Raw genomic sequence first — 114,796 nt, 5'->3', positions numbered from 1 at the left:
CCACGGCCCTGCTCATGGTGGGCATGATGGCGCTGTTCGGCGTGGTGATCCTGCTCCCGCTGTACCTGCAGGAGCTGCGCGGGCTCGACACCCTGGGTACCGGGCTCCTCCTGCTGCCCGGAGGCCTCGTGATGGGCCTGCTTGCGCCAACGGTGGGGAAGTGGTTCGACCGGGTGGGCCCCGTGCCGCTCACGGTCACAGGCACCTCGCTCATCACGGCCGTGCTCGTGGCCCTCGCCTTCCTCCGCCCGGACACCTCCGTGTGGTTCGCGATGGGCCTCCACGTGGTGCTCTCGATGGGGCTCTCCCTCTTGTTCACCCCCACCTTCACGTCCGGCCTCAACCCGCTCCCACCGCGCCTCTACAGCCACGGCTCGGCAATCCTGAACACCCTCCAGCAGGTTGCCGGTGCTGCCGGGACGGCGCTGCTCGTCGCCGTCATGGCGGGGACCGCGCGCGGCGCTGCGGCGAGCATGCCAGCCCCGGAGGCTGCCATGGCTGGATTCCGCGCTGCGTTCCTCGTGGCCGCGGCGGCCGGCGTCGCCGCAATCGTCCTCGCGGCGTTCCTCCGCAACCGGACGCCCGACGACAGTGGGACACCGGACGAGCATGGCCGTGGGGCACCGGACCTGCTGGCTCCGGTCAACCCCGAGATCGCTTCGTCCCACTGATCGGAGCGGAGGGACCCACTTCCTCCCAAGATGCGATCCATCGAATATCTCTAATTCCCTGAGTTGCATGTTTCAGGCCGAGAATCCTCCATCGGCCTTGATGAGCTGGCCGTTGATCCAGCCACCGGGTGCGCTGAGGAGGAAGGCCACCACACCTGCCACATCCCGCGGCGTCCCAAGCCGGCCCCACGGCTGGCGGGCCGTGAGGGACTCCCTCGTCTCGTCGTCCATCCAGCCCGTGTCCACGGGACCCGGGTTGATCACATTCGCCGCGATGCCTTCGTCTGCGAGTTCGCGGGCCGCGGCCAACACGATGCGATCCAGAGCACCCTTGCTTGCCCCGTACGGCATATTTCTGACGGTGTGGTCGGAGGTCAGGGCCACAATTCGTCCCAGTCCGTGCCACTCGTCCGGGAACTGCTCCGCGAAGGCCCGGATCAGGAGCCACGAGGCCCTCGCGTTGACTGCGAAGTGCCGGTCGAAGGAGTCGAGGCTCGTGTCCATGAGCGATGAATCCACGGATTCCGCGTGGCTCAGCACGAGCGCCCTGACCGGGCGCTCGGCCCGGATCTGGGCCAGGAGCCGCGCAGGGACGGCGGGGTCAGAAAGATCGGCCTCGACCGCGGTGACCGACGCGCCAACGTCGCGGAGCTCCTGGGCCAGCCGCTCGGCGTCGTGCGTCTGGACTCCCCACGGCATCCGCGCGTCGTACGGGCGCCAATAGGAGAGTGCGAGGTCCCAGCCCTGCCGGGCAAGCTCCCGCGCGATGCCCGCCCCGATCCCGACCGTGCGCCCGACTCCCGTGATCAGCGCGAGCGGACGTTCCTCCGCTTCAGGAGCCCGGGGACGAGGGGAGACGGTGCTGCCGGTTTCGCGCTCCATGGGCGCCATAGTAGCCGCCGCCTGTACCCGAGACAGTGAGGGAATGGAGGGGGCGGGGTCAGCGGCGGCGCTCGTAGACCACCGTGGTGCGGATCGGCATGAAGCCCACACGCTCGTAGAGTCCCACCGCTCCCGTAGGGCTCTCGGAGTCCACGCCGAGATCCGCGAGCCGGTATCCCTGCGCCTTGGCGGCGGCGAGCGAATCCTGCAGGAGGGCACTCGCGAGGCCCTGTCCACGGGCTCGCCTCCGGGTTCCCACGAGGGTCACGTAGAGCTCCCCGCTCACGAACTCGTGGCACAGGACGTACGCGTCGACGGCGTCATCCGGATCGAGGCCGGGATCCGGGTTCACCGCCACGCGCGAGAGGTCCGCGCGGAAGCTGCGAGAGGAGAGCTGATCTGCCCACCGGGCGGGGTCGCGCTCGGAAGACCGCCAGTGGTCGGCGAACGCCTCGTTGTGGGCGCGGCGGGTCGCCTCGTGGTGCGCTGGAGCAAGGTGGGCACAGACCGGGTCCGCGGCCGAGTCGACTGGTTCCCACGTCGTGAGCGCGAGCCTCATGTCCCGGAAGTACCGCCCCGGGCGGTATCCGCGGGCGGCCGCGAGCCGCCCTGCCGAAGAACCGGGTTTGCCGCACCACACGTACCAGACCACCGGAGCGCCGGGGAAGCGCTGCGCCGCGAGGACATCCGCGCGCGGCTCGAGCCAGTCCATGACGGCCCGTCCCAGACCGCGTCCTCGCCACGCGGGATGAACCCCGCCGGAGAGCGACGCATTCGCCTCACGGTCGAGGATCGCCTCGGTCACGCGCAGCTGGCCATAGGCAACCATGGTGTCGCCGTCCCACGCTCCGAGCGTATCCGCCACCGGATCGACGCCCGGTTCCTCGAGCTCCTCGACGAGGTCTTCAGGATTGTAGAACTCATCGGTGTCGTCGGCACGGGCCAGGAGATTGCTCAGTTCAGCCCATGCGGGGGCGTGGGCGGCCTCGATGGGCTTCCAGACGACGCTCATGCGCTCCTCGCACAGGCAGGGGGACTGGTCGGCCCACGCTAACACCCCGGGGCCGGCGCTGCGTCCCTGACGATGTCCACCGGCTGTGAACTTCCGGCGACAAGTTATCCACAGCCTGTGGGAAAGTCCGTGGATACCGGTCAGTCACAAGGAACAACACGACTGTAAGTTATCCACGGGGTGGACAAGGGTGTGGAAAACCCGCCTCGACCACCTCGATCACCGGCGGTTCACTCGGTGAAGCCATCCTCGACAAGATCCGCGTACTCACGGTGCCGTTTGATGAACGCCCGTACGTAGGGACAGTACGGACGGATCCGCTGCCCCTTGGCCCGAACATCATCGAGTGCGAAGGTCACGAGCTTGCTCGCGAGCCCCATGCCGGAATAGCCGTCGGCCACCTCAGTGTGGTCGAAGGCAAGCACGGCGCCGTCGGACAGCACCCGGTACTGGGTGAAGCCGGCAGTCGCCCCGCCGACGTGCACCTCGTATCGGTGCCGCTGCTCCGCCTGCACATACTGTGTCTGTCCTGCCTGCTGCTCGGATTCCTGGACGCTCATGGGTACCTCCCTCTCGTCTGCGGTGTTCTGGGTGTTGCGCGGTGCGGTGCTGTGCTGTGCGTTGTGGGCTGGTGCGCCGGTCGTTACCGCATCCCGCGCCCGGGGCCGCGGGCGGAGCCGAACATTCGGCAACGGCGGCGCAGGAAGGGCCGCCTCGCCCTCGGTGAGCTCGACGACGGGGCCGAACGGGGCGTCGTCGTGCGTCTGGCCGCCTGAAATCTCGCTGTTCCACGTCTCCCGGAACGCGACGATCTCCTCATGGGAGCGTCCCACAAAGTTCCACCACATGGTGATCTCTTCCGCGAACGGGGGACCGCCCAGAATCATCACGCGCAGGGGAGCGCTGCCCGGATTCGCCAGTCGCACGCGATCCCGGCCAGCCGCGAGGTATGCGAGGTGGGCTTGGGGGACTGTCTCCCCGTCAACCCCGCCGTCGAGCTCGAGGCTTCCGCCGTCGGGCAGGATCGCGTGCTCGAACTCCGTTGCGATCCGGACCTCGACGGCGGCACCGGGTTCGAGCACCGCTTCGGCGCCCAGCAGCGCGGTATAGGTCCGCACCGGGGAGGCCGCCCCGTGAAGGGATCCGAGGAACACACGCAGCTCCCCGGCGCGGGCACCCGTCTCATCCTCGAGTTCGACGGCGGGCGGGGCGTACCGCTCGAATCCCGGAGGAACCGCGCGGAAGGGGTCGGGGAGCGCTGTCCACAGCTGGACCCCGTGCAGGATGGTGGTGCCGTGGGTCGAATACTCGGAATGGTTGATGCCACGCCCGGCGGTCATGAGATTCAGTTCGCCCGGGCGGACCAGGGCGTGGTGCCCGGCGCTGTCGCGGTGCTCGATCTCGCCCGTGAACAACCAGCTGATCGTCTGCAGGCCCGTGTGGGGATGCGGTGGGACGCGCATGCCGGCGCTCGACGAGACGTCGTCGGGCCCGTAGTGGTCGAGGAAGCACCACGCACCCACGAGCGAACGCTCCCTCGAGGGGAGCGTGCGGTGGACTGTCATGGCCCGCGGGCCGCCGAGGGGAACCTCACGGGGCTCGATGATCTCGACCCCGGAGCCCCCGGGCCGGTCGGCACAGAGGGTCTCGCGGGGATCGGTCTCCAGATTGCTCATGGCATACCTCCTCGCCAGAGCCTACGCCGGTACCGCGCCGTTTCGGGGAGCCTCAGGCGCCGATGAAGTCCTCGAGCCGGACGACCGTGAGGCCGGCCGCTTGGTGCGCAGCGCGGAACGCCGCGAGGTCCGCGGCGAACTCCTCACGGAAGTGCATGAGCACGATGTCGCCGGGGCGCAGCCCATTGCCGACTTGGTACTGCATCGAGCCGGCGTTGGCCTTGGCCTCCCAGTCGATGATGGCCTTGAGCCCCGCGTCGGCCACGGCCTTGCGCATCGTGGGCGAGTAGGCGCCGCCCGGCGGCCGGAACAGGGTGGGTGCCGCCCCGTAGGTTGTGGAGATGTAGTCCCTCATCCCCGTGATCTCGCCGAGCTGGTAGGCGTAGCCCTTGGTGCTCATCGTCGTGTCGTGGCTGATCGTATGGTCCTGGATGCGGTCGCCGGCCTTCTGGAAGCCCGTGAAGAACCCAGGGTTCTCGCCCATCGCCGACTTCGTGAGGAACAGTGTGGCCGGGTAGTCGTACTGCTTGAGCAGCGCGAGGGACTCGGGGTGCTTGACGATGCCGTCGTCGATCGTGAGGAAGACGACGGGCTGCTTCGTAACCACCCGCGTGATCACTGGGGCAAGACCGCCCTGGACGGGTGGGATGGCGAAGTCGGAGGTGAACGCCGGCTTGGCGGGCGTCGGAGTGGCGGACGGCGTGGGGGTCGAGGATGGAGTGAGAGTCGCGGACGCGCCCGGCGCTGCAAGGTTGGCCTGGGCGTCTTCCGGGGCGCTGCAGGCCGCGGCCGCGGTGCTGACCGCAGCAGCCAGGCCGGCAAGGGCAGCGCGGCGGGTCAACTGCGTCGGCTCCATAGCTCTCCTCTGGGTCTTCGCACCCGTGTGACTGGACGTATTCCGCTTCCCATGTTAGGCGACCCAGCCGGCTGGCCTCTGCACGCTTGTCCACTTTCCAACAGGCTTTATGCCCAGAGTTATCCACACGTGGGGACAAGTTGCGGTCAAAACCGCTCCTCAGATGAACACGGCGGGCGCTAGCGGGTAAACGCCAGCTGAACTACACGGCTGTAAGTTACTCACACTGTGGATAACCGCTGTGGAGAAGATCACTTGACCCGCAGATCGACGCGGCGTAAATTGATCGTATTCAACGGATACGTTGAACAACAGCTAGATTGAACAACGAATACATTGAACAATCGATATGTTGAATACCAGATGTATCGATCACAGGAGGGACGACATGGAAGCCACGGCAGTTGAGACGACCGCGGATGAGGACCGGCTCAACCGTGCCTTCGCCGCCCTGTCCGATCCGCTTCGGAGGAAGCTGGTGGCACGCTTGGCACACGGCGACGCCACCGTCAATGAACTCGCGGCGCCCTTCGCCGTGACCGTCCAGGCAGTGTCCAGGCACCTCAAGGTGCTCGAGGACGCTGGCCTCATCACTCGCAGCCGCGACGCCCAGCGCCGCCCTTGCCACCTTGAACCCACCGCCTTCGGCCCCCTGGCCGCCTGGATCGACGACTACCGGATCCGGACCGAAGAGAAGTACCAGCGCCTCGATGCGCTTCTGTCCCACCGGGGCGTCGCAGCCCAGGACACTGAGGAAGGAATCCAGCCATGACCGCCACCAAGACCTCGACAGTCACCGCCGAGCCCGGGCTCCCGTTCGTGGACGTCGTCCGCACGTTCGACGCATCCGCTGAACGCGTGTACCGCGCCCACACCGACGCGGAGATCTTTGCCCAATGGATCGGTCCGAGGAAGTACGCGACCTCAATCGACCATTTCGATGCCCGCACGGGCGGCTCGTACCGGTTCTCCCAATCGGATACGGAAGGAAACCAGTATGCGTTCCACGGCTCGTTCCACGAGCTGACGTCTCCGACCCGGATGGTCCAGACCTTCGAGTTCGAGGGAGCCCCCGGACACGTCTCCCTCGACACAGCGGTCCTCGAGGACCTGCCCGACGGGCGGTGCCGCCTCACGGTCCACTCGACCTTCCAGGCGGTCGAGGACCGCGATGCCATGCTCCAGGCAGGGATGACCGATGGCATGAATGAGGGCTACGAGCGGCTCGACGAGCTCCTCGCGCACGACGGCGCCTGAGCCACGGCCGTCCACAGCATCCACAGGCGCTGGCCAGAGTTATCCACAGACTGGGGATGCGGGGCCTACGGGTGCCGAGCTCAATCGAACGGCCCGACCCCGTGGGCCGTGAACAAGGGGTCTACGGCCGAGTAACTACAGGACTGTAAGTTGTACACACTGTGGATAACGCTGTGGAGAGGGGTCCGGCGTTCAGATTCCGTAGCCGCCAGCGGAAACCACGGCGGAGGAGACCTTCACGAACGTAACCGCGGCAAGCAGCACGGCGATCACCACGAACCCGCCGATCTGCACGGCGGTGCGGGACCGGCCGCGGGGCGCATAGGCGACCACCGCGGTCGCCGCGGCTCCGGTGAGGAGTCCGCCGAGGTGGGCCTGCCACGCGATGCCCGGGATCACGAAGCCGAGCACAGCGTTGATCCCGATGAGGATGAGGAGCTGGCGTACGTCGCCGCCCCTCTGCCGCATGACGACGAACAGCCCGCCGAAGAGTCCGAAGACAGCACCCGAGGCCCCGATCACATCCGCTTGCCCGGGCGCCAGCAGCAGGAAGCCGACGGACCCACCGACCGCGGAGAGGAGGTACACGGCGAGGAAGCGGATCCGGCCCAGGACGGGCTCGAGCGCCTGGCCGAAAAGCCACAGCGTGTACATATTCAGCACGATGTGCAGAAAGAACCCTTGCGAGTGCAGGAAGGCGCTCGTCAGCATGCGCCAGGGCTCCTCGGCAGTGAGAGCCGCGGAATTCCGATAGAAGAAGGCGTCCGTCACGGCGTCGTCCGGCACGAGCCACTGCAGCGCGTAGACGACCGCGCACACGGCGATGATGGCGAGGGTCACGACCGGCCGCCCGCCGGGACGCGCCGTGGCACCGTAGACCGTCTTGCCCTGATGGCCCTGGCGGGCTGCGGAGAGTTCGCGGACGCAGTCCACGCAGTGGAAGCCGACGGCGGCCGGCCGCTGGCACTCGGGGCACGCAGGCCGACCGCAGCGCTGGCACGTCACATAGGAGACTCGGTCCGGGTGGCGCGGGCAGACGGGGACGGCCTCGGGGCCGGCCGCCGGGCTTCCTTGGGTCACGTCAGGCGAGTCAGAGCTGCTCGACGTCGATCGAGGAGATGACGACGTCCTCGACCGGACGGTCCTGCATCCCCGTGCGGACGGCCTCGATCTCGTCGACGACCTTCTTCGATGCGTCATCGGCGACCTCGCCGAAGATCGTGTGCTTGCCGTGCAACCAGCTCGTGTCGGTCGTGGTGATGAAGAACTGCGAGCCGTTGGTGCCCTTGCCGCCCTGGATTCCGGCGTTGGCCATCGCGAGCTTGTACGGGTCCTTGAACGTGAGCTCGGGGTGGATCTCGTCGTCGAACTTGTAGCCCGGGCCGCCGATTCCCTTGCCGAGGGGGTCGCCGCCCTGGATCATGAAGTCGCGGATGATGCGGTGGAAGATGGTGCCGTTGTAGAGGGGAGTGCCGGTCTTGTCCTCGCCCGTCTCCGGGTGCGTCCAGGACTGCTCGCCGGTCGCGAGGCCCACGAAGTTCTTGACCGTCTTCGGCGCGTGGTTGCCGAAGAGGTTGACCACGATGTCACCGTGGTTCGTGTGGATGGTTGCCTTGGCAGTTGCGATTGCGCTCATGGCGGCCATTCTTCCATGGCACGACAGGCCTCCGCCCGGTGCCGCCGTCGTTCCGCGCTCGGTGAAATCGGGGAACCCATCGGCCTCTGCGCTCGTGTGACCGTAGCCTACGCATCGCCTGCCACGTAGGCTGGCGTTAGTCCAGCAGATTCCCGGAGGTCACCGTGAAGAAACCAGTCGAGAAGAGCCTGAACGCAACCGAGTCCCTCGCCCGGGACGTCCAGCACAATGTTGCCTCGGGCGTCGAGAACGCCCGGGACTGGGCGCAGCCACGCGTCGATGCGGCGGTGCACTGGGCCGTACCGAGGATCCAGCAGGGCCTTGACACTGCCTCACCGCGCATCCAAGAGGGACTCAAGTCCGCTGCGCACAATCTGGCCGAAGGAGTGGCCACCGTGACCCCGAAGATCCAGGACGGCTTGTCGCAGCTCGCTCCGCGGATCACAGATGCGGTCGATACCGCCGCGCCGAGGCTTCACCACGCCGTCGACAAGGCTGCACCCGCCATCAAGGATGCGGCGGACACGTACCTGCCGAAGATCTCCGAGGGCATCGCGCAGGCGGCAGAGTCCGTCAATCGCTCGCTCTCGAGCGCCCCCGCCCACGTTGACGCTGTCGCGCAGAGGATCGCCGACTCCGGCGTCGTGCGCCAGGCTGATGCGGCCGCAAAGGATGCCGTCTCTGCCGCACAGCAGGCAATGCGACGGGCCGCGGATGAGATCTCCTCGCCCGCGCCGAAGAAGAAGCGCCGCGGACTCCTCGTCTTCGGCGTGGTAGCGGCGGCGGTGGCTGCCGGTGTCGCGGCGTGGAAGGCCGCCAAGCCGGTCGAGGACCCATGGAAGACCCCTTCGCCCGTACCGCCCGCGCCTAGCAGCGCCGCGCCATCCACGGCCGCGGCAAGCCAGGCCGCGACCCCCGCACCCGTACCGGCAAGCACTGCGCCGAGCACCGAGCCGGTTGTCATGGCCGAGAAGCCGGCACCGGTGGCGGACGAGCCCCTCACTGAGGCTGCGATCACTCCCGACGCCGTCCAGGTCGCCACTCCTGTGGATGCCACCGCCCCCCGGACCGAGGCCGAGACGGAGGACGCAACCGCGGCGGAAGGCAAGCACGTGGCCGGCCCGGATGCCTCGCAGGCGATGAAGAACATCCACGCCGCGTCGAATGGCGGCCAGGATGAAGCCAAGGACGCCCCGGGCGCCTGACCGCCCAGCACGGGGCGAAGGAAGACCCCGCACGTCCTTCAGCGGGCGCGGAACCACGGCTCGTGGGTTCGCGCCCGCTTTCGTGCCCTACGTCGCCCGTCCGGCCGCGCGCAAGGACCCGTCTGGTCATGCACAGGGGCGGCACGGCCCGCCTTTGCTAGATTTGGCTCGTGATGGACTCCGAAACCGCACTCCTCGACGTGACTGAGTCGCCGGCCGAAGCACAGCTGAGCGTGTCCATCGTCATCCCGGCGTACAACGAGGAGAGCGTCATCCGCCAGTGCGTCACGGCGGCCATCTACCAGTCTGCCCCGGCCCACGAGATCATCGTGGTGGACAACAGGTCCAAGGACACCACGGCGCAGATCGTCCGCCAACTGCAGGAGGAATATCCCGAGTCCCGCATCATCCTGCTGACCCAGGACGCCGAACAGGGACTCATTCCTACCCGCAACTTCGGGCTCGACTACGCCACGGGGGACGTCATCGGGCGAATCGACGCCGATTCCCTGCTCGAACCCGACTGGGTCGAGGAGGTCCAGCGCGCCTTTGCGGACCCCACCGTGCAGGCCGCGACAGGGCCCGTCATCTACTACGACATGCCCATGCGGCGCTTCGGTCTCAAGGCAGACGACAAGGTCCGCCAGCTGCTCCTGCGGCTCTCACGGCACGAGTACCACTTTCTCTTCGGCTCCAACATGGCGCTGCGCCGCACAGCCTGGGAAACCATCCGCGGCTCGACGTGCCGGGATGAGAAGGACGAGATGCACGAGGACATCGACCTGTCCCTGCACCTGGCCGAACGAGGACTCAGGATCCAGTACTGGCCCGAGATGGTCTCAGGGATGTCCGCGCGACGCCTCGAGGATTCGCCCAAGGACTACCGGTACTACGTGCAGCGGTTCGACCGCACGTACAAGGCGCACAACATCAAGAAGATCGCACTTCGCGCACCGATGGCCGTGATCTTCTCCGTGTACTACCCCGCGAAGCTCCTGCGCGCCATCCACGCGGCGAACCAGCCGCTCGCCAAGCGAGGCGGCGTCTAGCCAACCCCGCGGACCAGCCCAGTCGGCGGCCGCGCAGTCGAAACCCCGTCAGTCGGCCCCGAGTTCCGGCTCGGTCGGCAGCTCGATGCCCCGTGCCGGTCGAGCACGGCGCTGCCCGATCACGACGACGGCGAGCCCAGCCAGGATGAGTCCCAGCCCGGCGTAGATCCCCACGGGGAGCATCTCATGCAGGAAGACTGCAGCGAGGATGGCCGCGCCGGGGATCTCGAGCAGGATGAACATCGACACGACGAGCGGGCTCAGCGTCGCTACGAGGTGGTTGAACGCCGTGTGGCCCACGAGCTGCGCGGCTACGGTGATCGCGAGGATCCCGGCCCAGCCAGCCGGCTCGAAGCCCGTGAGCCGCTGTCCGCTCGCTAGCGCCATAGCCGCGACGAGCACCGCACACACGGCATAGCAGAGGGCGGTGTAGGTTGCCGTGCCCATCGTCTCGCGGGCCTTTCCGCCAGCCATGGTATAGAGAGCCGCGAGGATCCCGCCGGCCACTGCGAGCAGATCGCCTTGGAGCGCCCCAGGCGAGGTCCCGAGATCAAGTCCGGTGATCGCGATGACGCCCGCGAAGGACATGCCCAGTCCCACGACCACGGGCGTCGGAAGCTTCCTGCCCCGGATGAGGGAGAAGACCGCGATCCAGCCCGACTGGAGGCACACAAGCGCGGTCGACGCCGCGACGGAAGTCAGCGTGAGGGAGAGGATGAAGCACACGAAGTGGAACGCGAGGGCCGTCCCGGCGACCGCGGACCACGCGTACTCTCGCCGGCCGAGCCGGCGGAACTGCTGCGGGCTTCGCACAGCGACGGGCGCAGCCATGACGACGGAGGCAATGGCGTTGCGCCAGAACGCGATGGCCAACGCAGTGACCGATGTGCTGGCGAGCGTGCCGGCGATGAGCGGCCCGGACGCGGACACGCCGAGGACGCCGAGCACAACGAGGAGGGGAACCACCAGCCCACTCTAGCCGGGCGCCCAATGCAGAAGGTCCCGGCACCGATTCGGTGCCGGGACCTTCTCCCTTCCGGTGGAGGCAAGGGGACTCGAACCCCTAACCCCCTGCTTGCAAAGCAGGTGCGCTACCAATTGCGCCATGCCCCCGTTGCCCTTGGGCTCCGGGCTACTCTACCTTGTCGGTCGAGCCGCTCCAGACTTTCTTCTGCGCCTCGGACTCCTTGGCCTTCCGATACACGAAGGCACCCGCCAGAGCGGCGACTGCGATGGCAATCAATCTCTTCACGGGCACCTCCACATGGATCGGAAACAAGGTTCCGTGGGCGTACCAGGACTTGAACCTGGGACCTCTTCGTTATCAGCGAAGCGCTCTAACCGCCTGAGCTATACGCCCCCATCCAACCCGAGTGCATTATTGCCCTCGGGCCGAGATAAGACTCTACCGTACCGCTTGCCCGCGGACAAAATCGGGTCAGTCGTCGGTGAGGGTCAACCCGATGCCGCCCACGAGCGTCGCCGAGATGTTGTAGAGGACCGCCGTGAGCATCGACAGGGCGGTGAGGAGGACGACGTTCACGACGGCGATGATCGTTGCGAACGAGGCGACCTGGCCGAGCGAGGCGATCTTCTTCAGATCGAGGGCGCCGCCGCTCTCGGAACCGCCGATCTCACCGAGCAGGCCGTTGATCTTGTCGAAGATGCCCGTGACGTCCAGGACCATCCACAGAACGATCGAGGCCACTACCGTCACGATGCCGAGGGCAACTGAGAGGAGGAAGGACATCTTGAGCACGGACCAGGTGTCGACCTTGCTCACGATGAGGCGGGCGCGGCGCTGCTTCGCCTTCGGTGCGGGGCGCACGAGGCCGGGCTGGCCGGGACGCTGCCCAGGCCGCTGGCCGCCAACGCGCTGGGCCGCAGGCCCGGTCAGTGGACGCTCGGCAGGGCGCGGGGCGCCGTAGCCCCCGGCGGACTGGGGCGGCACGGTGGGGCGCTGCGGCGGGCGCGACGGCTGCGCGGCCTGCGGATAGCCGCCGGACGACGGCGTATTCTCGGGCGTGCTCACTCGTTACCTCCCGGAGTCTGGTCTGAGTCTGACGCCAACGTTACGGCATGAGCCTCGGTTGATGCCTCCCCGTCCCCTGTGGTTGCGCGCTCGGCGGTGCCTTCGGGAGAGCCCTCAGAAGCCTCGTCGGCTTCGTCGGCCTCGGAGAGGGTCCGCTCGGTGTTCTTCGCGACGGCGATGATGCGGTCGCCCTTGTCAGGCTTGGCGAAGATCACGCCCATCGTGTCGCGGCCCTTGGCAGGCACTCCCGTCACTGAGGAACGGACCACCTTGCCGCCCTCCATGACCACGAGCGCCTCGTCCTCCTCCTGGACGAGCAGGGCGCCGACGAGGTGTCCGCGCTCCTCCTGGTACTTGCCGACCTTGATGCCGAGGCCTCCGCGGCCCTGGACCCGGTACTCGTCCGCCGAGGTGCGCTTGGCGTAGCCGCCCTCGGTCACGATGAACACGAACGAGTCGTCCGTCACGACGTCAGCGGCGAGCAGCTCGTCGTCGTCACGGAACTTCATGCCGGTCACACCGCTCGTGGCCCGGCCCATGGGCCGCAGGGCGTCGTCGTCCGCCGTGAATCGCAGCGACTGGCCATGGCGGGAGACGAGCATGAGATCGTCGGTCTCGTGCACGAGCTGCGCCGACACGAGCTCGTCGTCCTCGCGAAGGTTGATGGCGATGACGCCGGCAGAGCGGTTCGTGTCGTAGTCCTCGAGGCGGGTCTTCTTGACGAGGCCGCCCTTCGTTGCGAGCACGAGGTACAGGGCCTGCTGGTAGTCGCGCAGCGCGAGGACCTGGGCGATCCGCTCGTCCGGCTGGAACGCGAGCAGGTTCGCCACGTGCTGGCCCTTGGCGTCACGGCCGCCTTCGGCGAGCTCGTAGGCCTTGGCCCGGTACACGCGCCCGAGGTTCGTGAAGAACAGGAGCCAGTGGTGCGTCGTCGTGACGAAGAAGTGCTCGACGACGTCGTCGCCGCGCAGCTGTGCCCCGCGCACGCCCTTGCCCCCGCGCTGCTGCTGGCGGTACTGGTCGCTACGCGTGCGCTTGACGTACCCGCCGCGCGTGATGGTGACGACCATCTCCTCTTCGGGGATGAGGTCCTCCATGCTCATGTCCCCGTCGAAGCCCGCGACGACCCGTGTTCGGCGGTCGTCGCCGTACTTGTCGACGATTCCGGCGAGCTCCTCGGAGATGATCTGCCGCTGCCGCGCCGGGTCGGCGAGGATCGACCGGTACTCCGTGATGAGGGCCTCGAGCTCGTTGTGCTCGTCGACGATCTTCTGCCGTTCGAGGGCTGCGAGCCTGCGCAGCTGCATGTCGAGGATGGCCTGCGCCTGAAGGTCGTCGATCTCCAGGAGCGACTTGAGTCCCGAGCGTGCTTCCTCGACCGTGGGGGAGCGGCGGATGAGCGCGATGACCTCGTCGAGCATGTCCAGAGCCTTGAGCAGCGCGCGCAGGATGTGCATGCGCTCCTCGGCCTTGCGCAGCCGGTACTGCGTGCGGCGGACGATGACGTCGACCTGGTGGGTCACCCAGTGCCGGACGAACGCGTCGAGCGAGAGGGTGCGCGGCACGCCGTCGACAATCGCGAGCATGTTCGCGGCGAAGTTGTCCTGCAGCTGCGTGTGCTTGTACAGGTTGTTCAGCACAACCTTCGCCACGGCGTCGCGCTTGAGTACGATCACGAGGCGCTGGCCGGTGCGGCCGGACGTCTCGTCGCGCAGGTCCGCGATCCCGCCGATCTTCCCGTCCTTGACCAGCTCGGCGATCTTCATGGCGAGGTTGTCCGGGTTGGCCATGTACGGCAGCTCGGTGACCACGAGGCACGTGCGGCCTTGGAGCTCCTCGACATTCACGACGGCGCGCATCGTGATCGAGCCGCGGCCCGTCCGGTAGGCGTCCTCGATGCCCCGGCGGCCCAGGATGGTCGCGCCAGTGGGGAAGTCCGGGCCCTTGATGCGGGTCAGGAGGGCCTCGAGGAGCTCCTCACGGGTGGCCTCGGGGTTCTCGAGGTACCACTGGACGCCTTCGGCCACCTCGCGCAGGTTGTGCGGCGGGATGTTCGTGGCCATGCCGACTGCGATGCCCGAGGAGCCGTTGACGAGCAGGTTCGGGAACCGGGCCGGCAGGACCGTGGGCTCCTGGTTCTTGCCGTCATAGTTGTCCTGGAAGTCGACGGTCTCCTCGTCGATGTCCCGGACCATCTCCATGGCCAGCTGGGCCATCTTGGTCTCGGTGTACCGGGGGGCGGCCGCGCCGTCGTTGCCGGGGGAGCCGAAGTTGCCCTGGCCCAGGGCGAGCGGATACCGCATGACCCAGTCCTGGATCAGTCGGACGAGGGCGTCGTAGATCGCCATGTCGCCATGGGGGTGGTACGTGCCCATGACGTCGCCGACGACGCGGGCGCACTTGTTGAACGCGCGATCGGGGCGGTACCCGCCGTCGTACATCGCGTAGAGGACGCGGCGGTGCACTGGCTTGAGGCCGTCGCGCACATCGGGCAGCGCGCGGCCCACGATGACGGCCATCGCATAGTCGAGGTAGGACCGCTGCATCTCGGTCTGCAGGTCGACCTGCTCGATGCGGTCGGCGCCCCCGTCGGCCGGGCCTTCCGGCCCGAGTTCGGCATCGAAAGTCGGGTCCCCGGGAAGTCCGGTGGGGTTCTCGGGAGTCTCGTCGCTCACAGCTTCTCTCCTCTTGTCCGGTCTACTTGCTTCTGGTGCCCGAGATCAGATGTCCAGGAACCGGACGTCCTTGGCGTTCTGCTGGATGAAGTGGCGGCGGGACTCGACGTCGTCGCCCATCAGCACGGAGAATGTCTGGTCCGCGGCCGCGGCGTCCTCCATCGTCACCTGCAGGAGCGTGCGCCGGTCTGGGTCCATCGTCGTGTCCCAGAGCTCGGTGTAGTCCATTTCGCCAAGGCCCTTGTAGCGCTGGATGCCGTTCTCCTTGGGCAGGCGCTGGCCGTTGGCGACCCCCGTCCGGACGGCCTCGTCACGCTCGCGGTCGCTGAACACGTAGTCGTGCGCGTGGTTGGACCATTTGATGCGGTAGAGCGGCGGCTGGGCCAGGAACACGTAGCCGTTCTCGATGAGCGGGCGCATGTACCTGAACAGGAGCGTCAGGAGAAGGGTCGTGATGTGCTGGCCGTCCACATCGGCATCGGCCATGAGGACGATCTTGTGGTAGCGCAGCTTGGAGACATCGAAGTCCTCGCCGATCCCCGAGCCGAAGGCGGTGATCATGGACTGGACCTCGGCGTTCCCGAGCGCCTTGTCCAGACGCGCACGCTCGACGTTGAGGATCTTGCCGCGCAAGGGCAGGATGGCCTGCGTCTCGGGATCCCGCCCGCGCTTGGCGGAGCCGCCGGCCGAGTCGCCCTCCACGATGTAGACCTCGCAGCGCGACGGATCCTTGCTCGAGCAGTCCGAGAGCTTGCCCGGCATGCCGAAGGATTCGAGCGGGCTCTTGCGGCGCGCGTTGTCGCGGGCCTTGCGCGCGGCCATACGGGCCTGCGAGGCCTGGAGGGCCTTGCGGATCACGTCCTTGGCCGGGCCCGGGTTGCGCTCGAGCCAGTCGCCGAGCTGGTCGGTCACGACTCGCTGGACGAATCCCTTGGCCTCGGAGTTGCCGAGCTTGGTCTTCGTCTGGCCCTCGAACTGCGGCTCGGCGAGCTTGATGCTGATGACGGCGGTGAGGCCTTCGCGGACGTCGTCGCCGGTCAGGTTGTCATCCTTGTCCTTGAGGATGCCCTTCTCGCGCGCATACCGGTTCATGAGGGAGGTCATCGCGGCACGGAAGCCCTCCTCGTGGGTCCCGCCCTCATGCGTGTTGATCGTGTTCGCGTACGTGTGCACGGACTCGGCGTACGCCGTGGTCCACTGCATCGCCACCTCGAGGGCCATCTTGCGCTCGTGGTCCGTGCTCTCGAACGCGATGACCTCCTCGTGGATGACCTCGATCTTCTTCGACGAGTTCAGGTTCTTGACGTAGTCCAGGAGCCCGTCGTCGTACTTGTAGTCGACGACCCGGTGCTTGCGCGCGGCAGCCTCCGCGGGTGTGCCGGAGGTGAGCTCCTCCTCGCCCGCGAGCTCGCTCTCCTCCTCGTCGCCGCGGCGCTCATCCGTGAGCGTGATCCGCAGGCCCCTGTTGAGGAAGGCCATCTGCTGGAAGCGGGCGCGCAGCGTCTCGAAGTCGAACACGGTGGCGTCGAAGATCGACGGGTCCGGGTAGAACGTCTGGATCGTCCCGGTCTCGTCCGTTGCCTCGCCCTCGATGAGGCCCCCGACTGGGTGCCCGCCGTCGCGGAACGACATGCGCCACACGTGGCCTTGACGGCGCACCTCTGTGTCGACGCGGGTCGAGAGGGCGTTGACCACGGAGATGCCGACGCCGTGCAGACCACCGGAGACGGTGTACCCGCCGCCACCGAACTTGCCGCCCGCGTGGAGGATCGTCATGACGACCTCGACCGTGGGCTTGCCCTCCGTGGGATGGACATCCACGGGGATGCCGCGGCCGTTGTCCTCGACTCGCACGCCGCCGTCGTCCTGGAGGGTCACCTGGATGTGGTCGCAGTACCCTGCCAGTGCCTCGTCGACCGAGTTGTCAACGACCTCGTAGACAAGGTGGTGGAGGCCGCGGGGGCCGGTCGAGCCGATGTACATGCCCGGACGCTTGCGGACGGCCTCGAGTCCCTCGAGAACCGTGATGCTGCTGGCGCCGTAGTCCTTCGATCCCGAGCGGGACCCCGAGGAATCTGGTGCAGGGGAGGGCGCCACTCCCTCCGGCGCGTCGTGCTGCTGATGCGTGTTTGGGTCCACTGGACTCTCGTCAGCCACAGGCGTTTTCGACCCCTCTTCAGTTCGACTCGGTTCGGCGGGCTTAACATGTCGATTCTACCGGTTCATTCGTGCCCGGACGGACAGCGCCACGGTGAATGCCCGCTGGGAGGCCTGCAAAGGCGCCGTGGCGCGCCCCATCGAGGCCCCACAAAGGGGGAGTGTGCCTCCCGGCTTTCTGAGCGCCTCACGCGCCGTCCACCGGATCAGCCGTAGGTGTCCCGGGGCCCGCGCCCGCGCACGGTGCGCGGGCCCTTGCGCCAGCTGGGGGCTGTGGGGCCGACTACCTGGATGCGGGTCACGATCCCGTCCCCGAGCTCGCGCCTGAACCGGTCCAGGAGCGACGGTCCGAGGAGCCGCAGCTGAGTCGCCCACGCGGTCGAATCACACCGGACGCGCAGATCCGTGCCTTCGAAGCTCTCGGGCGTGCAGTGCGCGGAAATCTCCGGTCCCACGAGCTCGCGCCACCGGGACATGACCGATCCCACCGCAACAGGGGAGTTCCAGCCGCGCTCAGCCACCATGCGGTTCACGACGGCGCCGAGCCCCTGCGGATCGCGCCCGCTGTACCCCGCGGCGCCCCGGCCCCTCGCATTCCTGGCCCGGGGTGCGTTCGGATCGCGCACGAGCGGTCCCGTCGCGCGCATGCGGACCTCGCCGCGCGCCTCGGCGGCCTGCCGGACGCGGTTCAGCGCAGCGCGCGCGGCGTCGAGCCGCTCGGCCGAGGGCTCGGCGCCTTCCCGGGGCCCGGAGTCAGACATCGCCGTCGCCTCTGGCGACCACGTCCGCATCCACGATGGCCCCCGGAACCACCTGAATCCGACGGCCGCCCAGCTCAGCCGGAATGTCCGCGTCGACCGCTGCGGTCACGAGGACCTGCTCGGCCTTCGCCACGATCCCGGCGAGCCGTGCACGACGGGCTGCGTCGAGTTCGGCGAACACATCGTCCAGGATGAGGATCGGCTCGTCTCCGGGAACGGTCGAGTCGTCCAGCATGACGTAGTAGGAGGCCAGTCGCAGCGCGAGCGCGAACGACCATGTCTCGCCGTGGGAGGCAAACCCCTTCGCCGGGGCGTCGCCGAGCAGGAGTTCGAGGTCGTCACGGTGCGGGCCCACGAGCGTCAGCCCGCGTTCCAGCTCGCGCGGACGTGCCTGGGCAAGCGCTCCAAGGAACCGGTCGGCGATCTCGTCGACGCCGAGTCCCGAGAGTCCGCCGCCCTCAGCGCCGTCCGCGGCCTGGGCTCCCACCCGAGGTGACGCGACGGACGACGGCGCGTGGTCGCCGTCGTGCGTCTCCTCCTCGTCGGGAACCGCCCCTTCGAGGCTCGAGCGGTAGACGGCGCGAGCCACCTTGGAACCGTCGGTGAGCTGCGCGTAGGCGGCATCGATGTGCGGGACCAGCCGCTCGACGAGCTTCACCCGAGCGGCGAGCAGACGTGCCCCGGCCCGCGCCAGATGGCTGTCCCACACATCAAGGGTCGACGCGACGCTCGCCCCGCCCGCAGAGTCCATGGGATCCATGGCGGAACCGCGGCGGGAGAACCGCGCGGACCTGGCACTCTTGAGCAGCGCGTTGCGCTGCTTGAGGACGCGGTCGTAGTCGGCCTTGGTCCCGGCCAGATGGGGGAGGAGCACAGTGAGCAGGTCATCGAGGAACCGCCGCCGCGCCGACGGGTCGCCCTTGAGGAGACCGAGGTCCTCCGGCGCGAACAGGACGGTCCGCGCGATGCCCAGGAGGTCCCGCGCCCGGACCGTGCTGCCGCGGTTGACGCGGCCACGGTTCGCCTTGCCGGGGAGGATCTCGAGCTCGAGGGTTGAGCGCTGCGAGCCCCGCACGAAGCCCGCACGGACGAGTGCGCGCTCGGCACCGAAGCGCACGAGGGGCGCGTCCGAGCTGACCCGGTGCGAGCCGAGGGTCGAGAGCAGCCCGAGGGCTTCGACCAGATTCGTCTTGCCCACCCCGTTCTGCCCGACGAGGACGGTCACGCCCGCGGACAGCTCGAGGTCGAGCTGGGCATAGGAGCGGAAGTCGGTCAGGGAAAGGCGTTCAACGTACACCGGTCGCCGGCGCCCCTGCCTACTTGGCGGGGCGCGTCGCGTGCCCGCCGAACTGGTGACGCAGCGCCGAGACCATCTTCATGGCCGGGGAGGAATCCTCGCGCGACTCGAACCGTGCGAAGAGCGCTGCGGTGATCGCCGGCGCGGGCACCGCGTTGGCAATGGCCTCCTCGACGGTCCAGCGGCCCTCACCGGAGTCCTCCACATAGTCGTCGATCGTCTCCAGGCCCGGATCCTCGTCGAGTGCTTTGATGAGGAGGTCGAGGAGCCATGACCGCACGACGGTGCCCTTCTGCCAGGCGCGGAAGGTGCCGGGAAGGTCGGTGATGATGTCCTTGGCGGCAAGGAGCTGGTAGCCCTCGGCGTAGGACTGCATGAGCCCGTACTCGATGCCGTTGTGGACCATCTTGGCGTAGTGGCCCGCACCCACCTCGCCCACGTGGACGAAGCTGTCAGCCCTGTCGCCTTCGGGCCGCAGAGCGTCGAAGACCGGCATGGCACGCTCGATGTCTGCCGCGTCGCCGCCCGCCATGAGGCCGTACCCATTTTCCAGGCCCCATACGCCACCCGAGACGCCGCAGTCGGCGAAGCGCAGACCCTTGTCCTCCAGCAGTGCAGCGTGGCGTTGGTCCTCGGTGAACCGGGAGTTGCCGCCGTCGATCACAAGGTCGCCCTCGGACAGCTTCTCGGACAGCTCGGCAACTACCTTGTCGGTGATCTCGCCTGCCGGGACCATGATCCAGATGATGCGTGGGGCGGGCACCGCGGCGATGAGTTCATCGGTGCTGGCAACGTCGGCGAGGTCCTGGTTCCGGTCGTAGCCGGTGACCTCGATGCCCGCCCGACGGAGCCTTTCGCGCATGTTGAAGCCCATCTTGCCGAGACCGATGAGTCCAATGTGCATGATGCGGTGTCCCTTCGTCGAGGTAGATCGGGCAGCGGTGGGCGTCGTCCGGCGTGTCAGTTGGGCAGTCGCACCGGCATCACGAGGTAGCGGTAGTCACCCTCGTCATCACCGTCGAGTGCCCGCTGGGCAGTGATCATCGCGGGCTTCGGTGCGCTCGTGAACGAGAACCGCACAAACGGAGTCTCGATGACAGCTAGGCCCTCGATGAGGTAGTGCGGGTTGAATGCCACAACGATGGGTTCGCCCGTGAGCTGGGCTTCGAGCTCTTCGGAGGCCTGGGCGTCTTCCCCCGTGCCTGCGTCGAGGGTCACCAGGCCTTCGGTGAACGAGAGGCGCACGGGGGTGTTCCGTTCAGCGACGAGTGAGACGCGTCGTACGGCCTCGACGAGTTCTTGGGTGGAGACGACGGCGTGGATCGGTGTGGACTCGGGGAACAACGACCGGATCTTGGGGTAGTCGCCGTCGACGAGGAGCGAGGTCGTGGTGCGTCCGCCGCTTTCGAAGCCGACGAGCCGTGAGTCGTCATCGGCGAGGGCGAGACTCAGATCGCCGGCGCCACCGAGCGTCTTGGCAACTTCGCTGAGCGTCTTGGCCTTGACGAGAGCGGCTGTTGAGGTGCCGGGGGTGGTCGGCTGCCAGTGGATCTCGCGCATGGCGAGGCGGTAGCGGTCGGTGGCGAGGAGCGTGATGAGCTCGTTCTCGATCTCCATGCGAACGCCCGTGAGGATGGGCAGCGTGTCGTCCCTGCTCGCGGCGATGGTGACCTGAGCCACGCCCTTGGCGAAGGAGTCACCGGGGACGGTTCCCAGGATCGCGGGGAGGCTTGGGAGGGGCGGGTACTCGGCCTCGGGCATCGTCGAGAGGTGGAACGAGCTGCGGCGGCACGTGAGTGTGACCTTGGTTCCGTCGGTCTCGACGTCGACTGGTGCCGCTGGCAGGCTGCGGCAGATGTCCGCAAGGAGCCGGCCTGAGACGAGGATTGTGCCTTCCTCGCGGATCTCGGCTGGGATCTCCAAGCGTGCCGAGGTCTCGTAGTCGAAGCTGCTGAGGGTCACGACGCCGTCATGTGCCTTGAGCAGCAGACCGGCCAGGACAGGTACGGGGGGACGCGGAGAAAGCGAGCGGGCCGCCCAGCTCACGGCCTCAGTGAGGACATCCCGTTCGACTCGGAACTTCACGGAAGCGTTCCGCCTTTCATCGCTGTCGCAGTTGACCACAGCTTAGCGCCAACCGTACTCGCCGGTTCAAGCTGATCGGCTCGGGGGAGGGGGCTCCGACGGGGTCGTTCGAAGGGGGTTCGGAGGGCTGGCGGGTAACTGTTATCTGACGATCTTCAGATTCTTGGTATTTATGGTGTTAATAACTGCTGTGGAAACTGTGGATAACGGTCTCTGGCCGCGGATTCGCGCGGGAGTCGGGTGTTCATCCGGTGTTGATGGTGTGCCATCAGAGTGGGGGTGGCCTGTGGATCGCCGGATTCGTGTAGTTACGTGTCTCCACAGGCCTGATGGGGGTTTTAACCCCATCAGGCGGGGATGTGCACTTAACCGTCCACAGGGTTGTCCACAGGGTCCTGTTAATAAGGCACGCGCGGGCGAGGTGAGGAGCGCTCAGACGCCGCGCTGGGCCTGCTTGATCTTGTTGGTCAGCTCCGTCACCTGGTTGTAGATCGCCCGACGCTCGGCCATGAGCTCACGGATCTTGCGGTCGGCGTGGATCACGGTGGTGTGGTCGCGGCCGCCCAGGACCTGTCCGATCTTCGGCAGGGACATGTCCGTGAGCTCGCGGCACAGGTACATGGCGATCTGGCGGGCCGTGACGAGCGTGCGCGTCCGGGACTTGCTGTTGAGTTCCTCGATCGTGAGCTTGAAGTAGGCCGCAGTCTCGGCGAGGATCTGGTCGGCCGTGATCTCGAGCGCTGAGTCGTCCGTGATGAGGTCCTTCAGGACCATCTCGGCCAGCGCGACGTCGACCGGCTGCTTGTTGAGGCTTGCGAATGCCGTCACGCGGATCAGCGCGCCCTCGAGCTCGCGGATGTTCGCCGAGATCCGCGAGGCGATGTACTCGAGCGCGGCGTCCGGCGCGGAGAGGCCGTCGCTGTTGGCCTTCTTGCGCAGGATCGCGATGCGGGTCTCGAGGTCCGGCGGCTGGATGTCCGTCAGGAGCCCCCACTCGAAGCGGGACTTCATGCGGTCCTCGAAGCCGTGGAGCGCCTTGGGCGGCTGGTCCGAAGTGATGACGACCTGCTTGTTGCTGTTGTGCAGGGCGTTGAACGTGTGGAAGAACTCCTCCATGGTTCCCGTGCGGCCGGCCAGGAACTGGATGTCGTCGATCAGGAGGAGGTCCACATTGCGGTACGTGGTCTTGAAGCTCGTTCCCTCGTCGTCGCGGATCGAGTTGATGAAGTCGTTGGTGAACTCTTCCGAGTTCACGTACCGCACCCGGATCCCGTTGTAGAGCCGGCGGGCGTAGTGGCCGATCGCGTGCAGGAGGTGGGTCTTCCCGAGGCCCGAGTCGCCGTAGATGAACAGCGGGTTGTACGCCTTGGCGGGGGCTTCGGCGACGGCGACGGCGGCTGCGTGCGCGAACCGGTTGGAGGCGCCGATCACGAAGGTGTCGAAGACGTACTTGGGGTTGAGTCGGCTGACTTCCTGAGAAGTGGTGGGCGGCGTTGGCGCCGGGCGGAGGTCTTCGCGCAGTCCTTCGCGGATCTCCGGGCGCTTGACCGGCTCGAACGTCTCTTCGCGGATGGGAACGAGATCGGTGTCGACGTCGATCGCGCACCGGACGTCCTCTGAGAACACCGAGCGCAGCGCGTCGTCGAGGGCCGACTTGATCTGGCCCTGGAGCACCTCGCGGGTGAGCTCATTGGGGACAGCGACGAGGAGCGTTGAACCGATGAGGCCCTGGGCCTGCGCAAGCGAGACGAACCCCCGTTGCCGCGGCGAGACGCGGTCGTCCTCATCGAGGAGACGTACCACGCGGCGCCACGAACTGCCGAGAGTGTTGGCTTCGTCGGCTTCCTGTGGTCCCATGTGCTCCTCTACCTGACTGCTTCCTCGACCACGCCGGCTGCCTGGCATCTATGACGCGTTTGTGACTCGAGGAAATCCGAGTCCGGGCAGGGAGGCTGCGGTCCTCCGGTGCGCCTTCATCCTCTGAACCGCCAGTTTTCATCCACAGGGATACCCACAGGCGTGGAGGAAGGCACTGAGACAGCCTAGAGGATCCGACAACCCGGAAGATAGCTGGGGTCTGGGCCCCAATGAATTACACTGGTGAAGTTCGCACGGCCTCCCTTGCAGAGCCGCTGTCCACAGGCCTGTGAGTGGAGTTGGACACAGGCTGGGGACATCCCGAGACCGCGGTCGCGCCCACGGTGGGGTGCGCTCCGCTGCGCCGTCGAATTGACGCTGCGTGCCCTCGTGACCTAACGTCGTTAAGTCCATTGTGTCTGCCTACTGGTCCTGTCGCATGCCCTCGGACGCCACGCGAAGCTCCCTGATTTGGGGACCGAACGCTATGGCGGCCGGCATGAGGCGCGGCGGGATGGCAGATCCCCAAGAACATAGCGTCCGCCTGCACTTCGACCCGTCCGGCAGACGCGCTCAATCTACTGGAGTGAGAGAAGTGAGCAAGCGGACTTTTCAGCCGAACAACCGCCGCCGTGCCAAGAAGCATGGTTTCCGCCTTCGTATGCGCACCCGTGCAGGCCGTGCCATCCTGGCGGCCCGCCGGTCCAAGGGCCGCACTGAGCTCTCGGCCTGAGTACTGACCGGGACGGCTCCGACCGCAGGCCCGCGCTGATGCTGAACTGATGCTCGCTGCGACCCACCGCCTGCGTTCCGGCGCCGACTTCACGCATACCGTTCGTTCCGGCGTCCGCCAAGGGCGCCGGAACGTCGTGCTGTATGCGGTCCGTTCAGAGGGACAGCCCTCGCGCTTCGGATTCATCGTGTCCAAGGCAGTGGGGAACGCAGTCGCCCGCAACCTCGTTAAACGGAGGCTGAGGGAGGCCGCGGCCATCACCGTCCGTCTCCGGCCTGTGGGACTCGACGTCGTTGTGCGTGCGCTTCCCGCGTCGTCAGGGGCGAGCTGGTCCGAACTCAGTGAGGACTACGAGTCGGCGTTGGGCATAGTCCTGCGCCGTCTTGAGCGAAACAGCGCCCCAGACAGGGGCTCTGGCGAGAGCGACAAGAAGAGCGCGCGCGGGAGCAGCGTGGAGCCGACCGACCGGGAGAGGACCACGGATGGCAGCGATGGCTGAGGTGAGCGGGTCGCCGCGCCGAACAACCGCGGCGAGGTGGGCCACCGTCGTCGTGCGCTTCGTGTGGACGCTGCCGCAGCAGATCCTCATCCTTCTCCTCAAGGCGTACCGGCTCGCTGTGTCCCCCCTGTACGGGCAGGTGTGCCGGTTCTTCCCGTCCTGCTCCGCTTACGCGCTCGAGGCCGTCACAGTGCACGGGGCTGTGCGAGGATCGTATCTGGCAGTGCACCGGCTGGTCCGATGCCATCCCTGGAACTCAGGAGGAATCGATCCTGTTCCGGAAGGGCATCGGCACTGGCCGGAGGACCACATCCCGAGGATCGTGGTGCTGAACCACCCCGATCGCTTCTGGACTGATGATGCGGGTCAAGACGGCCCGCAGCCTGACGACACGAGAAAATAACAAGGAAACAGGGAAAACGCATGGACCCTCTAGGGACAATACTTCTGCCCTTCGAGTGGCTGGTCTCCTTCGTCATGGTGGCCTTCCACGACGCCCTCTCCTTCATCGGCCTTCCCGCCGCGAGCGGCTGGACCTGGACGTTCTCGATCATCGGCCTCGTCCTCGTGATCCGCGGCGCGCTCATTCCCGTCTTCGTGCGGCAGATCAAGGCGCAGCGCGGCATGCAACTGCTCCAGCCGGATCTGCAGAAGCTTCAGGCGAAGTACAAGGGCAAGACGGACCAGCTCTCCCGCCAGGCCATGGCACAGGAGCAGATGGCTCTGTACAAGCAGCACGGGACCAACCCGTTCTCCGCGTGTCTGCCCATGCTGATCCAGATGCCGTTCTTCTTCGGCCTCTTCCGTGTGCTCTCCGGGATCAGCAACGCCCAGTCGAACAACACCGGCATCGGTGCGTTGAACCATGACCAGGTGGATCAGTTCCACAACTCGAGCATCTTCGGCGCCCCGCTCTCGGCCTCGCTCCTCCACGGCGGCGGCGGCGACGCGGTGGTGGTTGCCGTGCTGTCGATCCTCATGATCATTGCAATGACCGCGTCGCAGTTCATCACGCAGAAGCAGATCATGGCGAAGAACATGTCCGAGGCGGCCATGGCCAGCCCGTTCATGCGCCAGCAGAAGATCCTGCTGTACATCCTGCCGCTCGTCTTCGGCATCGGCGGCATCAACTTCCCCATCGGCGTGCTCATCTACTGGACCATCTCCAACCTGTGGACCATGGGCCAGCAGTTCTACGTGATCCGCCGTATGCCTTCCCCCGGCTCGCCAGCCGCGAAAGCCCTCAACGAGCGCCGCATTGCCAGGGGCCTAGCGCCGATCGACGTGACCACCGGCAAGGCCATGAAGCCCGAGGACATGCCGCCCCCGCCCGAGCCGAAGGCCCAGCGTCAGCAGCCGGTGCGGAAGAACAGGAAGAAGAAGTCATGACCTCCGAGAGCACTGCCGTCAATCTGCCCAGTGGCGAGGACGCCGTCGAGCACCCGGATGAGAACGCCTCGAACGCTGAGGGCGCAGTTGCCGATCACATCGCGAACGGCGACGACGCCGCCGCCGAGACGGTCTCGGACGGCGAGGACGCCGACGACGCGGCCGAGGAGACGCCGCTGAGCCGGCTCGAGGAGGAGGGCGACGTCGCCGCCGACTACCTCGAGGAACTGCTTGATATCGCGGATATCGACGGCGACATCGATATCGAGGTCCGCAACGGCCGCTCCTACCTATCGGTGGTCGGCGATGATGAGGCCGAGGGCTTGGACATCCTCGTGGGCAACGACGGTGAAGTCCTCGAGGCTCTTCAGGAGCTCACCCGACTCTCCGTTCTGGCCGCCACGGGCAATCGATCCCGACTCGTCCTGGATATCAGCGGCTACCGTGGCGAACGGTCCGTGCGTCTTCAGGAGATCGCCGAGAAGGCGGTCGAACGAGTCAAGGCGGGCGAGAGGTCCGTTCATCTGGAGCCCATGAGCTCGTATGAGCGGAAGATCGTACACGACTCGGTTGCCGAGCTCGGATTCGGCAGCGAGTCTGAGGGTGAGGGCGCTGCCCGTCACATCGTCGTCTCGGCGGACTGAGCCATGGTCGAGGAGTCGTCGCCCAGCCAGGCCGTGGGGACGGCACCAGGACTGACGCAGCCCGAACAGATTGCCGCTGAACGCCTCTTCGGCGACCGCCTCGATCTCGCAAGGCGGTATGTGGGCCACCTGGCAACCTCCGGCCTCGAGCGAGGGCTGATCGGGCCCAGGGAGGTGCCGCGGCTCTGGAGCCGGCACGTCCTGAACTGCGCCGTCATCGAGTCTGAATTCCCCGAGGGCGCAACGCTTGCTGATGTCGGGAGCGGCGCGGGTCTGCCCGGCCTCTGCCTGGCGATCGCTCGGCCGGATCTCCGGCTCACGCTCGTGGAGCCCCTCGAGCGGCGAGTGGTCTGGCTTGAGGAAGTGGTCGCGGATCTCGGCCTGACCAATGTCTCGGTGGTCCGGGGGCGCGCCGAGCAGGTGGCCGGGACGGTCGACGTCGATTTTGTTACTGCCCGGGCTGTGTCCGCCTTGGCGACGCTCATTCCCTTGACGCTTCCGCTGCTTGGTGGATCGGGGACGCTCGTGGCCATCAAGGGCCGCAGCGCCGCGGAGGAAGTGGAGAAGGCTGCCAAGGCCATCCGCAAGTTCAAGGGGCACTCGGCCGAGGTTCACACAGTGGGGGAAGGGCTGCTCGAGGAGCCTACCACCGTGGTGCGGATCGTCGTCGGGGGATCCTGATCTCCCTCGGTAGTGCGTGCGCAGACGCTAGTCTGGTGTGAGGCAATTGACGCGAATCGAGAGTGAGTTGACAGTGAGCAGTGGCGATACGTCGGCCCAGCGGATCCCTCCTTTCCTGACGCTCGGATCTGCGCGCGCCATGGCGGACGGCGACATGGATACTGCTCCGCATCCGGCTCGGGAGGGAGCCGACGGGATGCCGGGAAGCCTACCGCGCGATGACCAGTCCCTCCTGAAGACCCTTGACGAGGGCAGCCCTATCGCCTCCCAGCTGGCAAATGAGGCACGACGCCGCGAGCGGCTTCAGGGGCGCAGGTTCCGCAGGCCCGACTCAACTCGGGTGTTCACCGTGTCCAACCAGAAGGGCGGGGTCGGAAAGACGACCACAACGGTGAACATCGCCGCTGCTCTGGCCTCTGCGGGCCTCCAGGTGCTCGTGATTGACATCGATCCTCAGGGCAATGCGTCGACGGCGCTCGGGATCGAGCATCATGCCGAGGTCGAGAGCATCTACGACGTCCTCATCAACGACGAACCCCTCGCTGACGTCATCGCCCAGTGCCCCGAGGTCGAGAATCTCGTCTGCGCCCCCGCGACCATCCATCTGGCCGGCGCTGAGATCGAGCTGGTTTCGCTCGTGGCTCGTGAGCAGCGGCTCCGCCGGGCGATCGAGAACTACGCCGTGACCCGCGCTGAAGAGGGTCTTCCGCGGCTCGACTACATCTTGATCGACTGCCCGCCGAGCCTCGGCCTCCTGACAGTCAACGCCTTCTGCGCTGCGAGCGAAGTGCTGATCCCGATCCAATGCGAGTACTACGCGCTCGAGGGACTGAGCCAGCTGCTGAAGAACATCGAGATGATCCAGAAGCACCTCAATGCCGATCTTCGAGTGTCGACGATCCTCCTGACGATGTACGACGGTCGGACGAACCTTGCCGCCCAGGTGGCAGCCGAGGTGCGCGAGCATTTCCCCGAGCAGGTGCTCGAGGCCGTGGTTCCGCGGTCCGTGCGGATCTCCGAGGCGCCGAGCTACCAGCAGACCGTGATGACCTACGACCCGACCTCGACGGGGGCGCTCTCGTATCTCGAGGCAGCCGCGGAGATCGCTGAGGGCTAGGACGACGGCGCATGCCGTTGCAGACGACTCGAACAGTCAGGTGCCCGGCTACCGGGCGTGAGGGAGGATAACCGCATGAGCGAGAAGCGCCGAGGACTGGGCCGGGGCCTGGGAGCCCTCATTCCCAGTGCACCTCCGGCGGCCAGTGGCTCGACGGCGCCTGCGCGCCCTGTGGACCTCTTCTTCCCGGATTCGGGGCGGCGGACCGAGGACGAGTCCGAGGAGACGACCAGGACTGACCAGTCTTCGGCTGAGGGGGTGCCAGCTGAGAAGCCGGTTGTGACGGGGCAGGGGGAGGAGTCCCACGGTGCACAGACTCCCGTCACGGCATCTCCTGAGGCTGACGAGCCGTCGGTTGATGGAGGCAAGCGGCCGCCTGTGAGGTCCACTCGCTCCAAGGCGAAGCAGCGGGACACCGATGATCTCGACCTGGTTGAGGTTCCGGGTGCTCAGTTTGCCGAACTCCCCGTCGAGAAGATCCATCCGAATCGCAAGCAGCCTCGTTCTGTCTTCAATGAGGAGGAAATGGCCGAGCTGGTCCACTCGGTTCGCGAGATCGGGATCCTCCAGCCCATCGTGGTTCGGAAATCAACCGAATCGGGTAGTGAATCATTCGAGCTGGTCATGGGTGAGCGGCGATGGCGTGCCGCGAAGGAAGCCGGGCTGGAGGCCATTCCGGCCATTATCCGCGACACGGGCGATGATGCTCTGCTGCGTGATGCCCTTCTTGAGAACCTTCACCGGAGTCAGCTGAATCCGCTCGAAGAAGCCGCTGCGTACCAGCAGCTTCTCGAGGACTTTGGGACCACCCATGAGGAGCTTGCGGACCGGATCGGCAGGTCGCGGCCTCAAGTGTCCAATACGATTCGCCTGCTTCGGCTTCCTCCGTTGGTTCAGCGTCGGGTTGCGGCGGGGGTCCTCTCGGCGGGCCACGCCCGCGCCTTGTTGTCGCTTCCAGACGATGTTTCGATTGAGCGCATGGCACAGAAGATTGTGTCAGAGGGACTTTCGGTTCGAGCAACCGAGGAAGCCGTGGCGCTCTATCAGGAGCCGCAGGAGGCTCGACGAGCTTCGACGCGCAACAACGCGCGGCACGAACGACTCGACTTCCTGGCCTCCTCTCTTTCGGATCGACTCGACACCAATGTGAAGATCACTCTTGGCGCGAGGAAGGGCAAGGTCAGCATCGAGTTCGCTTCGGTTGAGGATCTCAACCGGATCATGACGCTTATCAGCCCCGAAGAGGAATAGCATTCCTTCGCACGACGAAGTCTCGTAGTTCTCAATGCTCGCAAGTGGGGGTCCGTTTCACGTGAAACGGACCCCCGCTTTGCTGTCTTGCTGGACATTGGTGGACAGTTCAGAAGCGCCCTCGTCGGTGGCTTCGTCGGTTTCTTAGTCCGCGGGTGATTTCTCTCGTTCGCTCTCTGTTACTACGCCGTGGATCCGTGAGTGTTGAGTGCGTATGCCCCATTGTCCGGCCGACGAGGGGGCGAGGGTCATTTGCCGTTCTCCGGGCGAGGCCTTTGGGGAAGCTGGCTTCCCGACTCAGTTCGGTGGGATCGTCAGTCCGTGCTCAACTTGGGAGGCGTCATGCTCGGTAGTCTGTTCGGCCGATGACGCGGGCCGACGTTGGTGCTGTCGCGGACGACGGATCGCAATCTGGAGTAATCGCGGTCTGGATCGCGGTCTGGGGAGTAAGAGAGAGGATTCGGCGGAATCATCTGTTTCACGTGAAACACCAGGACGAACCGGACTGGACCGAGGGAGTGTGAGCGAAGTGGAGCGCCGAGTTCAGAGCCCGATTTCGTCTCTCAACTAACCTTCGATCGCTTATGCGTGGGCGGCGATCGGCTTGTCCGCTAGGTACACAGTCGTCGGGGAAGCTACGTCCGCTGAGCCTGATGTGTGACTCGGTTACGACGGGGCTTTCTAGTCCACATATACCAATCGAGATCGGTAGACACGAGCTGCTGGGTCGCGGCGCGGGCCTTCGACGAACCGGTGTCGCCAAGGTATGTCTTGAATCATGTGGTGCTGTGGACCGTTTGTGGCAGAACATCCGGGTCAGGACGAGACGGACGGTTCCGGTGTGGGTGGCACGAGGAGTTTCAGCCCGAGCGATGTGAATGGCTACGGTGAGTGTGGCTCATCAAATCTGGGTGATCCTTGGGGCCTCGATGCGTAGAGGAGACGGTCGATGGCGATGCTCCAATGATCTTCCGGAATGCGGAGCGGCGCATGTTCCTGTCGTCGTCCGAGACCTGGCCGGCCATCCTTCGCTGAAGGCAGTTGTTCTTTGAACAGCAGAAGATGAGTGCGCCGCTGCGCTAGCTTGCAGCCCGTCTCAGTGCACTATCTGTCTGAGCACACCGCGACCTAGCCGCGCCCAGCGATTCACACGAACAACCAGCTCGTCTTGGAGGCAGATTTCGAGGTTCTTCAATGCCGACTCCACGGAATGGGTCTCCTTCGCGGTAGTGAGCAGCCGCGATTTCCAACTGACTACGCGACGGAGGTGTGTGATAGCCGTCTGCCGGCTAACCGGACACCGGCTCATGGCTGCGGACGTTCCCTCGGTGCCGCATGGCGGCAGCTTGCAGATGATCGTCGCTGTAGTTGGGGTTCGGTATAGCTGGACAGAGGACTTAGGGGACTAACGAGCGCGAATCCAGAGTCTTTGCCGGCTTGACCATCAGTCCTCGCCGGGTTGCTTGGGCTGGCTGGCGCATGCCGGCGGGAGACGCGGGGTGTGAGGTGCACGCAGAGCCTCGCCGGTCTTTCGCGGCTTACTCAGTGATCGGTCTAGATTCGACCAAGCTGTGGGCAGGTGCGAGTAGCGGACCGGATTCAATGGCGATGACGCCGCGGCGAGCACCGACCCGACGGAATGTGGAGCGCCCATCGAACTCGACGATCTGGCTCTCCGGTGTGGGGGTCTGCGGCACTCCCTCGCGCGGGGCAACGGGGGGATCGCTATGAGTTCGACCCGATGACGACTTTGAGCGGGCCTGTTGCCAGCCATCTCAACTGAAGCCTTTCCTTGTCGGGCGGCACCTCGGAACTCCCGCGATGCATCTGGAGGAGAACGTGGTGGCTCAGCTAGCTGCGCGTCTTGGCTCAGTTACGTCCGCGTCCCGGGAGCCGCCAAGATGTTCGGGTTGGCTCGCACGGGGAGTACGCGCAAGACGAGGGAGCGCGACTGACACCTGACCTTGGTGCAGGCAGAGGGGACTGGCGGGCCTAGAGGCACATTGAGCGGGGGTCGTCTCAGACCGGACATGGTTGAGGTCGTGTGAGTCTCTTGGTTGGTGATCCGAATCTCCCACACTGCATGTGGCTCAGTGGCATTCCAGGAACCGGATGGAAGTGAAGGGCGGGCATTGATGGCCGTGAGCGCGCGCTCCCATGGGTCGGCTGGAATGGGATCACCGGATTTGCCCCCGATCGGAGCCGTGATGCCGTGTTGCAGCGGATGCTGGGATTGCTTCTTCTCTTTGCTCGTATCCATCTGGCACCGATGACCAGCGGGCTGCGATCGTTGGGGCAGAGGGATATACGCACGGGGGCCAAGGTGTCTGCAGTGGTTAGGGCGGTTGTTTCACGTGAAACATCCATGGACCATCTGGCTGACGCCACCTCCGCACCTCCTCGAGCGTTGTCTCGTCTTCGCCCCGGCATGGGTTTGCCGCAGTCAACGCTTGAGAGCGCGCCTTCTCGCATGACGCAGTTCCGCGTCTACCTTGGATTCGGACCCGCCGCCCGATGACCGCTCTTCAGTCTCAGATGGCGACGGCCGACGGGAGGACTGACGAGCCAGGAGACTGAACGCACGGTGGAACCTGAACTTGGCGTCGCCGAGTTGTTCGAGACTCCGGAAGACGAATCTGAGACTTGGTTCCAAATGAACCGACATGGACCAGCGGTCGGAGCTCAAAAGTTGGGGCCGATATCCTTCGGCTACCTGTGGACAACTTCGAACCCTGGCGTTGCAGCCGCGGAGGGGTCCCTGTGGATAACCGTGTTGATAAGTCCTGTCGATAATGTGCGGGGGTCGCACGCTCTACATCGCAGACCGATCCATAGGTTAGCCATGACCGGAGGGTAGCCTCCGGGAGCGTTGACATCGTGCTCTGCTGCCATGGCGCACTACCCGAAGTCTTCGAGTCGCGGGTCGTCTGCAATATGGTGTTCTAGCGTCGATATCTACCGAAGTGCGCTGACAACCAGCATCCCTGGCAAGTAGCCTCACCACGCGAACCAGACACATTGGTGCTCCCCGCTCCCTGTCATCATCCTTGCGGACCATCACCAAAGCAGAACCTATTGGCAGCGTGATCCGAATCGCTATCCACAGGGTCCCCGTTCGTCTTCGGTCATCCCGTCACTCCGATGTGCAAGCCCCTGGATGGAACCTGTGGATAAGAGTGTGGATAGCCCTGGAGCGCGACTGGGCTGCGCGGGGAGTGGGCACCACCGCATCACCTTTCCGGCTAGAGATGAGAGGCCCTCCTGCCCACCTATATCCGGCTACGAGTGACGACACTCCCTGGAGTGCGAGCGATGGACGAATACCTAACCAACGTGAAAGATCAAATATGCGCGAGTATGGGTTCGGCTGTGTGGGAGGCCTCTCGGCTGTCCCAAGGAACGGATGCTCGAGGCATGGTCTGTCGTCACGGGGTCTGCCCGACCCCGACTGCGCTGATGGTGTGCCCGACGATTGACTCCGCCTTCGATTGGTACGCGGGTTGAATGATGCGTCGGATGGTCGAGCACCATAACCCATCAAGCGGCTATCGAGCCGGTGCGCCATGGATTCTCGCTGTGGAAGGAGTGAAGTCGATAGAAGGCATGTCAAACCATGAGTGGCCCTCTGGGTAGCGGGTAGCGGGGCGCTCATGTTTCACGTGAAACCATTTGGTTGAAGAGGGGGCGCCAGTGAGATCGGTGAGGTGAGGCCAGAACGGTGGCTGTGGCCTGCGGGCTGGAGAGATGCGCAGTGGCTCAGCTGTCGGCGCACAAGTGCGGGTGGGACCCTGCCAACGTCTTCCGCCAGAACATCAACGCCGCTCTCGACGCCGGCTGGCAAAGGTTTCCTGTGAATGGGGGCTGGTGCTGGGGGCAGTGTTGGGTCCGGCGGGTGGTTGGCAGAGGCGGGTTCAGTGACAGGGCGCGGGGCGGAAGCGAACCGGCGCCTCCCGTCTCGGACCTTGGTGCGATCACCGGCACCTGACAAGAGCGATACCAATTCATGCTGTGCACCGGGGTCCCATGACGGGAGCTTTCCGACGGCCCGTGGGAGACCGCGCGCGAGCGACTGCGGAAGTGTTCTCGGGACGGACCATCGGAGAATGGCTGATCCCGCCGTCAAAGGGCGACGCCGTTGGGGAAGCCGAATGGGTCTTCAGCATCGACTCCACCGTCGTTCGGGTTCACCAGCACGCCCGCGGTCGAGCCAATCGCAACGGATAGTGACGGCACCGAAACTCTCCGCACGAACTGAGCTATAGGATCCACCCCGCGGTCGACGGGAGGGGGCTCCCGATGAGTGATCCGACGCTCGGCTCAGGACGCGGACCGCCCTCAGCCGAGCCCCTGCTCGAGACGGGTAGCGGCCGGGCGCGTTGGCCCTGGCTGGGCCCCGGCAGACCGCACGGCAGGTCTGAAGCCGTTCTGGCCGACACAATCTACTCTCACCCCTCGATTTCGGTAGCGCCGCGCAGGCGCAGAGTTCGCTCCATCGGCGCGAGCGAGCCGACCGGAGGGCCCTGCCGCGTGACAAAGGGCAAGGGACGTCGGGCGGGCGACCGTTAGCATTCGACCCCACGAGGACTGCCGTACCAAATGTTGTCGACGACTGCCTTAACCGCCTTGAGCAGCTCCGACCTCGCCATCCGCTACGCCAAAAGCGTCGCCTATTACCGTGTGGAACTCATGGTCACTGTAACCATCCTCTGACTCCGACCGTTCAGGGGACACCGGTGATCCGCAGGACACGCGCGCCGGGACACTTGGGATAGATTGTCGGCGCCTGGCGTCCGACTCGTTACCGACGCTCGTAGGTCTCACCGCGACGATCAACGCACACGCGTCATGGGTGGTTCGTGGACCCGTGGCTTGATTATCGAAGGCTTCCCGATGACTACGGGAAGCCATGACGCCGAGGCGATCGCGACACCATTACATGCACCTTGACGGTCCGAGTATCATCACAAGGCTCTTCCGCGCGTCAGCAGTGGTGTGTCTATTACTGGGCGCACGAACGCTGATGGGCCTGACTACCTCGGCGCGATCCCGACTTGAGTGCTGGTGGGAACGATGGGAGCGTCGCGGTCGGGCATGGTCGCGGCATTGCGGGGCGCCCGCTTGCCCGGAGGAGCCGAAACTTGGGCGTGCGCAGTCCTGGAGAGCGTGTGACGATGGTCGGTTGCGCGACAGGGATGTGTCGCGCAGTGGCACTATCGACCAAAGAGTTGTCGAGCCAATACCTGCTCGAGGAGCCGGATCGGGCAATGCTAGGACGTTGATTGCGCCCTGATAGTCATGATGAACAGCTTGGTGCTCAGCAGACCGCTATCGTCTGGGCTCGGACTGGTTCGAGAATCTAGTCAGGATCGACAGTCACGGGTATGTGAACGTCCCGCTGGTCGCGCTCGGATGCGAGACAGAAGATTGGCAATGGCCCAAAGGCGAGATGAGGGAGTGGTAGTGAAAGTCGTTGGCTTCACTCTTTCCTGAGCGTTGAGTCACTGCGGAAGACTACTGCCTCCGCCGGCCGATACACCCTCTTGAGTTGATTCAACGGGTCATCGGCCGTGAAAGCGGCCCACGTATGAGATGTCGGGTTGGTCAGCTGGATCTCGTGTACGGCCGGTGTTCAGAAAGCCGAATGCGCAGCTTCCGAGCCTGATGAGGGACCGACAGCGCTGTTTCACGTGAAACAAGAGGCCCTGGTCGATAGTAGGGGTGGAGATCATCCCTCCAAATCAGGGAACAGCTAGGTCGAGGGGGCGATTCAGGGGCTGGATCGAGACGGCGGAGTCGACTTGTCGAGTCATCTCCATGCTCCGCTTCGGTGTCACTGCACCAAGCTAGCGGGCTTGAGTTCAGCTGGAGGCGCCCGAAACTTGGTGCTGCGCGACCAGTCCGCTGGCGTATAGGAAACCCATGAGCACTGAAGCCCCTTCAAGTCATCCGCCGTGCCACCTTAGCGGCGCGGAGCTGGATGCTCCTGGAGGAATTGGCGCACCACGTGCCCGAATTATCTGTCCGCCGCATTCCTGCAACCTGTGCGCTAACCATCCGTCTAACCACCCGATCCGCGTTGTGGATCGAGACTTGAAGGTGCCGTGCGGTTCAACTGATAGGACATGTGTGCCGGGGGTCAGCGAAGCCAAAAGGCTGGCTGGCGAGGGTATAGCGATCCCAGGGGAACTCACCCATGGTGGCCGGTTTCACGTGAAACGGGCTGGCGCTCGGGGCCGGGCGCGACCGAAAGCAGCGCCGCGGTCACGAAGAGCCGTGGCCAAGAAGAAGGGGAGGCACGGCATGCGCCGCACCTCCCCGCGGGGGGACTCGCCCAAGTGTCTACTTGACGAGAACCTCGCTCCACTCCTTCTCGAAGTACTGCTTCGGGCGGGCGCCGATCACCGTTCCGGTGACCCTACCCTTCTCGAACAGGTACACAGCAGGAATGGAGGTGATGCCATACTCAGCCGCGATATTTGGATTGTTGTCCACATCGACCTTGACCACATCGACACGGTCGGCGTACTCGACGGAGATGTCGTCGAGGATGGGGCCAACCTTGCGGCAAGGGCCGCACCATTCGGCCCAGAAGTCCACGATGACAGGCTTCTCGGACATGAGGACCTCGTCGGTGAACTCGGCGTCAGTGACGTTCTTGGCGTTGCTCATCTGGATGATCCGATCTGTTGGAAGGAACTAGGCCTGGGCTGCGAGGGAACGGGATTCGACGTCGGCCAGATAGTGTTCGACGTCGAGCGCCGCCACGCACCCGGAACCGGCTGCGGTGATGGCCTGGCGGTAGGTGGGGTCAACAACGTCGCCAGCCGCGAAGACGCCGGGAAGACTGGTCTTCGAGGAGCGTCCTTCAACGGCGATGGTGCCCTCGGCGGTGAGTTCGAGAACACCCTTGACCAGGCTCGTGCGCGGATCGTTGCCGATGGCCACGAAGATACCCGTCACGGCGAGCTCGGTTTCGGTGCCGTCGAGGAGGTTGCGGAGACGAAGACCAGTGACCTTCTCACCACCGACGACGTCGGCGACCTCGGAGTTCCAGGCAAACTTGATCTTCTCGTGGGAGAGGGCGCGATCGGCCATGATCTTGGAGGCGCGGAGGCTGTCACGGCGGTGGACGACCGTCACGGAGCGGGCGAACCGCGTTAGGAACAGGGCCTCCTCCATTGCGGAGTCGCCGCCGCCGATAACGGCGATGTCCTGGTCCTTGAAGAAGAAACCATCACAGGTGGCACACCAGCTGACGCCGTGGCCGGACAGGCGCTTCTCGTTGGGGAGACCGAGTTCCCGGTAGGCCGAGCCCGTGGCAAGAATGATCGCTCGGGCTTTATAGGTCTCACCGCTCGCGAGGGTGACCGACTTGATCTCGCCGTCAAGCTCCACGGACTCGACGTCCTCGAATTCGATCTGCGCCCCGAACTTGGACGCCTGCTGCTCGAACATGTCCATGAGCTCCGGCCCCTGAACTCCTGATGGGAATCCCGGGTAGTTCTCGACCTCGGTGGTGTTCATGAGCTCACCGCCGGCAGTGACCGACCCCGCGATAATCAACGGATTAAGGTTGGCGCGTGCTGTGTAAATGCCGGCGGTGTACCCCGCGGGACCGGAACCGACGACGATGACGTCGCGCACGTCTGCGGCAGTCTCAGCAGTGCTCACAGGTGTATACCTCTTCTTTGGGCGATCGAACTATAACGGTGTCAGCAGCCACAACACATCGATAAGTATCGATATTCCATGGAGCTCTCCGGTACAAGCGTACCCAAGGGGAGGCGCGAGGCGTCGAGAACCCTTCACAGATAGACCCTTCACACATGGGAGGGGGCCCCGGTCAGACCGGAGCCCCCCTCGCAATGCAGCGACGCGCCGCCGCTAGTCCACCTTGATCTCGGCGAGACGCAGACCGAACGGGTACTGGGTCTTCGGGGCTGACAGCCGCGGGAGCGAGTTGATCTGAATGATGACGTACTTTGCCGTCGGAGTTCCGGTGACGGGGACAACCACCTGCGGCCCGGTGAAAGAGCTCGTCCCGGCGAGCGTGGCACCCGTCAGGCTCGGCTGATCATTCGTGTAGATGCTGAAGTTACCGCCCGAACCACCGGACTGCAGCAGCGTAACCTGCTTGACTTGGGCCTGATCCTTGAGCTTCACGGCGAGGGCGACGCTCTTGGTGAAACCGCCCCAGTCCTCACGGGCGAACTCCATATCGGACCAGTAGGTTGCCGGGTTTCCGTCAAACGTCAGAGGGAGCTTGCTGTCGAAGTCGTTGGCAAAACTCAGTTCGTCGGGATTGATCCGAGTCACCGAATCGATGGCTGGTGCGGCCGTCGGGGCGGGGGCGGTCCCTGACGATGACGAACTCGCGGCGGAGCTTCCGCTCTGGCCCTGTGACGCGTGCGGTGTGGAACTCGCGGTGCTCGCCGCCTGGGGCTGGAACAGGTTGCCGAGGGTCGTGAAGGCGAAAATCAGCGCCGCGATGAGAACGACAGCAAGGATGCCCCCCACGAGCCACGGCATGGAACGCGGCTTGGTCCTCTCATCGTCCTCGTAGTCTTCGTATGGGGCGGACGACGACGGTCTGGCCGCCTCGGGCATCACGGCGGCGGGGCGCTGGGAAGGCCAGTGCTGACGTGGTTCGGCGGGAGCGTGGCCCTGAACCGGTGAGGCAGCCGTAGGCGTGGGCTCGGTGCCCCCCGCATTCTGCGGAGCCTGCCAAGGGGTGACTCGCGGAGTGCCGGGACGTGCGGCACCTGCGGCAGCAGCCGCTGCTCCTCCGGCGGCTCCGTATCCGGCCGAAGCTCCACCGGAGGTCAGTTCCTCCCGACCTCGAGGAGATGGTTCGTCTGAGCGCTGGGGCTGGGTTCCCGACGGTGTGGACTGCGGGGGCGCTGCTGGTGGGGGCGGAATCGATGCGGCGGGGCCACCGCTATAGGATGCCGGACCGACGGGCGCCGCAGGGTAGTCAGCCGTCTGGGGCCCGCCCTGTTGGCCAGGCTGCGTGGGACGGGAAGGCGCGGGTGGGTATGTGCCTGGCGCGCGATTCTGGCGTGCCGCTGCCGCTGCAGCAGCCGCGGCGGCCGCGGCACCTGCCGCGCCGCGGGGCGCGGCGCCCCCGGCCCCCGGCCCATGGGGCATGGGCTCCCCGCGCTCGTTATAGCGGATGTAGTTGTCTGGCCTGCCGGGACTGACCGTCCCGTCGTACGTCTCCGGCTCGTGTGAGCGCGATTCGCCGAAGATCTCGCTGCCGAGAGTGTCGGTGAAGAACGGCTCCACATACGGAGTCTCCTGCGCAACGATCAGGTCGAGCAGATCGGCGGGAGATGTGTGGTTCGTGATGAGGTACGTGGCTCCGTGGCTGATGCCGAGGTCGAGGACCTGGACGGCACCGTGACGCTCGCCCATAGCGACCTCGCGTGCGCTCTGCGCCAGCTGGTCCGAGTTGGAGGCGCCGGCCACGAGAATGCTGACTGGCCTGTTCAGGACCTGGTCCACGCCGTCAAGGACCAGATCACCCTCACGGGATGTCACGATCGAAGACGTGACTTTGTACCGTCCCCCGAGCACGGTGCCGACGTCGATGGACTGGGACACGGAAACCTCCTGGTCGCGGGCGCGGGCACGACCGGTGGCCGCACCTTGTGCTGCTAGTGATCCTAGCGGAAGGGCGTCTCGGGCCTTCGGGAGCGCTCGGGCTCAGTCCTCGGGAAAATTCGGGTTCTCTCCCGGCGGCCCTTGGAACGAGCGCCGTCCAGGGAGCCGCTCGGGTGTCGGACTGGTGGGACGCGCGCGGTACATCACCGGATCGAACTGCCCGGAAATGCGCGGGATGATGCCCGTGTCGTTCGAGATCGTGGTGATCGCGGCGGTGATGGGAGGCTCGCTGGGCTCGCCCGGTGAGCCGGCGGCAGCACCGGCGTCGTGCGTCGACCGCGCGGGCGACGGCGCGGCGTCACCGAGGCCGAGACGCCCACCGACCCGGCCGAGGATCGGACGGAGGAGATCGCGTACCTCGGTGACGTGGAAGACCCGCAGGAGAACGAAGTACGCGATGAGCATCGGCACGGCAATGATCACGATGGCGGCCAGCGCGGCGAAGTTCGAGCTCCAGATGAACCCGCTGGGGTTGTAGCCGCCGAGGAGCCCGACCGCGACCGCTCCCACGATTGCGGATCCCGTCGCGGCGTAGCCCATGCGGATGTACGAGCGCGCCACGTGCGCGCCGTCGAGGTGGCCGAGCTGGCGGCGAAGGTAGTGGCTGCTCAGGACCACCGAGAGGACGTTCCCCACTGTGTACAGGCCGGCGATGGCGAAGATGATGTAGCGCGCGGGCAGGTACTGGATGACGAAAGCGCCGACCACGTTGAGGATCGCGAGCCACAGCTGGATCTTGAACGGGGTGCGCGCGTCCTCCTTCGCGTAGAAGACGCGCGCCATCATGAAGTTGGCGCTCATGAACGGCGTGCTCAGCGCGAGGATGCTCAACGTCTGGGCGAGCATGACGCCGTCGGATGCGCGGCCGCCCGAGAAGAACATGCCCAGCGGCGCGGCGAGTGCGAACAGCGCCAACGCTGCGAACACCGTCGCCACCGCCATAGTGCGGAGTCCGTGCGAGAGCGCTTCGCGGACGCCAGCACGGTCGCCCGCCTGGGACGCCTCCGTCATGCGGTTGAAGAGGACCGTCGCGAGCGAGAGCGCAATGATTGAGTGCGGCAGGAGATAGAGCTGGGACGCGATCTCGAGGACGGTATTGCCCGGGACCTGCTGCCACAGCGGGTTGCCGGCCTCCTGCAGCCGCTCGCGCTCGGCGCCGGGCTGGGAGGCGACCTTCATGACATAGAGGAACGTCAGCTGGCCCACCGCGGTGGTTGCGAGGGTCCACGCGCCGAGGCGCGCCGCGGCCCCGAGGCCCACGCCCCGCCACCCGAACCGCGGGGAGAGCCCGAGCCTCAGCCGCAGCACGGGGAGCATCAGGAGCGCTGTCTGGATGACGACGCCGAGCGTGGACATCCCGGCGATCATGAACGTGTGGCCGCCGGTCCAGTTGTCCAGGCTGTGGGGATTGGTCCGGTTCGCTCCGAAGATCCACACGAACATGCCCAACCCCGCGATCGCGACGATGTTGTTCACGATCGGGGCCCACATCGCCGGCCCGAAGGCCCCATGTGCATTGAGCACCTGGGTCAAGAGCGCGTAGAGGCCGTAGAAGAAGATCTGCGGGAGGCACCAGAAGGCGAAGACCGTCGCGATGGCGAGCTGAGGGGGACTGTAGCCGGACGTCGTGAGCTGCATGACCCAGGGCGCGGCGAGCGTCACGGCGGCCGTGAGGACCAGCATGACGAGGACGCCGAGTGTCAGGAGGCGGCTGATGTAGTCCGCGCCGCCGTCCCGCGCCTTGCTCGCCTTGATGATCTGCGGCACGAGCACGGAGTTGAACACGCCGCCGGCAACGAGCAGGAAGATGAGGTTCGGCAGGTTGTTCGCGTTGACGAACGTATCGGCGACGGTCGAGCCGAGGCCGAGCGCGAGGATGAGCAGCCACGAGCGGATGAAGCCCAGCGCCCGCGAGACCAGGGTGCCGACGGCCATGATCGCGCTCGAGCGGGCCTCAGACGCAGGTGCGGATCTGGTCGCTGCCATGGCTACCTCACGAGAGGAGGTGCTCGGGCAGCACCTCGCGGGCCAGATCCGCGATGCGGCGCTCGTTCGGGAAGGACAGGCGCCGCGCGAGCTCCGAGATCGGGACCCACGCGACGTCCACCGCCTCGTGGTCCGGATCGTTCTCGATGGTCAGGTTCCCGCCCACGGCTCGCAGGAGGTAGTGGTGCACCGTCTTGTGGACGCGGTGGCCCGTGACAGTGAACCAGTAGTCGATGCTGCCGAGCGGGGCGAGGATGTTACCCATGATGCCCGTCTCCTCGCCGATTTCGCGGATCGCGGCGAGCTCGTTCGACTCGCGACCCTCGGGGTGGCCCTTGGGCAGGCACCACTCGAGGCGGCCGCCGCGGTTGATGCGGGCGATGATCGCGACGGGCAGGTTCGGATCGGTAGTGTCGACGACGACGCCGCCCGCCGAGACCTCTTCTACGGTCGGCAGCGACGACGGGTAGGCCTGGCCGGCCGGGGCGATGTGCGGCCCGACAGCCGACGGCAGGGGCGCACTCTTCCTCCTCTGAGGATCGCTCGGCAACGGGATGACCATGCAGTCCACTCTAACGAAAGAGCCCAACCCCGGACTGCATCGGGGCGTGGAAGGCGCCCGCGCCGGGATCTGCCAAGCTTAAAGGACTATGGCAACAGATGAGACGGCAGTGCAGGACCCCCAGTTCGCAGTGGACCCCGTGGTCCTAGAGGTGGGGCAGCGATTCGTGGACGCGGGATTCGAGCTCTCCCTCGTGGGCGGACCCGTGCGGGACATCTTCCTCGGGCGCACCTCGCCGGATCTGGACTTCACCACGTCCGCCGGGCCCGACCAGACGCTGGCCGTCATCAAAGGCTGGGCGGATGCGCACTGGGACATCGGCCGGGAGTACGGCACGATCGGCCTCCGCAAGGGCCGGCACCAGATTGAGATCACGACGTACCGAGCCGACGCCTATGACCCCGAGTCGCGCAAGCCTGCCGTCGCGTTCGGCAAGGACCTCGTGGCGGACCTCGAGCGCCGCGACTTCAGCATGAATGCGATGGCCCTCCGGCTGCCGTCCCTTGAGCTCGTCGATCCGTTCGGCGGGCTGACGGACCTCCACGCGGGGATCCTCCGCACGCCCGGAACCCCCGAACTGTCCTTTTCCGACGATCCGTTGCGGATGATGCGGGCGGCGAGGTTCGCGTCTCAGCTGGGCGTCGGCGTCGCGCCCGAAGTCAGGGCGGCCATGACGGACATGGCGGAGCGGATCGAGATCATCTCCGCCGAGCGTGTCCGTGACGAGCTCGTGAAGCTCATCAAGGGAGCGGCTCCGCGCGCCGGAATCGACCTGCTCGTGGAGACCGGCCTCGCGGACCGCGTGCTCCCCGAGGTCCCGGCGCTGCGTCTCGAGGCCGATGAGCACCACCGGCACAAGGACGTCTACCAGCACTCGCTCCAGGTCCTCGAGCAGGCCGCCAGCCTCGAGACCGGTCCGGAGGGCCCGGTGCCGGGACCGGACTTCGTGCTGCGGTTCGCCGCGCTCATGCACGACGTCGGCAAGCCGGCAACGCGTCGATTCGAACCTGGCGGCGGGGTCAGTTTCCGCCACCACGACGCCGTCGGGGCGAAGCTCGTGAAGAAGCGCATGAAGGCGCTCCGCTTCGACAACGACACCATCAAGGCGGTCGCCCGCCTTGTCGAGCTCCACATGCGCTTCTACGGGTACGGCGATGCGGGGTGGACGGACTCGGCAGTGCGCCGCTACGTGACGGACGCGGGTCCGCTCCTGGAACGGCTGCACCGGCTCACGCGCTCGGACGTTACGACGCGGAACCAGCGCAAGGCCGACCGGCTCTCGTTCGCCTACGACGACCTTGAGCACCGCATCGCCGAGCTTGCCTCGCAGGAGGAGCTCGCGGCCATCCGCCCGGACCTCGACGGCGAGCAGATCATGGCGATTCTGGGAGTTCGCCCGGGCCCCGTGGTGGGCCGCGCGTACAAGTTCCTCCTCAACGAGCGGATGGACAATGGGCCCGTGTCCGAGGACGAGGCGCGGGAACGGCTGCTTGAATGGTGGGCAGCGCAGCCTGAATCTGCCGTGGGCACCGATCGGACCGACGAGAGCGAGAACGCGTGATGGACGGCATGGGGCTTCCCGGCATGGAGGACTTCGGGCTCACGAGGCTGTGGCTCCTGCGCCACGGTGAGACGGAGTGGTCCAGGAGCGGCCAGTACACGGGGCTCACGGATCTTCCGCTCACTGCGGAGGGCGAGGAGCAGGCGCGCTCGGCCCGGAAGACGTTCGACGGCGTGGAGTTCGGTCTCGTGCTCACCTCGCCCCTGCAGCGTGCCCGGCGCACCGCGGAGCTTGCGGGCTTCCCCGACGCGCAGCCCGAGCCGAACGCGGTCGAGTGGGACTACGGCGACTACGAGGGGGTGCGCTCTGCCGACATCCGTAAGGAAAACCCGGACTACCTCATCTGGAATGACGGGGTGCCCCACGGCGAGACGCTCGAACACGTCGGGGAGCGGGCAGACCGGATCGTTGCGCGGGTGCGGACTGCGGGAGTCGAGCACGCCCTCGTCGTGGCGCACGGGCACTTCTGCCGGATCCTCGCCGCACGCTGGCTCGGCCTGCCAGCGGCCTCGGGCCGGCACTTCATCCTCGGGACAGCCGAGGCCTGCCGGCTCGGGTGGGACAAGAAGACGCCCGCGATCGAGGCCTGGGGACTGTAGGGCTGGTCCTCCCGGGGCTAATCTGAGCTCAATCGGCGCACAGCAGCGAGTTCCCGCGGCCGTCCGCCAAGAATCTCCAGAGAATTTCTCTGCATTCTCTTGCGGTTTATCCAGAGAGTGGTCTATCTTCTGTTTATGAGCTGACGGGCCGTGATCGCCGAGTCGATTACGGATCCGATTACCGAGTCTATTATGGACCCGATTATCGAGTCGATCACCGATCAGCCGGCTCAAGCACCAAGACCGAACGACAGCGAAGGAGGCTGGACCGATGACGATGACCGGAGTTCTCAAGCAGGGTTGGACCGATATCTTTGAGTGCGGTCGACGCGGCCTCGTTCCGGTCTTTGGCGCCACGGGCGCCTGACCCTCACGGCAGCGAATCTCCTGCGACGCCACATCACCTGCGCGGCCTGACCGCCGACTCTTGTGGCCTGTTCGCCTCGCGCCTAGGGTACGGGCCTCGCACGCAGAGCGTTGTGAAGCCCGCCTGCTGAGCCGCCCTCCTCTTCCCCGCCTACTGAGGCAGCGCCCACTAAGGCAGTGCCTTGATGCTGCTCCTCGTGCTGGCGGCACGTCCCATGGATTTCTCGTATTTCCTGGGTCATTTTGCCCCGATCAATTCGCATGGGCTATTTCAGCGTGCCTTTGAGTTGATCGGGTGTGCGAATCCCGCGCCGCTCATTCCCTGATGGCGCATGTCCTCCGATCGGCTCGTCGATCGGTCCACTCCCCGGCCGCGCCATCCTGCGCTGTCCTCCGCACGGAGATCACCATGTCCTCGCGTCAGACCCTGCATTTGCCCAACACCCACCCACAGCCGGCCGCCAACACCCAGGCGGCCAACACGCCGTCGTCCGCCGGATCCGGCACCGCACGTCCGAGACCCTCCGAGGAGGTGACCACCATGGCCCGCCGCATCCGTCGCGTTCTGTCCGCGATCGGCTCAGCCCGCATCGACAGCGTGCGCATCGACGCGCACCGGGACACCGTGGAGCGCGAGCTCGGACTGTCCCGGCCGATCCTCTGAAACTGTCAGTCTCTGTTCAGAGAATGCGCAGCCTCTTCCCAGACAAGGACAATTCGTGAAGAATCTCCTTCACGTGCACTGCACCCGTGCACCGGAAGGAGAATCGATGCGCACGAAACTGGCCGCCATCCTGGCGGCTCTCACGACAGTCTGCAGTCTGGCCTTCATCGCGGCCCCCGCCCAGGCGAGCACCGGCGGCACCGCCGATGGTGACGCCCACCCGGGGGTCGCGATGATCGCGTTCTACTCACCCGACGGGCGTTTCCGCTGCTCGGCGGCGCTCGTTTCGCCCACCGTGCTCCTCACCGCCGCCCACTGCACCTCGGACACGGTGGGCAAGGTCCTCGTGGACTTCAGGCCGGTGGTCGCCGAGGCGCCGCCGTCCGGGCTCCCCGTCGCCGCGAACCCGAGTGCGGGCTACACGGCGGCTGATCTCACGGGCAGGATCACGGGCACCGCGCAGGCCCATCCGGACTACTCCGGCTTCACCGATCTGCGGAACTGGAACGATCTCGGCGTCGTCGTGCTCGACGAGCCGGTGACCGACAGGCCCACCTACCCGATCGCCGCGGCGGGGACGCTCGATGCGATTCGTCCCGGTGATCTGGCCCAGACGGTCGTGACGGCTGTGGGCTATGGGACGGAGGTGCGCAAGCCGGACTCCGGACCGCAGAAGCCGGTACCCATGAGCTACCCCCTCATCCGCCGCTCCGTGGACATGCGGTTCCAGAAGCTCGACACCCAGGTCTTCCAGACCCACGCCAACGTCAATACCCCACAGGACACCGGCGGGACCTGCTTCGGAGACTCCGGGGGGCCGGTCTTCCTCGACGGGGTGATCGTCGGCGTGACGAGTTTCGGACGCACCGCGAACTGCCGGGGTACCGATGGCTACCAGCGCGTGGACATCCCGAGCTCCCAGACCTGGCTTGCGGGGTTCGGCGTCACTCCCTGACCTCCGGCCTCCCGATGCCCGGGTCATCCGGCGGGCCGTCCTCCTGTGGGGCGGCCTGCCGGATCGTGGACGTCGAAAGCTGAAGGGGGCCCGCGACGTCGGGCGGTAGGCTCGACGCATGCAGCCGAGCCCCGACGAGAAGCCCGATGCACGGCAGGCGGTCATCTCGCCGACCCGCAACGACCCCCTCCTGCACACGCTTTCCGAGGCTATCGGAGGGCCCCTCGGCGACCACGCGGCCCCCGGCGTAGTCCGCAGTGGATTCTGGACGCCCGAGCGCGTGCTCGTGATCCTCACCGCCCTGGCTGCCGTGCTCGGCGTCGTGATCAAGGGCTACTGCCGCGTCAACGGCTGGACGACGCCACAGCATTTCTATGCGGCCTGCTACTCGGACCTGCCCGTCCTGTTCAAGGAGCGGGGCTTCGCTGACGGCATCCTGCCGCTCTTGGGCCAGGGCGCGCCCTTCGAGTACCCAGTGCTCACGAGCCTCATTGCGGGCCTCACTGCGCTGGTCGTGCCCGGGACGGGGACCACCGAGGCGCGCGCCACGGGGTACTTCGACGTCAACGCCGTGCTCCTCGCGGTCATGTGGATCGTGGCGGTGGTCGCGACCGCGCGCTCCAACCGGCGGCGCCCGTGGGATGCGGCCATGCTCGCCATTGCTCCCGGCGCCATTCTGGCAGGGTTCATCAACTGGGACCTGTGGTCGGTGGCGCTGCTCGCGGTGGGCATGTACCTGTTCGCCCGGAACCAGCCCGTGTGGGCGGGCGTGCTCATCGGCCTCGGCGCGGCCACGAAGCTGTACCCGGTGCTCGTGCTCGGGGCCATCGTGCTGCTCGCAGTGCGCACCGGACGGTACAGGCCGCTGTGGCTCACGGCCGCGGCCGCAGGGGTGACGTGGCTCGCCGCGAACCTCCCGGCGATGCTCCTCGACCCGCGTGGCTGGGTGTACTTCTTCGACTTCGCCCGCGACCGCACCGCCGGATTCTCGTCCATCTACTTCGCGTGGAACCTCGTCGTGGAACGCATCCGTTACGGCGCACCGCTCGAGACGCCCGCCGTCAACGCCATCGCGACGGTGTCCTTCAGCCTCGCGTGCCTCGCGATCGCGTTCGTGGCCCTGCACGCGCCGCGGCGGCCGCGGTTGGCCCAGCTGACGTTCCTCATCGTCGCCGCGTTCATCCTCACCAACAAGGTCTACTCGCCGCAGTACGTCCTCTGGCTCATCCCGCTCCTGGCCCTCGCGCGGCCGCGCTGGCGGGACTTCCTCCTCTGGATGCTCGCCGAGGCGCTGCACTGGTGGGCGGTGTGGATGTACTTGGGGGCCACGACGAGCGGGGGTCCGTCGACGAACAACATCGATTCGCCCTACTACGTGGGCGCGATCCTCCTGCACATGATCGCGGTCGGCTACCTGTGCGTGCGCGTGCTCATGGACATCTACGAGCCCTCCGGCGACCCGATCCGCCTCTCCCGGCAGGACGATCCGCAGGGCGGCGCGTTCGACGGCGCGCCGGATGCGCTCATGTGGGGCGATCTCCGGCGGAAGGTCAGTGCCGGACTGCGGGCGGGCCGTGCCTGACGCCACCGCAGGCAGCACCGTGCCAGAGTTCGGGGACACGGCCGCGAACGCTGTGGACGCCACGACGACGAGCACCGAGCAGGTCCTGCGCTGGCTGCGCGTCGCCCTTCACGTAGGCTTCGCGGCCCTCCTCCTGGTGGGGACGGTCCGATCCGTGCTCCCCTCCCCGTCGCTGGCGGGCACGACGACGGACGGTGCCATGCGCGCGCCAGCACCTCTCGGCGTCGTGCTTCCCGTCGCGGCGCTCCTCGCGGCCGTCTACCTCGCGGGGACCGTGGCCGAGAAGCGGCACGCCCAGGGGGCGACCTTCGATCCCGCGCGGTACGTGCTGCCGTGGCTCGGGGTGGTCTGCGGGCTGTGGCTCGTGCTCGTGGCGTCCAGCGCCGAATTCGCCTGGGTTGCGTTCGCGCTCTTCTTCCTGCAGCTGCATCTGCTTGCGCGGTGGTGGGGCGTGATCGCGGTGGTCGTCACCGCCGAGCTCGTGGTCCTGGCCCTCTGGCGGCACGGCGGAGGCGGTCCCATCGCCCCCGCGACACTGCTCGGGCCGCTGTTCGGCGCTGCGTTCGCCGTCGTGACCTCGTTCGCGTACCGCGCGCTCTACGCGGAGGCCGAGACGCAGCGCGCCGCCGCCGACGAGCTGCGCCGCACCCGGGCGGCACTCGCCGAGAGCCAGCACCGGGCAGGTGTCCTCGCCGAGCGGGAGCGGCTCGCGCGAGAGATCCACGACACGCTCGCGCAGGGGTTCTCCTCGATCGTGCTCATGGGCCGGGCTGTGGCCAAGGCCCTCGACGAGGGCGATGCACCCGCCGCGCGCGAGCGGCTCGGGATCGTGCAAGCCACCGCCGCCGACTCCCTCACGGAGGCACGCGCGTTTGTCCGGGGGCTCTCCTCGCCGGCGCTCGCGCCTGCGGCCGGGGACCGAGGCGACGCCAAGCCAGACGGTTCGACTCCGCTCAACCCCCTGGGCCGGCTCCCGGACGCGCTGCGCGGGCTCTGCGTCCGCACTGCCGCCGAGTCGTCCGCCCGCGGCAACGGGCTCGAGTGCCGCTTCGACCTCGACGGAGAGCCTTGCCCGCTCACCACCGCAGCGGAGGAGGTGCTCCTGCGGGCCGCCCAGGCGAGCCTCGCGAACGTGTGGGCGCATGCGGCGGCACGCACCGCCGTCGTGAGCCTGGCCTACCTCGACGGCGAGGTGATGCTCGACGTGTTCGACGACGGCGCCGGGTTCGACCCGGCCGCGCTGCCCGAGGCGCCGCGCCCCGACGGGACCGGGTACGGGCTGCGCGGGCTGCGCGAGCGCGTCGAGGGGATCGGCGGAACCCTCGCGATCGAATCGGCGCCGGGCGAGGGAACGGTCGTGGCGGTGCGGCTTCCGGCGCCTGGCGGAGGAGTCTTCGGAGCGGCGGGCACAGGAGAGGTGGACGCATGATCCGGGTGCTGCTGGTCGACGACCACCCCGTGGTGCGCGCGGGGCTGCGCGCGATGCTCTCGGACTTCGAGGAGGTCGAGGTCGGTGCCGAGGCGTCCGACGGCGCGGCCGCCCTCGCCGAGCTCGAGAAGGCCCGCACGCTCGGCGAGCCGATCGACTTGGTGCTCATGGATCTCCAGATGGCCGGCATGGACGGCGTCACGGCCACCGGAATGATGCGTGCGCTCGACGCCGCGCCGCCGGTCCTCATCCTCACGACCTACGACACCGACGCGGACATCCGCGCCGCCCTCGCAGCCGGGGCCGCCGGATACATGCTTAAGGACGCACCGCCCGAGGACATCCGCAGGGCAGTCCTCGCGGCCGCCGCCGGGTCCCGAGTGCTCGCGCCCGGGGTCGAGGCGCGAATTGAGCGGACCCGGGCCGAGGACGCCCTCTCGGACCGCGAGCTCGAGCTCCTCGAGCGGCTCGCCGGCGGCGCGAGCAACCGGCAGCTCGCCAGGACGCTCTTCATCTCCGAGGCGACCGTCAAGACGCACCTCGTGCACATCTACGCGAAGCTCGGCGTGGACAACCGGACCGCTGCGATCGCCGAGGCGCGGCGGCGCCGGATCATCCGGGAGTAGGCGGGGTTTCCGTCCGAGGGTGCGCTCCAGCCCGGTTCGGCTCATAGCCGGATGGGCCCCGTGGCCGGTCCAGGGCGGGAAGTCGGGCTGAGGCGCGTAGCGACCGTTGCGGATCCCGGCACAATGGACCGGTGACCTCCGCGCGTCAGCCCTTCGACCTCGACCGGATCGGCCGCGGCCTGACGTTCGCCGGCTCGCTCCCCGCGCTCGAAGGCGTGCTGGCGGCGGGGCCCGGGCCGGCCGCCGTCGTGCAGGCCCCTCCCGGCACGGGCAAGACGACCCTCGTCCCGCCGCTCGTGGCGAATCTCGCCTTCGCTAGGTGGGCAGACGACCGCGCGGCCGCGCCGCGTGTCGTCGCCGCGCCGCGTGTCGTCGTCACGCAGCCCCGGCGGGTCGCCGTGCGGGCGGCCGCCCGCCGACTGGCCGCGCTCGATGGCACGGCCGTGGGCGGCCGCGTTGGGTACACGGTCCGCGGCGAGCGGAAGGCCGGTCCCGGGACGGTCGTCGAGTTCGTGACCCCGGGCATCCTCCTGCGCCGCCTCCTCGCGGATCCCGGGCTCGAGGGCACCGCCGCCGTGGTCCTCGACGAGGTCCACGAGCGCGGCCTCGAGACCGACCTCCTCGTCGGGATGCTCGCCGAGGTGCGGCAGCTGCGCGGGGATCTCACGGTCGTCGCGATGTCCGCTACCGTCGACGCCCCGCGGTTCGCGGCCCTCCTCGCGGACGAGCCCGGCACGCACGACGGCGGCGGCCCGGCTCCCGTGGTCGACTCGCCGTCGGCGCTGTACCCGCTCGAGGTGGGGTGGGCGCCGTCGTCCGCTCCAAGGCTCGATGAGCGTGGGGTGACGCGCGCGTTCCTCGACCATGTCGCGGACGTGGCATTTGCCGAGCACGCCGCGGCGCTCTCCGCGGGGCGCGATATCGACGCACTCGTGTTCGTGCCCGGCGCGCGCGAGGTCAATGTGGTGGCTCAGCGCCTGCAGGGGCTGGTCCGCGGAGCCGGGGTCGAGGTCATCGAGCTGCACGGCCAGGCGCCGGCCGCCGAACAGGACCGCGCCGTGTCGGGCCGTGCGCCCGGGGATCTGCCCCGAATCGTCGTCTCGACGGCTCTCACGGAATCCTCGCTGACGGTCCCGGGCGTGCGCCTCGTGGTCGACTCGGGGCTCTCTCGGGAGCCTCGGCGCGATGCGTCGCGCGGGATGTCGGGCCTGGTGACGGTTTCGTGCTCGCGGGCCTCGGCCGAGCAGCGCGCCGGACGCGCGGCACGCCAAGGACCCGGACGCGTGGTGCGGTGCTACGACGAACGCGCGTACGCCGCCGCTCCCGCCCATTCGACGCCCGAGATCGCCTCCGCGGACCTGACCGAGGCCGCGCTGGTGCTTGCATGCTGGGGCGCGCCGGGCGGGGAGGGGCTCGCGCTGCCGGATCTGCCGCCGCGGGCAGCGCTGGCGGACGCCACCGCCGTGCTCTCCGCCATCGGTGCGATCGATCATCTGGGCCATGCGACCGAACTGGGCAGGACCCTTGCGCGCATTCCTGCCGACCCCCGGCTTGGGCGGGCGCTGCTCGACGGCGCCGCGCTCGTCGGCCCAAGGCTGGCCGCCGAGGCCGTGGCGATGGTGGCCCGAGACCTCCGGCCTCCCGGCGCCGACCTGGACCGGCTGCTCGGGTCGCTGCGGTCAGGCCGAGACCCGCAGGCGAGGGCCTGGGCGCAGGAGGTGGGGCGCTTCGAGCGCCTCGCCCGGGAGGTCTCTAGCCAGGTAGCCCGGCGTGGGATGAGACCTCGCGCAGGTGACCCCGCATCCGCGAAAGGTGACTCCGCATCGGTGGGTGGTGACTCCGCATCGGTGGGAGGTGACTCCTCGTCGGGGGTGGGGGCGGTGATCGCGCTGGCGTTCCCGAGCTTCGTGGCTCGCCGCGTCGTGGGCTCCGGTGCGGGTCGCGAGCAGTACCTTTTGGCCTCTGGCACGCGGGCTGGCTTGCCTGCTGGCAGCTCGCTCGCGGGGCACGAATGGCTCGCCGTTGCCGACGCCGCGCGGGCGGCGGGCCGGGACGCGGCGGGGACTGGCGCCGTCGTGCGTGCGGCCGCTCCGATCAGCCAGGAAGCGGCCGAGCGCGCCGCGGCGCACCTGCTCACCGACAGGGTCGAGGCTCGATTCGAGAATGGCAGGGTCGCGGCGAGGCGGGAACGGCGGCTCGGCGCGATTGTCCTCGCGTCGACCCCGGTGAGGCCGACGCGCGAGGAAGGGCACGGCGCCGTCGTGCGTGCCCTCGCGGCGGAGGGGCTCGGGATGATCGGCTGGTCCGACGCCGCGGAGGCGCTGCGCCGTCGGCTCGCCCTCGTGCGCCGCGAGCTGGGCGACCCGTGGCCGGACGTGACCGAAACCGGTCTGCTGTCCCGGCTCGAGGACTGGCTCGCCCCCGAGCTCGACGCGCTGGCTGGCGGCGCGTCAGTTCGGTCCGTGAACCTCTCCCAACCCCTGCGGCGGCTCCTGCCCTGGCCCGAGGCGGCGCGTTTCGACGAACTCGCGCCCGAGCGGCTCGAGGTGCCCAGCGGATCCCGGGTCCGGATCGAGTACCCGGCAGTTCCCGACGGTTCGGGCTCGACGGCGGCCGACGAGGTCCCCGCAGCTTCAGGCCCTCTGCCGGTGGTCGCCGTGAAGCTCCAGGAGTGCCTTGGCTGGGCCGAGACGCCGCGGCTCGTGGACGGGCGGGTGCCCGTTGTCTTCCACCTGCTCTCCCCGGCTGGTCGCCCGCTGGCCATCACAGGCGACCTCGCGTCGTTTTGGTCGGGCCCGTACGCTCAGGTGCGCGCCGAGATGCGCGGGCGCTACCCCAAGCACCCGTGGCCGGAGGACCCGTGGAGCGCGGTGGCGACAGCCAAGACGAAGCGGCGGATGGAGGGCTGACCTAGGCCTATGGGCCCTGAATCGGCCGGGGTTCGTCGCAGAGCAGGTGGTACCAGCTGTCGGCGAGCACCTCGATCGCATGTTCGCGGTTCGGCTCGTACTTGCGCCGGGTCCACAGCGTCGCGACGTAGTCGAGCTGCGTGAAGGCCAGCGTCCCGCGGATGTGGCGGGTCTCCTCCTGGAAGCGGCCAGCCAGATCCATCCCCCGGACGATGTCCGAGATGACCTCCTCGTGCCAGGACTCGACCATATCCCGCACCTCGGCATCGACGGCGGCGGCCTCGTCGAGGACGTCGAGGTACGGACGGAACACCGGCCACAGCGCGGCGCGGGACTCGAGCCACGCGAGGACCCCCTCGAGCGCGCCCTCGTGGACCACGTCCACGAGCTCTGCCGCCGTCGAGGCGCTGTTGGGTCCGTAGGCGCGGTCGAGCATCTCGTTGACACGCGCCATGAAGTCCTTCATGAGGTCCGTGCGGGACGGGTAATAGGCGTAGAACGTGACCCGCGTGGTGCCCGCCGCGGCGGCGATCTCGTCGATCGTCGTCGCGGAGTACCCCTTCTCGACGAACAGCTCGAGGGCCCGCTGCACGATCCTGTCGCGAGTCAGCTGCTTCTGGGCTTCCCGCAATGAAGGCATGGATTGATCCTAATGCTGGAGTGCGGTGAGCGATGGGCGCGCGAGCGCCTCCGGGCCGGAACCGGCCAGGCGCCGCAGCTTCGGGATGGCGATCCGGTAGTTGATCGCCGTGGCCGTCCCGGACCCGTCCTCATGCTGCCATCGCAGCAGCTTCGATTCCGAAACGGCGCCCTCTTCGAGGTAGTCCGGGAGGCCGACCACCGGCGTGAAGCCGACCGCCTTGAGAGAAAGGCCGAAGCCTTCGGTCCAGAAGTATGGCTCGAAGTCGAACTCGGGTGCCGAGTCGCCCTCCAGCAGGCCCGCCGCCGCGGACTTGGCCTGATCGATCGCGCTCGTCCACAGCGGCACGCGGCCCATGCCCCGCCGGGCCGGGAAGTGCGCCACGTCCCCGGCCGCCACGATGTCGGGGCGGACGCGGCCCCGCGAGTCGACGCGCAGCGAGCCGTCCCCGGTAAGGATCCCGGAGCCCGCGAGCCAGCCCGTGTTCGGCTCATCGCCCACTGCCGCGACGATCAGGTCCGCCTCCAGCACCGTTCCGTGGGCGAGAGCCACCCGTGCGTCCGTGCCGGATCCGGCCAGACGGGCCTTGCCGCCGTGCACGAACCGGAGCCCGCGCCGCGCGGCTGCGGAGGTGAAGACCTCGGACAGGTAGCCTCCGAGCTGGCGCGCGAGCGGCTGGCCGTCCGTGACGAGCGTGACCTCGCACCCGGCGTGGAGGCAGCCGGAGGCGACCTCCATGCCGAGGGGCCCGCCGCCCACGACGACGACGGCGGGCCGGGACTCGACGCGCTGCTTGAGCAGGATCGCATCCTCGATCGTGCGGAGGGTGACGTCCTGCGCTCCGGCCCCGTCAGGGGACCGGCCGGCCTCGGGAGCGAGGCGCCGCGCCCGCGAGCCGGACGCGATGACCAGGCCGTCGTACGGAACCTCGCCGCCGTCGTCGAGCTTGACGACGCGCGCCTCGACGTCCAGACCGGCGGCACCGACGCCGAGCAGCACCGATGCCTCGTGCGTCGGCTCGGGCAGCTGGTGCGCGTTCAGGTCATCATCGCCGTGCAGGAGCGCCTTCGACAGAGCCGGGCGGCTGTACGGGTGGTGCGTTTCGGCGCCGACGACCGTCAGCTCGCCGTCGAACCCGCCGGAGCGCAGCGAGTCGCAGGCGGTGAGCCCGGCGATGCCGTTGCCGACGACGACGATGCGCCGGAGAGGTGCCGTCATGCCGAGACCAGGCGGAGGGCGGCGACTGGACATACGCGGACGGCCGCCTTGGCGGCCTCGAGATCCGCGCCGTCGACCTCCTCGACATCGATCACCAGGTCGCCGTCGTCGTCGAGGTGCATGAGCCGGGGTGCGGCCTCCTCGCAGAGGCCGTGGCCCTCGCAGCGAGGGCGGTCGAGTTCGATCCGGCTGCTCATGCTGCGACCACCCCGAGGACGCGGAGGGACTCAATGCTGCGGGTCATGTTGCTCGGGACCCGGACCGGCTCCGAGATCGTGATCGACTTGACCTGGCGGGCCAGCGCGCTGACGATCGCGTGTCCTTCGAGCCGTGCGAGGCCCTGGCCGGCGCACCCGTGCGGGCCGTAGCCGAACGAGAGGTGGTCGGTCGGGTTGCGCCGGACATCGAAGGTGTCCGGGTTCTCGTAGTGGCGCGGGTCGCGGTTGCCCGCGCCGATGAGGAGTCCGATCTGGGCGCCCTTCGGGACGGTGTAGCCGTCGATCTCGACCTCGCGGGTCGTGGTGCGGCCCCAGATGTGGATCGGCACCCAGTAGCGCAGCACCTCGGCGAAGGCCGCAGGCACGAGGTCCGGGTTCTCGCGGACGATCTCGAGCTGCTCGGGGTGGCGACCGAAGAGGGCCACGATGTTCCCGATAGAGGCGATAGTCGTATCCACGCCGGCGCCGAGGTACTGGTGGATGATGTGGCCGGCCGTGCCCTCGGGGATGTCGCCGCGGGCCTCGGCGTCGAAGATGCCCCGGCCGATCGAGCCCGGAGTGAGGTCCTCGGCCTTGACGGAGGAGCACCAGCCGTAGAGCTCGCCCGCGATGGGGAAGCTCTCCTGCGTGCGCTGGTTCATCGGGCCGAGCACCTGCATGGCGGCCTGGCCCCAACGCAGCATGTTGTCCTTGACGTGCCCGCTGAAGCCGATGAGGTCGGCGACGATCTCGAGCGGGAAGGCCCGTGCGAGCGAGTCGATGGCTTCGAAGCTGCCCGCGGCGACGAGTTCGGCGACGAGCTTCTCTGCCTTCTCGTCGATGACGACCTTGAGCCCACGAAGTGCGCGCGGTGTGAGGTTCTCCGACAGCGTGGCCCGCAGCTGCGTGTGCATCGGCGGGTCGGATGCGAGCGAGGTCCCCTGCAGCGCCTCGTTGACCATCGGGTTGAAGCCGAGCGTGGTCGACGAGAACGTCGCCGGATCACCGAGGGCGTCGCGGATGACGTCATAGCGGGTGAGGACGTAGAGGTCGTTCTTGGGGAGGTGGACCACACCGGCCTGCTCGCGCAGTTCGGCGTAGGCGGGGTAGGGGTCGACGACGATCTCGTCGGACCAGATGTCGATGTCTGATTCGAGTGGAGTGCTCATTGGTGGTGCTCTCTGTGGGAAGTTGGAATTGGTCTGGTGGGGGCTTCGGGAGGGCCGGTCAGTCCCTGGAGGTCACGGCGGCCGCATCGGCCGCAGCCTCGGCGTTGGCCTCGGTGGTCTCTGCGATCGCATCAGCGGAGGGTGCCGTCGAGCGCCCGGAGATGAAGAGGGTCAGGAGGGCGGAGACCGTCGCCGCGACGGCGGCCACGAGGTACACCATCTGGAAGCCCTGGCCCAGCGATGTGCCGGCTACACCTTGGATCTGGTGCTGGACTGCGCCGAGGGCGCCGACCATGCCGCTGACTGCCTGCTGGGGCGCGCCCCCGGCAAGCGCTTGACCTGAGAACTGCGCGATGACGCCATCCCAGCCCGAGAGGAATCCGAGCGGCGGTATCTGGGACAGCCCGGCGACGGCGTCCGCGGGCAGCCCGGCCCCGTTGAGGATGCCGGCGAGGGGGCCTGCGAAGACCGACGCGCCGATGCTGAACGCGATGGCGGAGCCGATCACCGGACCGAGGGCGAACCCGAGGTCGCGCAGGAGGTTCGTCGTGGCCGAGGCCATGCCGATGTCCTTCGGCTGGACGGTGTTGATCGCGACGGCGGTGATGGCACCGATCGTGAGTGCGAAGCCGATGCCGAGGAACAGGAGGGGAAGGATGAAGGCCGTCCACGGGGTGCCGCCGAACTGCTCCGGGACGCCGAGGGAGAACGTGGAGAGCCAATAGCCGGACAAGGCCATGAAGGCGAAGCCGGCGGTGAGCGCCCAGCGCGGCGCAACGTGGTGGATGAGCCACCCCACCACGGGGATCAGGAGGAAGGCGGGACCCTGGATGAAGACGAACAGCACGCCCACCTTCCAGGTGTCTGCCAGCGCGAGCCCGCCGACGGCGACGCTGGTGCTGAAGGCGATCGCGAGGAACGCGAACATGCCGGTGACAGCGACGATTCCGGTGATCGAGTAGGCGCTGTTCTTGAACAGTGAGAGGTGGATGAGCGGCTGGCGGGTCCGCGACTCGATGACCACGAAGAGGACGAGCAGGATGCCGCCCACGACGTAGCTCGCGATGACCTCGGGCGAGCCGAAGCCCGCATCGACAGCCTGGACCGTCGCGAAGAGGACAGCGATGAGGCCGAGCGCGAGGGTGGACTGCCCCGGGAGGTCGAGCTTCCGTCCCTGGGGGGCGGCGGAGTCAGTGGCGCGGACCGCAACGACGAGGACGACGACGGCGAGTGCGGCCGCGACGTAGTAGGCGACGCGCCAGCCGTGAAACACGGCCGTAGCGCCTTCCGGTGCTCCGGCCGCGCTGGGAACCGTGAAGATCTGCGCGGTGAGGCCTGCGAGCACGGGGGAGATGACTGCGCCGAGCGAGAGGAAGCCCGCCCACGTGGCGATGGCCCGCGCCCGCGCCCGGTGGTCCGGCGTGATGGCGGCGATCATCGAGAGCGAGATGGGGAAGAGGATGCCGGCACCGATGCCGCCGATCGCCTGGGCGAAGATCATCATCCCGGTGGTCGGCGCGAGCGCGGCGAGGACGGAGCCGACGGCGGTGGCTGCCGCGCCCGCGTAGAGGAGCTTCTTCCGTCCGAACAGGTCGCCGAGGAGCCCCCAGCTGAGCTCGAAGACGACGATTCCCATCATGAACATGCCCGCGATCCAAGTCAGGCCCGCGCCCGACGTATGGAAGTCGTTGGCGAACGTGCCGTTGAGGGCGCCGGGCAGGGCGTTGGTGATCTGGGCGAGGGTGACTGCGCTGTAGGCGGCCACGAACGTGGCACGTGCCGAGCCTCCGCCCGGCGTCGTGCTGACCTGACTCATCGATGAAACTCCTTCGTTTCCAAGTGAGGAAGAGGGGTGTGCTGCACCACAGTTTGCCTGTATCTTTACATAGTGTCAAGAGTCACAACGTGATGCATGATTTGCGGACGTGACGATGGAAACGCGATGGAAAGTTTCTTGACATCATGTAAAGAGAGTGTGATGCTAGGCACAGTACGCCGGGCTCCCGCCGGGCGTTTCCCCTTCCCCAAGCCCCCGTCCCCAAGCTCCAAAGGAGAGGCCTTGAGTCACCCCACAGCCATCGCCCTCGGCGATATCCACACGGACGAGCCGCGCCCCGGCACGTCCGTCAATACTGTGCTGGGCCCGATCCCCGCCGACGAGCTGGGGGTGGTCGCGGTCCACGAGGCGCTGCTCTCGGTGGTCCCGGGCGCCGAGTACGCGTTCGACGTCACGATGGACCGCGCCGAGATCTTCGAGGCCCTGGCGGCCAAGCTCGCGGACTTCCGCGAGCACGGCGGAACGGCCATCGTTGACAGCACGGGCATGTTCCACGGCCGCGACGTCCTGCTCCTCGAAGCGCTCTCGCGCAGCACCGGCGTGCACATCGTCGCCTCGACGGGCATGGGCCCGGAGGAGATGCTCGGGGGCTACTTCCTCACGCCGCAGACCAATCCGCCCACGCCGTGGCCGGCCGAGAAGTTCGCTGTCCTCTTCACCAAGGAGGTCACGGAGGGCATGGTGGTGCCGCGCGTCGAGCGGCGCGGCGCCGCTGGGCTGGTGGCCACCGCTGCCACCCGCGCGGGCATGACGCCCACGGACGAGAGCCTGTTCCGCGGCGCGGCCCGGACCGCCCTCGCCACGGGGGTCCCGCTCTCGATCCGCTACGGCAAGGATGCCGTCGCCGAGCTCGAGGTCGTCCTGAACGAGAAGCTCCCGGCCGCCCGCGTCGTCGTCGGCGGTCTCGACCGCAAGGATGCGGTCGCTGCGGGGGCGCCACTCGCCGTCGCCCGTCGGGGCGCCTTCGTCGCGTTCGACCATGTGGGCCTGGACGACGACGCCGACCACCTCACCGACGCCGAGCGGGTTGCCGCGGTGCTCGAGCTCGTCGCGGTTGGCCACGCGGACCGCATCCTGCTCTCGTCCAACGCGATCGGCGTCGCGAAGGGCCAGCCCGACTCGGACGTGCCCTTCAGCTACGTCCTCTCAGCATTCATGCCCCTCCTGGCGGCGCAGGGCCTGAGCGACGAGGACGCCCAGCGCATCCTCGTGGACAACCCGCGCGACCTCCTGGCCCTCTCGATCACAAAGGCTGCGTGACCCATGTCCAAGGTGAACACGGTCCTGGGAACCATTCCCGCCGAAGAACTCGGCCTCGTGGCCATCCACGAGCACATCGGCTACGGCATGCCCGGCTCAGAGCTGGACACTACGTGGTGGAAGACCCCCGAGCAGCGGTACGAGGAGACCGTGCCGAAGCTCCGCGCCTTCCATGAGAACGGCGGCGGGACGTTCGTGGACGCGACCGGGATCTGCAATGGCCGCGACGTGGACTACTACAAGTCCCTCTCGGCGAAGACCGGCGTGCACATCGTCGCGTGCACCGGGTTCGTGGGCGGGGACACGGCCCTCCCGCACTTCGCGAACGCGTCCGTCGAGTACCTCGCGGCCCAGTTCGTCCACGAGATCACCGTGGGTATCGGCGGCACCGGTGCCAAGGCGGGCGTCATCAAGGTCGGCGTGAGCCGGGGCGGGCGCATGACTGACTTGGACAAGAAGATCTACCGCGCCGCCGCCCGCGCTGCAGTGCAGACCGGTGTGCCGATCCTGACCCACCTCGCGATCGACGCCGAGCCCGCCATCGCGATCTTCCGCGAGGAAGGCCTTCCGCTGGACCGCGTGCTCTTCGGCCACGTCGACGACGGCGTGAACGCCGAGAAGACCCAGGACACCTGGATCGTCGAGCAGGGCGGACGCCTCGGCTTCGACACGTTCGGCTACGAGACCGAGCTGCCCGATCCGCCCTTCTGGGCCCGGCCGCGCAACAAGCGGCTCGAGCACTTCTTGCGCTTCGTCCAGGGCGGCCAGGCCGACCGGGTCCTCGCCTCCGCCGACGCGAACTGCAGCCCGCTGGGCTGGCCCGGCGTCAAGGGCCACACCGTGAACTACATCTTCGAGCAGCTCATCCCCGACCTGCGCAAGGCCGGCGTCGACGAGGAGACCATCACCAAGATCTTCGTCGAGAGCCCCGCCGACTTCCTGAGCATCAAGAACTGACTTCCCAGAAAGAGACCCAGCCATGAACTCTTCAATGCTGAAGAACCTGAACATCGCCATCATCGGGGCCGGCTACGCCGGAGCCGCCTCGGCCAAGGCCCTGAGCCTGCTGGGCGCGAACGTCACCGTCTACGAGCAGGCCGGCCAGACCCGCGAGGTCGGCGCCGGCATCGGCCTGCGCCCCAACTCCATGGAGCGTTTCCGCCAGTGGGGGATCCGTGACGCGATCGCCGCCGTCTCCTCCCCGAGCGACTACTTCGAGATCCTGACCGCCACCGGCGAGCCGATCATGAAGGACTCCTGGCCCGAGATCGAGAAGTACGGCCCCACGCACCTCATCCACCGCGGCGACTTCATCGAGGCCCTCATCGGCGTGCTCCCCGAGGGCATGGTCAAGCTGGGCCACAAGCTCGAGAAGATCGAGGCCGCCGAAGGCATTGACAGGGACAAGTCCGTCCTGACCTTCACCAACGGCGCCGTCGTCGAGGCCGACCTCGTGGTCGGCGCCGACGGCATCAAGTCCGTGGTGCGCGAGCAGCTCTTCAGCGACAAGGGCCCGGTCTTCTCCGGCGAGCACGCCTACCGCGCCGTCATCGACGCCGACGCCACGCACGGCCTGACCATCGATGACAACCTGCGCATGTACATCGGCCACGGCACGAAGGTCTACTTCCTGCCGCTGCGCCACCGCAATCAGGTCTCCTTCGACATCACGGTCCTGAACCCGGAGAGCACGTGGGCGCCGTCCATCACGAAGGAGGACCTCCTCAAGACCGTCGAGGGCTTCGACCAGCGCATCGTGGACATCACCCGCGAGCTCGACATGGACACTGTGAATGTCCGCGCGGTCTACGACATCGACCCCGTCGACGTCTGGCACTCCGACTCCGTTGTCCTCGTCGGCGACGCCGCCCACTCGATGCTCCACCACCAGGGGCAGGGCGCCAACTCCGCGATCCTCGACGCCGGCGCCCTCGCCGACGCCCTCGCCGAGGCCGACACGGTCAAGGAGGCGCTCGCGCAGTACCAGGCCACCCGCAAGCCCGTCACCGACGAGCTGCAGCGCATCTCGCGCCAAGGCTGGAGCGAAGACGAGGTCAACTCCGTCTTCCCCGGCCAGAAGCCCGAGTCCCAGCAGCAGTCGGCACCGGCCGAGACCGTCGAGGCCTGAGCCCATGGCGCTGCATCCAGAGATCGCCCGTATCGTCGCGAGTCTCCCGTCCCCGCCGCCGGGCCCGATTGATCCTGCCGTGCTCCGTGCAGACGAGGAGTCGCACGTCGCCGCCCCCGCCGACCGCCTCCCGCTGCACGCGGTCGACGACGCCGTGGCCGCCACGCCGTCGGGCGACGTCCCGGTCCGGATCTACACGCCCACCGAAGCCGACGCGCACGGGGTCATCGTGTACTTCCACGGCGGCGCGTTCTTCCTCGGAAGCCTCGACACCCACGACCACGTGGCCCGTGCGCTGGCCACGGAGACCGGCCTCAAGGTCATCTCCGTCGGGTACCGCCGGGCCCCGGAGGCCGCCTTCCCCGCCGGCCTGACTGACTGCTACGGCGTGGTCCGCTGGGCCGCCGAGCACGGCGAGCTCCTCACGTGGGACGGGACCACGCTCGCCGTGGCCGGCGACAGTTCCGGCGGCACGTTCGCCGCCGCCGTCGCTGCCATGGCGCATGACGACGGCTTCGACCGGATCACCCACCAGATCCTCTACTACCCGTCCCTGGACCTCGACTTCGACGAGGCCCGCTATGCCTCGCTGTGGGAGAACGCGGTCGGCTACGGCCTCGAGACCGCGGGCCTGAAGCCGTTCAACGCGTTCTACCTCGACAGCGGCGCCGATCCCGCCGACCCGCTCGTTTCCCCGATCAAGCGTGAGGACCTCACCGGCCTCCCGGCGGCCCTCATCCTCACCGCGGAGTTCGACCCGCTGCGGGACGAGGGCGAGCTCTACGGCCGGCGCCTCGCGGAGGCGGGCGTCGACGCGACCGTCACGCGGTACGCGGGCGCTAACCACGGTTTCGTGGCGAACTTCGGCTGGATCCCCGAGTACGCCGCGGCCTTCGCCCAGACCCGGGACTTCCTGGCCGGCGTCCTGGCCTCGAAGGCGGGCGGACGATGAACGGCGCAGCCACCGTCCACCCACTCGTCTCGCCGTGGGGCCGGTTCGGCCTCTACAGCTACTTCATCGACGCGCCCGAGCCGGCGATCGTCGACACGGGCATCGCTTCCTCCCCCCGGGAGGGCATGGTCCCCGCGCTTGAGCAGCTGGGCCGCAGCATCGACGAGATCAAGTGGATCTTCCTCACCCACGGCCACATCGACCACCTCGGTGGCGCGAAGGCCCTCTGGGAGCTCACCGGAGGCCGCGCCAAGGTCGTGATCCATGAGGCCGACGCGCACATGCTCCGCTCGCGAGACGGGCACGTCGAGGAGTACGCCGCGGGTCGCCAGAAGTACCTCAAGAACCCTGACGGCGTGCAGCAGCAGGCCCAGACCGCCGCGTCGGCCATCTCCGGCGAGATGGAGCCCGCTGTCCTCGTCCACGGCGGCGAGATCATCTCCCTTGGCGGGGACGTGACGCTATCGGTTCATCCTGTGCCCGGCCACACGCCCGGGTCGGTGGCCTACCGCCTCGCCACGCCGAATCTCAGCGGCGAGAACTCCGTGTTTGTCGGCGACGCCGTCCAGATCCACGGAGCGGCGAACCGGTTCCCTGGCTACACCGACCCGGACGCCTACCGCTCGAGCCTTGAGTACCTCCGGGACGAGGTGCGCCCCGAGCGCCTGTACCTCGGGCACCCGTACCGCGGCGCGGACGGCGAGCCGTACGGCGTCGAACTCGACTCCGCGCAGGCTCACCGCGCGCTCGAGGAGAGCCTCGCGCTCGAGGCGCGCATCCGCGGCGCCGTCGAACGCTATGTGCACGACGGCGTCGTCGAGACTGAGTCTCCCTACTCGCCGTTCGAGCGGGTCGCCCGGGAGCTCGGCTACGACGGCGACCCGACCCTCGAGCCGTCCCCGTTCTTCACGACCCTCGACGGCTACCTGACCCGCGCCCTTCAGAACCAGGAGCATTCCATCCATGGCTGAGTACCAGACCATCGACGCGGGCGGCCACAGCATCGCCGTCCGCAAGCACCTCCGCGCCCCGATGCGGGACGGCGTCGAGCTCGCCCTCGACGTGTACCACGGCACCGAGGACGCGCCGCGGCCGGCGCTGGTGGCGCTGAGCCCGTACGGCAAGGAGCTGCAGGCCCTCGCCCTGACCATGCCGCCACAACGGCGACCGAGCCCGATGTGGGACGGCTGCATCGAGGCCGGGGACATCGCCCGGGTGGTCGGCGAGGGCTACGCCCACGTGATCGGGGACCTGCGCGGCTCCGGCGATTCGGGCGGGGAGCACATCGGCAACTACAACGCCGGCGGCGTATCTCTGGGCCAGGACGCGTACGACTTCATCGAGTGGGTCGCCGAGCAGCCGTGGTGCGACGGCAACGTGGGCATGATCGGCATCTCCTACTTCGGGTCCATGCAGATCCTCGCCGCGGCCGAGCGGCCCCCGCACCTGAAGGCGATCTTCGTCTCCGGCGGCCACTACGACTTCTACGAGACCACGTACCACGGCGGCGTCATGTGGTTCATGCCGCGTGCCGCGCGCGAGGGCCGCGGCGGCGACTCCGGGTGGGCGTTCACGGACCGGGTGAAGTCCCGCATGCTCGAGCAGTATTCGCCGGAGGAGATCAAGAAGCTCGTCGCGGAGCGGCTCGCGGATCCGGACGTGGCCGCGTGGCCGAACCTGGTCCACACGCTGAACTACCCGAAGAACCACGAGGCGTGGTTCGACATCGTGATGAACGAGCTCGACGGCGAGTGGTACGAGGAGCGCAACCCGGTCAACCTCGCGAAGAACATCGACATCCCGGTCTACCTCCAGCTCGACCAGGGCCGAGGCTGGACGCTGGACGGCACGATCGAGCTGTTCAACACCCTCAAGGGCCCCAAGAAGCTGGACATCGGCCCGTACCCGCCCATGCAGTCGCGCCCCTTCATCGAGGAGCACGAGAAGATGTTCCGCTGGTACGACTACTGGATCAAGGGCATCGACAACGGCATCATGGACGAGCCGGAGGTCTCGGTGTTCGTCGAGGGCTCCCGCGAGCACGTCACCGGCACCGCCTTCCCGCCCAAGGACATCGAGTACCGCCCGCTGTACCTCCGCCCGCGCCGCAAGCTCTCGGCCGAGCCCGAGCCCATGGGCACCGCCCACGCCGCACCGGACGGGTTCTACCAGGCCCCGCTCACCGTCACGGACAAGGTCGAGGTCCTCTCCTGGACTACAGAGGCGTTCGAGGAGCGCACCGAGATGATGGGCACCGGCGCCGCGCACCTGTTCGCCGAGATCGACCAAGACGACACGAACTTCATCCTGCGCCTGTGGGACACGGCCCCGAACGGCAAGCGGCAGCTCATCACCACGGGCTACCTCAAGGCCTCGCACCGCGAGCTCGACGAGCGCACCACCGAGGGCAGCCCGTATCACCCGCACACCCGCACCGTGCCCGTGGAGCCGGGGAGGATCGAGGAGTACGTGGTGCGGCTTTACCCGTTTGCGAACACGTTCCTGCCGGGCCACCGGCTCACGGTGGAGCTCTCCAACGACGAGCCCCTCGTGGACGAGCACAACTCGCTCCTGCCACCGGACGCGTTCCACCTCCCCGTGGGCCGGCCCGTGACGCACAAGGTCTACCGAGACGCGACGCACCCGTCCCGGCTCGTGCTGCCGTTCACGACGCGCACTGCGGAGTAGGGCCGGATTCCGGCGCAAGGCGGCGTACGACGGCGGGCGGGCACCCGACGTCGTACGCCGCCCTTCCGTGCGTGGGGGGACGCCGGGTGGTCTCAGCCCTGAGCCTGCCGCGGCAGGGTGATGATCTCGGCCCTGTCCTCCGTCACGGCGATCGTGTGCTCGCTGTGCGCCGTCCGGGAACCCGTTGCGCTCCGGAGCGTCCACCCGTCGGCATCGGTGACGAGCTCGGCGGTGTCCGCCATGACCCACGGCTCCAGGGCGAGCAGCAGCCCGGGGCGCAGCCGGTAGCCGCGGCCGGGGCGTCCCGTGTTCGGAATGTGCGGGTCCTGATGCATGGTCGATCCGATGCCGTGGCCCCCGAACAGGGTGTTGACCGGGTACCCCGCCTCGCTCAGGATCGAGCCGATGGCCGCGGAGATGTCGCCGATCTGGGCGCCGGGGCGGGCCGCGGCGATGCCCGCGTCCAGCGCGCGTTCGGTAGCGGCGATCAAAGCCACGCTCTCGGGGGGCCGTGAGTCGCCCACGATGAAGCTGATGGCAGAGTCCGCGGCGACGCCGCCCTTGCTGACGGCGAGGTCGAGCGTCAGCAGGTCGCCGTCTGCCAGCAGGTAGTCGCGCGGCAGCCCGTGGAGCACGGCGTCGTTGACGGACGTGCAGATGTAGTGCCCGAACGCGCCCCGGCCGAAGGACGGCTCATAGTCCACATAGCAGGACACCGCCCCGTCCTCGATAATCATGGCTCTGGTCCAGTCGTCGATCTCCAGGAGGTTGACGCCGGGGGCGCTGCGACGCTTGAGGGTCTGCAGGATGTCGGCGACGAGCGCACCGGTCTCCCGCGCCTGGGCCAGTTCGGCTGCGGTCAGGATCTCGATCACATCGTCCTCCTCAGGTTGAGCCCTTGCGTGATGTCCCCGGAGCCGACGATGGCGAGCAGGGTCTCGCGCGAGCGGCGGAAGACCTCGAGCGGGTCCGGCGCGTCCCCGTCCCGCACAGTCTCGGCCCATTCCTCCCACGAACTCCTCCACAGGACCACGGCGACCTCGGCCAGAACGCGGATGGCCAGGCGTTCGGCGTTGGGCAGCTGGGGGGTGAGCCGCTCCCGCAGGCGCACCACGAACTCCTGCTCCTGGGCCGCCGCGAGGAGCGCGAGGTCGGGCTCGTTCGCGAGAAGGCGCGTGACGCGGCGGTGGTCCTCGAGGTCCGGGCCGCCCTCGCCCGCGATCACGGCCTCCACGGCGGACCCGACCTCGCGCAGCACGGCGCCGAGGCCTGCAACGCGGGCGGTCTCGGAGACCGTGTGGCTCTGGATCGCCTCGAGCAGGTGTCGTTGGCCGGGGATGGCCGCCTGCTCCTTGGAGGAGAAATAGCGGAAGAACGTGCGCGATGAGATGCCTGCGCGCTCGGCGATCTGCTGGACCGTGGTCCCGCGCACGCCCTGGGCCTCGAAGAGGTCGAGCGCCGCCTCATGGACGTCCTGCTGGGTGTCGCGACGGCGTCGCTCGCGGAGGCCAGGGCGGGATGGCTCGTGCATGGACACCTGTGTATCACGGCTGGATCGGGTGGGCGGGACGTGAGAACGCTCACGTTCATGTCAGCTTACGACAACTTGTCACAACGTGCCATAGTGGAGTGAAATCCCACCCTGCCCCCGGAAAGGCCTCGATGTCTGCTGCCCCGCCGCCCGCTTCCGCCCAGAAGACACCCACCACCCGATCGACCACCGTCGCCATCACTGTCCTGGTCCTCGCGGCCCTCGTGATGATCCTCAACGAGACCGTGCTGAGCGTTGCGCTCCCGCAGCTCATGACCGACTTCGCCGTCAGCGCGGCCACCGCCCAGTGGCTCACCACGGGCTTCATGCTCACCATGGCCGTGGTCATCCCGACCACCGGCTACCTGCTCCAGCGCTTCAGCACGCGCGGCCTCTTCGCCGCCGCGATCCTCTTCTTCCTCGCCGGCACGGCCATCGCGGCCTTCGCCCCGACGTTCGGCGTCATGCTCGTGGCCCGCGTCGTCCAGGCCTTCGGCACGGCGATCATCCTGCCGCTGCTGATGACGACGACGCTCCACTGGGTCGCCCCCTCGCACCGCGGCACGGTGATGGGTCTCAACTCAGTGGTGATCTCCGTCGCTCCGGCCATCGGCCCGACCCTCGCCGGCGTGGTCATGCACAGCTTCAACTGGCGCTGGATCTTCGGCCTCTTGCTCCCGCTCATCGTGATTCTCTGGATCCTCGGCGTCTCCGTGATCCGCATGCCCCACGCGGCGCAGTCCCCGCGCCTCGACGCGCTCTCCGTGGTGCTCTCCGTCTTCGGCTTCGGCGGCCTCGTGTACGGCCTCGCGACCATCGAGACCCTCTTCGAGGGCAGCTGGGCACCCGTGGTCGCGTTCGTCGTCGGCGTCATGGCCCTCACCGTGTTCATCCGCCGCCAGGGCCGACTCACCCGCGAGAGCGGTGGGGCGCTCCTGGACCTTCGCCCCTTCCGCGTGAAGGACTTCCGGGTCTCGCTCGTCGTCATCATGATGGCCATGGGCATGATGCTTGGGACCGTCGTCGTCCTGCCGATCTACCTCCAGGACGGCCTCGCGGTCAGCGTGCTCACCACGGGCCTGCTCCTGCTCCCGGGTGGCCTCATCCAGGGCATCATCTCGCCGATCATCGGCCGCGTCTACGACCGCATCGGCCCGCGCCCGCTCGTGATCCCGGGCGCCGTCCTCATGGCCGCAGGCCAGTGGTGGTTCACCACGATGGGCCAGAGCACCCCCCTCGCCACGGTCGTTGCGATGCACGTGCTGTTCTCCGTCGGCATGGCCATGGTCATGACCCCGCTCATGACCGTCTCCCTCGGCTCGCTGCCCCGTGAGCTCTATGGCCACGGCAGCGCGATCGTCAACACGATGCAGCAGCTTGCCGGCGCGGCCGGCACCGCCCTGTTCGTGACCGCGCTGAGCGTCGGCGCGGCCGCCGCTGCCGCCGGCACGGGCGTCGCCGAGGCGCTCGCCAACGGCACGCACGGCGCCTTCATCCTCGGCGGCATGGTGTCCCTCGCGGCGATCCTCGTCTCGCTCTTCGTCAAGAGGCTCGCGCCGCACGACGACGGCGCTCCCTCCGCCGTGGTCGACGCACCCGCCGCTGAAGCCGCGAGCGTGTGAACCACTACGCTTGACGGGTGGCCCACCTCGACCTCTCCGGCATCGACTATGTCCTCTCCGACGGCACCCCGCTCCTGAACGGCGTCACGTTCAAGGTCCCAGAGGGCTCAAAGACCGCCCTCATCGGGCCGAACGGCACGGGCAAGACGACGCTGTTCAAGATCATCGCCGGGGATCTCACCCCGGACGAGGGCGTGGTGGGCCGGTCCGGCTCGATGGGTGTCATGCGGCAGTTCATCGGGCAGGTCAGGGATGAATCGACGGTGCGGGACCTCCTCCTGGGGGCCGCGCCGTCGTCCGTCGCCGCCGCGGGCCGCGCGCTCGACGCCGCCGAACTGGCCATGATGGAGGACGACGGCGAGGCCACCCAGATGGCCTACGCGCACGCGATCGCCGAATGGGGCGATGCCGGCGGCTATGAGTGGGAGACCGTCTGGGACGAGGTCACCATGGCCGCGCTCGGGATGCCGTACGAGCGGGCACAGCACCGCGCGGCGTCGACCCTCTCCGGCGGCGAGCAGAAGCGGCTCGTGCTCGAGGCGCTCTTCGCAGGCCCCGACGACCTCCTGCTCCTCGACGAGCCGGACAACTACCTCGACGTCCCGGGCAAGCGCTGGCTCGAGGCGAAGCTCAACGAGTCCCGCAAGACCGTGTTCTTCATTAGCCACGACCGCGAGCTGCTCAACAACGCCGCCCAGCGCATCGTGACGCTCGAGCCCGGCATCAACGGCGCGAGCGCGTGGATCCACGGCGGCGGCTTTGCCTCCTACGTCGAGGCGCGCGCCGAGCGGAACGCCCGCTTCGAGGAGCTGCGCAAGCGCTGGGACGAGGAGCACGCGAAGCTCAAGGAGCTCGTGACCATGTACAAGACGAAGGCCGCCTTCCGCTCCGACATGGCCAACCGCTACCACGCGGCCCAGACCCGACTCGAGAAGTTCCTCGCCGCCGGGCCACCGGAGGCGCTGCCCGTGGAGCAGAACGTGCACATGCGGCTGCGCGGCGGGCGGACCGGAAAGCGCGCGATCGTGGCCGAGAAGCTCGGGCTCACCGGGCTCATGAAGCCGTTCGACGCCGAGATCTGGTTCGGCGACCGGGTGGCCGTGCTGGGCTCGAACGGTTCGGGGAAGAGCCACTTCCTGCGGCTGCTCGCGCTCGGCGGGACCGATCCGGAGCGTGAGCACCAGCCGGTCTCCGATGTCGTGATCGCGCCAGTCTCACACGAGGGGACGGTCAAGCTCGGGGCCCGGATCCGGCCCGGGTACTTCGCCCAGACCCACTCGCGGCCCGACCTCGCCGGCCGGACGCTGCTCGAAATCCTGCACCGGGGCGACGAGCACCGCTCCGGCCTGGCCCGCGAGGCCGCAGCAGGCGCCCTTGACGGGTACGGGCTCGCCGGGCAGGCGGAACAGAAGTACGAATCGCTCTCGGGCGGCCAGCAGGCGCGGTTCCAGATTCTCCTGCTCCAGCTCTCGGGGGCCACACTCCTGCTCCTCGACGAGCCCACCGACAACCTCGACCTGCACTCGGGCGAGGCGCTCGAGCGGGCCATCGACGCGTTCGAGGGCACCGTCCTTGCCGTGACCCACGACCGCTGGTTCGCGCGGTCCTTCGACCGGTTCCTCGTGTTCGGCTCCGACGGCAAGGTCCGCGAGACGACCGGGCCCGTGTGGGACGAGGAGCGGGTGGAACGGGCGCGGTAGGTGATCGGTCTGCGACCATGGGCCGACGCGTAGCATCGCCCCATGGACGCTCCCGCCGGACCGATGCAGCCCACCCGCCCACCCGAATCCACACTCGCCACCCGCCCGGCCACGGCGGCGGACTGGCCGCGCATCCGCGACATCTACGCGGCCGGGATCGAGGCTGGCGATGCGACCTTCGAGTCGGCGCCGCCAGCCACGTGGGAGGCCTTCGCGGCGGCCAAGGAGTTCGTCCTGGTCGCGGAGGACACCGGCGAGGGCGCGGGGCGTGTTCTCGGCTGGACCGGCGCGGGGCGGGTGTCGGCGCGCGCGGTGTACCGCGGCGTCGTCGAGCACTCCCTGTACGTGGACCCGGCCGACGGCGGCCGCGGCATCGGCACCCTGCTCATGCGTGCGCTGCTCGACGAGTCCCGAGCCCACGGGATCTGGACCGTGCAGGCCACGGTCTTCCCCGAGAACGCCGCGAGCCTCGCCCTGCACCGCAAGTTCGGGTTCCGCGAGGTCGGGCGCCGCGAGCGGATCGCGCTCATGCGCCACGGGCCCCTCGCGGGCACATGGCGGGACACAGTGCTGCTCGAGCTGCGGCTCTGAGGCTCGGGCCCGCGCGTTCCAGCCCACTTGTGAGGCCTTGCCTCCGCGCCGCGCGGCGACATACCGTGCATACGGGGGCCTGGAACTCATCAACCGGGCGGGAGCACATGCACTGTCCTTGTGTTCGAGCCCCGCGTCCGAGCCCACATCCGGCGACCGCATAGGCTGTGCCCGTGGGGAAATTCCGAGTGGTCTCTCTGGTCCTTGCCGCCGCCCTCATGGGCGCGGCACTCACCTCGTGCGATGACGGCCGCCAAGCTGCCGCGAAGCAGGCCGGCAGCCAGCTCGCCTCTGCCTTCGCTGCACGGGACGTCAGCGGCGTGCCGATGCAGGGCAAAGAGCCGGTGGCCGCGCAGCAGCAGCTCGAGACCGCCCTCAAGGGCATCGGCGAGGTCAAGCCCGCCGTCACCGCCGGGGAGCCGAAGCTGGACGGCGACAAGGCTGACGTCGCCCTGAACTTCGACTGGAAGCTCGGCGGGCAGGACTGGACGTACACCACGACGGCGCAGCTCATCAGGAGCGGGGACCGATGGCTCACCCAATGGAAGCCGGACCTCCTCGCGCCGCAGCTCGCCGAGACCGAGGTCCTCACCCTCGCGACGCAGGCGCCGCCGCGCGCGGACATCCTCGGCGCGGGGGACGCGAAGCTCGTCACAGCGCGACCCGTGGTGCGCGTAGGCATCGACAAGACGAAGGTCGCCGCGGATCAGCAGGCGGACTCGGCGGCGAAGCTCGCGGACCTGGTGAAGACCGATCCCGGTGAGTACGCGAAGCAGGTCGCGGGCGCCGCCGAGAAGGCATTCGTCGAGGCGATCACGCTCCGCGACGAGGCCAGCAGGACGCCCACCGACGAGCAGATCGCCGCGGTACCCGGCGCCATCACTGTCAAGGACACGATGCCCTTGGCCCCGACGCGGACGTTCGCCCGGCCCGTCCTCGGCGCCGTCGGAGCGGCCACGGCGGAACAGGTCAAGAACTCCGGCGGGGCGGTGCAGGACGGCGACACGACCGGTTCGAGCGGCCTCCAGGCCCAGTACGATTCCCAGCTGCGCGGCCTCGACGGTGTCACCGTCTACGCCCAGCCCGCGGACCTCACGGCCGAGAAGCTCAAGGCGAACCCGGCCGCCCGTCGCACGCTCTTCGACAAGGCGCCCGTCCCCGGCACGCCACTCAAGACCACCATCGACCCCAAGCTCCAGCAGATCGCCGAAGACGAGCTCGCGGGCGTCGCCCCGGCCTCGGCCATCGTCGCGCTGCGCCCCTCCGACGGCGCCCTGCTCGCCGTCGCATCCGGCCCGGGCGGCAACGGGTACAACACCGCGATGCTCGGCCAGTATGCTCCCGGCTCGATCTTCAAGACCGTAGACTCCCTCGCGCTCCTCCGCCAGGGCGGCACCGTGGATACCCGCGTGGACTGCACGTCCACGCTCGTCGTGGACGGCAAGACGTTCCAGAACGCCACGGGATACCCCGAGTCGTCGCTCGGCAACATCACACTGCGCGACGCCTACGCGCACTCGTGCAACACCGCCTTCATCTCGCTGCGGGACAAGCTCTCCCAGGCCCAGCTCGAATCGGCGGCAACCTCCCTCGGCGTGGCCGTCGACGCGCCGAGGCTCGGCGTCCCCGCGTTCCTCGGCTCCGTGCCCGGCGACGCCGGCAGCACCGAGCACGCGGCCTCGATGATCGGCCAGGGCAAGATCCTCTTCTCCCCCCTGGCCGCCGCGATCATGGCCGGCTCCGTCGCGAAGGGCTCGCTGGTCTCGGCGCAGCTCGTGCTCAACGGCCAGACGGGCACGACGGCGGGCGCATCGCCATCCGGGACAGCGTCACCGGCCGCCTCGGCGTCTGCCGGGAGCACGACGGCGGGGGCTGCTTCCAGCGCGACCGGCGGTGCGGCGTCGTCCGCACCCGCAGCGTCCGCGAGCCCGACGGCGCAGGCCGGCCCCCCGCTCAATGCCGCGGAGGCCGCGACGCTGCAGGACATGATGCGTGCCGTCGTGACGAGCGGCCACGCGGGGTTCCTCGCCGACGTGCCAGGCGCTCCGGTAGGCGCCAAGACGGGCACGGCGGAGTTCGGCTCGGACACTCCGCTCAAGACCCACGCGTGGATCATCGGCACGCACGGCGACCTCGCGGTCGCGGTGTTCGTCGACGAGGGCGGTCTCGGCGCTACGGTCTCGGGTCCACTGCTGAAGAACTTCCTCGTGAAGGCGGCTGGCTGAGCACCTGCGGTTCTCATCACATGGCGAGTCAGCCAGCGTCAGAGGCTCGTGGACCGTGCTCAGCCAGCACGCGCGCGGGGGAGCTTGAGACTCCGCCGGCCCCACTGTGACTGGTGGTGAGCAGGATGACGGCAAAGGCGATGGCCGCGCCGATCGTGGTTTCAACTGCGCGATCGGCCACAAGCCCTTGGGAGGGGCTCGCTGCGACGAACCCGGTCATCATGAGGGCAACCGGCGTCATGAACACGAGGGCGATGCTGTAGTGGCGGATAACGAAGACCTCGCCGATGAACTGCAGGCCCGCGAGGAGCACCGCCAAGGGCAGCGCGGCCCAGTGCAGCGTGAGCAGGCCAGCGGTGAGCGCCACCCCGCCGTAGGTGCCCACCACGCGGTGCACGGCCCGGACCAGCCCGCGCGTGGCGTCCGCCGCGGCGATCGGGGCCGCCGCCGCGATCATGGCCCAGTAGGAGTGGCCGAGCCCGAGCGCGGTCGCGAGCGAACCGGCGAGGCCCATGGCCGCAACGTACCGGCCCGCGTGCCGGAGCATTCTGGGCCACGGGGCGTGCGGGTCCTCGAGCAGTCCGCGGTCGGGGTGGTGGCGGTGCGCACGCAGGCGACCCGCGAACCCGATGAGAAGCGCGACGGCGACGCTCGCCGCAGCCGTCGTGGCCGCCTCCCAGAGCTGGCCGTCGAACGGGACGGACGCGCTCGCGGTGAAGGCGAAGAGATAGAAGAACGGGCCGCTCGGGCGCAGGCTGAGGCGGTCGGAGACCACCGAGAGCACCCCGGCGAGGATCGTGGCCAGCCCGGTGACCGCCCACGCCGACGCGTGCGCCGCGGCGAGGGCGACGCCGCCGGCCACGCTGGCACACATGAGGATCCCTGCGTACGTCTGGTGCTTGAGCCTGAGCCAATGCGGCTCCATCCGCCCGTAGACGCCCGTGAGCGCCCCGAACACCGCGTAGATCGTCAGATCCGCCCTGCCCAGGAGGACGAGGGCGATCAGGGGGATGACGATGCCTGCGGCGACGCGGAGTGCGGGGATGCGATGGCCGCGGGCGGGGGGAAGGTGGAAGAACTCTCGGGCATGCTGTTTCACGGCTGAGGGGCGCCTCCTGTGCGTCGCTGGGTATGGGGAAAATGAGGGTCGGTGCGGCCGGCTTCAGGAACCGCCGGACTGCGGCTCGAGGCTCGAGAGCAGGGCGCGCAGGTGCCCAGCCAGGGCGCTGGCAGCCGCGGGGTCCAAGGCGGAGATCAGGCTCTCCTCGAGCCTGAGGACGTCTTCCAGGATGGGCCGAAGCACGCTGGCCGCGTGAGGGGTGAGGCGGATGAGGGTGCCGCGGCCGTCGAACGGATTGGCCTCACGTTCCGCGAGTCCGGCGTCCACGAGCTTCTTGATCCTCTTGGTGGTGCCGGGTCCGGAGATGAGCAGCTCTGCGGCGAGCTCGGTAGGGGCCATCGGCCTCGCGGCGCGGGCCAGCAGCGAGAGCATGTCGAACTCGGCCCTCGTGATGCGGTTGGCGGCCAGCACGGCGTCGCTGCGGAGCTGGATGATCTGGGAGATGCGGTTGATCCGCCCGACGATGTCCACGGCGCCCGTGTCCAGTCCCGGGAAGAGTCGGTTCCACTGGCTGCGGACGCCGTCGACGTAGTCCGTGGGGGCGGTGGGGCTGGCTGAGAACATGCAACTACTTTACTAGATAAGTAGCTAGAAAAGTACTTTGGCTGTGCGAGATTATCTCCATCGATTTGCGGCGTGATCTGATGCGGCGCGCCAAATGGTGATTGAGTAGACCCATGCGATCCACCATCACCTCCACCCACCACGGGATCTGCGTGGCGGCGCCATGAGTACCCGCATCATGTCCCGCGACGCCGTCAGCGTCGCGGCCCTTGCGATCTTCATCGTCTTCGGCACGAACGGCTTCATCTTCGCGAGCTGGGCCGCGCGTATCCCGTCCGTCACGGAAACGCTCGGGCTCTCGACGGGGCAGATGGGGGCCGTGCTCCTCGTGGGTGCCATCGGCTCGCTCGTGTCGCTTCCGCTGACGGGAGCAGTCGTGGACCGGATCGGGCTCAAGGCCACGGTCCGGTTCGGGGGGACCATGGCAGTCGTGGCCGGCGCCGTGATCGCCTCTGGCCTGCTGATCCAGTCCGTGTGGGTCGTGACGGTCGGGATGGTGCTCTTCGGCTCGGGGGTCGCGTTCTGGGACGTCGCGCAGAACATCGGGGGCGCGGACGTCGAGCACCGGCTCGGCCGCACGATCATGCCCAAGCTCCACGCGGCGTTCAGCGGCGGCGCCGTGCTCGGAGCGCTCGTCGGTGCGGGCCTGAGCGCGGCGGGTGTGGCGCTGCCACTGCACCTGTTCGGGATCATGGTGGTCGTCGTGGTGATCATCGCGGTGGTTCCGCGGTACTTCCTTCCGCACGACGCCGGGCACGCGCCCGAGGCTGGAGGCTCGCCTGACCAGCTCGCCGGCGCTGCGACCCCTGTTCCCGAGGCCAGTGGGCCCAAGCCCAACATGCTCGACGCCTGGCGGCACCCGCGCACGGTGCTGATCGGAGTCGTTGTGCTTGGCGCGACCCTCACCGAGGGTGCGGGCAATGACTGGATCTCCAAGGGTGCGGTGGACGGGCTCGGTTCGAGCGAGTCCGCAGGTGCCGGGCTGTTCGCAGTGTTCGTCGGTGCAATGACCCTCGCGCGCTGGTTCGGCGGCCGCGTGATCGACCGGATCGGGAGGGTTGCCGCCCTCCGGATCAGCATGGTCTCCGCGGCGATCGGACTCACAACATATTCCTTGGCAGGCACGTATTGGCTCTCGGCCGTGGGCGCGGTGCTCTGGGGCCTTGGAGCGGCGCTCGCGTTCCCGATGGGGATGTCCGCAGCCGCGGACGACCCGCGGAAGGCGGCCGCACGCGTGGCGGTGGTCTCCACCATCGGCTACATTGCTTTCCTTGCAGGGCCGCCGTTCCTCGGATTCCTCGGCGACCAATTGGGCCTGCGCCACGCGCTCCTCGTGATCCTTGTGCCCATCCTGGTGGCCCTCGCGCTCGCTGGTGTGACCCGCAAGGAGGGCGCGCCCGCCGAAGTCCGCGGTTAGCGTGGACCCCCTTGCGCCGCTGACGGCCTACTCGCCGGCAGGGGAGCGGCCGGGGGGCGGTAGCCTCTCGGTGCGGCTACGGTGTCGGCGCGCCCGACGGAGCGCCCGACGCCGCCGTGGGCGGCGAGGACTGCGCGGCGCCCTGTGACTGCGAGGCGCGGTTCCTGCCGCCGGTCCCGCCGCCGTTCTCACCGGTGCCCGTCTGTCCGACGCCCGTTCCGTTCTGCGTCCCCGTGCCGAACTGGGTCTGGCCCACGCGCCCGCTCACCCCGGAGCGCACATCCACGGCTTTCTGCAGGGCCGCCCCGCCCAGGCCGCCAGCCAGGATGAGGCACACCGCCACGAGCACCTTCGTGAGCCTGCCGGCGCGCCAGCGTGGGGCGGGGACAAACGGCTCGTCGACCGAGTCCGCGGAAAGGGCCGGTCCTGCCGGGAGCAGGCCGTCCGCGGCGACGGGCCCCTCGTGGGGGACCTCGCCACGGCGGTTCGCCATCGGGCTGCCCCACGGCACGGCATCCTCGCGGGTGCCCAGGAGGTCGACCGGCTCAGTGGGTGCCGGGCTGCCCCACGGCACGGCGGCGGGTGCGGCCATGGCTGGGGGGACTGGCGCCAGCGGGGCGTTGCCTTGGGGGACGCCGGCCGCGGGAACCGGGGACGTCGGAACCGGGGACGTGGGGCCCGCGGTGGTGATCCGCTCGGTCGGGGCGGTGGCGTCTGGGGTGTGGTCGCGCATGGGTGCTCTATTCGTAGCGGAGGGCGTCGATGGGGCGGAGCTTGGCGGCCTTGTTGGCCGGGTAGATCCCGAACACGAGGCCGATCCCGGCGGACACGGCCACGCTCAGCCACACGGTCCACCACTGGACTTCGGGACGGATGCCGAAGAGCTGGAAGCTCGAGGCGCCGAAGCCGATGAGGATCCCCACGATGCCGCCGAGCGTCGAGATGATGAGGGACTCGACGAGGAACTGCAGGACGATGTTGCCCCGCGTCGCTCCGATCGCCTTGCGGATGCCGATCTCGCGCGTGCGCTCGGTGACGGTCACGAGCATGATGTTCATGACGCCGATCCCGCCGACGAGGAGGCTGATGCCGGCCACGGCGCTGAGCAGGATCGTGAGGGTCTGCGTCGTGGACGTGGCCGTCGAGAGCACCTGGGCCTGGTTGCGGACCTGGTAGTCGCGGGTGTCGCTCGTGACCTGATGACGAGCATCGAGGATCTGCTGGATCTCGTTCTGCGCCTCGGTCATGACGTCAGCGCTCTTGGCCTGAACGGCGATCGAGGACAGGCTCTGCGTGTAGCCCGTGAAGGTGCCCTGCGCGGTGTCGATCGGGACCATAGCCACGTCATCGGGGTCGTTGAGGCCGCTCGTGCCCTTCGGCGCGAGGACACCGACCACCGTGAAGTCCTGGTTGTTGAGGGAGACGGTCTGACCCACGAGGGAGGCGACGTTCTGCGCGAGGTCCGCGGCCACGCTGTTGCCGAGCACCACGGCACGTTGGCCCGCATCGGCGTCGTCGAGCACGCGGCCCGCCGCGGCCGTGAACGCCGTGATCCCGAAGTACGAGGGCGAGGTCCCCAGCGCCGAGGAGATCGAGTGCGTCGAGGAGCCCAGCGTGGCCGTCACGGACTGCGCCTGGACCACCGGTGCGGCAGTCGCTACGTCCGGCGCAAGCACGGGATCCCCGAGCGACTGCTGGTCTGCAATGGTGAGCGACGTCGAGCGGGTGCGGGTCGCCGTCGCACTGCCGCCCGTGGTCCGGCCGCCGGTGGCGACGGCGCGATTGACGGTCAGCACGTTGGTGCCGAGCTTGCCGATCTGGTCCTTGATCAGGTTCGAGGTACCGGCGCCGACCGCGAGGAGGGTGATGACGGCGCTGATGCCGATCACGATGCCCAGCGTGGTCAGGACGGAGCGCATCTTGTTCGCCGCGATGCCCGAGAGGGCGAACCGGATGGACTCGGCGATCATGCGGCACCGCCCACTGCCGATTCCGTCGGTCCTACGGACGCCCAGACGGAGTCCTCGATGATGCGGCCGTCCTGCATGCGCACCACGCGGTCGGCGCGGGCAGCGACTTCGGGCTCGTGGGTGATCATCACGATCGTGCGGCCGCGGGAGTGCAGCTCCGCGAACAGGTCGAGGATCTCGTGCGAGGAGCGGGTGTCGAGGGCGCCCGTCGGCTCGTCCGCGAGGGAGGAGGACCGGCTGGCCGACGAGGGCGCGCGCGATCGCAACGCGCTGCTGCTGCCCGCCTGAGAGCTGCGAGGGCAGGTGCCCGGCGCGGGAGGAGAGGCCGACGGCGTCGAGGGCCTCGAGCGCGAGCTCGTGGCGTTCGCGGCGGTGCACCTTGCGGTACGCGAGCGGCATGGCCACGTTGTCGACGGCGCGTGTGCGGGGGATGAGGTTGAAGCTCTGGAACACGAAGCCGATCTTGCGGTTGCGGATCTGTGCGAGCTGGTACTCGTCGAGCTCGCCGGTCTGGATCCCGTCCATGAGGTACTGGCCGGTGCTCGGCGCGTCGAGGCATCCGATGATGTTCATCATCGTCGACTTCCCCGAGCCCGAGGCGCCTACGATCGCCACGAACTCGCCGCGCTGGATGGTCAGGTTCACGCCGTCGAGCGCACGGACCTCCGCTTCGCCCTGGCCGTAGACCTTGCGGATGCTGTTCAGGGCGATGACCGGGCGGGGTCCCGGTGCCTGAGCGAAGCCGGGCTGACCCGCGTCGAAACCCACGCCAGGCCTACCTGCCCGTGCTGGAGTTGCCTGTGCCACCCGTGCCCCCTCGGGTTCCGCCGTTTCCCCCGGAACCGCCGGTCCCGGCCCCGCCGAACCCGCCCGTGCCACCGCCGCCGGTCCCGCCGCCGAGGAGTCCGCGGGGGTTCTGGGTCGATGTGTCGGTGCTGCCGGTGACGCTCGGAAGGACGATCTCGTCGCCCTCGCTGAGGCCCGTGAGGACCTGCGTGCGGCCGTTGGCGGTGACGCCCGTCGTCACGACCACGGGTGCCTCGGTCCCGTTGCGCTGGACGGTGACGGTCTGCCGGGTGCCCGTCGTGGTGATCGCGAGGGTGGGCACCACGAGCGCATTGTCCGCGGACGCCGTCGTGACGGCAAAGTTGGCCGTCTCGCCGAGGCGGACCGCGGCGGGTGGGTTGGCAATCGAGACCGTCACGCTATAGGTCACGACGCCGTTCGTCGTCGTCGACGTCGCAGCGATCGAGGTGACTGCGCCGGTCACGGGCGCGGCACCGGCGTCGGCCTTGAGCGCCGGGAACGTGAGCGTGGCCGTCTGGCCGGCCTTCATCGCCGCGACATCCGACTCCGAGAACGCCGCGACCACCTGGAGGTGCCCGCTGTCGGTGAGCGTCACGAGCCCTCCCGCGGAGGACGACGACGCGCTCGAACCGCTCGATCCCGACGAGCCTGAGCCGGCTGAACCGCCGGAACCCGCGGAGCCTCCCGAGGAGCCGGACGAGGACGACCCGCCCGAGGCCGCTGTGGCCCCCACGACCGCGCCGACCGCCGTCACCGTGCCATCGGAGGGCGCTTTGACCGTGCAGTCCGTGAGGTTCTTCTGGGCCGTCGTGAGAGCGATCTGGGCACTCGTCGTGTTCCCGGGGGCGGCGTTGGCCTGCGAGTTCTGCGCCGACGTGAGTGAGACGCCCGCGGAGGCCGTCTGCTGCTGGTCCTTCAGGGCCGAGGACGCCTGCTGGTTCTGGGCCTGGGTGAGGGACTGCTGGTCCTTGGTGAGCTGGGTCTGGGCCGCTGTGAGCGCGTTGGCGGCCTGCGTGCTCGTCGGGCTCGCGGACGCTGTGGCCTGGTCCTGGGTGACGGTGGCCTGGTCGGCGTCGACCTGCTTCTGCGCTGCGGCCACCGAGGCGGCCTGCTGCTGGGAGTCGAGCGACTGGGTCTGGCGCGCGTTCACGAGCTGCTGCTGGGCCTGGGCCACCGCATTCGAGAGCTGGGACGCCTGCTGGCCGGACTGGGCGCTCGCGGCGTCGAGCGCTGCCTGCGCTGTGTCCACGGCGTTCTGCGCGTTGGTGGGGTCGAGGTCAACGAGGACGTCGCCGGCCTTGACCGCCTGTCCGACCGTGACCTTCACTGCGGTGACGGCGCCCGAGCAGTTGCCTGCACCGACGCTTGTGGTCGTGGTCGAGGAGACGTTGCCCGAGGCGGTTGCCGTCTGCTGGAGCGAGGCGCGTGCGACGGGCGTAGTCCGGCTGCTCACGGTGCTCGCCGGACGGGCGGTTGCGGACACGGTCGCCCAGATTCCCCCGCTCAGGAGGAGAGCAGCGGCCCCGAGGGCGCTGTTGATCACGAGGGTTCGGCGATTCACGGGGAGAAGACTATGGGCCCGGGCTATGCGGAGGCTGTGCAAATCCCGGGGACGGGCAGTGGGACGGCGGCCCCGTGGCGCCGCCGTCCACCCGCGAGTCAGCTGCAGGTCACGTTCATCTTGTCGACGATGACGATCGGGGTGCCGGGATCGACCGCGTTGAAGCCGATGTGGAACGTCTCGTGGCCCGTCTCATAGTGGGTGACGCCCGCCGAGTCCACTGCGGAGGCCTTGAAGTTCGCGGTGAACGTGCTGTTCGAGTTGCGGTTGTTCATGTGAAGTTGCCCCACACCGTGACCCGGCCGCTGAAGTCCAGCTGGGTCGAGGGCTGGACGAAGGTGGCGGTTCCCTCGGTCGTGAACGTTCCCCATGCTTCGTCTCCGCCCGGGAAGTACGTGACGTGCATGACGGAGTTGCCCGTGATGGTGGGGTTGATGGTCTCGCCGGTGCAGAAGTCGTGGTCTCCGTACTCCGTCCACGTCCCGTGCTGGGTGACGGTGTTGGTGACGGTGTGTCCGGAGTCGGCGAGGGCAGGGGCCGCAGACGCTCCAGTGACGAGGGCGCAGGCTGCAAGGGCCGCGAGGAGCCGCGGTGAACGAAGGATAGGCATCGGATTTCTTCTTTCTCACGAGTGACCGTCCGCCGGTCGCACCATGCGCCTGTCGGGCTTCGGTCAGTCATCTTGCTGGGGAATAGGGCAATCTCGCGAGGATCCCAAGACAACGCTAGCCCGTGGGGACAACGAAGTACAGGGGTTTATCCGACGAATTGATTAATTGTCATCCTTGGGGCGTAGGCGGCACCCGCTCGAAATCATCCCAGCGGGCGTCGCTGGGCACCGTGAGCCGAACTAGCGTGGAAGCAGCAGCGGGGAGAGACGGGCGACGGCGACCTGCCGCCGCCTGCAACAGCCACCAGGAGGCACAATGATCCAGGCAAAAGACCTGGCCAAGGTCTACGGGGACAAGACGGCGGTGGACGGCGTGACGTTCACCGTCCAGCCCGGCCGCGTCACCGGGTTCCTCGGCCCCAATGGCGCCGGCAAGTCCACCACGATGCGCATGATCATGGGCCTCGACGCGCCCACCCGCGGCAGCGTGACCGTCAACGGCGAGCCCTACGTCAAGCATCAGGCGCCGCTGCGCGAGATCGGCGCGCTCCTCGAGGCGCGCGCCGTCCATCCTGGTCGGACCGCCTACACCCACCTGCGCGCGCTCGCCGCAACGCACGGCATCCCGAACTCCCGCGTGAGCGAGGTCATCGAGATGACCGGACTCGGCGCCGTCGCCCGAAAGAAGGTCAAGGGCTTCTCCCTCGGTATGGGCCAGCGGCTCGGGATCGCCGCCGCGCTCCTGGGCGACCCGCAGGTCGTGGTCCTCGACGAACCCGTCAACGGGCTCGACCCGGAGGGCGTCCTGTGGGTCCGCAACCTCGTGAAGTACCTCGCGTCCGAGGGCCGCACGGTCTTCCTCTCGAGCCACCTCATGAGCGAGATGTCCCAGACCGCGGACCACCTCATCGTCATCGGACGCGGCAGGATCATCGCGGACGCTCCCATCGCGGACATCCTCAACGGCCAGGGACAGGCACGGACCCGCGTCCGCACCGACGCCCCGGAGCAGCTCGCGGGGCTCCTCGCCCGGGAGGGAGTGAGCATCCAGACCAAGGAGCGGGAGCTTCTCGAGGTCTCCGGGCTCGAGCCGCGCGAGATCGCGCAGACGGCCCTGCGCAGTGGGGTGCTCGTCTACGAGCTCACCCCACTGACGGCCAGCCTCGAGGAGGCCTACCTCGAGCTCACCAAGGACGACGTGGAGTACCGGTCCGACCGGCCCGACGCCGGCCACACGACCGCCAAGCACGCCGCGGAGGCCGGAGCGGCCCCTATGGCGGCATCCAACCCCACAGCATCCAACCCCACGGGTTCGGGTCTCGAGCCCACCCAGACCCAGGAGGCGAACCGATGAGCACCGCAGTCCAGCCATCCCACGCCGCGGCCGCGCCGGTGCTGACCGGCCCCAGCTTCGTCCGCGTCCTCACCTCGGAGCGCATCAAGCTCTTCTCGCTCCTCTCGACCCGCATCCTCCTGCTGTGCGCAGTCGCCCTGATGATCGGCTTCTCCGCGCTCCAGGCGTGGGGGTTCGGGCAGGCGCTCAACGCCCAGCGCAGCGGCGCCACGGGGCCGCGCGAGGCGATCGACGTGCCCTCCCTGCTCCCGCAGCTCCCGAGCGCCGGCGTTTCGTTCTCGCAGCTCATCATCGGCTCACTGGCCGTGCTCATGGTCAGCGCGGAGTTCAGCTCCGGCATGTCCCGCGCCACCTTCGCGGCAGTACCCAAGCGCTGGCCGGTCCTGACGGCGAAGGCTGTGTACGCCGTCGTCCTCGGGTTCGTCCTGACCTACGTGGGCGCGTACCTCGGCGGCCTCGTGGCGCAGCCGATCCTCGGCAACTATGACCTCCACCTCGACATGGCCTCTTGGGACGTTCAGCGGCACATGCTCCTGAGTGCCGCCTACGTCGCTGCCGTGGCGCTCATGGGCCTCGGGCTGGGCGCGCTCCTGCGGAACTCGGCGGGGGGGATCGTGATCCTCGTTGCGCTCCTGTTCGTCCTGCCGATCATCTTCCAGCTCATCCCGGGCGACTTCTTCAAGGAGGCACGCAAGTACCTCCCCACGAACGCGGCCAACGCCATGATGGAGACTGGCTCGAGTGCGCCGCTCAACACCGCCCTCCTCGAGCCCGGGCAGGGCACGCTGGTGCTCGGAGCCTATGTGGTCGTGCTGCTCGCGGCGGCCTTCACAACGCTCAAGCAGCGGGACGTCTAGGAGACCGGACAGGCCAGGAGGGAAAGTGCCAGCGCTGCCCGCGCAGAACCTCGCGCTCGCGGCCCCGCCCCGGCGGGGCCGCCTTCGCGCGTACCTGGCCGACCACCCGGTGGCGATGGACTGGATCGTCGTCGCGGCCGCGACCCTCCTGACGCTTCCACTCTTCGCCGAATTCGCGATACAGGGCCACTGGGTGAGGTTCGCGCTCCTCGCGGTCCAACAGCTCGCCCTGCGAGCCCGGCGGCGCTCGCCCTGGGCCGTTCTTGTCGTCACCGTGGCGATCGATGCCGCCCTGCTGTACCAGTCTCCGAACAGCTCGGTCATGAGTGGGGCGATGTTCTTCGCCCTCTACTCCGTGGCGGTTGCGGCGCCGGCCCTGGTCGCGTTCGGCGCGGCCCTCCTCGCCTCCGTCCCTGCCTCGGTGTACTACGCGTTCGTGTACACGCCGCACGGCCCCGAGATCTCTGCCAATGCCCGGTACGTTGGCCTCGTAGCGGCCGTGTCCGTGCTGCTCATGGACGTCATCGCAGCCGGTCTCGGCGCGTGGGTGCGGGGCAGTCGCGAGCACCAGGCCGAGGTCAGGGCCTGGGCCATGCGCCGCGCCGAACTCGCCTCGGTCCAGGAGCGGAATCGGATCGCGCGGGAGATGCACGACGTCGTCGCGCACTCCCTCACGGTCATGGTCACCCTGAGCGACGGCGCCGCGAAGGTCGCGCCCAAGGACGTGGAACGGGCCCAGGAGGTGCTCGGCGAGCTGTCCCGGACCGGCCGGACGGCGCTCGCGGATATGCGGCGCGTGCTCGGCGTCCTGCGGGAGAACCCCGGGACCAGCCTCGCGCCCACGCCAGGGATGGAGAGCCTGCACGCGCTCGTGGCCGGTTTCCGAACGGCGGGGCTGCCGGCGGTGCTGACTCTCACCGGCGCGCCGCCGCCGCCCGATCCGGCCTTCCAGCTGGCCATCTACCGGATCGTCCAGGAGTCCCTCACCAATGCCCTGCGGTACGGGCGCAGCGTCGGCAGGGTCGACGTGACGGTGGAGCGGGAGGGCAGCCGCGTGCGGATCCGGGTCGAGAACGACGGCGGGGCGCACGACGGCGCGGAGCCTCGCCTCGGGACCGGCGGGGGACTCGCCGGGATGCGCGAACGGGCCGCCCTGTACGGGGGGAAACTCCACGCCGGCCCGCGGCCAGGAGGAGGATGGGTCGTGGAGACCGAACTCCACTGGATCGAGGGGGACCGCTGATGGACGAGACGCATCGGATGGAGGCGGACCCTGCCGGACGACCGCATGAGGTGGCGCACGGCGGCGCGCCACTGCGCCTGCTCCTCGTCGACGATCAGCCGCTGCTGAGGATGGGCTTCCGGCTCGTGCTCGAATCCGAGGACGGGATCGAGGTGGTCGGCGAGGCCGGCAACGGCGAGGAGGCGGTGCGCCTCACGCGCTCGCTCGCGCCGGACGTGGTGCTCATGGACGTGCGGATGCCCGTCATGGACGGCATCGAGGCCACCCGGCGCATCGCGGCCGAGCACTCCGCGGCGCGGATCATCATCCTCACGACCTTCGATCTCGACGAGTACGCCTTCGCGGGCCTTCAGGCCGGCGCCTCCGCATTCCTGCTCAAGGACGTTGTTCCGGCCGAGCTCGTCCAGGCAGTGCGCCTCGTGGCGAGCGGCGACGCCGTCGTGAGTCCCCGGGTGACCCAGCGCCTGCTCGAGACCTACGTGCGCGGCGCGTCGCCCGGCCGGCCTGCCGAGCCGGACCCCGCGCTCGACCCCCTCCTCAAAGACCTCACGCCGCGCGAGCTCGAGGTGCTCCGGGCGATCTGCGAGGGCCTGAGCAACGCCGAGATCGCGCACCGCTTCTTCCTCTCCGAGGCGACCGTCAAGAGCCACGTGCGGCGGATCCTGACCAAGCTGCACCTGCGGGACCGCGTCCAGGCCGTCGTGTACGGCTACGAGACCGGGCTCATCATCCCGAGCAACCCGGACTTCTGACGAGCTCTGCTCCGCGCGCGCGTCCTCCTTGGAGCAGATAGGACGGGCTGCGCGCTGAGTCCTGAGGCCCTGTGAACATTCGTGACACGTCCGCTTTGAGACGGTCCTCGGTGCCGGCCCGCGCCTTGCCGACGACCACCCGGCGCGGCGAGCGGCCGGCGTCGTGCCCGATCCCGCACTGTAGCCCCCGCGTTCCAACGATGCGGGGTCAGCAGCACCGAGCTGCTGACCCCGCATCCGGGGGAGGTGACCCGGCATCGTTGGGGCTAGAAGCCCCCGGTGCCGTTCGGCGTGCCGACCCCGGTGGGGCCGTCCCAGCCGGCTCCGGCCGTGCACCACTGGGTGGTCGGGCAGGTGCCGTTGTTGCCGGAAGTCACGTCGAACAGGCTCGACGTGTGGGCGTACGGGATCGAGTTCGCGTACGTTCCGGTCGCGGCGGAGCCGGTGTTGCCGCTCTGCGCATAGACCGAGGCGATGATCGGCGAGGCCTCACTCGTGCCGCCGAACTGGCCCCAGGTCGAGGACGTCTTCGAGGTCGGGTAGTACACGGCGAGCCCGCCATTGCTCGGATCCGAGGCAGCGGAGACATCGTTCATCGCGCGTCCGGCGCAGCCGGTGTTGGACGAGGATGCCGCCGAAAGGGCCGCGTTGAGGCTCGAGCAGCCTGAGCCGGTCCCGCTCCACACCGACTCGCTCCAGCCCCGGGAGGTACCCGGCGCTGAGTTGAGCGAGGTTCCACCCACCGCCACGACGTAGCTCGAGGATGCCGGGTAGGAGGCGCCCTTGTAGCCGTTGTCGCCGGCGCTCGCCGTCACAGCGATGCCCGGGAAGTTGTAGTAGTTGCCGTAGGTCGAGTCGGCCGCGTCCGAGCCGCCGTACGAGTTCGAGATCGCCGCGACGCCGGGGAGCTTCGCGGCCGTCTGCACCGCAGTGCCAAGGTCGGCGAACGATGCCGAATTGGCCTGGAGGACCACGATCTTGCAGTCGGGGCACGCGGCAGAGACGGCGTCGACGTCGAGCGACTGCTCCTGCGCCCAGCCGGTGTTGAACCGCGGAAGGCTCGTGCCGCCGTTCTGGTTCATCACCTTCAGGCAGCCGTTGGCCGTCGTGCACGCGGGCAGGCCGAATTGGGCTCGATAGACGCCGAGGTCCGCCTCAAGGTTCGGGTAGCCGTACGCATCCACGATCGCCACGGTCTTGCCGCCCGAGGCCGCGCTAGTGAGCTTGTATGCGTCCCTGAGCTGGGAGGGGGTCAGACCGGACGACGGCGGCGTGGTCGCGTTGGCGATCGGGTGGCCGTTTGCGTCCACCGCCTGCCGCGCATGGCACGCAGCGTCGCCGGCGCGGGGCGTCGCGCAGACTTGAATGGAGTGGTCCGACTGCGGGTTCGGGCCGGGTGCTGCCCACGCTGGCGTGGTGGCGACGCCGGCGAGGAGCAGACCTGCGGCCGCTGCGGTGAGTATCTTCCTCATCAAGTGCCCTCCTGGGTGGGGAGAATAGCGCTGACATGTACGGTCGGATCGCGAGGGATTCACACTGGATTACAAAACCCGTCAACCGACTGGTGAGAGCCTCTCAGTTCTCCCAGCCTGCATCAAGGTTCACGGACATATTGTCAGCAAACTCCCAGCGAAGCCCAGTACCCCCGCGTGCGGATGCCCGCAGAGGCCCGGCTGTACGTAGAGTGGGGGGGACCCAGGCCCGGAGGCACAGGACGGAAGGCGGTGCGGGGATGCGTGCGCTGTTCAGGCTCTCCCGAGCTGGGCTTGTCGCCGGATCCACCCTCGTCCTCGCTGCCGCCGCCCATACCGCGGCGGGCGGGCGCCTGCCCGATCCGTTCATCGCCGCCGGGCTCTTCGCGCTGACGCTCCTTCCAGCCGTCTGGGTGTGCGCTCGCAGGGTGCGGACGACGACGATGCTGGCCCTGCTCGGCTCTGGGCAGCTGTTCCTCCACGAGGCGTTCTCCACCCTCTCGGAGTCCTCGGGGACCGTTACCCTCTACGCCCCGACCGCCGGGCACGTCCATGTACTCGGCACCGCGACCGCGCACGGCGCTGGAGGCCCTGCGCAGGCCGAGAGCGTGGCGATGCTCATTGCGCACGTCATCGCGACGGTGGCCACGGCGCTGCTGCTGGCCAAGGGGGAGACTGCCCTCTGGACGCTGCGCGACTGGCTCCGCCCTCTGGTGCGGGTCCTCGACCTCCCCCTGCTCCACCCGGTGCCGACGGTGCCAGCCGTCACCCGAGAGAGCCCCCCTGGACCCCAGCGCGGCCTGCGGCTGCCAGCGCTGCGCGGTCCGCCGGCGTCGTGCGCCGCCTGAGCCGACCGCTCGAGGCACAGTTCGACACCCCGCAGACCGCGGGCCTCCCTCACCCCTGCCCATCCGCGCGAGCGCGCCGGTGGGACCACACCCGAAGGCCAAGCCCATGATGAAGAACACCCTCCGCCGCGCCGCCACGGCGATCGGCACCGTCACCGCAACCGCCGCGCTGATCGTTGCCGGCGCGGCCGCCGCGAACGCGCACGTCACGGTCAGCCCCGATGACACCGGCGCCAACGGCTACTCGCACCTGACGTTCAACATGCCCAACGAGTCGGCCGCGGCCAAGACGAACAAGCTCGAGGTCAAGCTCCCCACCGACACCCCGTTCACCTCCGTCTCGGTCAAGCCGGTCGAGGGCTGGACCGCGCAGGTCGTCACCTCGGACCTGCCCAAGCCCGTCACCGTGGCCGGCGCGACCGTGACCAAAGCCCCGACCGAAGTCGTCTGGACCGCGAACGACGACGCCCACCAGATCGGCCAGAACCAGTACCAGGCCTTCTCCCTCTCCGTCGGCCGCCTCCCCGCTGCCGGGACCAAGGTCACCCTCCCGACCGCCCAGACCTACACCGACGGCACCGTCGTGAACTGGGACGAGGAGGCGCAGGAGGGCAAGGCCGAGCCTGAGCACCCCGCGCCGTCGTTCACCACGACCGCGGCCGACGACGCCAAGGACTCCGCCACGGCCTCGGCCGCGCCCACCGCGTCCACCGCGTCCACCGCGTCCACTGCGTCCGGCGAGACCGGGGCGAGCCCGGCGACGGCAGCCCCGGCCTCGCAGACCGGCGACGTCACCGGGGCCTGGGGTCTGGGTCTCGGAGCGCTCGGGGCGGTCCTCGGCGCCGCGGCCCTGGCCCTTGTCCTGACCGGACGCCGCAAGGCCACAAAGTAGGAGGAACCATGCGCACCCCCTCGCTCACCGTGCTGAGGAAGGCCGCGACCGCGGCCCTCCTGGCAGCCGCCATGCTGCTTCCCGCAGCGGCGGCCGCCCAGGCCCACGACGTCATCGAGTCGACGAACCCGGCAGACGGCTCCACCGTCCAGATGGTGCCTGACTCGGTGGTCCTGACCTTCGACCACACGCCGATTGCCATCGGCACGGAGATCCAGGTCAAGGATCCGTCGGGGACCAACGTCTCCAACGGCCCCGCCAACATCGTGGACACCAACGTCACCCAGCCGATCAAGCCGGGCGCACCGGCCGGGGTCTACACGGTCGTGTGGCGGGTGGTCTCCGCCGACTCGCACCCCATCGAAGGCACCTTCACGTTCACCGCGAAGGCCGCGGCGAGCGGGTCGGCGGCCGCGAGCACGGGTGCCCAGAGCGCGGCGGCCAGCGGCCCCGCGACGGCGGCCCCGGCGTCGTCGGGCTCGAACGACGGCGGCCTCGTCCTGTGGCTTGTCATCGCAGTGGTGGCGGTGGCCGCCGTCGTGGGCCTGGCGTTCTTTGTCCGGCGAGCCGTGGCGCGAGGAGGGCAGGACACGGCGGCCCGGGACTGACGCAGGGCAGACCCTGGCGGGAAACCGACGTGGGGAGCGGGCGCGGCCCTTCCGCGGACTTCCGTGGACACCCGATGGAACGGAAAATGAGTCCATGAGGCCGTTCCTGCTCCTCGCCGCCCGCGACCATGACGAGGTGGCCGACGACGAGTACCGCGCCTTCTGCGCCTACAGCGGGCTCGCACCGGACGAGCTGCATCGGGTCCGGGCCGAAGCCGCGTCGCTGCCGGAGATTCGGCTCGAGGACTACTCGGGTGTGATCCTCGGCGGCAGCCCGTTCACCGCGTCGGACCCGGTCGAGGACAAGGGACCGGTCCAGATCCGCGTCGAGGCCGAGATCCGCGCACTGCTGGACCGGATCGTCGCCGCGGACTTCCCGTTCCTGGGGGCGTGCTACGGCGTCGGCATCCTGGGCACTCACCGGGGTGCCGTCGTCGACCGTCGCTTCGGCGAGCCCGTGGGCGCGGTCAAGGTGAGGCTCTCAGCCGTGGGGCTCCACGACCCGATCTGCGCGGGCCTCGACCCCGCGTTCTTTGCGTTCGTGGGGCACAAGGAGGCCGTGCGCACCCTGCCGCCGGACGCCGCGTTGCTCGCCGGTTCTGACACGTGCCCCGTGCAGATGTTCCGCTTCCGGAAGAACCTCTACGCGACCCAGTTCCACCCCGAACTCGACCACACGGGGCTCGAGCGGCGCATCGACGCGTACCGACACTCGGGGTACTTCCCGCCCCACGAGGCCGAGTCGGTCAAGGAGCGCGCCCGCGGAGTGCTCGTGACCGAGCCGCAGAAGATCCTGGCCAACTTCGTGGCCCGGTACGGCTCCTAGGAATCGCTGGAGCTTCGCGCCTGCTTCTCCAAGTACAAGCTCCATTTGGAACAAACTTGGAGGAGGGTAGACTCGCTCCAAGTTCAAGTTCAAGTTCTACTTGGAGCAAAGTGGGAGATTGCGTGAAGCTGCCGATGCGTCCGCCTCATCCGGACACGTATATGGAACGTGCCATGAACCACGTCAGCGCCTTGTTCAGTCCGGAACTCGATGATTCGGCGTACCTTCCGTGGGACGAGCTGCGATACCGCACCGTCCCGTCGTTCCTGGGCAGCGATGCTGACCACGAGCTGTGGTGGGCCGCCCTCGTGCTATCCCGCCGCGCACGCCGCCGTGACCTCGGATTGCTACAGGCGGACGGGAGACCGTTCGGCCTGGTCCTCACGGACCGGACCCTCAAGGCCTCTGAACAGATCGCTCGCGAGACGGGGGGGCGGCTGGGCCTGCCCGAGGACGTCCTGGGGCCCTCTGACCGGAACCAGTTCATCGTGCGCTCGCTCGTCGAGGAGGCCATTACCTCATCGCAGCTTGAGGGCGCCTCGACGTCGCGACGAGTGGCCCGCGAGATGCTGGATTCGGGTCGCGAACCGGCCACGAAGTCCGAGCTCATGATCGTCAACAACTATGCGGCGATGCAGCGCATCCGGGACGTCGCGGAACAGCCGCTCACACCGGATCTCGTCCTGGAGCTTCATCGCATCCTTACCGATGGGACGCTCGAAGACCCCGACGACGCGGGCCGGCTCGAGACCCCGGACGTCGAGCGGGTCGCGGTCTGGGACAACGACCTGAAGGTGCACACCCCGCCGCCCGCCGAACAGCTGCCCGAGCGCCTTCAACGCGTATGTGACTTCGCCAACGGGACGCTCGAGCCGGACGTGTACCTGCCCCCAGTGGTGAGGGCCGTCGTCGTGCATTTCATGGTCGGTTACGACCACTACTTTGCCGACGGCAACGGACGCACGGCCCGAGCGCTGTTCTACTGGAGCATGCTCCACGAGGGCTACTGGCTGAGCCAGTACGTGGCGATCTCGAAGATCCTGCGCAAGGCACCGTCGCGCTACAGCCTCGCCTATCGCCACACCGAGGACGACGACGGTGACCTCACCTACTTCGTGCACTTCCAGGTCGACGTCATCCTGCGGGCCATCCGCGAGCTCAACAACTACCTCGATGCCAAGGGGCGCGAGCTCCGATCGGCACGCTCAGCCCTGCGTGAGCATGCCCATGAGCTCAACCAGCGTCAGCTCCAGACCATCGAGGATGCTGTGCGAGACTCCGAGACGGTCACCGCCAGGGCGTACGCCGGCCACTACGGCGTTTCAGGGGAAACCGCACGCCAAGACCTCGCCCAGCTGGTCCGGCTCGGGTACATGGTGCGCTCGAAGGCCGGGAAACAGTTCGTGTGGAGGCCAGTCGAGGGTCTCGCGGGGATGCTGGGCAGACCAGAGCCGCCCGCCCGCTGACGCGGCCTCCCGAAGCCTTCAGCGGTCATCGCCGCTTGCCCGCTGGCTAGACTCGGGCCATGCCTACCGCCGCGCATCTGCACGCCCTCGACCTCGGCCGCTTCGTCATGGCCTCGCCGTCGAGTTTCCACGCCGTTGCGGAGGGCGCGCGCCGGCTCGCCGAGGCGGGGTTCCAGATCCTCGACGAGGCCGACGGCTGGCCGAGCGCTCCCGGCGGCTATGCGGTGGTCCGCGACGGCGCGCTCATCGCGTGGACGCTGCCCGACGGCGCCGGCCCGACCACGCCCTTCCGCATCCTCGGCGCACACACCGACTCGCCCTCCTTCAAGCTCAAGCCCAAGCCCACTACCGGTCGCTTCGGCTGGCTCCAGGCTGGCGTTGAGGTGTACGGCGGCCCGCTGCTGAACTCGTGGCTGGACCGCGAGCTGCGCCTCGCCGGTCGTCTCGTGACGCACGACGGCGCGCAGCACCTCGCCGCGTCCGGCCCGCTCCTGCGGTTCCCGCAGCTCGCCATCCACCTCGACCGTGCGGTCAACGAGGGCCTCGTGCTGGGCAAGCAGCAGCACATGAACCCGGTCTGGGGCCTCGGCGATCCCTCCGGAGCGGATCTGGTCGCGGTCCTGGCCGAGGCCGCGGGGCTCGACCCGGCGCGGGTCGGCGGGTATGACGTCGTCGTGGCCGACACGCAGGAGCCGGCGATCTTCGGGGCGAACGGGGAGTTCTTCGCCTCGGGCCGGCTCGACAACCTGTCCTCGGTCCACGCGGGCCTCGTGGCGCTCATCGGGCAATACACGAATCCGGTGGTCGAGGGGCGTTCGTCGAGTGGAGCGGAGCGGGGCCACGGCGGAGGGGCGGAGTCGACATCCCGTTCCACCGATCCGATTCCGGTGCTTGCCGCGTTCGACCACGAGGAGGTCGGCTCGGCCTCCCGTTCGGGCGCCTCGGGCCCGTTCCTCGAGGACGTGCTGGCCCGCATCGCGGATGGCCTCGACGCCTCGGCGAGCGAGCGCCGTCGGGCTTTCGCCGCCTCGTGGCACGTCTCCGCCGATGCCGGCCACGCCGTGCACCCCAACTACGCCGAGCGCCATGATCCGGCCAACCACCCGCTGCTCAACGGCGGCCCGCTCCTGAAGATCAACGCGAACCAGCGCTACGCGACGGACGCAACGGGGGCGGCGCTGTGGGCGCGGCTGTGCGCCGAGGCCGAGGTGCCATACCAGGAGTTCGTCTCGAACAACGACGTGCCGTGCGGCTCGACGATCGGCCCGCTCACGGCGACGCGGCTCGGGATCCGGACCGTGGACGTCGGCGTGCCGCTGCTGTCGATGCACTCTGCGCGCGAGCTCGTCGGGGTGCAGGACCCGTGGCGCCTCTCGCGCGTCGCGGAGCGGTTCTTCCGGGGCTGATGCTGGGGATTCCTCCCCGGAAGAACCGCCGGTCTGGGGCCGCGGCCTACTGGACGAAGTCGAAGGCCTCGTAGGCCACGGGCTGCTCGCCGGACATCATCTGCTCGAGCACGCCCGCGCTCTGGAAGGCGGGGAACAGCGTGGTCTCGGCGAACTTCTGGGAAGCCGCCTGGCTCTCCCATACGTCGACGATCTGGATGCGGCCGTCCGGCAGTTCGCTCGCGGCGTGGACGAGGAGGCCGTCGGGCTTGGGGTCGAGGACTCCGGGGACTGAGTCGTATTCGGCCCGGGAATTGGCGTAGGAAACCATGGCGACTGGCATGGGACTCACCTTCTGGAAGAACCTGCTGGGGACGTTCACTAGAGGTATACTCTAGTGACTTACATCACTCAGTGTGCGTCTGCAGAGGAGGTGCGTCAAGATGCCGGAGCACGCGAGTTCCGGGTCGTCGGCCCGCCGCGAGAAGTCGGCACAGACCCGTCACGCCATCGTCGTGGCGGCGGCGAAGCTCTTCACTGAGCGGGGCTACGCGGGCACGCGGATGGCGGACATCGCGCGGGAGGCGGGGTATGCCGTCCAGACTGTCTACTTCGTCTTCCACACCAAGCCCGAGCTGCTCCAGGCCTGCTACACGCGTGCCGTGCTCGGGGATGATGAGCCGCGCCCACCCCAGGAGCAGCCCTTCTACGCGGCGGTCATGACTGCCCGAAGCGGCGAGGAGCTGCTCGGCCATTTCGCGCTCGGCAACGCCCAGATCCAGGCCCGGGCTGCCGGCATTGAGGAGGTGGCGCGGGAGGCTCGGCATGAGCCCGAGGCCCGAGCGGTCCGCGATTACAACGAGCGGCTCCGGCGCGAGGGCTACGCCGAGATCATTGCGTTCCTCGATGAGCGCTTCGGCCTCCGGCCGGGCCTCGCACGGGAGGACGCCCTCGAGCTCGTGCTCATGTACGGGGGAGCGGGACCCTTCAACGCGCTCGTCCGCGACGCGGGGTGGGACCTCGATCGGTTTACCGCGTGGCTCGACGGCGTCCTGACGTGGGAACTGCTCAGCTCGCGAGGCCGATCACGAGGTTGATGGTCGCCGCGAGGATGAGGGTCGCGAACACGTAGGCCAGGAGGCTGTGCTTGAGTGCCTCCGCTCGGATGGCGTGGTTCTTGATCGAGGTGTCGGAGACCTGATAGGTCATGCCGAGGCTGAAGGTCATGTAGGCGATGTCCGTGTACTGGGGAGGTTCAGCCTGGTTGAAGTCGATTCCGCCCTCAGGGGTCGCCGTGTAGTACAGCTCGGTGTACCTGAGGGTGAAGATCGTATGGAGCATGAGCCACGAGGCAGCGACCACGAGCAAGGCCAGCAGGGCCAGCGCCACCTTGGCCAGGCCGTTGTCGGCCTTGTTGCCCGACACCATCACGATGACAACGGCCACGATCGCCGCCGCGTTCGCGCAGAGGATGAGGAAGTCGCGCGTGCTGCGGCGTGGGTCCTCCTCGCGCGCATGGAGGCGGGTCTGCTCCGCGTTCATGGGGGCGATGCGGATCCAGACCCAGATGTCGTACACGAGCGCGGCCGCCCCCCAGCCGGCGGCGGGCGCGTGCCACCAGGAGCTGAGGGTCCCCGTGATGACTGTGACGACGACCCCGACGGCGAGCATCATCCAGAGGCGAAGGCGGGCAGTCTGGGCGCGACGGGTTAGCGGCCGCTCTGTGTCAGGGCTCATGTGGCCGATCCTTGCACCTCAGCCTTGGTGCGCGGTGGGAACGGGGAGTACTGGCGTGTCCCGTTGGAGATCTCCTTGTTGAGATCCGTGAGGCGGCGCACGATCTCGTCCGAGTCTTGGGCTGCCGACCTCGGCCAGCCGTAGCATTCGGCAACGGTTTCGTCGAGTTGGCGGTGCAGCTTCTTGAGGTCGGCGTAGGCGCCGTCGTCCACGAGGTTGTACAACTTGGTGAGCCCGAAGTTCTCGCGGAGGCAGATCGCCTCGCGACGGCCGACGACGGCGCGGCTGAGTTCCGCGACCTTCTCTCGTTGCTCGGGGGTCACCGGATCGGGCCAAGGGAAGGTCGCGAACACTGTTGTCGGCGTGTAGCGGAGATCTCCCTTGAGTGTCGATGACTGGTGCCAGGCCCACATCTCGTGCGCTTTGGAGAGCAGGATGCCCATTGAATAGTCATCATCGAAGGTGAACACGTTGGTGAGGTTGCTCGGGCAAGTCGATGAATCTTGGAAGGCGACAAATAGGCGTTTTCCTTGGGCTCCACCAGCGACGAATCGATTTAGGTTTCCGAGTGAACGACGCATTCCGGGGCGGTTCTCGCCGAAGAGCCACCAGATGTCCCGGTAAACCTTACGATTGTTCGTTTCGCGGATCGGGCGCACCCGATTTCTGACAATGTCTAGCGCGGCCGGATACTGCCGTGCCTCCTCGAGAGCACGCAGCCCGAAGTCGATCGTCCAACGCGACGGAGTCTGGTCTGGACGTTCGGTGATGTCCTCCCCGTTCAGGTAGGGCCTCACAACATCGGCATACCTCGGATTCTCGTCCAGGAGCCGACGCGCCTCGTCGTCGGAGAGGATGAATCCCGCGCCCACAGGAATGGGTCCCTGAAAGCAGCGGCCCTTGTTCGCTCTGAGAACGGCAGGTATCCAGGAGTGAGGGTCGAGTGGGGTCAGCGATGCGCTGATCGCGGGTACTTCGAAGCCGTCCAAGGAGAACTCCTTGACCGTATCGGCTGGCTTCTTGATCCAGTTCACGATGCTGACGTGGACCTTCGCCTCACCGGGCCATTTCTGGCTGCTGACCGCGTCCGTAATGACACCGCCGGTGCTCACGATGTAGTCGAGGGAAGCGGACCGCGCACGGTTCTGGGATACGGAGTTCGTCCCAACGAGACCTGCTCGTTGTCCAGGCTTCAGTTGGTCCTGCGCAATACGGAACCAATAAGTTACGAGATCCTTGATTCCCACTTTGAAACGCTTCGCGAGCCACTCAGCGTAGTCGTCTCCAAGACGTCCCCGAATAAACTGCGAGCCGAGGAACGGTGGATTGCCGATGATCGCGTCGACCTTGGGCCACTGGGTCTGAAGCGAGTCTGCGTGCTTGATCGAGGACATGTCGACGAGGGGAAGGGGGTCCTCGGCGAGGCCGAAGCGGTCAATCATCTGCCGCTGCCCCATCCAGAGGGTTAGACGCGAGATCAGCACGGCAACGGGTTCGATCTCGAGTCCGTAGAGGTTGTGGAGGGGGTAGAAGGGCAGATCTCCCGCCGGAACTGGAAGGCCCTTTTCGTGCGCGACCTGCTTAATCTTCGTCTTGAGTTCAGACTCGAGCGCGCGCATCTCTCGGTACGCGACATAGAGGAAGTTGCCGCACCCACATGCGGGGTCGAGGATCTTGAAGGCGCAGAGTTCGTCGAGGAGGTCGACACCGGCTTGGGGTGACGCGATGGCGTCGATCTTCTCGCGCCACGGCCGAATGATGGTCGGCGTAACTACCTTCATGATGTCGGCCTCGTGCGTGTAATGAGCGCCGAGCGCCGACCGACGCTCCGGTCCGAGAACACCCTCGAGGAGAGACCCGAAGATGGTCGGGTCGACTTGGCGCCAGTCGAATTCGGCCGCCGAAGCGAGGAGCTTGAGTTCGTCCTGATCGAGAGCAACGCCAAAGACGGAGCTGAACAAGTCACCATTGACATAGTGCGTCCCCGCGTAGTGGCCGGTCCGGTTGTGGTTTCCTTTCTGGTTCAGCACCGTGAAGAAGAACTGGAACTCGGCCGCGGGATTCAGCTCGGGATGCGCGCGCAGCCGGGCCACGAGGTTCTGCATCGGGTAGTCCTCGAGCATGAGCAGGTCCTCGGCGTACAGGCACCAGACCGCCTGAAGCACGAAGCGCTGGATCTCATTGACCGGTGCTGCCGCGCGGTCGAGAAGTGAGTGATACAGATCCGCGACGAGCTTCGCGGCTTCGCGGCTGAGGTGGCGGTGATGTTCGATGAAGACAGGCTCAACGGCAGCATCGGCGAGGAACAACAGTGCGTCGTATCGATCGGGGAGTTCGGTCAGCGGGAATGAGTACCGCGGTTTGGTGGGGAAGCGCCCCGGCTCCCAGAGTTCGAAGCTGCCGAAGTTGCAGATGAGGACCCAGCGGGCGGCCGGAACGTCAGCGTCGTCGTCCGCGGACTCTTTCCAATAGCGCTCGACTTGGTCGCGTGCAGAGGCGACCGCAATTCCGGGCGCCTTCATCTCGACGATGAGATTTCCGGGCCAATGAAGGTCCATGAAACCCGCTGAGGACTTGAAGTCCTCGAACCGCCCTCCAACTTCCAGACGGTCAGTGCCGTAGGCGGCGAAGAGGTCGTTCAGGAAGGTTTGGGCCTCAGCCTTCTCGCTGCCGGTATAGCCGCCCCACTTCGTCGCGAACTTGACTAGCGCCGCTCGGATTTCTTCGCCGCTTCGCATGGCCCCCACACTCTCGATCTGGCTAGTCCTGCCAGCTTATGCGGGTGCTGCGACATTCTCCGTTGCACTCCGCTCAGAGGAGCCGGAGTTCAGCCTGCCGGTAGTAGGCGTCCTGCATGAGCCGTTTCCGGGTCGCCTGCAGCGCCGTGATCGCATCGTCAAGTGCCAGCATCGCGTTGCGTTCCTCATCCGACTTGGCCGCCTGTGCGCGGGCCTTCTTGGCCAGAGTGATGGCATGCTCGATGTTGAGAAGCACGTTGGAGACCCCGTTCATGACGGCCTCATGCGCCGCTTCTTCTGGGGAGCGCGCTGCCGGGCTCTGCGCCATGTGCTCATCTCCTGCCGGTCGCTGACGGTGCATTAAGCCTACGGGCTGTTGCAGCTTCCCGCATGGATCACGCAGCCGTATGTGTACATTCCGAGCGTGGGCCGTCTTCCACAGCTGACCGCTCGGGCGTGTCGTCCACATACGGCGTCCGGCTCGTATGACGTCGTGTGGTCGCCGATAGCGTTGGTCGAGGGATGGTTCCGGGTCAAGCGGACGCGCTGGATCCGGTAGACTTGTGCAGTCTGTGCGCCAGCTTCCACCTTTTTCTCGGGTGATGCTGCGCGTGGACACGCACATGAACCTCCTGTTGCGGAAAGACCGCAACCGCTTAGCCCAAAGGAGGTGGGTTCACACATGCGTCCTTACGAACTGATGGTCCTCATCGACCCCGAGGTCGACGAGCGCTCAGTCCAGCAGTCGCTGGACAAGTTCCTCTCTGTGATCACCAACGACGGTGGAACCGTCGACAAGGTGGACATCTGGGGTCGTCGTCGCCTGTCCTACGACATCAAGAAGAAGAACGAGGCAATCTACGCCGTCGTGAACTTCACCTCGGAGCCGGCCACGGCGCAGGAGCTGGACCGCCAGCTGTCCCTCAACGAGACGATCCTGCGTACCAAGATCATCCGCCCCGAGGACCAGAAGGTTTCCGCCAAGTAGTCTTGGCGTGAATCCCTCACCCAGTACAACGATTTTCAGTACGCACGCACGGAACCAGGAGGAAGCATGGCAGGCGAGACCACCATTACGGTGATCGGCAATCTGACGAACGACCCCGAGCTGCGGTTCACGCCGTCCGGTTCGGCCGTCGCCAACTTCACCGTGGCCTCCACGCCGCGTACCTTCGACCGCCAGTCGAATGAGTGGAAGGACGGGGAAACCCTGTTCCTCCGCGCGTCGATCTGGCGCGAGGCTGCCGAGAACGTCGCCGAGTCCCTCACCAAGGGCATGCGTGTGATCGTGACCGGGCGCCTGAAGAGCCGTTCGTACGAAACCAAGGAAGGCGAGAAGCGCACCGTCATCGAGCTTGAGGCCGACGAGATCGGCCCGAGCCTGCGCTACGCGTCCGCGAAGGTCAACCGCACCCAGCGCTCCGGCGGTCAGGGTGGCGGCAACTTCGGCGGCGGGCAGGGCGGCGGCAACTTCGGCGGCGGCAATGCCGGCGGAGGCTGGAGTGGCGGCCAGGGGTCCCAGGCCCCGAGCGGCGGCAACTCCGGCGGCAGCTGGGGCGGCGGCCAGCAGCAGGACGACCCGTGGGCGACCCCGGGCGTCAGCAATGCTGGCGGCGGCTGGGGCAACGGCAACGAGTCCGAGCCCCCGTTCTGATCGACTTCCTTTCCACAACATCAACCATCCCGTGGCGCAGCCACGGGCTCCAGAGATCTAAGGAGCTCCACGATGGCCAAGGCTGAAATTCGCAAGCCGAAACCAAAGTCCAACCCCTTGAAGGCCGCTGACATCACTGTCATCGACTACAAGGACGTCGCCCTGCTGCGCAAGTTCATCTCGGACCGCGGCAAGATCCGCGCCCGTCGGGTGACCGGCGTGACCGTGCAGGAGCAGCGCAAGATCGCCCAGGCGATCAAGAACGCCCGCGAGGTCGCCCTGCTCCCCTACTCCGGCGCTGGCCGCGGCTGAGAAGGGAAGCAACTTTCATGGCAAAGCTCATTCTGACGAACGAGGTGACGGGTCTCGGTTCCGCCGGTGACGTCGTCGAGGTCAAGGACGGCTACGCGCGCAACTACCTGCTGCCGCGCAGTTTCGCCGTCGCCTGGACCAAGGGCGGCGAGAAGCAGGTCGAGCAGATCCGCGCCGCACGTGAGGCACGCGCCCACAAGTCGCTCGAGGCCGCTCAGGCCCAGGCCGCTGCCCTTGCGGGCACTTCGGTGCGCCTTGAGGTGAAGGCCGGCAAGGAAGGCCGCCTGTTCGGCACCGTCCGCGCCGAGGCCGTTGCCGGTGCAGTCGAGGCCGCCGGTCTCGGCGCCATCGACAAGCGCAAGGTGGTCATCCCCGGTCACATCAAGTCCACCGGCAAGTACGAGGTCGCCGTGCGCCTGCACGACGACGTCTCCGCTGTGGTCAACCTCGAGGTTGTCCCCGCGAAGTAGTCGCGCCGGTCGCCGCCCGTCATTATGCACGGACCGCGCCTGAAAAGCCCCTTCCGCTCGCGCGGAAGGGGCTTTTCGCGTCCGCGGGAATAGCCGCTGGCATTCCGCCGTTGGAGGAACTAGATGCAAATGCATGAACTTCCAACCAGGGCAGGACACATGGCCGAGAACACCAACATCGTTGTCATCTCCGCAGGCCTCGGCGTGCCGTCGTCGAGCAGGCTCCTCGCGGACCAACTCTCCGCCGCCACCGAGCGGCTCGCGCGCGGGGCCGGATTTGCGCCGTCCGTGACCACGATCGAGCTCCGCGACCTCGCCGTGGACATCGCCAACAACTTCGTGACCGGCTATGCGGCGCCCAATCTCGCGGAGGCGATCGCCGTCGTCGAGCGCGCCGATGCGATCATCGCGGTGACCCCGGTGTTCTCCTCGAGCTACAGCGGTTTGTTCAAGTCCTTCATTGATGTGCTTGAGCCGCGCTCCCTTGAGGGGAAGCTCGTCCTGTTGGCCGCGACCGGGGGCTCGGCCCGCCACAGCCTCATGCTCGACTTCGCGATGCGTCCCCTCTTCAGCTACCTGCGCACGCGCATCCTGCCGACCGCGGTGTTCGCGGCCCCGACCGACTGGGGTCAGGGCGCGGCGGGAGACCGTACTCTCGGCGGAGGCCTCACTGCCCGCATCGAGCGTGCCGCGACGGAGCTCGTCCTCGAGCTCGCCCGCGAGCAGGGCGCGGCCGCCGACGACCGTCCCGCCGCCACACTGCCGAAGGTCGCGACGCGCCCCGAGGACAAGTCCTTCGAGGAGCTCCTCGCAGACCTCACCGGCGCCGACGCCGTCTGAGACCACCTCCCGGAACCCATCGTCTGGAGGTCATCACACTGAGGTCACATCATGTGACCCTCAGGAGACGACCTCCAGACGTACGATGGCCGAATGCAGCCCGCAGCACCTGAGCACGCCCCGATCTTCGACGGCCACAACGACCTCCCCTGGGCCCTCCGCCAGGACTTCGCCTACGATGTCGCGGCAGCGACCCTCGACGCCGGGCAGCCCCGTCTCCATACGGACATCCCGAGGCTGCGGGCAGGTGGCCTAGGCGCCCAGTTCTGGTCGGTCTTCGTGCCGTCGACGCTGGCCCCCGAGGAGTCCGTCGTCGCGACCCTCGAGCAGATCGACTGCGTGCGCCGGATCGCCGCGGCGCACCCGGACACGTTCGAGCTTGCCAGGACCGCCGAGCAGGTGCGCGCCGCCGTCAGCCGCGGCAGGATCGCTTCCCTCATGGGCGCCGAGGGCGGTCACAGCATCGCCGGCTCCCTGGGGGTGCTGCGGATGCTCGCCCAGCTGGGCGTGCGCTACATGACACTCACGCATAACGACGATGTGCCGTGGGCCTGCTCGGCGACCGGCGAGGCGATGGAGCGCGGCCGCGACACCGGACTCACCGACGTCGGCCGGGATGTGGTGGCCGAGATGAACCGGATCGGCATGCTCGTGGACCTCTCGCACGTCTCGCCGCGCACGATGGCGGACGCGCTCGACGCCACGCGTGCCCCCGTGATCTTCTCGCACTCGTCCGCGCGGTCCGTCTGCGACCACCCGCGCAATGTCCCCGACGACGTGCTCGAGCGGCTTCCGGCCAACGGCGGAGTCCTCATGGTCACCTTCGTGCCGAAGTTCGTCTCCGAGGCCTGCCGCGAGCACGCCCTTGCGGTCCGCGACACGAGGCGCGCTCTCGGCCTGCCGACCGAATTCCACGATGTCCCGCCCCTCGAGGACCCCGCTGCTGCCGCGGCGTTTGCCGCGTGGCTCGAGGCGAACCCGGCGCCCGAGGCGACGATCGGCGACGTCGTGCGCCACCTCGAGCATGCGCGCGAGGTGGTCGGCCCGCGCCATCTCGGGCTAGGCGGGGACTTCGACGGAACTACCGACCTGCCGCGCGGCATGGATGGCGTGGCCGGCTATGCGCCCCTGCTCGCGGCGCTCGAAGAGCGCGGGTGGCCGCGCGAGGACCTCGATGCGCTGTGCTTCGACAACGCGCTGCGGGTGCTCGAGGAGGCCGAGCCCGCCGGGATGCAGCGGCTCGCTGTCTAGAGGAGCGAGACGAACGCGCGAGCGTCCTCGATCGTGATGTCCGAGTGGCGCCGCAGCATCTGCGCGGCGTCCTCGGCGTCCCCGATCTGCGCCAGGCCCTTGATCTCGTTGTAGATCTCGTCGTTCAGCATGTTGGACGCGACCTCGAGGGTCTGGCGTCCGTTGCTGACAATCGCCCGGTAGCGGTACGGGAACCGCTGGGGGCGGGGCGCGGCCGGCTCGTCCTCGGCCTCTTCCGGTGCCGCAGGCCGGTTCTGGGCAGGCGGCTGCGGCGCTGGAGCGGGCTTATCAGCCTCCTGCGGACCCCCCTCAGATCCGCGCTGGCGCACGACGGCGCGGGGCTGCTCGGGTGCGGGGGGAGCCTGGTGTGCGGGGGCGTCGTGGTGCGCCGGGGCATCAGGGGACGGCTCCGCCGCGGCCGCACCGCCCCGGAAGGCCTGAGGATAGCGGTCCAGGAGGATGACCGCGTTGCGGGCGTCGACGAGGCCAGAGCCAGTGGCCTCGCGGTATGCCGCAATCGCCTGCACGGTGAGTCCGCGGGCAATGAGCGAGTAGATGGCGCGGTGCTGGGCCTCGGTGAGTCGTGCGGCGGCTGCCGCCGCGGCATCGGGGCCAGCGGCAAGCGCGCCCTCGACGGACGCTTTGGCGCGCCGTGCGCCCGCACGGAGCACGAAGACGACGACGGCGGCGACCATCAGGAGGATCAGGATCGGGGGCAGCAGGGTTTCCATCAGTGCTTCTCGGGTGGCGGAGTGTGCAGTTCCAGCGTAGTGCCTGCGCCGACGGTGCTGCGAGGGTCGGGCAACATGCCGTGGGCAGAATGCCGCGGGCCAGCTCACGATCTACATGTGGCATAAATCACATAATTGATTGATCTATTCCTGAAAACACATTTGTTGGGTGAATGGCCCCGTTTCGGGCTGTGGATTGCTCCTGTGGAAAAAAATCTTCCGTCCACACGTTGTCAACAGAGTCTTCCCAGATGAGAGATCGATTCTTAGAGACTCCTGAAACTTATCCACATCTATCCACAGGGTCTGTGAACAACAATGGGCGGGTTGCCCACACCTTGTCCACAGGCGCGGTGGACGGTGGGCTTTCGAATGTCGGAGGGCCCAGATACGGTGTGCTCGTCCCTCCGGGGGGAGACTTTGCCTCCGGGACGATTGCTAGCTCCGAGGTGTTGCCCGTGTCCACGTCCCACGTCGATTCAGCGCCGTCCGTCAGGGACTCCGACGCTGGGCGCACGCCACCGCAGGACATCGTGGCCGAGCAGTCCGTTCTCGGCGGCATGATGCTCTCGAAGGATGCCATCGCAGATGTCGTGGAGGTGCTGCGCGGTGCGGACTTCTACCGCCCCGCGCACGAGGCGATCTACGAGGCGATCATCGACCTCTACGGCAAAGGCGAGCCCGCCGATGCCGTGACGGTCTCCGACGAGCTGACCAAGCGCGGCGAGATCAATCGCGTGGGCGGTCCGGCCTATCTCCACGAGCTCATCCAGTCGGTGCCGACGGCCGCGAACGCAGGTTACTACGCCGAGATCGTCGCCGAGCGAGCCGTCCTCCGCCGGCTCGTGAGTGCCGGCACCAAGATCGTCCAGCTCGGCTACGGGCAGGATGGCGAGGTCGAGGACCTCGTCAACCAGGCGCAGGCGGAGGTCTACTCCGTGGCCGAGCGCCGCGCCGCCGAGGACTACGTTCCGCTCTCGCAGGTCATGGAGGGCGCGATGGACGAGATCGAGGCCGCAGGCCACCGCGGCGGCGGCATGACGGGCGTCCCGACGGGCTTCTACGAGCTCGACGAGCTCACTCACGGGCTCCATCCCGGCCAGATGATCGTCATCGCCGCGCGCCCCGCCGTCGGAAAGTCGACCTTCGCGCTGGACTTCGCGCGGTCTGCGGCCATCAAGCACAAGATGGCCACCGTCTTCTTCTCCCTCGAGATGGGGCGGAACGAGATCGCCATGCGCCTCATGAGCGCCGAGGCATCCATCCAGCTGCAGGACCTGCGCCGCGGCACGCTCCGCGACGACCAGTGGTCCAAGATCGCCTCGGTGCTAGGCCCGCTGAATGAGTCGCCGCTCTTCATCGACGACTCGCCGAACATGTCCCTCATGGAGATCCGCGCGAAGTGCCGCCGCCTCAAGCAGCAGCACGACCTCAAGCTCGTGGTCCTCGACTACCTCCAGCTCATGACCTCGGGCAAGAAGGTCGAGAGCCGTCAACAGGAGGTCTCGGAGTTCTCGCGCGCACTCAAGCTCCTCGCGAAGGAGCTGCAGGTGCCTGTCATCGCGCTCTCGCAGCTCAATCGCGGTTCAGAGCAGCGCCAGGACAAGCGGCCGATGATCTCGGACCTTCGCGAGTCAGGCAGTATCGAGCAGGATGCCGATATGGTCATACTTCTGCACCGCGAGGACGTCTACAACAAGGAGTCCCCGCGGGCCGGTGAAGCGGACATCCTCGTGGCCAAGCACCGCAACGGCCCCACGAAGGACATCGTCGTCGCGTTCCAGGGCCACTACTCGCGCTTCGCCAACATGGCGGCTGACGCGGGCGGCGAGGGCGGCGGGTTCTAGGAGGCGCCGCGATCCATGGGATTCTTCGCATACGTTGACGAGTCCGGGTCCAACCGATCGGATGATCCGCACGAAGCATGAGACAACGGGCCTGTTAAGGCGCGAATCCTCGGGCCCTGTCGTCCGGCAGGAACTCCCGAGGATCACTTCTAGGGCCACCACGATAGCCCAGCGCCACGATCGTGCCACGATTCGTCGGAGCATGCCACAGCCCGCAAGCAGCGGCTGGCACACTACTGTCCAAACCTGAGTGATCCATGCCACTCTGATGTGACTGTCCCCACCGGGAACGCCCGGACGACGAGAACCGCAGCCGAGGAGGTGCCTGTGACGCAGTCGCGCCTCGAGGCCGCCCTCACTGTGTTCGATGACCCGACGGCCAAGGCCCGCGAGCTCCTCGGTCTTCACCGAGCCTGGTCGACAAGCCGGCAGATCCCCGACCTCCTGCGTCCCGTCATCGCCCGCGCCTGGCAGCGGCAGGGCACCGTGCCAGGCCATCTGCGCCCCCTCGGTGACGCGGCCGTGGCGGAGCGGCGCGACCGTGCCGAGGATCTGGCGTCAGTGGTGCCTCTGCTCGGGGACAGGCTCCTGCCTCTCGCGGCCGAGGCCGGCAACGAGCTGGTGGTGAGTGACGATCAGGGCTACGTCCTGTGGGTCAGCGGCCCGGCCCCGGTGCGTCGTAAGAGCGAGGAGCTCGGCTACGTGCAGGGCGCCCGCTGGCGCGAGCGCGACGTTGGCGTCAATGCTCTCGGCACGGCGATGGAGGAACGCCGCCCCGTGCAGATCTTCGGGCCCGAGCACGGTGACGAGGACCAGCATCCCTGGGTCTGCACGAGCGCCCCGCTCCTCGACCCGCGCACGGGAACTCTGCTCGGCGTCGTCACCCTCAGCGGCTCCTACCGAACCGCCCACCCGCACACGCTCTCCCTCGTCACCATGGCCGCCGGGGAGGCCATGGGCCTGCTCCGCAGCCGCCACGCTGACGGGCTGCGCCGTCTCGCCCGCGATGCAGGCCAACGCGGGGTTGTCCCTGCCCGTGTCGCGACCCTCGTCGTGGACGACGCCGGCTGGGTCGCTTCCGCGCACGGCTACGGCGTCGGCGAACGCATCCGCCTTCCGGCAGGGCTGTCCGCGGGGCCCGCGTGGGTACCGGGCGTGGGTCAGGTCTTCGCTGAGCCGCTCGACGGCGGCTGGCTTCTTCGGGCGGCCGTGGCCCAGACACAGCTGGAGCTGCGGCCCGGACCGCCGCCCTCCGCCCTCATGCGTTCTGGGACGGATGCCACCGAGATCCCGCTGACCGCGCGGCATTTTGAGCTCCTGACCCTCCTCGCTGCCCACCCGCAAGGTCTCGACGCCCGCGAGGTGCTCTCGCGCCTCGACGGCGCTCAGACCGAGGTGACGGTCCGCGCCGAGCTCTCGCGCCTGCGCCGGCGCCTCGGCGGGCTCATCGAGAGCCGGCCGTACCGCCTGACGGTACCGGCCGCCGTCGTGCGCCCCTGACCCGGGGTCAGGTCCCGACGGTCCGGGGTCAGGTCCCGACGGTCCGGGGTCAGGTCCCGACGGTGCGGGGTCACGTCCCAACGACGCGCAGCCAATCCGCCAGGGCCAGGCCTTCCCGTGCAACGTTCTGCAACGCTCCCGACAATGTGATGCACGCCATACTGTCGAACGCATCAGCTCAGGCGTTCAAAGGAGAAGTGCAATGGGTGATGCAGCGCTGCAGGGCGCGAGGCAGTGGTTCGCGGACCTCGATGCGGCGTTCGCCGCGGGGGACGCCGCCCGGGCCGCCTCGCTGTTCGGCGACGAGAGCTACTGGCGGGATCTCGCGAGCCTCACGTGGAACATCCACACGGCCGAGGGCCGCGGCGAGATCGAGGCCATGCTCGCGGCCGTCGGCCCGGACGCCTGGCCGCGCGAGCTCGAGGTGACGAGCGCGACCGAGATCGACGGAGTGACCGAGGCCTGGTACACGTTCCGCAACAAGGCGTTCTACGGCAAGGGCCTCATGCGCCTGCGCGACGGGAAGGCGTGGACCCTCCTGTCGAGCGCCCAGGGCCTCAACGAGTTCCCCGAGCCCTCAGGTCCGCGGCGCGAGCGGGGCGCAGAGCACGGCGTCAACGTCTCGACCGAGAACTGGCTTGACCGGCGGAACTCGCGTGCCGGATCGTTCGGCATCGACGAGCAGCCCTACGTGCTCGTCGTGGGCGGCGGCCAGGGCGGGATCGGCCTCGCGGCACGGCTCAAGCGCCTTGGCGTCCCCGCGCTCGTGATCGACAAGCACCCGCGTCCGGGCGACCAGTGGCGATCGCGCTACCACTCGCTGTGCCTCCACGACCCGGTCTGGTACGACCACATGCCGTACCTGCCGTTCCCCGACCACTGGCCGGTCTTCACCCCCAAGGACAAGATGGGCGACTGGCTCGAGCACTACACGAAGATCATGGAGCTCGACTACTGGTCCAACACCGAGGCGCAGAGTGCGAGCTTCGACGAGGACGCCCAGCAGTGGACCGTCCGCGTGGTCCGTGACGGTCGCGAGCTCACCCTGACCCCGACGCACCTCGTCATTGCCACGGGCATGTCCGGCATTCCGAGCATCCCGAAGCTCGAGGGCCAGGACGTGTTCGGCGGCGACCAGCACCACTCGTCGAAGCACCCCGGCGGAGCGAAATATGCGGGCAAGAAGGTCGTCGTGGTGGGCTCCAACAACTCGGCCCACGATATCTGCGCCGACCTGTGGCAGAACGGCGCCGAGCCGATCATGCTCCAGCGCTCGAGCACGCACATCGTGAAATCCGATTCGCTCATGGAGGTGGTGCTCGGGCCGCTCTACTCGGAAGAGGCACTCGCCAACGGGATCGACCACGAGACCGCGGACCTCATCTTCGCCTCTATCCCGTACAAGGTGCTCCCGGACTTCCAGCGCCCGGCCTTCGACGAGATCCGCGAGCGGGACAAGGACTTCTACGACAGCCTCGAGCAGGCCGGCTTCCAGCTGGACTTCGGGGACGACGATTCGGGCCTCTTCCTCAAGTACCTCCGCCGCGGCTCCGGCTATTACATCAACATCGGCGCCTCCGAGCTCATCGCCAAGGGTGCGATCCGGCTCGCGAACGGCCAGATCGACCGGCTCGAGGAGGACGCCGTCGTGCTCGCGGACGGCACCCGGCTCGAGGCCGACGCCGTGGTCTACGCGACGGGCTACGGCTCGATGAATGGATGGGCGGCGAAACTGATCTCGCAGGAGGTCGCGGACAAGGTGGGCAAGTGCTGGGGCCTAGGATCGGACACGGTCAAGGATCCGGGCCCGTGGCAGGGCGAGCTCCGCAACATGTGGAAGCCCACGCAGCAGGAGAACCTGTGGTTCCACGGCGGCAACCTCCACCAGTCGCGCCACTACTCGAAGTACCTCGCCCTCCAGCTCAAGGCGCGGCTCGAGGGGCTCGAGACCCCCGTCTACGCGCTGGCCGAGACACACCACACCTGCTGAGGAGGACTCCTGAAGGAGGAGAACGTCAAGATCCCCGTGTATCCCTGACGCCCGCTCGGCTGCAGCGATGCGAACGACGGCGAGGGGTCGGCTCGAGCGGGAGCCGGCCCCGCGCCGTCGTGCGGATCTCCCTTTCCACACTGCTAGCTCAGGCAGAGGCAGAACGGGTGTCCCGCGGGATCGAGGAACACGCGGAACGTGGTCCCGGGCTGGTGGTCATGCTTGGTGGCCCCGAGCCCGAGGACCGCCTGCTCGGCGACGTCGAGGTCGTCGACCACCACGTCGAGGTGCATCTGCTGGGGCACGTGCTGGCCGGGCCACTGGGGAGCCGTGTAGGCCTCGACGCCCTGGAAGTCGATGACCTGGCCGTAGTCGGCACGAATCGTGGCCCACTCCTGAGATGACTTCTCGACTTTCCAGTCCAGCAGGGCCGAGTAGAACTCCGCGAGAGCGGCGGGGTCTGGACAGTCGATCACTACATTGGGAAACCGTGCGATAGCCATGCAGGCACGCTATCGGGGCAAGCGGACAGCATCTGTCCTCAAAGGGCGGCCCGCTGCCAAGCAGTGGTGGGCCAACCCCTGCAGGTGAACCGCGTCACCCACCGCTGTGGCAGGGCCAACGTTTCAATCAGGTTGCGAGAGCTTCCCACAAAAACAGGAGTTGTCTCAGGGTCACCAAAATCGGGCGTCTGCACCATGGGCCGGTATAAACCCTGTGCGATCGGCCCCGCATGCGCATCTGACAGGCCTTCACCATTGATTCCGTACTGACCCACAGAGATGGAGGTGAGGCTCATGGCTTCCCAACCCGAACTCCACAAGACCCTCAAGCCGAGGCACCTGTCGATGATCGCGATTGCGGGCGTCATCGGGGCCGGGCTCTTCGTCGGCTCCGGGGTGGCGATCCACCAGGCCGGCCCGGGCGTCCTCGTCGCATACGCGGCGGCCGGCGTCGTGGTGATCCTCGTGATGCGTATGCTCGGCGAGATGGCTGCCGCGAACCCCGAGACCGGCTCGTTCTCCGCCTATGCGGACAAGGCCCTGGGCCGGTGGGCCGGGTTCAGCATCGGCTGGCTGTACGCATGGTTCTGGATCATCGTCCTCGGCATCGAGGCCACCGCAGGCGCGGCGATCATGCACCGCTGGATGCCTGGCGTCGACCAGTGGATCTGGGCCCTCGTGCTCATGATCGCCCTCACGCTGACCAACGTGTGGAGCGTCAAGTCCTACGGCGAGTTCGAGTTCTGGTTCGCGTCCGTCAAGGTGACGGCGATCGTCCTGTTCCTCATCGCGGGCATTGCCGCCATCTTCGGCCTCATCCCCGGCCTCCCGGCTCCCGGCACCACGAATCTGCTGGGCCATGGCGGCTTCATGCCCAACGGGGGCGACGCCGTGCTCGCGGGCATCCTCGTCGTCGTGTTCTCGTTCTTCGGAGCCGAGATCGCCACAATTGCGGCAGGCGAGTCCGCCGACCCCGTGACGGCGGTCCGCAAGGCAGTCAACTCGACCGTGTGGCGCATCCTGGTGTTCTACATCGGCTCGATGGCCATCGTCGTGACCCTCCTGCCCTGGGATGACACGTCCGTGGCCAAGAGCCCGTACGTCGCCGTGATCGAGCGATTCGGCATCCCGGGCGCTGGCACCATCATGGACATCGTCGTGCTGACGTCGGTGCTCTCGTGCCTCAACTCCGGCCTCTATACGGCCAGCCGCATGATCTTCTCGCTCTCCACCCGCGGAGACGCACCGAAGTCCTGGGCCCGCATCTCCGGCCGCGGCGTCCCGGTCCGCTCGGTCCTCGTCTCCACGGTGGTCGGGTTCATCACGGTCGGCCTCAACTACCTCTGGCCGGACACGGTCTTCCTGTACCTCGTCAACACGTCAGGGGCAATCGCGCTGTTCGTGTGGCTCGTCATCTCGGCATCGCAGCTCATCCTGCGGCGCCGCGCCGACGCCGCCGGCACCAAGCTCGAGATCCGCATGTGGCTCTTCCCATACCTCACGTGGGCGTCCATCGTGGCCATCGTCGCACTGCTCGTGGGCATGCTCTTCCTCCCCGATACCCGGGACGAGCTCATTCTCTCGGTGGCGCTCGCCGCCGTGCTCATCGCGATCGGCGTCCTCCGGTACCGGCGCCAGCGCGGCCCCGTGGGTCCCCACACGCACACCATGGCAGAGGACCGGGCCGAGGCCGCCGAGGTCGCCGCAGAGGCCCACGGGCACGGCGCCTGACCCTCAGAGCACCTCTGGGCACCTCAGCGCACCTCAGGCCATCGGTGAAACGCAGCGTTCGCACAGCGGCGCGTACGACGGCGCGGGGCCGGCTCGAGCAGGAGCCGGCGCCGCGCCGTCGTGGGTCAGGTCACGACGGATGCGCCTGCGGGACGGGTCAGGCGATGCCCGTGAAGAAGATCGCCGTGAGCAGGCCCGAGAAGGGCTGATCCCCGAAGCGTTCCGCGAGAACACGGGTCACGTCTTCGGTGATCTGCGCGGGGTCTCCGTACTCTTCGGCGAGCTCGTGGGCCAGAGGGGTGCCCTGGCAGTGCGCCAGGGCGATGTCCCGCGCAGACGTTGGAGCACTGCGGCAGACGACGTCCCGGATGGTGACGTCCGAGAACCCAGCGGCCTCAAGCTCGCCGCGGATGATCGTGTGATCGGAGTATGCAAAGGGAATGCGGCGGATCAGCATGGGCGCCCGGCCGGGGAAGAGTTCCTCGAGCGCCTCCTGGACCGCGAGGCTCACCTCGTTGCGCTCGAGCGGCCCCCATACCGCAGCGGATAGCCGGCCCCCGGGCTTCAGCACCCGGCGCGCTTCCGCGTAGCCGCGCGGCCGATCGGGGAAGAACATGATGCCGAACTGGCTGACGAGCGCGTCGAAGGATGCCTCCGGGAAGGGGAGATCCAGGGCGTCGGCCTGCTGCCACCGGATGGACTCGGAGGCGGGGAGGACCACCTCGGCCCGCGAGAGCATGGCTGGGTTGAGGTCGGTGGCCGTGATGGTGGCGCTCGGGAGGATCCGGTGAAGCGCCCTTGTCACGATGCCCGTCCCGGCCGCCGTCTCGAGGACGGTGCCTGGGCCGGAGGAGGCCACCTCGGCAGCCAGGTCGTTCGCGAAGTCCTGGAACATCATGGGCACGAGGACGGTGTCGTAGAGCTCCGGGATGGACCCTGTGAAGGCTGCTTCTGAGGACATGCGATCAGTATGGGACCGGCCCGGGGGCGCCGCCACGTCCGCGCCAGCCTTCGAGGACTGAGACCCCAAGCGCGGCGAGCCGCGAGGGGTCCGCCACGACGTCCACCCGGGTGACACGTTCGCCGTCCTGCGTGGACTGGACGGTGAACAGCAGCGCGATCCGCAGCCGGCCGCGCGGGGCCACCACGATGCCCACGGCCCCGTCGATGATCGCGGTCCGCGCGAACGGCGCCCGCGCGGCGGAGGCAGCGGCCGCCCGAGCGACCTTCTGGGAACCGCGAAGGGCGACGGCGACACCTCCCGGGACCGCGGCGCCGTCCGCCACAAGCAGCACCTCCGGATCGAGGACGGCCACGAGCGCCTCGAGGTCGCCCGTCCGCACGGCCCTCAGATAGGCGTGGACGGCGCGGGCCTGGCGCGCCCGGTCCGGCTCCGGGACCGGCGAGCCCTCCACACGGCGTCGAGCACGGCTTGCGAGCTGGCGCGTCGCCTCCGCGGACTTGTTGAGGATCTGCGCGATGGGCTCGAACGGGACGTCGAACATGTCGTGCAGAACGAACGCGAGCCGCTCCGCCGGCTGGAGCCGGTCCAGCACGACGAGCAGCGCGAGTCCCACTTGGTCTGCGAGGAGGGCCTCCTCTTCGGGTCCTGGGTCCAGGCGTGCAGCGGTGAGCGCTGCCTCGAGGGGTACCTCCGGCCGAGCCCCGCGCGAGCGCAGCACGTTCAGGCAGATCCGCCCCACCACGGTGGTGAGCCACGCGGGCAGGCTTTCGATCGCCTCCGCCTCGGTGCCGGACAGCCGCAGCCATGCCTCCTGCAGGGCGTCGTCCGCCTCCGCGAGCGAGCCGAGCATGCGGTACGCGACGCCGCGGAGCCGCGTCCGCTCGACCTCGAAGCGCTCGGCCAGAAGATTTTCCTCCACGGCTGTCACACTTCCGCACTCCACGGTGTCAGGCAAGCAGGACGGGAGATGCCCGGACGGAGGAGGAGAAGACCATGGCAACGACCATCCTGGTGACCGGCGGGACCGGCACGCTGGGCCGGCAAGTAGTGGAGCGGCTCGTAGCGGCGGGGCATGCGGTGCGGGTGGCGAGCCGGCGCGCGACCGTGCCTGATCCTGCGCACGACGCCGCGCGGCCGGCTGCCGTGGAGAACGTCGCCGCAGACCTCGACACGGGACGCGGCGTGGACTCGGCGCTCGCGGGCATACGCACGGTGGTCCACTGCGCGGGCGCCCAGAAAGGCGACGGCGACAAGGCACGGATGCTTGTGAGGGCCGCGCGTGACGCTGGCGTTATCCATCTCGTATTCATCTCGGTTGTCGGCGCGGACAGGGTCCCCGTGACAGGACGGTTCGACCACATGGCGTTCGAGTACTTCGCATCCAAGCGCGACGCCGAAGGGGTCGTCGAGGGATGCGGGATCCCGTGGACCACACTCCGCGCGACCCAGTTCCACGACCTCGCCCTGCTCACCCTCAAGGCCATGGCCAAGCTGCCGGTGGTGCCGGTGCCCAGCGGGACCCGGTTCCAGCCCGTCGATTCGGGCGAGGTCGCGGACCGGCTCGTGGAGATCGCGCTCGGCAGTCCCGCGGGCTACGTCCCGGATCTGGGCGGGCCGACCGCCTATGCGTTCGGCGACCTCCTGCGCTCGTACCTCGCCGCGGCGGGGCTGCGCCGTCTCATCGTTCCGGTGAGGCTGCCCGGCGACGCGGCCCGGGCGATCCGCGCCGGTGCCAATCTGGCGCTGGACCATGCGGACGGCCGCCGGACCTGGGAGGAGTTCCTCGCGGGACATCTGCCGGTCCGGGCCTGATCAGGTTCTCAGGAGCTCCTCGACGGCGTCCGCTCCGGCGGCAGCCCCGCCTGCGGCGCGGTAGCCGGCAGCGACGCGCCCCGCGCCGTCGGCCATCCCCGCTGCCCGGCGTACCGCGTCCCGGAGGCGGTCCGGGGTGAGCCTTCCCTTGGACAGCCGCACACCGGCATGGGCGTGGGCAACGCGGGCGCCGACTTCGAGCTGGTCGCGACCCCAGGGCACGACGACGGTGGGTACCCCCGCGCCGAGGGCCTTCTGGGTGGCGCCCATGCCGCCGTGGGTCACGGCGACGGCGGCGCGGGCCAGAATGGGTCCGTGCGGGACGAACTGCTCGATGCGGACGTTCGGAGGAAGGGGCCCGAGGTCCGCGACGCCGGCGGCCATGGTGACCACCACGCGGTAGGGCTCCTCCGCGAGACCTGCGACCGCGGCCCGCGCGAGCGCCTCATCGGCCTGGTACTCCGAGGACGTCGTGACGAGGGCGAACGGGTCACCGGGCTCGTCGACCCAAGCGGGTACCTCGGACGGCGGTTCCCACGGCAGAGCCCCGATCGAGCGGATCTGCGGGAGCCAGTCGGTGTGTGCGTAGTCGAACGGCTGGGACGTCGTGACGAGCATGAGCGGGGCCGAGCGGAAGAACTGGTCCACCGTGTCCACGGCTGCGAGCCCGTGTTCGGCGCGCACCGAGTTGATCGGCCCGAGGTACCGCTTGGTGAGCTGGCCCATGATGAGGCTGCGCAGCGTGGCGTCGCGGATGCGGCCGAGCGGCCCGCCCCGCGGAGCCAGGCCGGGTCCGAACGGCGGCGTCCCCGCCGAGCTGATCGGCGGGACGTAGGGGCTGAAGGATGCCCACGGCCCGCCCCAGGCCTGCGCAGCGGCGGCGGCACCCCACGCGTTGATGTCGACGATCGCGGCGTCCGGGGCCACGTCCCGCAGCGATGCGGCGGCGTCGGCGCCGTCGAACTCCGCCCGCTGCGTGAACGTCTCCGCGTTCGCGGACAGCGCCTCGAGCGGGTTCCGCGCGCTGAAGTCCTGATGCCAGATGGCCGCGATCCGTGCGTCGGTCGGTTCCGCCTCGAGGCCGAGGCGTCGGAGCGTCTCCACGTGCTCGGCGAACGTGCGCACGTGGACGCGGTGGCCCCGGGACCGCAGCTCGAGCAGGAGGGGCGTCATCGGGAAGAGGTGTCCCGTCGCGGGTGACGTGTAGGCGAGGATCGTGGACATCATGGCCTCCGGACCAACGGCTCGAGGAGCTCGAGCAGCGAATCGATGTACGCCTCGAGGCTCAGCCCGGCGTCGTGCCGGAGGAGCTTGTAGACGTAGACGTCGCACACGGCGACGAACTGGGCCAAGCGGCGCGTGCGCCCAGGGTCGCTGAGCCCCTCGAGGTAGGGGGCGAAGACGCGCTCGCACCATGCGCGGTGGATGTCGCGGGCCATCCGGGTGCGGTCCGCGATGTACTCGGAGTTCGGTTCCTCGGAGAGCATCCGGAGCGCAAGGGGAGCGTCGGCCTCGTAGTGCTCGGCTAGGTTGGCGATGGCTCCGGGCAGGTCTCCGACGGGCGCACGGTCGCGGAGCGTTCTCACGCGGGCCGCGGCACGCTCGCCGGCTGCAGCAAGCACCCCGTCCCAGTCTCCGCAGTGGCGCAGGACCGTCTGGACCGTCACGCCGGCCCGATCGGCCACGAGGGCGAGCGTGAGCTGGCTCAACGGCCGCTCGATGAACAGTTCGAGGGCGGCCTCGGCGATCCTGCCAGCCGTGGCGGCGGCTGCCTCGGCACGCTTGCCCATGGCGTAAGGCCGTGTCCCGGCCTCAGAATTCATGTTAATGACACTAATGCGAAAATCTCGCGTCGTCCAGACTCCGATGGCGGCCTCAGGCCTCGAACCGGAGTCCTGACTCGAGCAATGCGAGGGCACTGTCCATCATGGCGGGCAGGTCGCCTCGCCCGTCGTCGGCCACCCACCGCTCGAGCACCGCCGTGAGGGCGCCCATGAGTGCACCGGCCGCGATCGCGATGCGCGGATCGTCCTCGGCGATCCCGAGCCGGCGGGCAATGACGTCCCCGAACAGGTGGCTGATCTCGTGGTTCGCCGCGAGGATCCTGTTCCGCAGCGCGGGGGTGGTGAGGGTGAGCCTCATGCGCTCGAGGACGCGCTCGCGGTCCTCGCGGTAGAACGTGGTGAACCCGACCCGGATGGCGGCGCGGAACGCGCCGACGAATCCGGCGTCCAGCGGCGCCTTCTCAAGGGCCGCGATGAGCGTGGGGTCGTACTCGTCGGAGAGCACGAGGTCCTCTTTGGTGGGGTAGTAGCGGAAGCACGTGCTCGGGGAGACTTCGGCTTCGGCAGCGATCTGCTCGACCGTGGTCGCGTCATACCCCTGGGCGGCGAAGAGGCGCAGCGCCACATCCTGGATGAGGCGCCGCGTCTTGGCCTTCTTGCGCTCGCGCAGACCGGGTTCCGTCATGTACTCATCTTGTCAGCCCTGATGGGCGCCGGCTGGGCGGACGACGCCGTGTGCTCGCCGCGGGCACGTCCGGGCAGGACCGCGGCCATCACCACGGCGATGAGGACTGCTGCGGCGAAGCAGACGACGCTCACTACGTGGACGCCGTCCAGGTAGGCGCTCCCGGCCGCGGCCTTGAGGGCGCTCCCCGCGGGCCCGAGCCGCGAGGCCACGGCGACGGCCCCGCCGATCGAGTCGTGTGCGGCGTCGGCGGCCGCGGCGGGAAGGTGCGCCGTCGCGGCGTCCATGCCCCCGCGGTACACGGCGGTGAGGACGCTGCCCAGGATCGCGACCCCGAGGGCGCCCACGGTCTGCTTGACGGCCAGGTTGACCGCTGTACCGGTGCTCTGGATCCCGTCCGGCAGCGAGTCGAG

101 protein-coding genes, 2 tRNA genes and 1 pseudogene (1 of these 104 only partly in view) are annotated in these 114,796 nt (G+C 68.2%); 54 read left to right on the top strand and 50 right to left on the bottom strand.

Going from position 1 to position 114,796, the window contains the following annotated elements:
• Window positions 1-671, top strand: partial view of a DHA2 family efflux MFS transporter permease subunit gene (locus RBS60_RS16630; protein WP_307958702.1) — the end only. The gene continues 871 nt to the left of window position 1, outside the view; 671 of the gene's 1,542 nt are visible here — the last part of the coding sequence; its start codon lies beyond the left edge, outside the window; it ends in the stop codon at window positions 669-671.
• A 72-nt stretch (window positions 672-743) separates the two neighbouring features.
• Here RBS60_RS16630 and RBS60_RS16625 read toward each other — a convergent pair whose 3' ends face one another.
• The 4 genes from RBS60_RS16625 to RBS60_RS16610 all read right to left on the bottom strand — a co-directional run bounded on the left by RBS60_RS16625 (window position 744) and on the right by RBS60_RS16610 (window position 5,097).
• A complete protein-coding gene (locus tag RBS60_RS16625) occupies window positions 744-1,553 on the bottom strand; it encodes an SDR family oxidoreductase (protein ID WP_307958701.1) in 810 nt (269 codons plus the stop codon).
• A gap of 58 nt (window positions 1,554-1,611) precedes the next feature.
• Entirely contained in the window at window positions 1,612-2,565 is a 954-nt protein-coding gene (locus RBS60_RS16620) for a GNAT family N-acetyltransferase (RefSeq protein ID WP_307958700.1), read from the bottom strand.
• A 230-nt stretch (window positions 2,566-2,795) separates the two neighbouring features.
• Window positions 2,796-4,241, bottom strand: coding sequence for a bifunctional pirin family protein/GNAT family N-acetyltransferase (locus RBS60_RS16615; RefSeq protein WP_307958699.1), 1,446 nt, complete (start codon window positions 4,239-4,241; stop codon window positions 2,796-2,798).
• A 52-nt stretch (window positions 4,242-4,293) separates the two neighbouring features.
• On the bottom strand, window positions 4,294-5,097 hold the full coding sequence (locus tag RBS60_RS16610) for a polysaccharide deacetylase family protein (protein ID WP_307958698.1): 804 nt from the start codon (window positions 5,095-5,097) through the stop codon (window positions 4,294-4,296).
• A gap of 388 nt (window positions 5,098-5,485) precedes the next feature.
• Between RBS60_RS16610 and RBS60_RS16605 the strand changes: the two genes are divergently transcribed.
• The gene (locus tag RBS60_RS16605; protein ID WP_307958697.1) at window positions 5,486-5,869 is read left to right on the top strand and encodes a metalloregulator ArsR/SmtB family transcription factor; all 384 of its coding nucleotides are present in this window, start codon (window positions 5,486-5,488) and stop codon (window positions 5,867-5,869) included.
• On the top strand, window positions 5,866-6,354 hold the full coding sequence (locus tag RBS60_RS16600; protein ID WP_307958696.1) for an SRPBCC family protein: 489 nt from the start codon (window positions 5,866-5,868) through the stop codon (window positions 6,352-6,354). Before RBS60_RS16605 ends, RBS60_RS16600 begins: the two co-directional genes overlap by 4 nt.
• A 192-nt stretch (window positions 6,355-6,546) precedes the next feature.
• Here the strand turns inward: RBS60_RS16600 and RBS60_RS16595 are convergent, their stop codons facing one another.
• Together RBS60_RS16595 and RBS60_RS16590 are read right to left on the bottom strand one after the other, a co-directional pair.
• Complete coding sequence (locus RBS60_RS16595; protein ID WP_307958695.1) at window positions 6,547-7,434, bottom strand: rhomboid family intramembrane serine protease; 888 nt, start codon at window positions 7,432-7,434, stop codon at window positions 6,547-6,549.
• Between the two features lie 10 nt (window positions 7,435-7,444).
• Complete coding sequence (locus RBS60_RS16590) at window positions 7,445-7,990, bottom strand: peptidylprolyl isomerase (RefSeq protein WP_307958694.1); 546 nt, start codon at window positions 7,988-7,990, stop codon at window positions 7,445-7,447.
• Between the two features lie 164 nt (window positions 7,991-8,154).
• Here RBS60_RS16590 and RBS60_RS16585 point away from each other — a divergent pair, with 164 nt between their 5' ends.
• The gene (locus RBS60_RS16585) at window positions 8,155-9,195 is read left to right on the top strand and encodes a hypothetical protein (protein WP_307958693.1); all 1,041 of its coding nucleotides are present in this window, start codon (window positions 8,155-8,157) and stop codon (window positions 9,193-9,195) included.
• Between the two features lie 173 nt (window positions 9,196-9,368).
• The gene (locus RBS60_RS16580) at window positions 9,369-10,244 is read left to right on the top strand and encodes a glycosyltransferase family 2 protein (protein WP_307958714.1); all 876 of its coding nucleotides are present in this window, start codon (window positions 9,369-9,371) and stop codon (window positions 10,242-10,244) included.
• Between the two features lie 48 nt (window positions 10,245-10,292).
• On the opposite strand, the gene RBS60_RS16575 is transcribed toward RBS60_RS16580, so the two are convergent.
• The 12 genes from RBS60_RS16575 to dnaA all read right to left on the bottom strand — a co-directional run bounded on the left by RBS60_RS16575 (window position 10,293) and on the right by dnaA (window position 23,108).
• Complete coding sequence (locus RBS60_RS16575; RefSeq protein WP_307958692.1) at window positions 10,293-11,210, bottom strand: DMT family transporter; 918 nt, start codon at window positions 11,208-11,210, stop codon at window positions 10,293-10,295.
• Window positions 11,211-11,284: 74 nt separating this feature from the next.
• A tRNA-Ala gene (locus RBS60_RS16570) sits at window positions 11,285-11,357 on the bottom strand.
• Between the two features lie 19 nt (window positions 11,358-11,376).
• Complete coding sequence (locus tag RBS60_RS16565; protein WP_307958691.1) at window positions 11,377-11,496, bottom strand: DLW-39 family protein; 120 nt, start codon at window positions 11,494-11,496, stop codon at window positions 11,377-11,379.
• A 34-nt stretch (window positions 11,497-11,530) separates the two neighbouring features.
• Window positions 11,531-11,604: transfer RNA gene (locus RBS60_RS16560), tRNA-Ile, on the bottom strand.
• A gap of 78 nt (window positions 11,605-11,682) precedes the next feature.
• Window positions 11,683-12,276: a DUF3566 domain-containing protein gene (locus RBS60_RS16555; protein ID WP_374049300.1), complete on the bottom strand. Its 594-nt coding sequence runs from the start codon at window positions 12,274-12,276 to the stop codon at window positions 11,683-11,685.
• A complete protein-coding gene (gyrA, locus tag RBS60_RS16550; protein WP_374049299.1) occupies window positions 12,273-14,951 on the bottom strand; it encodes a DNA gyrase subunit A in 2,679 nt (892 codons plus the stop codon). Before gyrA ends, RBS60_RS16555 begins: the two co-directional genes overlap by 4 nt.
• A gap of 45 nt (window positions 14,952-14,996) precedes the next feature.
• On the bottom strand, window positions 14,997-17,048 hold the full coding sequence (gene gyrB / locus RBS60_RS16545) for a DNA topoisomerase (ATP-hydrolyzing) subunit B (protein WP_307958711.1): 2,052 nt from the start codon (window positions 17,046-17,048) through the stop codon (window positions 14,997-14,999).
• Between the two features lie 266 nt (window positions 17,049-17,314).
• The gene (locus tag RBS60_RS16540) at window positions 17,315-17,869 is read right to left on the bottom strand and encodes a DciA family protein (protein WP_307958690.1); all 555 of its coding nucleotides are present in this window, start codon (window positions 17,867-17,869) and stop codon (window positions 17,315-17,317) included.
• Window positions 17,862-19,166, bottom strand: coding sequence for a DNA replication/repair protein RecF (recF, locus tag RBS60_RS16535; RefSeq protein WP_307958689.1), 1,305 nt, complete (start codon window positions 19,164-19,166; stop codon window positions 17,862-17,864). The genes RBS60_RS16540 and recF overlap by 8 nt, the downstream gene beginning before the upstream one ends.
• A 19-nt stretch (window positions 19,167-19,185) precedes the next feature.
• The gene (gene gnd, locus RBS60_RS16530) at window positions 19,186-20,130 is read right to left on the bottom strand and encodes a phosphogluconate dehydrogenase (NAD(+)-dependent, decarboxylating) (protein ID WP_307958710.1); all 945 of its coding nucleotides are present in this window, start codon (window positions 20,128-20,130) and stop codon (window positions 19,186-19,188) included.
• Entirely contained in the window at window positions 20,127-21,251 is a 1,125-nt protein-coding gene (gene dnaN / locus RBS60_RS16525) for a DNA polymerase III subunit beta (protein WP_307958688.1), read from the bottom strand. Before dnaN ends, gnd begins: the two co-directional genes overlap by 4 nt.
• 432 nt (window positions 21,252-21,683) lie before the next feature.
• Window positions 21,684-23,108, bottom strand: a complete 1,425-nt coding sequence (gene dnaA / locus RBS60_RS16520) for a chromosomal replication initiator protein DnaA (protein ID WP_307958687.1) — start codon at window positions 23,106-23,108, stop codon at window positions 21,684-21,686.
• A gap of 595 nt (window positions 23,109-23,703) precedes the next feature.
• Between dnaA and rpmH the strand changes: the two genes are divergently transcribed.
• From rpmH to RBS60_RS16480, 8 genes are all read left to right on the top strand, one after another.
• A complete protein-coding gene (gene rpmH / locus RBS60_RS16515) occupies window positions 23,704-23,841 on the top strand; it encodes a 50S ribosomal protein L34 (RefSeq protein ID WP_127513203.1) in 138 nt (45 codons plus the stop codon).
• A gap of 49 nt (window positions 23,842-23,890) precedes the next feature.
• Complete coding sequence (gene rnpA, locus RBS60_RS16510) at window positions 23,891-24,340, top strand: ribonuclease P protein component (RefSeq protein ID WP_307958686.1); 450 nt, start codon at window positions 23,891-23,893, stop codon at window positions 24,338-24,340.
• Window positions 24,333-24,743: a membrane protein insertion efficiency factor YidD gene (gene yidD, locus RBS60_RS16505; RefSeq protein ID WP_307958685.1), complete on the top strand. Its 411-nt coding sequence runs from the start codon at window positions 24,333-24,335 to the stop codon at window positions 24,741-24,743. Before rnpA ends, yidD begins: the two co-directional genes overlap by 8 nt.
• Before the next feature lie 20 nt (window positions 24,744-24,763).
• Window positions 24,764-25,729 (top strand): membrane protein insertase YidC, encoded by a 966-nt coding sequence (yidC, locus tag RBS60_RS16500; protein ID WP_307958684.1) that lies wholly within the window; start codon window positions 24,764-24,766, stop codon window positions 25,727-25,729.
• A complete protein-coding gene (locus tag RBS60_RS16495; RefSeq protein ID WP_307958683.1) occupies window positions 25,726-26,373 on the top strand; it encodes a R3H domain-containing nucleic acid-binding protein in 648 nt (215 codons plus the stop codon). Before yidC ends, RBS60_RS16495 begins: the two co-directional genes overlap by 4 nt.
• A 3-nt stretch (window positions 26,374-26,376) precedes the next feature.
• A complete protein-coding gene (gene rsmG / locus RBS60_RS16490; RefSeq protein ID WP_307958682.1) occupies window positions 26,377-27,054 on the top strand; it encodes a 16S rRNA (guanine(527)-N(7))-methyltransferase RsmG in 678 nt (225 codons plus the stop codon).
• A 196-nt stretch (window positions 27,055-27,250) separates the two neighbouring features.
• Window positions 27,251-28,171, top strand: a complete 921-nt coding sequence (locus RBS60_RS16485; RefSeq protein ID WP_374049298.1) for a ParA family protein — start codon at window positions 27,251-27,253, stop codon at window positions 28,169-28,171.
• A 75-nt stretch (window positions 28,172-28,246) separates the two neighbouring features.
• On the top strand, window positions 28,247-29,422 hold the full coding sequence (locus RBS60_RS16480) for a ParB/RepB/Spo0J family partition protein (RefSeq protein WP_307958680.1): 1,176 nt from the start codon (window positions 28,247-28,249) through the stop codon (window positions 29,420-29,422).
• 6,339 nt (window positions 29,423-35,761) lie between these two features.
• Here RBS60_RS16480 and trxA read toward each other — a convergent pair.
• The 5 genes from trxA to RBS60_RS16455 form a co-directional block, all read right to left on the bottom strand.
• Window positions 35,762-36,091 (bottom strand): thioredoxin, encoded by a 330-nt coding sequence (gene trxA / locus RBS60_RS16475; RefSeq protein WP_307958679.1) that lies wholly within the window; start codon window positions 36,089-36,091, stop codon window positions 35,762-35,764.
• Window positions 36,092-36,118: 27 nt separating this feature from the next.
• A complete protein-coding gene (gene trxB, locus RBS60_RS16470; RefSeq protein ID WP_307958678.1) occupies window positions 36,119-37,093 on the bottom strand; it encodes a thioredoxin-disulfide reductase in 975 nt (324 codons plus the stop codon).
• A gap of 213 nt (window positions 37,094-37,306) precedes the next feature.
• A complete protein-coding gene (locus RBS60_RS16465) occupies window positions 37,307-39,025 on the bottom strand; it encodes an ABC transporter substrate-binding protein (protein WP_307958677.1) in 1,719 nt (572 codons plus the stop codon).
• 102 nt (window positions 39,026-39,127) lie between these two features.
• Window positions 39,128-41,071: a murein biosynthesis integral membrane protein MurJ gene (gene murJ / locus RBS60_RS16460; RefSeq protein ID WP_307958676.1), complete on the bottom strand. Its 1,944-nt coding sequence runs from the start codon at window positions 41,069-41,071 to the stop codon at window positions 39,128-39,130.
• Window positions 41,072-41,078: 7 nt separating this feature from the next.
• Complete coding sequence (locus RBS60_RS16455) at window positions 41,079-41,585, bottom strand: NUDIX hydrolase (RefSeq protein ID WP_307958709.1); 507 nt, start codon at window positions 41,583-41,585, stop codon at window positions 41,079-41,081.
• 136 nt (window positions 41,586-41,721) lie between these two features.
• Between RBS60_RS16455 and RBS60_RS16450 the strand changes: the two genes are divergently transcribed.
• From RBS60_RS16450 to hrpB, 8 genes are all read left to right on the top strand, one after another.
• Window positions 41,722-43,194, top strand: coding sequence for a CCA tRNA nucleotidyltransferase (locus tag RBS60_RS16450; protein WP_307958675.1), 1,473 nt, complete (start codon window positions 41,722-41,724; stop codon window positions 43,192-43,194).
• The gene (locus tag RBS60_RS16445) at window positions 43,194-43,793 is read left to right on the top strand and encodes a histidine phosphatase family protein (protein WP_307958674.1); all 600 of its coding nucleotides are present in this window, start codon (window positions 43,194-43,196) and stop codon (window positions 43,791-43,793) included. The genes RBS60_RS16450 and RBS60_RS16445 overlap by 1 nt, the downstream gene beginning before the upstream one ends.
• A 775-nt stretch (window positions 43,794-44,568) precedes the next feature.
• On the top strand, window positions 44,569-44,823 hold the full coding sequence (locus tag RBS60_RS16440) for a hypothetical protein (protein ID WP_307958673.1): 255 nt from the start codon (window positions 44,569-44,571) through the stop codon (window positions 44,821-44,823).
• A 106-nt stretch (window positions 44,824-44,929) separates the two neighbouring features.
• Window positions 44,930-45,778: a trypsin-like serine protease gene (locus tag RBS60_RS16435; RefSeq protein ID WP_307958672.1), complete on the top strand. Its 849-nt coding sequence runs from the start codon at window positions 44,930-44,932 to the stop codon at window positions 45,776-45,778.
• Between the two features lie 118 nt (window positions 45,779-45,896).
• Entirely contained in the window at window positions 45,897-47,360 is a 1,464-nt protein-coding gene (locus RBS60_RS16430; protein WP_307958671.1) for a glycosyltransferase 87 family protein, read from the top strand.
• Window positions 47,353-48,789, top strand: a complete 1,437-nt coding sequence (locus tag RBS60_RS16425; protein ID WP_307958670.1) for a sensor histidine kinase — start codon at window positions 47,353-47,355, stop codon at window positions 48,787-48,789. The genes RBS60_RS16430 and RBS60_RS16425 overlap by 8 nt, the downstream gene beginning before the upstream one ends.
• Window positions 48,786-49,415: a response regulator transcription factor gene (locus RBS60_RS16420; protein ID WP_307958669.1), complete on the top strand. Its 630-nt coding sequence runs from the start codon at window positions 48,786-48,788 to the stop codon at window positions 49,413-49,415. The genes RBS60_RS16425 and RBS60_RS16420 overlap by 4 nt, the downstream gene beginning before the upstream one ends.
• A gap of 131 nt (window positions 49,416-49,546) precedes the next feature.
• Window positions 49,547-52,324, top strand: coding sequence for an ATP-dependent helicase HrpB (gene hrpB / locus RBS60_RS16415; protein ID WP_307958668.1), 2,778 nt, complete (start codon window positions 49,547-49,549; stop codon window positions 52,322-52,324).
• 7 nt (window positions 52,325-52,331) lie between these two features.
• Here the strand turns inward: hrpB and RBS60_RS16410 are convergent, their stop codons facing one another.
• The 5 genes from RBS60_RS16410 to RBS60_RS16390 are packed head-to-tail and all read right to left on the bottom strand — an operon-like array spanning window position 52,332 to window position 57,364.
• Window positions 52,332-52,964, bottom strand: a complete 633-nt coding sequence (locus RBS60_RS16410) for a TetR/AcrR family transcriptional regulator (protein ID WP_307958667.1) — start codon at window positions 52,962-52,964, stop codon at window positions 52,332-52,334.
• 9 nt (window positions 52,965-52,973) lie between these two features.
• The gene (locus tag RBS60_RS16405) at window positions 52,974-54,182 is read right to left on the bottom strand and encodes an FAD/NAD(P)-binding oxidoreductase (protein ID WP_307958666.1); all 1,209 of its coding nucleotides are present in this window, start codon (window positions 54,180-54,182) and stop codon (window positions 52,974-52,976) included.
• The gene (locus RBS60_RS16400) at window positions 54,179-54,379 is read right to left on the bottom strand and encodes a ferredoxin (protein ID WP_307958665.1); all 201 of its coding nucleotides are present in this window, start codon (window positions 54,377-54,379) and stop codon (window positions 54,179-54,181) included. Before RBS60_RS16400 ends, RBS60_RS16405 begins: the two co-directional genes overlap by 4 nt.
• A complete protein-coding gene (locus tag RBS60_RS16395; protein WP_307958664.1) occupies window positions 54,376-55,548 on the bottom strand; it encodes a cytochrome P450 in 1,173 nt (390 codons plus the stop codon). The genes RBS60_RS16400 and RBS60_RS16395 overlap by 4 nt, the downstream gene beginning before the upstream one ends.
• A gap of 58 nt (window positions 55,549-55,606) precedes the next feature.
• Complete coding sequence (locus tag RBS60_RS16390) at window positions 55,607-57,364, bottom strand: MFS transporter (protein ID WP_307958663.1); 1,758 nt, start codon at window positions 57,362-57,364, stop codon at window positions 55,607-55,609.
• A 243-nt stretch (window positions 57,365-57,607) separates the two neighbouring features.
• On the opposite strand from RBS60_RS16390, the gene RBS60_RS16385 reads away from it, so the two are divergent.
• The 6 genes from RBS60_RS16385 to RBS60_RS16360 are packed head-to-tail and all read left to right on the top strand — an operon-like array spanning window position 57,608 to window position 64,413.
• Window positions 57,608-58,645, top strand: a complete 1,038-nt coding sequence (locus RBS60_RS16385) for a phosphotriesterase (RefSeq protein ID WP_307958662.1) — start codon at window positions 57,608-57,610, stop codon at window positions 58,643-58,645.
• 3 nt (window positions 58,646-58,648) lie between these two features.
• Entirely contained in the window at window positions 58,649-59,602 is a 954-nt protein-coding gene (locus RBS60_RS16380) for a phosphotriesterase (RefSeq protein ID WP_307958661.1), read from the top strand.
• Between the two features lie 22 nt (window positions 59,603-59,624).
• Window positions 59,625-60,773, top strand: coding sequence for an NAD(P)/FAD-dependent oxidoreductase (locus tag RBS60_RS16375; protein ID WP_307958660.1), 1,149 nt, complete (start codon window positions 59,625-59,627; stop codon window positions 60,771-60,773).
• Between the two features lie 4 nt (window positions 60,774-60,777).
• Entirely contained in the window at window positions 60,778-61,725 is a 948-nt protein-coding gene (locus tag RBS60_RS16370) for an alpha/beta hydrolase (RefSeq protein WP_307958659.1), read from the top strand.
• On the top strand, window positions 61,722-62,696 hold the full coding sequence (locus RBS60_RS16365) for an MBL fold metallo-hydrolase (protein WP_307958658.1): 975 nt from the start codon (window positions 61,722-61,724) through the stop codon (window positions 62,694-62,696). Before RBS60_RS16370 ends, RBS60_RS16365 begins: the two co-directional genes overlap by 4 nt.
• Window positions 62,689-64,413: a CocE/NonD family hydrolase gene (locus RBS60_RS16360; protein WP_307958657.1), complete on the top strand. Its 1,725-nt coding sequence runs from the start codon at window positions 62,689-62,691 to the stop codon at window positions 64,411-64,413. Before RBS60_RS16365 ends, RBS60_RS16360 begins: the two co-directional genes overlap by 8 nt.
• Before the next feature lie 92 nt (window positions 64,414-64,505).
• On the opposite strand, the gene map is transcribed toward RBS60_RS16360, so the two are convergent.
• The gene (map, locus tag RBS60_RS16355) at window positions 64,506-65,288 is read right to left on the bottom strand and encodes a type I methionyl aminopeptidase (RefSeq protein WP_307958656.1); all 783 of its coding nucleotides are present in this window, start codon (window positions 65,286-65,288) and stop codon (window positions 64,506-64,508) included.
• A complete protein-coding gene (locus RBS60_RS16350) occupies window positions 65,285-65,944 on the bottom strand; it encodes a TetR family transcriptional regulator (protein WP_307958655.1) in 660 nt (219 codons plus the stop codon). The genes map and RBS60_RS16350 overlap by 4 nt, the downstream gene beginning before the upstream one ends.
• Window positions 65,945-66,075: 131 nt before the next feature.
• On the opposite strand from RBS60_RS16350, the gene RBS60_RS16345 reads away from it, so the two are divergent.
• The 4 genes from RBS60_RS16345 to RBS60_RS16330 all read left to right on the top strand — a co-directional run bounded on the left by RBS60_RS16345 (window position 66,076) and on the right by RBS60_RS16330 (window position 72,082).
• Window positions 66,076-67,566 (top strand): MDR family MFS transporter, encoded by a 1,491-nt coding sequence (locus tag RBS60_RS16345; RefSeq protein WP_307958654.1) that lies wholly within the window; start codon window positions 66,076-66,078, stop codon window positions 67,564-67,566.
• Window positions 67,567-67,583: 17 nt separating this feature from the next.
• A complete protein-coding gene (locus RBS60_RS16340; protein ID WP_307958653.1) occupies window positions 67,584-69,266 on the top strand; it encodes an ATP-binding cassette domain-containing protein in 1,683 nt (560 codons plus the stop codon).
• Window positions 69,267-69,308: 42 nt separating this feature from the next.
• A complete protein-coding gene (locus RBS60_RS16335; protein ID WP_307958652.1) occupies window positions 69,309-69,857 on the top strand; it encodes an N-acetyltransferase family protein in 549 nt (182 codons plus the stop codon).
• Window positions 69,858-70,030: 173 nt separating this feature from the next.
• The gene (locus RBS60_RS16330; protein WP_307958651.1) at window positions 70,031-72,082 is read left to right on the top strand and encodes a penicillin-binding transpeptidase domain-containing protein; all 2,052 of its coding nucleotides are present in this window, start codon (window positions 70,031-70,033) and stop codon (window positions 72,080-72,082) included.
• A 28-nt stretch (window positions 72,083-72,110) separates the two neighbouring features.
• Here RBS60_RS16330 and RBS60_RS16325 read toward each other — a convergent pair whose 3' ends face one another.
• Both RBS60_RS16325 and RBS60_RS16320 read right to left on the bottom strand, forming a co-directional pair.
• The gene (locus RBS60_RS16325; RefSeq protein ID WP_307958650.1) at window positions 72,111-73,181 is read right to left on the bottom strand and encodes an FUSC family protein; all 1,071 of its coding nucleotides are present in this window, start codon (window positions 73,179-73,181) and stop codon (window positions 72,111-72,113) included.
• A 63-nt stretch (window positions 73,182-73,244) separates the two neighbouring features.
• Complete coding sequence (locus RBS60_RS16320) at window positions 73,245-73,766, bottom strand: MarR family transcriptional regulator (RefSeq protein WP_307958649.1); 522 nt, start codon at window positions 73,764-73,766, stop codon at window positions 73,245-73,247.
• A 163-nt stretch (window positions 73,767-73,929) separates the two neighbouring features.
• Between RBS60_RS16320 and RBS60_RS16315 the strand changes: the two genes are divergently transcribed.
• On the top strand, window positions 73,930-75,183 hold the full coding sequence (locus RBS60_RS16315; RefSeq protein WP_307958648.1) for an MFS transporter: 1,254 nt from the start codon (window positions 73,930-73,932) through the stop codon (window positions 75,181-75,183).
• Window positions 75,184-75,259: 76 nt separating this feature from the next.
• On the opposite strand, the gene RBS60_RS16310 is transcribed toward RBS60_RS16315, so the two are convergent.
• The 5 genes from RBS60_RS16310 to RBS60_RS16290 all read right to left on the bottom strand — a co-directional run bounded on the left by RBS60_RS16310 (window position 75,260) and on the right by RBS60_RS16290 (window position 80,131).
• Complete coding sequence (locus RBS60_RS16310) at window positions 75,260-75,916, bottom strand: hypothetical protein (RefSeq protein WP_307958647.1); 657 nt, start codon at window positions 75,914-75,916, stop codon at window positions 75,260-75,262.
• A 7-nt stretch (window positions 75,917-75,923) separates the two neighbouring features.
• Entirely contained in the window at window positions 75,924-77,921 is a 1,998-nt protein-coding gene (locus RBS60_RS16305) for an ABC transporter permease (protein WP_307958646.1), read from the bottom strand.
• 7 nt (window positions 77,922-77,928) lie between these two features.
• Complete coding sequence (locus RBS60_RS16300; protein WP_307958645.1) at window positions 77,929-79,521, bottom strand: biotin/lipoyl-binding protein; 1,593 nt, start codon at window positions 79,519-79,521, stop codon at window positions 77,929-77,931.
• A gap of 98 nt (window positions 79,522-79,619) precedes the next feature.
• Window positions 79,620-79,796: a hypothetical protein gene (locus tag RBS60_RS16295; protein ID WP_307958644.1), complete on the bottom strand. Its 177-nt coding sequence runs from the start codon at window positions 79,794-79,796 to the stop codon at window positions 79,620-79,622.
• Window positions 79,793-80,131: a hypothetical protein gene (locus RBS60_RS16290; RefSeq protein ID WP_307958643.1), complete on the bottom strand. Its 339-nt coding sequence runs from the start codon at window positions 80,129-80,131 to the stop codon at window positions 79,793-79,795. Before RBS60_RS16290 ends, RBS60_RS16295 begins: the two co-directional genes overlap by 4 nt.
• A gap of 316 nt (window positions 80,132-80,447) precedes the next feature.
• On the opposite strand from RBS60_RS16290, the gene RBS60_RS16285 reads away from it, so the two are divergent.
• The 4 genes from RBS60_RS16285 to RBS60_RS16270 are packed head-to-tail and all read left to right on the top strand — an operon-like array spanning window position 80,448 to window position 84,337.
• Window positions 80,448-81,485: an ABC transporter ATP-binding protein gene (locus tag RBS60_RS16285; protein WP_307958642.1), complete on the top strand. Its 1,038-nt coding sequence runs from the start codon at window positions 80,448-80,450 to the stop codon at window positions 81,483-81,485.
• On the top strand, window positions 81,482-82,342 hold the full coding sequence (locus tag RBS60_RS16280; RefSeq protein WP_307958641.1) for an ABC transporter permease: 861 nt from the start codon (window positions 81,482-81,484) through the stop codon (window positions 82,340-82,342). The genes RBS60_RS16285 and RBS60_RS16280 overlap by 4 nt, the downstream gene beginning before the upstream one ends.
• Window positions 82,343-82,367: 25 nt before the next feature.
• On the top strand, window positions 82,368-83,585 hold the full coding sequence (locus RBS60_RS16275) for a sensor histidine kinase (RefSeq protein ID WP_307958640.1): 1,218 nt from the start codon (window positions 82,368-82,370) through the stop codon (window positions 83,583-83,585).
• Window positions 83,586-83,602: 17 nt separating this feature from the next.
• Complete coding sequence (locus RBS60_RS16270; RefSeq protein ID WP_307958708.1) at window positions 83,603-84,337, top strand: response regulator transcription factor; 735 nt, start codon at window positions 83,603-83,605, stop codon at window positions 84,335-84,337.
• Between the two features lie 266 nt (window positions 84,338-84,603).
• Here the strand turns inward: RBS60_RS16270 and RBS60_RS16265 are convergent, their stop codons facing one another.
• A complete protein-coding gene (locus RBS60_RS16265) occupies window positions 84,604-85,809 on the bottom strand; it encodes a hypothetical protein (protein WP_307958639.1) in 1,206 nt (401 codons plus the stop codon).
• 260 nt (window positions 85,810-86,069) lie between these two features.
• Here RBS60_RS16265 and RBS60_RS16260 point away from each other — a divergent pair, with 260 nt between their 5' ends.
• From RBS60_RS16260 to RBS60_RS16235, 6 genes are all read left to right on the top strand, one after another.
• Window positions 86,070-86,657, top strand: a complete 588-nt coding sequence (locus RBS60_RS16260; RefSeq protein ID WP_307958638.1) for a hypothetical protein — start codon at window positions 86,070-86,072, stop codon at window positions 86,655-86,657.
• 109 nt (window positions 86,658-86,766) lie between these two features.
• Complete coding sequence (locus tag RBS60_RS16255; RefSeq protein ID WP_307958707.1) at window positions 86,767-87,549, top strand: YcnI family protein; 783 nt, start codon at window positions 86,767-86,769, stop codon at window positions 87,547-87,549.
• 8 nt (window positions 87,550-87,557) lie between these two features.
• A complete protein-coding gene (locus tag RBS60_RS16250) occupies window positions 87,558-88,157 on the top strand; it encodes a copper resistance protein CopC (protein WP_307958637.1) in 600 nt (199 codons plus the stop codon).
• A gap of 94 nt (window positions 88,158-88,251) precedes the next feature.
• Entirely contained in the window at window positions 88,252-88,983 is a 732-nt protein-coding gene (locus tag RBS60_RS16245) for a glutamine amidotransferase (protein ID WP_307958636.1), read from the top strand.
• Between the two features lie 173 nt (window positions 88,984-89,156).
• Window positions 89,157-90,449, top strand: coding sequence for a Fic family protein (locus RBS60_RS16240; RefSeq protein ID WP_307958635.1), 1,293 nt, complete (start codon window positions 89,157-89,159; stop codon window positions 90,447-90,449).
• Between the two features lie 59 nt (window positions 90,450-90,508).
• Window positions 90,509-91,855: a M18 family aminopeptidase gene (locus tag RBS60_RS16235; RefSeq protein WP_307958634.1), complete on the top strand. Its 1,347-nt coding sequence runs from the start codon at window positions 90,509-90,511 to the stop codon at window positions 91,853-91,855.
• A gap of 46 nt (window positions 91,856-91,901) precedes the next feature.
• Here the strand turns inward: RBS60_RS16235 and RBS60_RS16230 are convergent, their stop codons facing one another.
• Window positions 91,902-92,177: a hypothetical protein gene (locus RBS60_RS16230; protein WP_307958633.1), complete on the bottom strand. Its 276-nt coding sequence runs from the start codon at window positions 92,175-92,177 to the stop codon at window positions 91,902-91,904.
• 100 nt (window positions 92,178-92,277) lie between these two features.
• Here RBS60_RS16230 and RBS60_RS16225 point away from each other — a divergent pair, with 100 nt between their 5' ends.
• The gene (locus RBS60_RS16225) at window positions 92,278-92,931 is read left to right on the top strand and encodes a helix-turn-helix domain-containing protein (protein ID WP_307958632.1); all 654 of its coding nucleotides are present in this window, start codon (window positions 92,278-92,280) and stop codon (window positions 92,929-92,931) included.
• Here the strand turns inward: RBS60_RS16225 and RBS60_RS16220 are convergent.
• The 3 genes from RBS60_RS16220 to RBS60_RS16210 form a co-directional block, all read right to left on the bottom strand.
• Window positions 92,903-93,571, bottom strand: coding sequence for a DUF1345 domain-containing protein (locus tag RBS60_RS16220; RefSeq protein ID WP_307958631.1), 669 nt, complete (start codon window positions 93,569-93,571; stop codon window positions 92,903-92,905). The genes RBS60_RS16225 and RBS60_RS16220 overlap by 29 nt on opposite strands.
• A complete protein-coding gene (locus RBS60_RS16215; RefSeq protein WP_307958630.1) occupies window positions 93,568-96,309 on the bottom strand; it encodes a DNA methyltransferase in 2,742 nt (913 codons plus the stop codon). Before RBS60_RS16215 ends, RBS60_RS16220 begins: the two co-directional genes overlap by 4 nt.
• 73 nt (window positions 96,310-96,382) lie before the next feature.
• On the bottom strand, window positions 96,383-96,637 hold the full coding sequence (locus RBS60_RS16210) for a hypothetical protein (protein ID WP_307958629.1): 255 nt from the start codon (window positions 96,635-96,637) through the stop codon (window positions 96,383-96,385).
• A 354-nt stretch (window positions 96,638-96,991) separates the two neighbouring features.
• Between RBS60_RS16210 and rpsF the strand changes: the two genes are divergently transcribed.
• From rpsF to RBS60_RS16180, 6 genes are all read left to right on the top strand, one after another.
• Entirely contained in the window at window positions 96,992-97,297 is a 306-nt protein-coding gene (rpsF, locus tag RBS60_RS16205) for a 30S ribosomal protein S6 (protein ID WP_307958628.1), read from the top strand.
• Window positions 97,298-97,363: 66 nt separating this feature from the next.
• Window positions 97,364-97,963: a single-stranded DNA-binding protein gene (locus tag RBS60_RS16200; RefSeq protein ID WP_307958627.1), complete on the top strand. Its 600-nt coding sequence runs from the start codon at window positions 97,364-97,366 to the stop codon at window positions 97,961-97,963.
• 72 nt (window positions 97,964-98,035) lie between these two features.
• The gene (gene rpsR, locus RBS60_RS16195) at window positions 98,036-98,275 is read left to right on the top strand and encodes a 30S ribosomal protein S18 (protein WP_010144869.1); all 240 of its coding nucleotides are present in this window, start codon (window positions 98,036-98,038) and stop codon (window positions 98,273-98,275) included.
• Between the two features lie 17 nt (window positions 98,276-98,292).
• Complete coding sequence (rplI, locus tag RBS60_RS16190; RefSeq protein ID WP_307958626.1) at window positions 98,293-98,745, top strand: 50S ribosomal protein L9; 453 nt, start codon at window positions 98,293-98,295, stop codon at window positions 98,743-98,745.
• 159 nt (window positions 98,746-98,904) lie between these two features.
• Window positions 98,905-99,585 carry an FMN reductase gene (locus tag RBS60_RS16185; RefSeq protein ID WP_307958625.1) on the top strand — a complete coding sequence of 227 codons (681 nt, stop codon included), beginning with the start codon at window positions 98,905-98,907 and terminating at the stop codon, window positions 99,583-99,585.
• Window positions 99,586-99,678: 93 nt separating this feature from the next.
• Window positions 99,679-100,836 carry a dipeptidase gene (locus RBS60_RS16180; RefSeq protein ID WP_307958624.1) on the top strand — a complete coding sequence of 386 codons (1,158 nt, stop codon included), beginning with the start codon at window positions 99,679-99,681 and terminating at the stop codon, window positions 100,834-100,836.
• Here the strand turns inward: RBS60_RS16180 and RBS60_RS16175 are convergent.
• Window positions 100,833-101,567 carry a hypothetical protein gene (locus tag RBS60_RS16175; RefSeq protein ID WP_307958623.1) on the bottom strand — a complete coding sequence of 245 codons (735 nt, stop codon included), beginning with the start codon at window positions 101,565-101,567 and terminating at the stop codon, window positions 100,833-100,835. The two genes, RBS60_RS16180 and RBS60_RS16175, sit on opposite strands and share 4 nt — an antisense overlap.
• A 458-nt stretch (window positions 101,568-102,025) precedes the next feature.
• On the opposite strand from RBS60_RS16175, the gene dnaB reads away from it, so the two are divergent.
• From dnaB to RBS60_RS16160, 3 genes are all read left to right on the top strand, one after another.
• Window positions 102,026-103,414, top strand: coding sequence for a replicative DNA helicase (dnaB, locus tag RBS60_RS16170; protein ID WP_307958622.1), 1,389 nt, complete (start codon window positions 102,026-102,028; stop codon window positions 103,412-103,414).
• A 327-nt stretch (window positions 103,415-103,741) separates the two neighbouring features.
• Window positions 103,742-104,914: a GAF domain-containing protein gene (locus tag RBS60_RS16165; protein WP_307958621.1), complete on the top strand. Its 1,173-nt coding sequence runs from the start codon at window positions 103,742-103,744 to the stop codon at window positions 104,912-104,914.
• Between the two features lie 202 nt (window positions 104,915-105,116).
• The gene (locus RBS60_RS16160) at window positions 105,117-106,904 is read left to right on the top strand and encodes an NAD(P)/FAD-dependent oxidoreductase (protein WP_307958619.1); all 1,788 of its coding nucleotides are present in this window, start codon (window positions 105,117-105,119) and stop codon (window positions 106,902-106,904) included.
• Between the two features lie 143 nt (window positions 106,905-107,047).
• On the opposite strand, the gene RBS60_RS16155 is transcribed toward RBS60_RS16160, so the two are convergent.
• Window positions 107,048-107,407 (bottom strand): VOC family protein, encoded by a 360-nt coding sequence (locus tag RBS60_RS16155; protein WP_307958618.1) that lies wholly within the window; start codon window positions 107,405-107,407, stop codon window positions 107,048-107,050.
• Window positions 107,408-107,701: 294 nt separating this feature from the next.
• Between RBS60_RS16155 and RBS60_RS16150 the strand changes: the two genes are divergently transcribed.
• Entirely contained in the window at window positions 107,702-109,138 is a 1,437-nt protein-coding gene (locus RBS60_RS16150) for an amino acid permease (protein ID WP_307958617.1), read from the top strand.
• Window positions 109,139-109,295: 157 nt separating this feature from the next.
• On the opposite strand, the gene RBS60_RS16145 is transcribed toward RBS60_RS16150, so the two are convergent.
• Together RBS60_RS16145 and RBS60_RS16140 are read right to left on the bottom strand one after the other, a co-directional pair.
• A complete protein-coding gene (locus tag RBS60_RS16145; RefSeq protein ID WP_307958616.1) occupies window positions 109,296-110,099 on the bottom strand; it encodes a methyltransferase domain-containing protein in 804 nt (267 codons plus the stop codon).
• A 4-nt stretch (window positions 110,100-110,103) separates the two neighbouring features.
• On the bottom strand, window positions 110,104-111,021 hold the full coding sequence (locus RBS60_RS16140) for a sigma-70 family RNA polymerase sigma factor (RefSeq protein WP_307958615.1): 918 nt from the start codon (window positions 111,019-111,021) through the stop codon (window positions 110,104-110,106).
• 74 nt (window positions 111,022-111,095) lie between these two features.
• Here RBS60_RS16140 and RBS60_RS16135 point away from each other — a divergent pair, with 74 nt between their 5' ends.
• The gene (locus tag RBS60_RS16135; protein ID WP_307958614.1) at window positions 111,096-111,914 is read left to right on the top strand and encodes an NAD(P)H-binding protein; all 819 of its coding nucleotides are present in this window, start codon (window positions 111,096-111,098) and stop codon (window positions 111,912-111,914) included.
• On the opposite strand, the gene RBS60_RS16130 is transcribed toward RBS60_RS16135, so the two are convergent.
• From RBS60_RS16130 to RBS60_RS16115, 4 genes and pseudogenes are all read right to left on the bottom strand, one after another.
• Window positions 111,915-113,138 (bottom strand): nucleotide disphospho-sugar-binding domain-containing protein, encoded by a 1,224-nt coding sequence (locus RBS60_RS16130; protein WP_307958613.1) that lies wholly within the window; start codon window positions 113,136-113,138, stop codon window positions 111,915-111,917. It abuts the gene before it with no gap.
• Window positions 113,138-113,737 carry a TetR/AcrR family transcriptional regulator gene (locus tag RBS60_RS16125; protein ID WP_307958611.1) on the bottom strand — a complete coding sequence of 200 codons (600 nt, stop codon included), beginning with the start codon at window positions 113,735-113,737 and terminating at the stop codon, window positions 113,138-113,140. The genes RBS60_RS16130 and RBS60_RS16125 overlap by 1 nt, the downstream gene beginning before the upstream one ends.
• A gap of 52 nt (window positions 113,738-113,789) precedes the next feature.
• On the bottom strand, window positions 113,790-114,383 hold the full coding sequence (locus tag RBS60_RS16120) for a TetR family transcriptional regulator (protein ID WP_307958610.1): 594 nt from the start codon (window positions 114,381-114,383) through the stop codon (window positions 113,790-113,792).
• A pseudogene (locus RBS60_RS16115) lies at window positions 114,380-114,796 on the bottom strand (hypothetical protein); the annotation flags it as partial. The pseudogene RBS60_RS16115 and the gene RBS60_RS16120, both read right to left, overlap by 4 nt.

This window comes from Sinomonas sp. ASV486, assembly GCF_030908215.1.
Taxonomy (GTDB): Bacteria; Actinomycetota; Actinomycetes; order Actinomycetales; family Micrococcaceae; genus Sinomonas; species Sinomonas puerhi.
The sequence above is the reverse complement of the archived record's forward strand: the minus strand, read 5'-3'. Positions and strand labels throughout refer to the sequence as shown.

Excerpts from the sequence above, each read along its gene's own strand:
- RBS60_RS16625 (WP_307958701.1), bottom strand. The coding sequence starts at position 1,553 with ATGGAGCGCGAAACCGGCAGCACCGTCTCCCCTCGTCCCCGGGCTCCT.
- RBS60_RS16620 (WP_307958700.1), bottom strand. The coding sequence starts at position 2,565 with ATGAGCGTCGTCTGGAAGCCCATCGAGGCCGCCCACGCCCCCGCATGG.
- RBS60_RS16615 (WP_307958699.1), bottom strand. The coding sequence starts at position 4,241 with ATGAGCAATCTGGAGACCGATCCCCGCGAGACCCTCTGTGCCGACCGG.
- RBS60_RS16610 (WP_307958698.1), bottom strand. The coding sequence starts at position 5,097 with ATGGAGCCGACGCAGTTGACCCGCCGCGCTGCCCTTGCCGGCCTGGCT.
- RBS60_RS16605 (WP_307958697.1), top strand. The coding sequence starts at position 5,486 with ATGGAAGCCACGGCAGTTGAGACGACCGCGGATGAGGACCGGCTCAAC.
- RBS60_RS16600 (WP_307958696.1), top strand. The coding sequence starts at position 5,866 with ATGACCGCCACCAAGACCTCGACAGTCACCGCCGAGCCCGGGCTCCCG.
- RBS60_RS16590 (WP_307958694.1), bottom strand. The coding sequence starts at position 7,990 with ATGAGCGCAATCGCAACTGCCAAGGCAACCATCCACACGAACCACGGT.
- RBS60_RS16580 (WP_307958714.1), top strand. The coding sequence starts at position 9,369 with ATGGACTCCGAAACCGCACTCCTCGACGTGACTGAGTCGCCGGCCGAA.
- RBS60_RS16540 (WP_307958690.1), bottom strand. The coding sequence starts at position 17,869 with ATGTCTGACTCCGGGCCCCGGGAAGGCGCCGAGCCCTCGGCCGAGCGG.
- dnaA (WP_307958687.1), bottom strand. The coding sequence starts at position 23,108 with ATGGGACCACAGGAAGCCGACGAAGCCAACACTCTCGGCAGTTCGTGG.
- rnpA (WP_307958686.1), top strand. The coding sequence starts at position 23,891 with ATGCTCGCTGCGACCCACCGCCTGCGTTCCGGCGCCGACTTCACGCAT.
- yidD (WP_307958685.1), top strand. The coding sequence starts at position 24,333 with ATGGCTGAGGTGAGCGGGTCGCCGCGCCGAACAACCGCGGCGAGGTGG.
- yidC (WP_307958684.1), top strand. The coding sequence starts at position 24,764 with ATGGACCCTCTAGGGACAATACTTCTGCCCTTCGAGTGGCTGGTCTCC.
- RBS60_RS16495 (WP_307958683.1), top strand. The coding sequence starts at position 25,726 with ATGACCTCCGAGAGCACTGCCGTCAATCTGCCCAGTGGCGAGGACGCC.
- rsmG (WP_307958682.1), top strand. The coding sequence starts at position 26,377 with ATGGTCGAGGAGTCGTCGCCCAGCCAGGCCGTGGGGACGGCACCAGGA.
- RBS60_RS16485 (WP_374049298.1), top strand. The coding sequence starts at position 27,251 with ATGCCGGGAAGCCTACCGCGCGATGACCAGTCCCTCCTGAAGACCCTT.
- RBS60_RS16480 (WP_307958680.1), top strand. The coding sequence starts at position 28,247 with ATGAGCGAGAAGCGCCGAGGACTGGGCCGGGGCCTGGGAGCCCTCATT.
- trxA (WP_307958679.1), bottom strand. The coding sequence starts at position 36,091 with ATGAGCAACGCCAAGAACGTCACTGACGCCGAGTTCACCGACGAGGTC.
- murJ (WP_307958676.1), bottom strand. The coding sequence starts at position 41,071 with ATGGCAGCGACCAGATCCGCACCTGCGTCTGAGGCCCGCTCGAGCGCG.
- RBS60_RS16450 (WP_307958675.1), top strand. The coding sequence starts at position 41,722 with ATGGCAACAGATGAGACGGCAGTGCAGGACCCCCAGTTCGCAGTGGAC.
- RBS60_RS16445 (WP_307958674.1), top strand. The coding sequence starts at position 43,194 with ATGGACGGCATGGGGCTTCCCGGCATGGAGGACTTCGGGCTCACGAGG.
- RBS60_RS16440 (WP_307958673.1), top strand. The coding sequence starts at position 44,569 with ATGTCCTCGCGTCAGACCCTGCATTTGCCCAACACCCACCCACAGCCG.
- RBS60_RS16435 (WP_307958672.1), top strand. The coding sequence starts at position 44,930 with ATGCGCACGAAACTGGCCGCCATCCTGGCGGCTCTCACGACAGTCTGC.
- RBS60_RS16430 (WP_307958671.1), top strand. The coding sequence starts at position 45,897 with ATGCAGCCGAGCCCCGACGAGAAGCCCGATGCACGGCAGGCGGTCATC.
- RBS60_RS16420 (WP_307958669.1), top strand. The coding sequence starts at position 48,786 with ATGATCCGGGTGCTGCTGGTCGACGACCACCCCGTGGTGCGCGCGGGG.
- RBS60_RS16410 (WP_307958667.1), bottom strand. The coding sequence starts at position 52,964 with ATGCCTTCATTGCGGGAAGCCCAGAAGCAGCTGACTCGCGACAGGATC.
- RBS60_RS16405 (WP_307958666.1), bottom strand. The coding sequence starts at position 54,182 with ATGACGGCACCTCTCCGGCGCATCGTCGTCGTCGGCAACGGCATCGCC.
- RBS60_RS16400 (WP_307958665.1), bottom strand. The coding sequence starts at position 54,379 with ATGAGCAGCCGGATCGAACTCGACCGCCCTCGCTGCGAGGGCCACGGC.
- RBS60_RS16395 (WP_307958664.1), bottom strand. The coding sequence starts at position 55,548 with ATGAGCACTCCACTCGAATCAGACATCGACATCTGGTCCGACGAGATC.
- RBS60_RS16390 (WP_307958663.1), bottom strand. The coding sequence starts at position 57,364 with ATGAGTCAGGTCAGCACGACGCCGGGCGGAGGCTCGGCACGTGCCACG.
- RBS60_RS16380 (WP_307958661.1), top strand. The coding sequence starts at position 58,649 with ATGTCCAAGGTGAACACGGTCCTGGGAACCATTCCCGCCGAAGAACTC.
- RBS60_RS16375 (WP_307958660.1), top strand. The coding sequence starts at position 59,625 with ATGAACTCTTCAATGCTGAAGAACCTGAACATCGCCATCATCGGGGCC.
- RBS60_RS16370 (WP_307958659.1), top strand. The coding sequence starts at position 60,778 with ATGGCGCTGCATCCAGAGATCGCCCGTATCGTCGCGAGTCTCCCGTCC.
- RBS60_RS16365 (WP_307958658.1), top strand. The coding sequence starts at position 61,722 with ATGAACGGCGCAGCCACCGTCCACCCACTCGTCTCGCCGTGGGGCCGG.
- RBS60_RS16360 (WP_307958657.1), top strand. The coding sequence starts at position 62,689 with ATGGCTGAGTACCAGACCATCGACGCGGGCGGCCACAGCATCGCCGTC.
- RBS60_RS16350 (WP_307958655.1), bottom strand. The coding sequence starts at position 65,944 with ATGCACGAGCCATCCCGCCCTGGCCTCCGCGAGCGACGCCGTCGCGAC.
- RBS60_RS16345 (WP_307958654.1), top strand. The coding sequence starts at position 66,076 with ATGTCTGCTGCCCCGCCGCCCGCTTCCGCCCAGAAGACACCCACCACC.
- RBS60_RS16335 (WP_307958652.1), top strand. The coding sequence starts at position 69,309 with ATGGACGCTCCCGCCGGACCGATGCAGCCCACCCGCCCACCCGAATCC.
- RBS60_RS16320 (WP_307958649.1), bottom strand. The coding sequence starts at position 73,766 with ATGTTCTCAGCCAGCCCCACCGCCCCCACGGACTACGTCGACGGCGTC.
- RBS60_RS16315 (WP_307958648.1), top strand. The coding sequence starts at position 73,930 with ATGAGTACCCGCATCATGTCCCGCGACGCCGTCAGCGTCGCGGCCCTT.
- RBS60_RS16310 (WP_307958647.1), bottom strand. The coding sequence starts at position 75,916 with ATGCGCGACCACACCCCAGACGCCACCGCCCCGACCGAGCGGATCACC.
- RBS60_RS16295 (WP_307958644.1), bottom strand. The coding sequence starts at position 79,796 with ATGAACAACCGCAACTCGAACAGCACGTTCACCGCGAACTTCAAGGCC.
- RBS60_RS16290 (WP_307958643.1), bottom strand. The coding sequence starts at position 80,131 with ATGCCTATCCTTCGTTCACCGCGGCTCCTCGCGGCCCTTGCAGCCTGC.
- RBS60_RS16285 (WP_307958642.1), top strand. The coding sequence starts at position 80,448 with ATGATCCAGGCAAAAGACCTGGCCAAGGTCTACGGGGACAAGACGGCG.
- RBS60_RS16280 (WP_307958641.1), top strand. The coding sequence starts at position 81,482 with ATGAGCACCGCAGTCCAGCCATCCCACGCCGCGGCCGCGCCGGTGCTG.
- RBS60_RS16270 (WP_307958708.1), top strand. The coding sequence starts at position 83,603 with ATGGAGGCGGACCCTGCCGGACGACCGCATGAGGTGGCGCACGGCGGC.
- RBS60_RS16265 (WP_307958639.1), bottom strand. The coding sequence starts at position 85,809 with ATGAGGAAGATACTCACCGCAGCGGCCGCAGGTCTGCTCCTCGCCGGC.
- RBS60_RS16260 (WP_307958638.1), top strand. The coding sequence starts at position 86,070 with ATGCGTGCGCTGTTCAGGCTCTCCCGAGCTGGGCTTGTCGCCGGATCC.
- RBS60_RS16255 (WP_307958707.1), top strand. The coding sequence starts at position 86,767 with ATGAAGAACACCCTCCGCCGCGCCGCCACGGCGATCGGCACCGTCACC.
- RBS60_RS16250 (WP_307958637.1), top strand. The coding sequence starts at position 87,558 with ATGCGCACCCCCTCGCTCACCGTGCTGAGGAAGGCCGCGACCGCGGCC.
- RBS60_RS16245 (WP_307958636.1), top strand. The coding sequence starts at position 88,252 with ATGAGGCCGTTCCTGCTCCTCGCCGCCCGCGACCATGACGAGGTGGCC.
- RBS60_RS16240 (WP_307958635.1), top strand. The coding sequence starts at position 89,157 with ATGAACCACGTCAGCGCCTTGTTCAGTCCGGAACTCGATGATTCGGCG.
- RBS60_RS16235 (WP_307958634.1), top strand. The coding sequence starts at position 90,509 with ATGCCTACCGCCGCGCATCTGCACGCCCTCGACCTCGGCCGCTTCGTC.
- RBS60_RS16230 (WP_307958633.1), bottom strand. The coding sequence starts at position 92,177 with ATGCCAGTCGCCATGGTTTCCTACGCCAATTCCCGGGCCGAATACGAC.
- RBS60_RS16225 (WP_307958632.1), top strand. The coding sequence starts at position 92,278 with ATGCCGGAGCACGCGAGTTCCGGGTCGTCGGCCCGCCGCGAGAAGTCG.
- RBS60_RS16220 (WP_307958631.1), bottom strand. The coding sequence starts at position 93,571 with ATGAGCCCTGACACAGAGCGGCCGCTAACCCGTCGCGCCCAGACTGCC.
- RBS60_RS16215 (WP_307958630.1), bottom strand. The coding sequence starts at position 96,309 with ATGCGAAGCGGCGAAGAAATCCGAGCGGCGCTAGTCAAGTTCGCGACG.
- RBS60_RS16210 (WP_307958629.1), bottom strand. The coding sequence starts at position 96,637 with ATGGCGCAGAGCCCGGCAGCGCGCTCCCCAGAAGAAGCGGCGCATGAG.
- rpsF (WP_307958628.1), top strand. The coding sequence starts at position 96,992 with ATGCGTCCTTACGAACTGATGGTCCTCATCGACCCCGAGGTCGACGAG.
- RBS60_RS16200 (WP_307958627.1), top strand. The coding sequence starts at position 97,364 with ATGGCAGGCGAGACCACCATTACGGTGATCGGCAATCTGACGAACGAC.
- rpsR (WP_010144869.1), top strand. The coding sequence starts at position 98,036 with ATGGCCAAGGCTGAAATTCGCAAGCCGAAACCAAAGTCCAACCCCTTG.
- rplI (WP_307958626.1), top strand. The coding sequence starts at position 98,293 with ATGGCAAAGCTCATTCTGACGAACGAGGTGACGGGTCTCGGTTCCGCC.
- RBS60_RS16185 (WP_307958625.1), top strand. The coding sequence starts at position 98,905 with ATGGCCGAGAACACCAACATCGTTGTCATCTCCGCAGGCCTCGGCGTG.
- RBS60_RS16180 (WP_307958624.1), top strand. The coding sequence starts at position 99,679 with ATGCAGCCCGCAGCACCTGAGCACGCCCCGATCTTCGACGGCCACAAC.
- RBS60_RS16175 (WP_307958623.1), bottom strand. The coding sequence starts at position 101,567 with ATGGAAACCCTGCTGCCCCCGATCCTGATCCTCCTGATGGTCGCCGCC.
- RBS60_RS16160 (WP_307958619.1), top strand. The coding sequence starts at position 105,117 with ATGGGTGATGCAGCGCTGCAGGGCGCGAGGCAGTGGTTCGCGGACCTC.
- RBS60_RS16155 (WP_307958618.1), bottom strand. The coding sequence starts at position 107,407 with ATGGCTATCGCACGGTTTCCCAATGTAGTGATCGACTGTCCAGACCCC.
- RBS60_RS16150 (WP_307958617.1), top strand. The coding sequence starts at position 107,702 with ATGGCTTCCCAACCCGAACTCCACAAGACCCTCAAGCCGAGGCACCTG.
- RBS60_RS16145 (WP_307958616.1), bottom strand. The coding sequence starts at position 110,099 with ATGTCCTCAGAAGCAGCCTTCACAGGGTCCATCCCGGAGCTCTACGAC.
- RBS60_RS16135 (WP_307958614.1), top strand. The coding sequence starts at position 111,096 with ATGGCAACGACCATCCTGGTGACCGGCGGGACCGGCACGCTGGGCCGG.
- RBS60_RS16130 (WP_307958613.1), bottom strand. The coding sequence starts at position 113,138 with ATGTCCACGATCCTCGCCTACACGTCACCCGCGACGGGACACCTCTTC.
- RBS60_RS16125 (WP_307958611.1), bottom strand. The coding sequence starts at position 113,737 with ATGAATTCTGAGGCCGGGACACGGCCTTACGCCATGGGCAAGCGTGCC.
- RBS60_RS16120 (WP_307958610.1), bottom strand. The coding sequence starts at position 114,383 with ATGACGGAACCCGGTCTGCGCGAGCGCAAGAAGGCCAAGACGCGGCGC.